This window comes from Escherichia sp. KTE52 (genome assembly GCF_000408325.1).
In the GTDB taxonomy this organism is placed as follows: domain Bacteria; phylum Pseudomonadota; class Gammaproteobacteria; order Enterobacterales; family Enterobacteriaceae; genus Escherichia; species Escherichia marmotae.
In genome coordinates this window covers 731,849-847,191 of record NZ_KE138676.1, presented here as the reverse complement: position 1 = coordinate 847,191, position 115,343 = coordinate 731,849, and the positions used below count along the sequence as shown (strand labels likewise).

At 48.5% G+C, this 115,343-nt stretch carries 97 protein-coding genes and 5 pseudogenes; 47 read left to right on the top strand and 55 right to left on the bottom strand.

Going from position 1 to position 115,343, the window contains the following annotated elements:
* Positions 1 to 24 precede the first annotated feature (24 nt).
* Positions 25 to 1,413 (bottom strand): nitrate/nitrite transporter NarU, encoded by a 1,389-nt coding sequence (gene narU / locus A1SC_RS17080; RefSeq protein WP_001207879.1) that lies wholly within the window; start codon positions 1,411 to 1,413, stop codon positions 25 to 27.
* A 280-nt stretch (positions 1,414 to 1,693) separates the two neighbouring features.
* Positions 1,694 to 2,575, bottom strand: a complete 882-nt coding sequence (gene yddG, locus A1SC_RS17085; RefSeq protein WP_000166096.1) for an aromatic amino acid efflux DMT transporter YddG — start codon at positions 2,573 to 2,575, stop codon at positions 1,694 to 1,696.
* 231 nt (positions 2,576 to 2,806) lie between these two features.
* Between yddG and fdnG the strand changes: the two genes are divergently transcribed.
* From fdnG to fdnI, 3 genes are read left to right on the top strand one after another with little or no spacing between them, the layout of a single operon-like run.
* Positions 2,807 to 5,854 carry a formate dehydrogenase-N subunit alpha gene (fdnG, locus tag A1SC_RS17095; RefSeq protein WP_077633351.1) on the top strand — a complete coding sequence of 1,016 codons (3,048 nt, stop codon included), beginning with the start codon at positions 2,807 to 2,809 and terminating at the stop codon, positions 5,852 to 5,854.
* A 12-nt stretch (positions 5,855 to 5,866) separates the two neighbouring features.
* Complete coding sequence (fdnH, locus tag A1SC_RS17100; RefSeq protein ID WP_001240589.1) at positions 5,867 to 6,751, top strand: formate dehydrogenase N subunit beta; 885 nt, start codon at positions 5,867 to 5,869, stop codon at positions 6,749 to 6,751.
* Positions 6,744 to 7,397: a formate dehydrogenase-N subunit gamma gene (gene fdnI / locus A1SC_RS17105; protein ID WP_000045637.1), complete on the top strand. Its 654-nt coding sequence runs from the start codon at positions 6,744 to 6,746 to the stop codon at positions 7,395 to 7,397. The genes fdnH and fdnI overlap by 8 nt, the downstream gene beginning before the upstream one ends.
* A gap of 227 nt (positions 7,398 to 7,624) precedes the next feature.
* Here fdnI and A1SC_RS17110 read toward each other — a convergent pair whose 3' ends face one another.
* The 6 genes and pseudogenes from A1SC_RS17110 to bdm form a co-directional block, all read right to left on the bottom strand.
* Positions 7,625 to 7,909: a HigA family addiction module antitoxin gene (locus tag A1SC_RS17110; protein ID WP_000781370.1), complete on the bottom strand. Its 285-nt coding sequence runs from the start codon at positions 7,907 to 7,909 to the stop codon at positions 7,625 to 7,627.
* Positions 7,909 to 8,186, bottom strand: a pseudogene (locus A1SC_RS0121325) (type II toxin-antitoxin system RelE/ParE family toxin). The gene A1SC_RS17110 and the pseudogene A1SC_RS0121325 overlap by 1 nt, the downstream one beginning before the upstream one ends.
* Before the next feature lie 185 nt (positions 8,187 to 8,371).
* On the bottom strand, positions 8,372 to 9,382 hold the full coding sequence (gene adhP, locus A1SC_RS17115; protein WP_000642389.1) for an alcohol dehydrogenase AdhP: 1,011 nt from the start codon (positions 9,380 to 9,382) through the stop codon (positions 8,372 to 8,374).
* 133 nt (positions 9,383 to 9,515) lie between these two features.
* A complete protein-coding gene (gene maeA, locus A1SC_RS17120) occupies positions 9,516 to 11,213 on the bottom strand; it encodes a malate dehydrogenase (protein WP_001516384.1) in 1,698 nt (565 codons plus the stop codon).
* 155 nt (positions 11,214 to 11,368) lie between these two features.
* A complete protein-coding gene (gene sra, locus A1SC_RS17125) occupies positions 11,369 to 11,506 on the bottom strand; it encodes a stationary-phase-induced ribosome-associated protein (RefSeq protein WP_000841554.1) in 138 nt (45 codons plus the stop codon).
* A 90-nt stretch (positions 11,507 to 11,596) separates the two neighbouring features.
* Positions 11,597 to 11,812 carry a biofilm-dependent modulation protein gene (gene bdm, locus A1SC_RS17130; protein WP_000495761.1) on the bottom strand — a complete coding sequence of 72 codons (216 nt, stop codon included), beginning with the start codon at positions 11,810 to 11,812 and terminating at the stop codon, positions 11,597 to 11,599.
* 322 nt (positions 11,813 to 12,134) lie between these two features.
* Here bdm and osmC point away from each other — a divergent pair, with 322 nt between their 5' ends.
* Positions 12,135 to 12,566, top strand: coding sequence for a peroxiredoxin OsmC (osmC, locus tag A1SC_RS17135; RefSeq protein WP_000152293.1), 432 nt, complete (start codon positions 12,135 to 12,137; stop codon positions 12,564 to 12,566).
* A gap of 320 nt (positions 12,567 to 12,886) precedes the next feature.
* On the top strand, positions 12,887 to 13,810 hold the full coding sequence (locus A1SC_RS17140; RefSeq protein ID WP_001516383.1) for an omptin family outer membrane protease: 924 nt from the start codon (positions 12,887 to 12,889) through the stop codon (positions 13,808 to 13,810).
* A 67-nt stretch (positions 13,811 to 13,877) separates the two neighbouring features.
* Here the strand turns inward: A1SC_RS17140 and dosP are convergent, their stop codons facing one another.
* The 10 genes from dosP to A1SC_RS17190 all read right to left on the bottom strand — a co-directional run bounded on the left by dosP (position 13,878) and on the right by A1SC_RS17190 (position 33,057).
* On the bottom strand, positions 13,878 to 16,283 hold the full coding sequence (dosP, locus tag A1SC_RS17145; protein ID WP_016262013.1) for an oxygen-sensing cyclic-di-GMP phosphodiesterase DosP: 2,406 nt from the start codon (positions 16,281 to 16,283) through the stop codon (positions 13,878 to 13,880).
* Positions 16,284 to 16,307: 24 nt separating this feature from the next.
* Complete coding sequence (dosC, locus tag A1SC_RS17150) at positions 16,308 to 17,690, bottom strand: diguanylate cyclase DosC (protein WP_016262012.1); 1,383 nt, start codon at positions 17,688 to 17,690, stop codon at positions 16,308 to 16,310.
* Positions 17,691 to 18,042: 352 nt separating this feature from the next.
* Positions 18,043 to 19,362, bottom strand: coding sequence for a family 10 glycosylhydrolase (locus A1SC_RS17155; RefSeq protein WP_016248698.1), 1,320 nt, complete (start codon positions 19,360 to 19,362; stop codon positions 18,043 to 18,045).
* A 131-nt stretch (positions 19,363 to 19,493) separates the two neighbouring features.
* Positions 19,494 to 21,029 carry an acid resistance gamma-aminobutyrate antiporter GadC gene (gadC, locus tag A1SC_RS17160; RefSeq protein ID WP_001516379.1) on the bottom strand — a complete coding sequence of 512 codons (1,536 nt, stop codon included), beginning with the start codon at positions 21,027 to 21,029 and terminating at the stop codon, positions 19,494 to 19,496.
* Positions 21,030 to 21,185: 156 nt separating this feature from the next.
* A complete protein-coding gene (locus tag A1SC_RS17165; RefSeq protein WP_016248697.1) occupies positions 21,186 to 22,586 on the bottom strand; it encodes a glutamate decarboxylase in 1,401 nt (466 codons plus the stop codon).
* A 360-nt stretch (positions 22,587 to 22,946) separates the two neighbouring features.
* Positions 22,947 to 25,733 (bottom strand): M16 family metallopeptidase, encoded by a 2,787-nt coding sequence (locus A1SC_RS17170; RefSeq protein ID WP_016262011.1) that lies wholly within the window; start codon positions 25,731 to 25,733, stop codon positions 22,947 to 22,949.
* A 56-nt stretch (positions 25,734 to 25,789) separates the two neighbouring features.
* On the bottom strand, positions 25,790 to 28,162 hold the full coding sequence (locus A1SC_RS17175) for a TonB-dependent receptor plug domain-containing protein (RefSeq protein WP_016262010.1): 2,373 nt from the start codon (positions 28,160 to 28,162) through the stop codon (positions 25,790 to 25,792).
* Between the two features lie 37 nt (positions 28,163 to 28,199).
* Entirely contained in the window at positions 28,200 to 29,885 is a 1,686-nt protein-coding gene (locus tag A1SC_RS17180) for an ABC transporter ATP-binding protein/permease (protein ID WP_024214566.1), read from the bottom strand.
* 276 nt (positions 29,886 to 30,161) lie between these two features.
* Positions 30,162 to 31,322, bottom strand: coding sequence for an anaerobic sulfatase maturase (locus A1SC_RS17185; RefSeq protein ID WP_000558514.1), 1,161 nt, complete (start codon positions 31,320 to 31,322; stop codon positions 30,162 to 30,164).
* 52 nt (positions 31,323 to 31,374) lie between these two features.
* Positions 31,375 to 33,057, bottom strand: a complete 1,683-nt coding sequence (locus A1SC_RS17190) for a sulfatase-like hydrolase/transferase (protein ID WP_001516373.1) — start codon at positions 33,055 to 33,057, stop codon at positions 31,375 to 31,377.
* A 783-nt stretch (positions 33,058 to 33,840) separates the two neighbouring features.
* On the opposite strand from A1SC_RS17190, the gene A1SC_RS17195 reads away from it, so the two are divergent.
* Positions 33,841 to 38,733 (top strand): invasin domain 3-containing protein, encoded by a 4,893-nt coding sequence (locus A1SC_RS17195; RefSeq protein ID WP_016262008.1) that lies wholly within the window; start codon positions 33,841 to 33,843, stop codon positions 38,731 to 38,733.
* Between the two features lie 140 nt (positions 38,734 to 38,873).
* Here the strand turns inward: A1SC_RS17195 and A1SC_RS17200 are convergent, their stop codons facing one another.
* The 4 genes from A1SC_RS17200 to A1SC_RS17215 all read right to left on the bottom strand — a co-directional run bounded on the left by A1SC_RS17200 (position 38,874) and on the right by A1SC_RS17215 (position 42,946).
* The gene (locus A1SC_RS17200) at positions 38,874 to 39,731 is read right to left on the bottom strand and encodes a helix-turn-helix domain-containing protein (RefSeq protein WP_001516370.1); all 858 of its coding nucleotides are present in this window, start codon (positions 39,729 to 39,731) and stop codon (positions 38,874 to 38,876) included.
* Between the two features lie 406 nt (positions 39,732 to 40,137).
* Positions 40,138 to 41,460, bottom strand: a complete 1,323-nt coding sequence (hipA, locus tag A1SC_RS17205) for a type II toxin-antitoxin system serine/threonine protein kinase toxin HipA (RefSeq protein ID WP_016262007.1) — start codon at positions 41,458 to 41,460, stop codon at positions 40,138 to 40,140.
* Complete coding sequence (gene hipB, locus A1SC_RS17210; RefSeq protein WP_016262006.1) at positions 41,460 to 41,726, bottom strand: type II toxin-antitoxin system antitoxin HipB; 267 nt, start codon at positions 41,724 to 41,726, stop codon at positions 41,460 to 41,462. The genes hipA and hipB overlap by 1 nt, the downstream gene beginning before the upstream one ends.
* Positions 41,727 to 41,989: 263 nt before the next feature.
* Positions 41,990 to 42,946, bottom strand: a complete 957-nt coding sequence (locus A1SC_RS17215; protein ID WP_000197006.1) for a hypothetical protein — start codon at positions 42,944 to 42,946, stop codon at positions 41,990 to 41,992.
* Between the two features lie 435 nt (positions 42,947 to 43,381).
* On the opposite strand from A1SC_RS17215, the gene tam reads away from it, so the two are divergent.
* Positions 43,382 to 44,140 (top strand): trans-aconitate 2-methyltransferase, encoded by a 759-nt coding sequence (gene tam, locus A1SC_RS17220; RefSeq protein WP_016262005.1) that lies wholly within the window; start codon positions 43,382 to 43,384, stop codon positions 44,138 to 44,140.
* Between the two features lie 3 nt (positions 44,141 to 44,143).
* On the opposite strand, the gene A1SC_RS17225 is transcribed toward tam, so the two are convergent.
* From A1SC_RS17225 to sad, 6 genes are all read right to left on the bottom strand, one after another.
* Positions 44,144 to 45,058: a bestrophin family protein gene (locus tag A1SC_RS17225; protein WP_016262004.1), complete on the bottom strand. Its 915-nt coding sequence runs from the start codon at positions 45,056 to 45,058 to the stop codon at positions 44,144 to 44,146.
* A gap of 325 nt (positions 45,059 to 45,383) precedes the next feature.
* Positions 45,384 to 46,835: a tagaturonate reductase gene (gene uxaB / locus A1SC_RS17230; RefSeq protein ID WP_016262003.1), complete on the bottom strand. Its 1,452-nt coding sequence runs from the start codon at positions 46,833 to 46,835 to the stop codon at positions 45,384 to 45,386.
* A 217-nt stretch (positions 46,836 to 47,052) separates the two neighbouring features.
* Positions 47,053 to 48,471 (bottom strand): sensor domain-containing diguanylate cyclase, encoded by a 1,419-nt coding sequence (locus A1SC_RS17235; protein WP_016262002.1) that lies wholly within the window; start codon positions 48,469 to 48,471, stop codon positions 47,053 to 47,055.
* A 138-nt stretch (positions 48,472 to 48,609) separates the two neighbouring features.
* On the bottom strand, positions 48,610 to 48,969 hold the full coding sequence (locus tag A1SC_RS17240; protein WP_016248688.1) for a DUF4186 domain-containing protein: 360 nt from the start codon (positions 48,967 to 48,969) through the stop codon (positions 48,610 to 48,612).
* On the bottom strand, positions 48,969 to 49,895 hold the full coding sequence (glsB, locus tag A1SC_RS17245; RefSeq protein ID WP_000257432.1) for a glutaminase B: 927 nt from the start codon (positions 49,893 to 49,895) through the stop codon (positions 48,969 to 48,971). The genes A1SC_RS17240 and glsB overlap by 1 nt, the downstream gene beginning before the upstream one ends.
* A 63-nt stretch (positions 49,896 to 49,958) precedes the next feature.
* Positions 49,959 to 51,347 carry a succinate-semialdehyde dehydrogenase gene (gene sad / locus A1SC_RS17250; RefSeq protein ID WP_016262001.1) on the bottom strand — a complete coding sequence of 463 codons (1,389 nt, stop codon included), beginning with the start codon at positions 51,345 to 51,347 and terminating at the stop codon, positions 49,959 to 49,961.
* 100 nt (positions 51,348 to 51,447) lie between these two features.
* Here sad and A1SC_RS17255 point away from each other — a divergent pair.
* Positions 51,448 to 52,217: pseudogene (locus A1SC_RS17255) on the top strand (LysR family transcriptional regulator).
* A 169-nt stretch (positions 52,218 to 52,386) separates the two neighbouring features.
* Positions 52,387 to 53,577: an L-arabinose MFS transporter gene (ydeA, locus tag A1SC_RS17260; RefSeq protein WP_000210461.1), complete on the top strand. Its 1,191-nt coding sequence runs from the start codon at positions 52,387 to 52,389 to the stop codon at positions 53,575 to 53,577.
* A 159-nt stretch (positions 53,578 to 53,736) separates the two neighbouring features.
* On the opposite strand, the gene marC is transcribed toward ydeA, so the two are convergent.
* The gene (gene marC / locus A1SC_RS17265; protein ID WP_000885037.1) at positions 53,737 to 54,402 is read right to left on the bottom strand and encodes an NAAT family transporter MarC; all 666 of its coding nucleotides are present in this window, start codon (positions 54,400 to 54,402) and stop codon (positions 53,737 to 53,739) included.
* A gap of 211 nt (positions 54,403 to 54,613) precedes the next feature.
* On the opposite strand from marC, the gene marR reads away from it, so the two are divergent.
* Genes marR through marB form a run of 3 tightly spaced genes read left to right on the top strand, consistent with a single transcriptional unit; the run spans position 54,614 to position 55,702 of the window.
* Positions 54,614 to 55,048 (top strand): multiple antibiotic resistance transcriptional regulator MarR, encoded by a 435-nt coding sequence (marR, locus tag A1SC_RS17270; protein ID WP_000843428.1) that lies wholly within the window; start codon positions 54,614 to 54,616, stop codon positions 55,046 to 55,048.
* A gap of 20 nt (positions 55,049 to 55,068) precedes the next feature.
* Complete coding sequence (gene marA / locus A1SC_RS17275; RefSeq protein WP_000091195.1) at positions 55,069 to 55,452, top strand: MDR efflux pump AcrAB transcriptional activator MarA; 384 nt, start codon at positions 55,069 to 55,071, stop codon at positions 55,450 to 55,452.
* Between the two features lie 31 nt (positions 55,453 to 55,483).
* Positions 55,484 to 55,702 (top strand): multiple antibiotic resistance protein MarB, encoded by a 219-nt coding sequence (marB, locus tag A1SC_RS17280; protein ID WP_000803534.1) that lies wholly within the window; start codon positions 55,484 to 55,486, stop codon positions 55,700 to 55,702.
* A gap of 30 nt (positions 55,703 to 55,732) precedes the next feature.
* Here the strand turns inward: marB and eamA are convergent, their stop codons facing one another.
* Positions 55,733 to 56,632: an O-acetylserine/cysteine exporter gene (eamA, locus tag A1SC_RS17285; protein ID WP_000087186.1), complete on the bottom strand. Its 900-nt coding sequence runs from the start codon at positions 56,630 to 56,632 to the stop codon at positions 55,733 to 55,735.
* A gap of 194 nt (positions 56,633 to 56,826) precedes the next feature.
* Here eamA and ydeE point away from each other — a divergent pair, with 194 nt between their 5' ends.
* From ydeE to mgtT, 4 genes and pseudogenes are all read left to right on the top strand, one after another.
* A complete protein-coding gene (ydeE, locus tag A1SC_RS17290; protein WP_001054142.1) occupies positions 56,827 to 58,014 on the top strand; it encodes an efflux MFS transporter YdeE in 1,188 nt (395 codons plus the stop codon).
* A gap of 41 nt (positions 58,015 to 58,055) precedes the next feature.
* Positions 58,056 to 58,238 (top strand): annotated as a pseudogene (locus A1SC_RS26175) (helix-turn-helix domain-containing protein); the annotation flags it as partial.
* Positions 58,239 to 58,345: 107 nt separating this feature from the next.
* The gene (mgtS, locus tag A1SC_RS17295) at positions 58,346 to 58,441 is read left to right on the top strand and encodes a protein MgtS (protein WP_000901364.1); all 96 of its coding nucleotides are present in this window, start codon (positions 58,346 to 58,348) and stop codon (positions 58,439 to 58,441) included.
* A pseudogene (gene mgtT, locus A1SC_RS25610) lies at positions 58,441 to 58,546 on the top strand (protein MgtT). The gene mgtS and the pseudogene mgtT overlap by 1 nt, the downstream one beginning before the upstream one ends.
* Positions 58,547 to 58,660: 114 nt before the next feature.
* Here the strand turns inward: mgtT and dgcZ are convergent.
* The gene (dgcZ, locus tag A1SC_RS17300; protein ID WP_000592792.1) at positions 58,661 to 59,551 is read right to left on the bottom strand and encodes a diguanylate cyclase DgcZ; all 891 of its coding nucleotides are present in this window, start codon (positions 59,549 to 59,551) and stop codon (positions 58,661 to 58,663) included.
* Positions 59,552 to 59,929: 378 nt separating this feature from the next.
* Positions 59,930 to 61,975 (bottom strand): peptidyl-dipeptidase Dcp, encoded by a 2,046-nt coding sequence (dcp, locus tag A1SC_RS17305; protein ID WP_016261999.1) that lies wholly within the window; start codon positions 61,973 to 61,975, stop codon positions 59,930 to 59,932.
* Positions 61,976 to 62,104: 129 nt separating this feature from the next.
* On the opposite strand from dcp, the gene ydfG reads away from it, so the two are divergent.
* From ydfG to ydfZ, 3 genes are all read left to right on the top strand, one after another.
* Positions 62,105 to 62,851 (top strand): bifunctional NADP-dependent 3-hydroxy acid dehydrogenase/3-hydroxypropionate dehydrogenase YdfG, encoded by a 747-nt coding sequence (gene ydfG / locus A1SC_RS17310; protein WP_000636576.1) that lies wholly within the window; start codon positions 62,105 to 62,107, stop codon positions 62,849 to 62,851.
* Positions 62,852 to 62,939: 88 nt separating this feature from the next.
* Positions 62,940 to 63,626 carry a GntR family transcriptional regulator gene (locus A1SC_RS17315; protein WP_000215557.1) on the top strand — a complete coding sequence of 229 codons (687 nt, stop codon included), beginning with the start codon at positions 62,940 to 62,942 and terminating at the stop codon, positions 63,624 to 63,626.
* Positions 63,627 to 63,800: 174 nt separating this feature from the next.
* Positions 63,801 to 64,004, top strand: a complete 204-nt coding sequence (ydfZ, locus tag A1SC_RS17320; RefSeq protein WP_000214710.1) for a putative selenium delivery protein YdfZ — start codon at positions 63,801 to 63,803, stop codon at positions 64,002 to 64,004.
* 35 nt (positions 64,005 to 64,039) lie between these two features.
* Here ydfZ and A1SC_RS17325 read toward each other — a convergent pair whose 3' ends face one another.
* The 4 genes from A1SC_RS17325 to A1SC_RS17340 form a co-directional block, all read right to left on the bottom strand.
* Positions 64,040 to 65,500, bottom strand: a complete 1,461-nt coding sequence (locus A1SC_RS17325; protein ID WP_000527834.1) for a mannitol dehydrogenase family protein — start codon at positions 65,498 to 65,500, stop codon at positions 64,040 to 64,042.
* Between the two features lie 126 nt (positions 65,501 to 65,626).
* The gene (locus tag A1SC_RS17330) at positions 65,627 to 66,961 is read right to left on the bottom strand and encodes an MFS transporter (protein WP_000255059.1); all 1,335 of its coding nucleotides are present in this window, start codon (positions 66,959 to 66,961) and stop codon (positions 65,627 to 65,629) included.
* A gap of 59 nt (positions 66,962 to 67,020) precedes the next feature.
* Positions 67,021 to 68,235 carry a starvation-sensing protein RspA gene (rspA, locus tag A1SC_RS17335; RefSeq protein WP_000706280.1) on the bottom strand — a complete coding sequence of 405 codons (1,215 nt, stop codon included), beginning with the start codon at positions 68,233 to 68,235 and terminating at the stop codon, positions 67,021 to 67,023.
* Positions 68,236 to 68,450: 215 nt separating this feature from the next.
* Positions 68,451 to 68,777 carry a YnfA family protein gene (locus A1SC_RS17340; RefSeq protein ID WP_001516354.1) on the bottom strand — a complete coding sequence of 109 codons (327 nt, stop codon included), beginning with the start codon at positions 68,775 to 68,777 and terminating at the stop codon, positions 68,451 to 68,453.
* 134 nt (positions 68,778 to 68,911) lie between these two features.
* Here A1SC_RS17340 and A1SC_RS17345 point away from each other — a divergent pair, with 134 nt between their 5' ends.
* The gene (locus tag A1SC_RS17345; protein WP_001027860.1) at positions 68,912 to 69,253 is read left to right on the top strand and encodes a DUF1283 family protein; all 342 of its coding nucleotides are present in this window, start codon (positions 68,912 to 68,914) and stop codon (positions 69,251 to 69,253) included.
* A gap of 34 nt (positions 69,254 to 69,287) precedes the next feature.
* A complete protein-coding gene (gene speG, locus A1SC_RS17350; protein ID WP_000199502.1) occupies positions 69,288 to 69,848 on the top strand; it encodes a spermidine N1-acetyltransferase in 561 nt (186 codons plus the stop codon).
* Between the two features lie 2 nt (positions 69,849 to 69,850).
* Here speG and A1SC_RS17355 read toward each other — a convergent pair whose 3' ends face one another.
* The gene (locus tag A1SC_RS17355) at positions 69,851 to 70,561 is read right to left on the bottom strand and encodes a YnfC family lipoprotein (protein WP_085947941.1); all 711 of its coding nucleotides are present in this window, start codon (positions 70,559 to 70,561) and stop codon (positions 69,851 to 69,853) included.
* A 106-nt stretch (positions 70,562 to 70,667) separates the two neighbouring features.
* On the opposite strand from A1SC_RS17355, the gene A1SC_RS17360 reads away from it, so the two are divergent.
* The 4 genes and pseudogenes from A1SC_RS17360 to clcB all read left to right on the top strand — a co-directional run bounded on the left by A1SC_RS17360 (position 70,668) and on the right by clcB (position 73,314).
* Positions 70,668 to 70,976 carry a DUF1161 domain-containing protein gene (locus A1SC_RS17360; protein WP_000799836.1) on the top strand — a complete coding sequence of 103 codons (309 nt, stop codon included), beginning with the start codon at positions 70,668 to 70,670 and terminating at the stop codon, positions 70,974 to 70,976.
* A gap of 147 nt (positions 70,977 to 71,123) precedes the next feature.
* A pseudogene (locus A1SC_RS25750) lies at positions 71,124 to 71,207 on the top strand (hypothetical protein); the annotation flags it as partial.
* A 42-nt stretch (positions 71,208 to 71,249) separates the two neighbouring features.
* Positions 71,250 to 71,864 (top strand): Tat proofreading chaperone DmsD, encoded by a 615-nt coding sequence (gene dmsD, locus A1SC_RS17365; RefSeq protein ID WP_000148720.1) that lies wholly within the window; start codon positions 71,250 to 71,252, stop codon positions 71,862 to 71,864.
* Between the two features lie 157 nt (positions 71,865 to 72,021).
* A complete protein-coding gene (clcB, locus tag A1SC_RS17370; protein ID WP_071985624.1) occupies positions 72,022 to 73,314 on the top strand; it encodes a voltage-gated ClC-type chloride channel ClcB in 1,293 nt (430 codons plus the stop codon).
* Here the strand turns inward: clcB and bioD are convergent.
* The 3 genes from bioD to A1SC_RS17385 all read right to left on the bottom strand — a co-directional run bounded on the left by bioD (position 73,267) and on the right by A1SC_RS17385 (position 76,336).
* Positions 73,267 to 73,962, bottom strand: coding sequence for a dethiobiotin synthase (gene bioD / locus A1SC_RS17375; RefSeq protein ID WP_000919218.1), 696 nt, complete (start codon positions 73,960 to 73,962; stop codon positions 73,267 to 73,269). The two genes, clcB and bioD, sit on opposite strands and share 48 nt — an antisense overlap.
* Positions 73,963 to 74,087: 125 nt before the next feature.
* Complete coding sequence (gene mlc / locus A1SC_RS17380) at positions 74,088 to 75,308, bottom strand: sugar metabolism global transcriptional regulator Mlc (protein ID WP_000225254.1); 1,221 nt, start codon at positions 75,306 to 75,308, stop codon at positions 74,088 to 74,090.
* Between the two features lie 137 nt (positions 75,309 to 75,445).
* Positions 75,446 to 76,336: a LysR family transcriptional regulator gene (locus A1SC_RS17385; protein WP_001516353.1), complete on the bottom strand. Its 891-nt coding sequence runs from the start codon at positions 76,334 to 76,336 to the stop codon at positions 75,446 to 75,448.
* A 106-nt stretch (positions 76,337 to 76,442) separates the two neighbouring features.
* Here A1SC_RS17385 and A1SC_RS17390 point away from each other — a divergent pair, with 106 nt between their 5' ends.
* Positions 76,443 to 77,696: an MFS transporter gene (locus A1SC_RS17390; protein ID WP_000091861.1), complete on the top strand. Its 1,254-nt coding sequence runs from the start codon at positions 76,443 to 76,445 to the stop codon at positions 77,694 to 77,696.
* Positions 77,697 to 77,743: 47 nt separating this feature from the next.
* On the opposite strand, the gene A1SC_RS26170 is transcribed toward A1SC_RS17390, so the two are convergent.
* Positions 77,744 to 77,848, bottom strand: a complete 105-nt coding sequence (locus tag A1SC_RS26170) for a KPN_01571 family protein (RefSeq protein ID WP_212632918.1) — start codon at positions 77,846 to 77,848, stop codon at positions 77,744 to 77,746.
* A 269-nt stretch (positions 77,849 to 78,117) separates the two neighbouring features.
* Between A1SC_RS26170 and asr the strand changes: the two genes are divergently transcribed.
* The 3 genes from asr (at position 78,118) to A1SC_RS17400 (ending at position 79,520) form a co-directional block, all read left to right on the top strand.
* On the top strand, positions 78,118 to 78,423 hold the full coding sequence (asr, locus tag A1SC_RS17395) for an acid resistance repetitive basic protein Asr (RefSeq protein ID WP_000756318.1): 306 nt from the start codon (positions 78,118 to 78,120) through the stop codon (positions 78,421 to 78,423).
* A 92-nt stretch (positions 78,424 to 78,515) separates the two neighbouring features.
* A complete protein-coding gene (locus A1SC_RS0121315) occupies positions 78,516 to 78,599 on the top strand; it encodes a small membrane protein YdgU (protein WP_000233090.1) in 84 nt (27 codons plus the stop codon).
* 99 nt (positions 78,600 to 78,698) lie between these two features.
* Positions 78,699 to 79,520 carry a trypsin-like serine peptidase gene (locus A1SC_RS17400; protein ID WP_001260827.1) on the top strand — a complete coding sequence of 274 codons (822 nt, stop codon included), beginning with the start codon at positions 78,699 to 78,701 and terminating at the stop codon, positions 79,518 to 79,520.
* Between the two features lie 38 nt (positions 79,521 to 79,558).
* Here the strand turns inward: A1SC_RS17400 and mdtI are convergent, their stop codons facing one another.
* On the bottom strand, positions 79,559 to 79,888 hold the full coding sequence (mdtI, locus tag A1SC_RS17405) for a multidrug/spermidine efflux SMR transporter subunit MdtI (protein WP_001516352.1): 330 nt from the start codon (positions 79,886 to 79,888) through the stop codon (positions 79,559 to 79,561).
* The gene (gene mdtJ / locus A1SC_RS17410; protein WP_000276139.1) at positions 79,875 to 80,240 is read right to left on the bottom strand and encodes a multidrug/spermidine efflux SMR transporter subunit MdtJ; all 366 of its coding nucleotides are present in this window, start codon (positions 80,238 to 80,240) and stop codon (positions 79,875 to 79,877) included. The genes mdtI and mdtJ overlap by 14 nt, the downstream gene beginning before the upstream one ends.
* A 401-nt stretch (positions 80,241 to 80,641) precedes the next feature.
* Between mdtJ and tqsA the strand changes: the two genes are divergently transcribed.
* Complete coding sequence (gene tqsA, locus A1SC_RS17415; protein WP_001516351.1) at positions 80,642 to 81,676, top strand: AI-2 transporter TqsA; 1,035 nt, start codon at positions 80,642 to 80,644, stop codon at positions 81,674 to 81,676.
* Between the two features lie 24 nt (positions 81,677 to 81,700).
* Here the strand turns inward: tqsA and pntB are convergent, their stop codons facing one another.
* Entirely contained in the window at positions 81,701 to 83,089 is a 1,389-nt protein-coding gene (gene pntB / locus A1SC_RS17420; RefSeq protein WP_000014047.1) for a Re/Si-specific NAD(P)(+) transhydrogenase subunit beta, read from the bottom strand.
* Positions 83,090 to 83,099: 10 nt separating this feature from the next.
* Entirely contained in the window at positions 83,100 to 84,632 is a 1,533-nt protein-coding gene (pntA, locus tag A1SC_RS17425) for a Re/Si-specific NAD(P)(+) transhydrogenase subunit alpha (protein WP_016261998.1), read from the bottom strand.
* A 522-nt stretch (positions 84,633 to 85,154) separates the two neighbouring features.
* On the opposite strand from pntA, the gene ydgH reads away from it, so the two are divergent.
* The 3 genes from ydgH to folM all read left to right on the top strand — a co-directional run bounded on the left by ydgH (position 85,155) and on the right by folM (position 88,425).
* On the top strand, positions 85,155 to 86,099 hold the full coding sequence (gene ydgH, locus A1SC_RS17430) for a DUF1471 family protein YdgH (protein WP_001516349.1): 945 nt from the start codon (positions 85,155 to 85,157) through the stop codon (positions 86,097 to 86,099).
* A 184-nt stretch (positions 86,100 to 86,283) separates the two neighbouring features.
* The gene (locus A1SC_RS17435) at positions 86,284 to 87,666 is read left to right on the top strand and encodes an amino acid permease (protein ID WP_000412361.1); all 1,383 of its coding nucleotides are present in this window, start codon (positions 86,284 to 86,286) and stop codon (positions 87,664 to 87,666) included.
* Between the two features lie 36 nt (positions 87,667 to 87,702).
* Complete coding sequence (folM, locus tag A1SC_RS17440; RefSeq protein WP_000528572.1) at positions 87,703 to 88,425, top strand: dihydromonapterin reductase; 723 nt, start codon at positions 87,703 to 87,705, stop codon at positions 88,423 to 88,425.
* On the opposite strand, the gene A1SC_RS17445 is transcribed toward folM, so the two are convergent.
* Positions 88,422 to 88,757: a GlpM family protein gene (locus A1SC_RS17445; RefSeq protein ID WP_000524883.1), complete on the bottom strand. Its 336-nt coding sequence runs from the start codon at positions 88,755 to 88,757 to the stop codon at positions 88,422 to 88,424. The two genes, folM and A1SC_RS17445, sit on opposite strands and share 4 nt — an antisense overlap.
* Positions 88,758 to 88,885: 128 nt before the next feature.
* On the opposite strand from A1SC_RS17445, the gene rstA reads away from it, so the two are divergent.
* The 3 genes from rstA to tus all read left to right on the top strand — a co-directional run bounded on the left by rstA (position 88,886) and on the right by tus (position 91,914).
* Complete coding sequence (rstA, locus tag A1SC_RS17450; protein WP_001092496.1) at positions 88,886 to 89,605, top strand: two-component system response regulator RstA; 720 nt, start codon at positions 88,886 to 88,888, stop codon at positions 89,603 to 89,605.
* Positions 89,606 to 89,608: 3 nt separating this feature from the next.
* Entirely contained in the window at positions 89,609 to 90,910 is a 1,302-nt protein-coding gene (rstB, locus tag A1SC_RS17455) for a two-component system sensor histidine kinase RstB (RefSeq protein ID WP_000732531.1), read from the top strand.
* Between the two features lie 74 nt (positions 90,911 to 90,984).
* Entirely contained in the window at positions 90,985 to 91,914 is a 930-nt protein-coding gene (gene tus, locus A1SC_RS17460) for a DNA replication terminus site-binding protein (RefSeq protein WP_000135173.1), read from the top strand.
* On the opposite strand, the gene fumC is transcribed toward tus, so the two are convergent.
* Both fumC and fumB read right to left on the bottom strand, forming a co-directional pair.
* On the bottom strand, positions 91,911 to 93,314 hold the full coding sequence (gene fumC, locus A1SC_RS17465) for a class II fumarate hydratase (RefSeq protein WP_001516348.1): 1,404 nt from the start codon (positions 93,312 to 93,314) through the stop codon (positions 91,911 to 91,913). The genes tus and fumC overlap by 4 nt on opposite strands.
* A 207-nt stretch (positions 93,315 to 93,521) precedes the next feature.
* On the bottom strand, positions 93,522 to 95,168 hold the full coding sequence (gene fumB, locus A1SC_RS17470; RefSeq protein ID WP_000066639.1) for a class I fumarate hydratase: 1,647 nt from the start codon (positions 95,166 to 95,168) through the stop codon (positions 93,522 to 93,524).
* 198 nt (positions 95,169 to 95,366) lie between these two features.
* On the opposite strand from fumB, the gene manA reads away from it, so the two are divergent.
* Together manA and A1SC_RS17480 are read left to right on the top strand one after the other, a co-directional pair.
* Positions 95,367 to 96,542 carry a mannose-6-phosphate isomerase gene (gene manA, locus A1SC_RS17475; RefSeq protein ID WP_016261997.1) on the top strand — a complete coding sequence of 392 codons (1,176 nt, stop codon included), beginning with the start codon at positions 95,367 to 95,369 and terminating at the stop codon, positions 96,540 to 96,542.
* A gap of 98 nt (positions 96,543 to 96,640) precedes the next feature.
* On the top strand, positions 96,641 to 98,149 hold the full coding sequence (locus A1SC_RS17480; RefSeq protein WP_001043387.1) for a YdgA family protein: 1,509 nt from the start codon (positions 96,641 to 96,643) through the stop codon (positions 98,147 to 98,149).
* Positions 98,150 to 98,191: 42 nt separating this feature from the next.
* On the opposite strand, the gene uidC is transcribed toward A1SC_RS17480, so the two are convergent.
* The 6 genes from uidC to malI all read right to left on the bottom strand — a co-directional run bounded on the left by uidC (position 98,192) and on the right by malI (position 105,787).
* Positions 98,192 to 99,457, bottom strand: a complete 1,266-nt coding sequence (uidC, locus tag A1SC_RS17485) for a glucuronide uptake porin UidC (RefSeq protein ID WP_016248681.1) — start codon at positions 99,455 to 99,457, stop codon at positions 98,192 to 98,194.
* 38 nt (positions 99,458 to 99,495) lie between these two features.
* Positions 99,496 to 100,869: a glucuronide transporter gene (gene uidB, locus A1SC_RS17490; protein WP_016261996.1), complete on the bottom strand. Its 1,374-nt coding sequence runs from the start codon at positions 100,867 to 100,869 to the stop codon at positions 99,496 to 99,498.
* Positions 100,866 to 102,677 (bottom strand): beta-glucuronidase, encoded by a 1,812-nt coding sequence (uidA, locus tag A1SC_RS17495; protein WP_001516343.1) that lies wholly within the window; start codon positions 102,675 to 102,677, stop codon positions 100,866 to 100,868. The genes uidB and uidA overlap by 4 nt, the downstream gene beginning before the upstream one ends.
* A 383-nt stretch (positions 102,678 to 103,060) precedes the next feature.
* Complete coding sequence (gene uidR / locus A1SC_RS17500) at positions 103,061 to 103,648, bottom strand: DNA-binding transcriptional regulator UidR (RefSeq protein ID WP_000369704.1); 588 nt, start codon at positions 103,646 to 103,648, stop codon at positions 103,061 to 103,063.
* A gap of 229 nt (positions 103,649 to 103,877) precedes the next feature.
* Positions 103,878 to 104,645, bottom strand: coding sequence for a 7-alpha-hydroxysteroid dehydrogenase (hdhA, locus tag A1SC_RS17505; RefSeq protein ID WP_000483368.1), 768 nt, complete (start codon positions 104,643 to 104,645; stop codon positions 103,878 to 103,880).
* Between the two features lie 113 nt (positions 104,646 to 104,758).
* The gene (gene malI / locus A1SC_RS17510; RefSeq protein WP_001516341.1) at positions 104,759 to 105,787 is read right to left on the bottom strand and encodes a mal regulon transcriptional regulator MalI; all 1,029 of its coding nucleotides are present in this window, start codon (positions 105,785 to 105,787) and stop codon (positions 104,759 to 104,761) included.
* 174 nt (positions 105,788 to 105,961) lie between these two features.
* Here malI and malX point away from each other — a divergent pair, with 174 nt between their 5' ends.
* The 3 genes from malX (at position 105,962) to add (ending at position 109,841) form a co-directional block, all read left to right on the top strand.
* Positions 105,962 to 107,554 (top strand): PTS maltose transporter subunit IICB, encoded by a 1,593-nt coding sequence (gene malX, locus A1SC_RS17515; RefSeq protein ID WP_001516340.1) that lies wholly within the window; start codon positions 105,962 to 105,964, stop codon positions 107,552 to 107,554.
* Positions 107,555 to 107,563: 9 nt separating this feature from the next.
* A complete protein-coding gene (locus tag A1SC_RS17520) occupies positions 107,564 to 108,736 on the top strand; it encodes a MalY/PatB family protein (protein WP_001516339.1) in 1,173 nt (390 codons plus the stop codon).
* 103 nt (positions 108,737 to 108,839) lie between these two features.
* Entirely contained in the window at positions 108,840 to 109,841 is a 1,002-nt protein-coding gene (gene add, locus A1SC_RS17525) for an adenosine deaminase (protein ID WP_016261995.1), read from the top strand.
* Between the two features lie 96 nt (positions 109,842 to 109,937).
* Here add and A1SC_RS17530 read toward each other — a convergent pair whose 3' ends face one another.
* A complete protein-coding gene (locus tag A1SC_RS17530) occupies positions 109,938 to 110,978 on the bottom strand; it encodes an oxidoreductase (protein WP_001282501.1) in 1,041 nt (346 codons plus the stop codon).
* Positions 110,979 to 111,218: 240 nt separating this feature from the next.
* Between A1SC_RS17530 and blr the strand changes: the two genes are divergently transcribed.
* From blr to rsxC, 6 genes are all read left to right on the top strand, one after another.
* Positions 111,219 to 111,344 carry a division septum protein Blr gene (gene blr / locus A1SC_RS0121310; RefSeq protein ID WP_032141301.1) on the top strand — a complete coding sequence of 42 codons (126 nt, stop codon included), beginning with the start codon at positions 111,219 to 111,221 and terminating at the stop codon, positions 111,342 to 111,344.
* Positions 111,345 to 111,612: 268 nt separating this feature from the next.
* Positions 111,613 to 111,828, top strand: coding sequence for a transcription modulator YdgT (ydgT, locus tag A1SC_RS17535; protein WP_000126621.1), 216 nt, complete (start codon positions 111,613 to 111,615; stop codon positions 111,826 to 111,828).
* 86 nt (positions 111,829 to 111,914) lie between these two features.
* Positions 111,915 to 112,355: a DUF2569 domain-containing protein gene (locus tag A1SC_RS17540; RefSeq protein ID WP_001516338.1), complete on the top strand. Its 441-nt coding sequence runs from the start codon at positions 111,915 to 111,917 to the stop codon at positions 112,353 to 112,355.
* A 76-nt stretch (positions 112,356 to 112,431) separates the two neighbouring features.
* The gene (gene rsxA, locus A1SC_RS17545; RefSeq protein ID WP_000133193.1) at positions 112,432 to 113,013 is read left to right on the top strand and encodes an electron transport complex subunit RsxA; all 582 of its coding nucleotides are present in this window, start codon (positions 112,432 to 112,434) and stop codon (positions 113,011 to 113,013) included.
* Positions 113,013 to 113,591, top strand: coding sequence for an electron transport complex subunit RsxB (gene rsxB / locus A1SC_RS17550; RefSeq protein ID WP_000991825.1), 579 nt, complete (start codon positions 113,013 to 113,015; stop codon positions 113,589 to 113,591). The genes rsxA and rsxB overlap by 1 nt, the downstream gene beginning before the upstream one ends.
* The coding region (gene rsxC, locus A1SC_RS17555; protein ID WP_016261994.1) for an electron transport complex subunit RsxC at positions 113,584 to 115,343 on the top strand (1,760 nt) is incomplete at its 3' end. The genes rsxB and rsxC, both read left to right, overlap by 8 nt.

The window sequence follows — 115,343 nt, the reverse complement described above, 5'->3', positions numbered from 1 at the left end:
AGTGTTGCATCAGGCATCGATCTCTTATTTTTGGCTAAACTGCCGCCGACCATAGACCAGCCAGGTCAGCAGCACACAGATGATGTAAAAGATTAAAAACACTTTCATCGCGCCAACCGGCGAGCCGGTCATATTCAGCGACATGCCAAACGCCTGTGGAATAAAAAAGCCGCCAACTGCACCAATTGCCGAGATAAAGCCAAGTGCGGCGGCGGTTTCGGTGATTGCTTCTCGCTGTGCTTCTTCATCGCTACCGCCTTTCATCTTCACCCGATAAATGGTTATCTGGCGGAAGATGACGGCAATCATCTGGAAAGTAGAGCCACTTCCCAGACCCGCCGTCAGGAACAACCCCATAAATACGGCGTAAAACGCAATGAAATTACCTGAACCCGTGCCGGGTAACGTCAGAAACAGCAACGCACTGAACAGAGCCATAAAAATAAAGTTGATAAGCGTAACGCGAACGCCGCCGAACTTATCGGAGATAGCGCCGCCAACCGATCGCGCAATGGCACCGATAAACGGGCCAAAAAACGCCAGTTGCAGAATATTCACATCCGGGAACTGCGTTTTTGCCAGCATGGCAAAACCCGCGGAAAAGCCGATGAACGAGCCAAAAGTGGCGAGGTAGAGCAGACTCAACAGCCAGAGATGCAGGCGTTGTAACACAGGTAACTGGTCGGCAATTGATGCACGTGAACTGGCAATATCATTCATCCCTGACCAGGCAGCAATGGTGGCAATGACCAACAATGGCACCCAAATCCAGGCAGCATTAGCCAGTGACATCACAGAGCCATCGGCCTGCGGTACGCCATTAACACCAAGAAAGGCAAATACCGGAACAAAAATCACCAGCGGCGCAACCAGTTGCATCACGCTGACGCCTAAATTACCCAGTCCGCCATTAATGCCAAGTGCGCTACCTTGTTTGGCTTTCGGGAAGAAAAAACTGATATTTCCCATACTTGAAGCAAAGTTTGCGCCCGCAAAACCGCACAGCAGAGCAATTACAATAAATACACCGAAGGGAGTAGCTGTATTTTGCACGGCAAAACCGAGCCAGATGCAGGGAATAATCAGGATAGCGGTACTAAAAACGGTCCAGCGACGCCCACCAAATATTGGCACCATAAAGGAGTAGGGAACACGTAATAATGCGCCCGAAACGGAGGGTAATGCGGTTAATAAAAAAAGTTGATCGGTAGTAAAATTAAAGCCGATTTTGTTGAGATTAACGGCGACAGCGCTAAATAACATCCAGACACAGAACGCAAGAAGTAAACAACTGACTGATATCCAGAGATTTCTTCGTGCTATATGCTTTCCTTTATTTTCCCAGAATGCCGGATTTTCTGGCTTCCAGTCGCGCAAAAGATAACGATTGTTTTTCTCATTTTGCAGTGCCATATTCTTCCTCGCATGCACACATTGTTAATGAAAAAAAGAAAAGACAGGACGTTGGGCGCAACCGCCCGTTTTTAGAATTAAGGATGAATAGAGTGAAGTGCTGAATGAAAGAATAGATAAGAAAGCACAGCCGCGCGGTGAGAAAGCGGATTATCTGAAGGCTTATGTGTTACTGAATGTAACAAAAATATATCATTGCCTTCACTAATTTTTAAATCCGCATATCCCTGAACGTGTTTTGTTGCTGTATGAAGCGTTGGCCTCATCTTGTCATCTTTATTTATCGGTGACGTGTCGCCAGCCAGCAGAGCAGAGAACCGCCACAGACCATCAGTGCGCCTTGCCAGAATGAGAGCGACAGCGGTGCGCTGAGCAGCACGGCAGCAAGCGCTGACGAAAGTACGGGGGTAAAATAAGACCCTACTGCCATAATAGTGACATTGCCATGTAAAATACCGACATTCCAGGCGGCATAAGCAAATCCTAAAGTAAAAGCCGCAGAAATGAGTTTGACGATGACAGGGGTGCTAAAAACCATCTCTGGTTGTGGCGACAGAAAATAGTAAACCCATAGGCTTGCACCCGTCAGAAGAACGAAAACGGTAATGCCGTTAAATCCACGGGCATATTTATTGGTTACCGTGCAATAAGCCGCCCAGATAAAGGCACCAATAAACGCCAGAAAATAACTTAATGGGCTGGTAGTGATATTATTGATTATTTCATTATATTTCAGGCCATTCTCACCGCCCAGCACCCAACAAACACCCATCAACGCGAAAAGCAATCCTGGAATAATCAGCCAATTTGTTTTTTGTCCGTTAAAAAGAATGGCAAAAAGAATCGTCAGGCTGGGCCATAGATAGTTCACCATACCGACTTCAATGGCCTGATGGCGGGTGGCCGCGTATCCCAAAGAAAGCGCGAGGCAAATTTCATAGCTGACAAACAATACGCTGCCAGCAAGTAAATAGCCTTTCGGGATCTGCCGAAGACGTGGGAATCCAACAGTGAATATTAATAGTAGTCCGCTTAATGAATAGATCGCCGCCGCTCCTCCTACCGGACCGAGCCCCTCACTGACCCCACGAATCAACCCAACCATCGTGCTCCACAAGATGATCGCAATCAGGCCAATGAGTGTTGCTTTTTGTTTTGTCATATTTGCTCTTTTTTCTCTCTTGCCATTAAAAATTGCGCTGAAATTTATAGCATTTTTTTAACCTGCCTGTCAGGACGTGGTGACTTTTTCTACCGCTATTGAGGTAGGTCAATTTGTAAAGGCGAACTATTTTGTGGCAAACAGGCGTTCTTTTTGATTTGGCGCAAAAAGATTCGGAATTTTACTGTTAGTTTCCTCGCGCAGTTACACCCGTGTAAAAAGAGGAAAGCAATGGACGTCAGTCGCAGACAATTTTTTAAAATCTGCGCGGGCGGTATGGCTGGAACAACAGTAGCAGCATTGGGCTTTGCCCCGAAGCAAGCACTGGCTCAGGCGCGAAACTATAAATTATTACGCGCAAAAGAGATCCGTAACACCTGCACATACTGTTCCGTAGGTTGCGGGCTATTGATGTATAGCCTGGGTGATGGAGCTAAAAACGCCAGAGAAGCGATTTATCACATTGAGGGTGATCCGGATCATCCGGTAAGCCGCGGTGCGCTGTGCCCGAAAGGGGCCGGTTTGCTGGACTACGTGAACAGTGAAAACCGTCTGCGTTACCCGGAATATCGCGCTCCAGGTTCAGATAAATGGCAGCGTATTAGCTGGGATGAAGCATTTTCCCGTATTGCGAAGCTGATGAAAGCTGACCGTGATGCCAACTTTATTGAGAAGAACGAGCAGGGCGTAACGGTTAACCGTTGGCTTTCTACCGGTATGCTGTGTGCTTCCGGTGCCAGCAACGAAACCGGGATGCTGACCCAAAAATTTGCTCGCTCCCTCGGGATGCTGGCGGTAGACAACCAGGCACGCGTCTGACACGGACCAACGGTAGCAAGTCTTGCTCCAACATTTGGTCGCGGTGCGATGACCAACCACTGGGTGGATATCAAAAACGCTAACGTCGTGATGGTGATGGGCGGTAACGCTGCTGAAGCGCATCCCGTCGGTTTCCGCTGGGCGATGGAAGCGAAAAACAACAACGATGCAACCTTGATCGTTGTCGATCCCCGTTTTACGCGTACCGCTTCTGTCGCGGATATCTACGCGCCTATTCGTTCCGGTACGGACATTACGTTCCTGTCTGGCGTTTTGCGCTACCTGATCGAAAACAACAAAATCAACGCTGAATACGTTAAGCATTACACCAACGCCAGCCTGCTGGTGCGTGATGATTTTGCTTTCGAAGACGGCCTGTTCAGCGGCTATGACGCTGAAAAACGCCAGTACGATAAGTCGTCCTGGAACTATCAGTTCGATGAAAATGGCTATGCGAAACGCGATGATACGCTGACTCATCCGCGCTGCGTGTGGAACCTGCTGAAAGAGCACGTTTCCCGCTACACGCCGGATGTTGTAGAAAACATCTGTGGTACGCCAAAAGCCGACTTCCTGAAAGTGTGTGAAGTGCTGGCCTCCACCAGCGCGCCGGATCGCACAACCACCTTCCTGTACGCCCTGGGCTGGACGCAGCACACTGTCGGTGCGCAGAACATTCGTACTATGGCGATGATCCAGTTGCTGCTCGGCAACATGGGTATGGCTGGTGGTGGCGTGAACGCGCTGCGCGGCCACTCCAACATTCAGGGTCTGACCGACTTAGGTCTGCTCTCTACCAGCTTACCGGGTTATCTGACGCTGCCGTCAGAAAAACAGGTTGATCTGCAGTCGTATCTGGAAGCGAATACGCCGAAAGCGACGCTGGCTGATCAGGTGAACTACTGGAGCAATTATCCGAAGTTCTTCGTTAGCCTGATGAAATCTTTCTACGGCGATGCCGCACAGAAAGAAAACAACTGGGGTTACGACTGGCTGCCGAAGTGGGATCAGACCTACGACGTCATCAAGTATTTCAACATGATGGACGAAGGCAAGGTCAGCGGTTATTTCTGCCAGGGCTTTAACCCGGTTGCGTCCTTCCCGGACAAAAACAAAGTGGTTAGCTGCCTGAGTAAGCTGAAATACATGGTGGTTATCGATCCGCTGGTGACTGAAACCTCCACCTTCTGGCAGAACCACGGCGAGTCGAACGATGTCGATCCGGCGTCTATCCAGACCGAGGTATTCCGTCTGCCTTCGACCTGCTTTGCTGAAGAAGATGGCTCTATCGCCAACTCCGGTCGCTGGTTGCAGTGGCACTGGAAAGGTCAGGACGCTCCGGGCGAAGCGCGTAACGACGGTGAAATTCTGGCGGGTATCTACCACCATCTGCGCGAGCTGTATAAAGCCGAAGGTGGTAAAGGCGTAGAACCGCTGATGAAGATGAGCTGGAACTACAAGCAGCCGCACGAGCCGCAATCTGACGAAGTGGCAAAAGAGAACAACGGCTATGCGCTGGAAGATCTCTATGATGCCAATGGCGTGCTGATTGCGAAGAAAGGTCAGTTGCTGAGTAGCTTTGCGCATCTGCGTGATGACGGTACGACTGCATCTTCTTGCTGGATCTACACCGGTAGCTGGACCGAGCAGGGCAACCAGATGGCCAACCGCGATAACTCCGATCCGTCAGGTCTGGGGAATACGCTGGGATGGGCATGGGCGTGGCCGCTCAACCGTCGCGTGCTGTACAACCGTGCTTCAGCGGATATCAACGGTAAACCGTGGGATCCGAAACGGATGCTGATCCAGTGGAACGGCAGCAAGTGGACGGGCAATGATATTCCGGACTTCGGCAATGCCGCACCGGGTACGCCAACCGGGCCGTTTATCATGCAGCCGGAAGGGATGGGACGCTTGTTTGCCATCAACAAAATGGCAGAAGGTCCATTCCCGGAACACTACGAGCCGATTGAAACGCCGCTGGGTACGAACCCGCTGCATCCAAACGTGGTGTCTAACCCGGTCGTGCGTCTGTATGAACAAGATGCGCTGCGGATGGGGAAAAAAGAGCAGTTCCCTTACGTGGGTACGACCTACCGTCTGACCGAGCACTTCCACACCTGGACCAAGCACGCATTGCTCAACGCAATCGCCCAGCCGGAACAGTTTGTGGAAATCAGCGAAACGCTGGCGGCGGCGAAAGGCATTGCCAATGGCGATCGTGTCACTGTCTCCAGTAAGCGTGGCTTTATCCGCGCGGTGGCCGTGGTAACGCGCCGTCTGAAGCCGCTGAACGTTAACGGTCAACAGGTAGAAACGGTGGGTATTCCAATCCACTGGGGCTTTGAGGGTGTCGCGCGTAAAGGCTATATCGCTAACACTCTGACGCCGAATGTCGGTGATGCAAACTCGCAAACGCCGGAATATAAAGCGTTCTTAGTCAACATCGAGAAGGCGTAAGGGGGCGAACAGATGGCTATGGAAACGCAGGACATTATCAAAAGGTCCGCAACTAACTCCATCACGCCGCCTTCGCAGGTGCGTGATTACAAAGCAGAAGTCGCGAAACTTATCGACGTTTCCACCTGTATCGGCTGTAAAGCCTGCCAGGTGGCATGTTCGGAGTGGAACGACATCCGTGATGAAGTGGGGCACTGCGTCGGGGTCTACGATAACCCCGCCGATCTGAGCGCCAAATCCTGGACGGTGATGCGCTTTAGCGAAACCGAACAGAACGGTAAGCTGGAGTGGCTGATCCGTAAAGACGGCTGTATGCACTGTGAAGATCCGGGCTGCCTGAAGGCGTGTCCGTCTGCCGGTGCAATCATTCAGTACGCTAACGGCATTGTCGATTTTCAGTCGGAAAACTGCATCGGCTGTGGTTACTGCATTGCCGGGTGTCCGTTTAATATTCCGCGCCTCAACAAAGAGGATAACCGGGTATATAAATGCACCCTCTGCGTCGATCGCGTCAGCGTCGGCCAGGAACCGGCTTGTGTGAAAACCTGTCCGACCGGGGCGATCCACTTCGGCACCAAGAAGGAGATGCTGGAGCTGGCGGAACAGCGGGTGGCGAAACTGAAAGCGCGTGGCTACGAACATGCTGGCGTCTACAACCCGGAAGGGGTTGGTGGCACGCACGTCATGTATGTGTTGCATCACGCCGATCAGCCGGAGCTGTATCACGGTCTGCCGAAGGAGCCGAAGATTGATACTTCGGTGAACTTGTGGAAAGGCGCGTTGAAACCGCTGGCAGCGGCTGGCTTTATCGCCACCTTTGCCGGGTTGATTTTCCACTACATCGGTATTGGCCCGAATAAGGAAGTGGACGATGACGAGGAGGGAAATCATGAGTAAGTCGAAAATGATTGTGCGCACCAAGTTTATTGATCGCGCCTGTCACTGGACCGTGGTGATTTGCTTCTTCCTGGTGGCACTTTCCGGGATTTCGTTCTTCTTCCCGACGCTGCAATGGCTGACGCAAACCTTCGGTACGCCGCAGATGGGACGCATTTTGCACCCATTCTTCGGCATTGCGATTTTTGTCGCGCTGATGTTTATGTTCTTCCGCTTTGTGCATCACAACATCCCGGATAAGAAAGATATTCCGTGGCTGTTGAACATTGTCGAAGTATTGAAAGGCAATGAGCACAAAGTGGCGGATGTCGGTAAGTACAACGCCGGGCAGAAGATGATGTTCTGGTCGATCATGAGCATGATTTTCGTGCTGCTGGTGACCGGGGTGATTATCTGGCGTCCGTACTTTGCGCAGTACTTCCCGATTCAGGTTGTCCGCTACAGTCTGCTGATCCACGCAGCCGCGGGTATCATCCTGATCCACGCCATCCTGATCCATATGTATATGGCATTCTGGGTGAAAGGGTCGATTAAAGGGATGGTCGAAGGAAAGGTGAGCCGTCGTTGGGCGAAGAAACACCATCCGCGCTGGTATCGTGAAATCGAGAAGGCCGAAGCGAAAAAAGAGAGTGAAGAAGGGATATAATCTCTTTTGAGCTTTAAGCTGAAAATGGCGCTGTAAAAGGCGCCATTTTTTATTGTAGATAACGTGCACTTTGTTCATGCCGGATGCGGCGTGAACGCCTTATCCGGCCTACAAACCGTTCAAATCCAATAGATTGCAGTGAACGTGTAGGCCTGATAAGCGTAGCGCATCGGGCAATGTTGCGTTTGTCATCAGTTTCAAATGGCGCTTTATAAGGTGCCATTTTTTTATTGCGTAACCAGACGGCGCAGTCGTGACACATCCACCGTTTTTTCAGCCTCTGCCAGGCTCCAGGCGTTTTGCAGATTCAGCCACATTTGCGGCGAACTGCCGATCACCACGGAAAGTTTAATCGCCATTTCTGGTGTCAAAGCTGCTTTTCCGGTCAGCAATCGGCTTGCCGTTGAGGGCGCAATTTCCATTGCTCTGGCAAACTCGCGCAGGCTGACATTAAGTTCGTCCAGTGATTCCTGAATAATGTCCCCCGGGCGGGGATGATTGGCCATTTTCATCAGTGATAGTCCTCGTAATCCAGTATGTATGCATCGCCATTGACGAATTCAAATGTGATTCGCCAGTTGCCCGAGACAGATATCGTCCAAATTTCATCGCGATCGCCGCTTAACGGGTGTAGTCGGTAACCGGCATATCGATATCAGCAAGACAGCTTGCTGCATCAATCACAGCGAGTCGGTGGCGTAATCGTTTGACTTGCGTCGGTATAACGCTGGAGGTTTTGCCGAGAAGAAACAAGTCACGCAATCCCTTGTGTCTGAAATTCATTATCATCTCTTCATCCTTGTTCCTTCAAAAGGAACACTATCACTATTGTTTCGTGCAGCGCAACAAATTTCGCTACGTTTTCGCGAATTGTGAGGGGAAAGATCGGGGAGGAAAAGAAGAAGAGTGAAATTGCGGAAAGCGTCTCGCAAAACAGGCTGCGACCCGAACATGGCAGTCGCAGCAAAGGACTCTTAGCGACGGAAATCAATCACCATACGGCCACGGATTTTACCTTCTTCCATCTCGGTAAAGATGGTGTTGATGTCCGCTAACGGACGCAGGGCGACTTTTGGCACCACTTTACCTTCGGCGGCAAACTGGAAGGCTTCGGTTAAATCCTGGCGCGTGCCAACCAGCGAACCTACGACTTCAATGCCATCCAGCACCAGCCGTGGAATATCAAGACTCATAGATTCCGGCGGTAGACCTACAGCCACGACACGCCCACCTGCGCGAACGGCGTCGACCGCCGAGTTAAATGCGGCTTTTGCTACCGCCGTCACCACCGCGGCATGAGCGCCACCGGTTTTCTCTTGCACAATTTTGGCAGCATCTTCAGAGCGTGAGTTAATTGCTAAATCAGCGCCCATCTCGGTCGCCAGTTTCAGTTGCTCATCATTGACATCAATGGCGATCACTTTGGCGTTAAAGACATTCTTCGCATATTGCAGGGCGAGGTTGCCCAGACCGCCAAGACCGTAGATAGCAATCCACTGCCCGGGGCGAATTTTTGACAGTTTCACCGCTTTATAGGTGGTGACGCCCGCGCAGGTAATGCTGCTGGCGGCAGCCGAGTCCAGGCCATCCGGCACTTTGACCGCGTAATCAGCGACCACGATGCACTCTTCAGCCATCCCGCCATCAACGCTGTATCCGGCATTTTTAACTGAACGGCAGAGGGTTTCGTTGCCGCTGTTACAGTATTCGCAATGACCGCATCCTTCAAAGAACCATGCTACGCTTGCGCGATCGCCTGGTTTCAATGAAGTTACTCCAGGGCCAACTTCCGCCACCACACCAATGCCTTCGTGCCCCAGAATTACGCCGGTCTTATCACCAAAATCGCCATTCTTAACATGAAGATCGGTATGACATACACCACAACACTCCATTTTTAACAGAGCTTCACCGTGTTTCAGTGAGCGCAGCGTTTTATCCGTAACGTCAACATGATGATCCTTCGTAACAACCGCAGCCTTCATAGTTCCTCCTTTTCGGATGATGTTCTGCATAGCAGGTGAGGCAAATGAGATTTATTCGCCACTACCCAGTATGGATGAGATCTGAAAAAGGGAGAGAAAAATTGCCCGGCAGTGTTCACTACCGGGCAGAGACTTAGATGGAAGTACGACGGTAGTCGCGGTATTCGGCTTGCCAGAAATTATCGTCAATGGCTTGTTGTAAAGCTTCGGCGGAGGTTTTCACCGCCACGCCTTGTTGCTGAGCCATTTTGCCGACCGCAAAAGCTATAGCCCGGGAGACTTTCTGAATATCTTTTAGTTCCGGCAATACCAGACCTTCGCCGTTCAGCACCAGAGGAGAATACTGCGCCAGGGTTTCACTTGCCGACATCAACATCTCATCGGTGATGCGTGACGCGCCGGAAGCAATAACGCCCAGCCCGATCCCCGGGAAGATAAAGGCGTTGTTACACTGGGCGATAGGGTAGATTTTATCTTTCCATACCACGGGATTAAACGGGCTGCCAGTGGCGACCAGCGCATTACCTTCGGTCCAGGCAATAATGTCCTGCGGCGTGGCTTCGACGCGTGATGTCGGGTTAGAGAGAGGCATCACGATTGGGCGTGGGCAATGCTTGTGCATTTCGCGGATGATCTCTTCCGTAAACAGCCCGGCCTGTCCGGAGACGCCAATCAGAATATCCGGTTTGACATTGCGCACCACATCGAGCAGTGACAGCACATCGCTGTCGGTATCCCAGCCGCTGAGATTGTCCCGCTTCTGCACCAGTTTGGTCTGGAAAGGCAGCAGATTTGGCATCTTGTCGGTCAGCAGGCCAAAGCGATCGACCATAAACACTTTCTGCCGCGCCGCTTCCTCGCTTAATCCTTCGCGCTGGGTCTGGGCGATGATCATCTCCGCAATGCCGCATCCCGCAGAGCCAGCGCCGAGGAAGACGATTTTTTTCTCGCTTAACTGACCACCCGCCGCGCGACTGGCTGCTATCAGCGTTCCGACCGTTACCGCGGCGGTCCCCTGAATGTCATCATTAAAGGAACATATTTCATTGCGATAACGGTTCAGCAGCGGCATCGCGTTTTTCTGTGCGAAATCTTCAAACTGCAGCAACACGTCAGGCCAGCGTTGCTTCACGGCCTGGATAAATTCATCAACAAATTCATAGTATTCGTCGTCGGTGATACGCGGGTTCCGCCAGCCCATATACAGCGGGTCGTTAAGCAGTTGCTGATTGTTGGTGCCAACGTCCAATACTACCGGCAGCGTATACGCCGGGCTGATGCCGCCACAGGCGGTATAGAGCGACAGTTTACCGATTGGAATGCCCATCCCGCCGATACCCTGATCACCCAGGCCCAGGATACGTTCGCCATCCGTCACCACAATCACTTTAATGTTGTGATTCGGCACGTTTTGCAGGATGTCGTCCATATTGTGGCGGTTCTGGTAAGAGATAAACACGCCGCGCGAACGACGGTAGATCTCGGAGAAACGTTCACAGGCCGCGCCGACGGTTGGGGTATAAATGACGGGCATCATCTCATCAAGATGATTGTTCACCAGGCGGTAGAAGAGGGTTTCGTTGGTGTCCTGGATGTTACGCAGGTAGATGTGTTTGTCGATTTCGGTTTTGAATCCCTGATACTGGATCCACGCACGTTCCGCTTGTTCTTCGATGGTTTCGACCACTTCCGGCAGTAACCCCAGCAGGTTGAAGTTACGGCGTTCTTCCATGCTGAAGGCACTGCCTTTATTCAACAACGGAAATTCCAGCAGTACAGGGCCAGCGTAAGGAATATAAAGCGAACGCTGTTTTTTTGTTTTTGGTTCCATGTCACTCACTCTTTTTTGAATATCCATCCCTGGGGTGCTTTTATCGTCTTTGCTTTACCGCCAGGGCGTCGGCCCAAGTATAAAGCAGATAAAAACAAAAACACCATTGCGCTGGCAATGGTGTTTAATCGTCATTGAGGACGGATTGTTAAAACTTACTTTTCAGCGGGGCGTTTTCTGCCTGTTGGGTTATTTACCACGCTGGATTTGTCACCTTCGGTAACTATTTTGCGCTGGTTAGATATTTTATGATCCAGTCCAAGAATATGACGGGCCTGACGGTTCGATTTCATTTTAACTCCTCAATCCTGTTACTAGTTTTAAGGACAATTCGCCAAAGCGAAGAAACGTAACCCCTAAGGTTGCGGATCAAGCATAGCAGCTTAAAGTGTAGGGTGCTGGCCACTGACCACATAATTAATAGTTTGCTGGTAGATATCACTGAGGATGTCGTTATCAGAAGCTTCCAGCCATTTGGTCAGCTCCATGAGAATATCATCTTCAGTGACAACACCGTGCTCTGCCCGAAGGCCTTGCTCAATGGCGTTAACCAGAGCGGGTTCTGCTGTGGAATTTGCTGCCTGATAATAAGTAAACATAGTGATCCTCCTTGTCTGTGTATTTATGGTGTCTGCTACGCCTCGCAGATTTATAAAGCACATTCAGCATGGCAAATATTTATTGTCTCGTTACCAGGAATAATCCTGGTTGGTGATTTTTATATTTTAAATGCATGATGTTATTGGCTTTTATTTGTTGGGCTATCGTTTTAATCCTATATTTCCAGACATCCGGTGCGGTCATTCCATTTAAATGCGCAGGTGATTTTTTTAGCCGGTTTAATTCGGAATATCCTGCTTATCCTCTTGCTGTTTCTCCCGTAGTCTATAATTTCCTTTTTAAGCCCACAGGAGAGCAACAATGACAATCCATAAGAAAGGTCAGGCACACTGGGAAGGCGATATCAAACGCGGGAAGGGAACAGTATCTACCGAGAGCGGTGTGCTGAACCAACAACCGTATGGGTTTAACACGCGTTTTGAAGGCGCAAAAGGAACCAACCCGGAAGAGCTGATTGGTGCAGCACATGCCGCTTGTTTCTCGATGGCGCTTTCATTAATGCTGGGGGAAGCGGGATTCACACCAACATCGATTGATACCACTGCCGATGTATCACTGGATAAAGTGGATGCTGGTTTTGCGATTACTAAAATTGCACTGAAAAGCGAAGTCGCCGTTCCGGGCATTGATGCTTCCACCTTTGACGGTATTATCCAGAAAGCAAAAGCAGGATGTCCGGTTTCTCAGGTACTGAAAGCGGAAATTACGCTGGATTACCAGTTGAAAGCATAAATTCTCGCCGGATGATGCGTCATCCGGCAAGTTATCTACACAGATACTTTGTCCTTATCCCAATGAGATCTCGTATTTAAACCGCATCTTTATTCTGCTCATTATCCCCTCTGCGCATAAAAAATCATTATTGCATCAGGTTGTGAATTTATACTTCGTTCAGAATATCAGTAAATATTGGGTTATTTATGTTTTCTGTTTGATGGTGCGAATCATATGTGCCATTGTAAGACTTAGTTAATTTTAACCAATTCAAATCTATTTAAATTAATTCATTTCAATTAATTTGCTAATTGATATTGTTCAATAAGGATGAAGCCATGTCGGTGAAAAAGGTCTCTTTTTTTATTGTGTTAATTTATCTAAGCCAGTATGCAAGTGCATCTTCAGAATTTAATTTCTCACCTGACAGTGTTTTTGTTGATGCTTCTCTTTCATTTCTGAATGGTGAGTCAGGTGAGTTTGTCTATAGTAATGGTGGCACACTTAGCCAACTGGACTGGAAAATTCAAAATACGCCCATTGTTAAAATGGGCGTAACCTGGGATGCAGTCTCATGGCTGACTCTTAATGCCAACGGCTGGACGACGCTTGCCTCTGCCGGTGCGCTAATGGATGATTATGACTGGCTGGAACCGGGGCAACAACACTGGAGCGATTGGTCACATCATCCTGCAACACGGTTAAATTTTGCAAATCAGTTTGATCTCAATATGACTGGTTGGTTTTTAAAGGAACAAAACTACCAATTAGGCGCTGTGTTAGGCTATCAGGAGACGCGTTTCAGTTGGTTGGCGAAAGGCGGTTACTATAGTTATGACAACGGTGCCGACATTGGTGATATTCCTCATGGCCAAAAAGTTATTGGTTACCAACAAAAATTCAGCGCTCCCTATTTAGGTCTTTCTGGTAAATATATCTACCATGATTTTGATATTATAACGCAATTTAAATATAGCGCCTGGGGAGAAGGGAAAGGCACAGATCAGCATTACTTGAGCAACATTACATTTAAAGATAAAGTATCTAACCAAAAATATTACTCAGGTCTTATTAACGTGGGGTATAACATTAATCCACAGGCGCGTATTTTTACAGAAATATCATGGAGTAGATTCTCTAATGATGTTGGTAACACAACAATTTATCATAAAGAAAATGGTGAACGTGTAAAAGATAAAGATTCACCTGGGATGCAGAATTATAATTACATTATTGGTGCGGGTATTATGTACAGATTTTAATATAGCGGCGCGCAAATAGCTTAATACGAATACATGAAATCTTGCCCGCCAGTGCGGGCAAGATTTACTAAACGTCGATTTGAAGCGGTAGCGCAGTAGACATCCAGACAGAGATCTCTTCGGCGGGTAAAGGGCGTGAGAAGAAATAGCCCTGAATAACGGGGCAGTGGATCTTGCGTAACATCTCAAACTGTTCTTTTGTTTCTACACCTTCAGCCACTACGGTTAAGTTCAGGCTTTGTCCAATGCCGGTAATAGCTTCTAACAAGGCGCGAATGCGTTTTTCAGTCAGACAACGATCGACAAAACTTTTATCAATTTTGATTTCTGTTACCGGCAGGCTGACTAAGCGTGATAAACCAGAAAAGCCGGTGCCGAAATCATCGACGGATAAACCTACACCCATATCCCGCAGGATCTGGATGCGTTTAAAGATCTCCGTATCGTGTTCCATCATCATGCTTTCGGTGATTTCCACTGTTAGCTGGCGGCCGTCAATCGCCCAGGCTTCCATCGCGTCGGAAACCTGATTGGGTAGTTGATTACTGCGAAAATGCAGCGCAGACAAGTTAACGGATAACGCCGGGATGTGAATATTCTGGCTATGCCATTCTGCTAACTGGCGACAGGCTTCAGCGATGACCCAGCGACCAATGTTTTCAATTTCACCAATCTCTTCCGCGAGGGGAATAAACCGGGAAGGGGGAACATGACCATGCTGTGGATCGTACCAGCGAGCAAGAGCTTCAAGACCGTACAGTTCACCCGTTTCCGCGAAGATCTGCGGCTGGTAAACCAGTTTCAACTGGTTGTTGCTGATCGCTTCTTTCAGCGCCGCACCTAATACCAGCCGCTCTTTAACCATTTCGTTCATTGTCGGACTAAAGAACTGCCAGCCGTTACCGCCATTTTTGCGAATGAAATCCATCGCATTGTGGGCGGTAGAAAGCAGGTAGTCACGGTTTTTGCCAACGTCGTAACTGATACCAATGCTTAAGGTTAAAGGAAAAGGTTGATCGTCAATGATGACCGGCTTTCTAATGATGTTGCGTAGCTCATCAGCGATTTGGGTAATGTTGCTTACTTCATCCTCCAGGCTAATGAGGACAAACTGTGCACCTTCAACGCGGCAGAGATACTGATCGGGTTTGAGTTTTTCGCGAAAACGATTAACGACCTCTAACAATGCCTGATCGGCCCACGCGTAGCCGAGGCTGTCGATCACATCCTGAATATGGTCGACGCCAATAAGATACACCACCGGAGAGACGGCTCTATCGACCAGGTCATCAAGGTAATTGTGCAGATTATTGCGATTTGGCAGACCGGTCATCGGATCAAACTGAATTAGCTGTTCGATGTGCTGGCGGCTTTTCTCCTGTTCCAGCGCCAGTGCGGCCATATGCTGGCTGATATCTGCCACACGTTCGACAAATGCACTGGTTTCTGTTCCTGCCGCGGTCTTGATTTGCAGTATCCCCGCAGGCGCACCATCACGCTGGCGAATGGTGACAGCCCAGCTTTGTGCATTCTTTACATCTGCCTCATGAGAGGACGATGCCCAATGCACTGGCATCCCATTACGCAATGCATACAGCGATACGTGTGATTCATGAAGAATGGATTCAATATTACGGCAAATGATTTCACCCATTTCATGAAACGGTGGGCTACTGCACATGGCGGCGAGGATGTTGCCTTCCAGTTGGCGGATTTGCCGTTCTTCGGTGATATCTGAGAAGGTCATCACCAGGTTTTGTAGATGAGCAAGCACGTCATAGACCGGACTGATAGACGCTTTAATCCAGATATTTTCACCCGTACGCGTCAATAACAGAAATTCATCCTGATCGCGGGAGGTTTTCCACAATAGTTGCTGTAAGCGAATGCGGTTATCTGTCGGGTAATCAGGAATGTTAAGTAGCGTATCGGGTTGCATACCGCTGGCTTCGCTGATGCAGTAGCCAAACATTTCGGTAAATGCGCGATTGCACTGCACGATATGACGCTCAGGATCGAGCACAATCACAGGTCGGTCGAGGTGGTCTACGGCAATGAGCAACTGCCGGGTCTGTTCTTTCTGCGCCATTTCAACGCTGGCATCCCGAACCAGCGCCAGATAATAAATTTTCCCTTCGGCAGTCACTTTTGACAGGGCAAATCGTGTCCATATTTTACTGCCGTCTTTTTTCTCCAGTTGCAATTCCCGGCTCATTCCTTCGACACGCGCTTTACCACCTTCACGGTTATGCCGGATATATTCAGGATGTGCAGGGCGCAAATTATGGGGGATGAGCATATCGATGTTATTGCCAATGACCTCTTCGCGCTTATATCCCCAGAGCTTCTCTGCGGCTGGGTTGAAAAACATCACTTCATCATTTTCGTTAATTAACACCGCCCCCATCATATTTTGTTCAAGGGCGGGAAAAAAAATGCCGTCAGCGGCATTTTCTGCATCGGTTAGCTTCATGATTACCTCTGCATCCGGGCGCATTTAAAGACTGGCTTTCCAGAGTTCAACACGGTTTCTACCTCGTCTTTTAGCGATATACAGAGCTTCGTCGGCTATTTGAATTAAACGTTCATAATCAGGATGCCCATTAAACATGGCGGCACCAATGGACAGAGAGAGGACAATATCTTCGCCGTTTGCAGCTTTTAGTTTGGTTTTTTCTACCCGACTGCGTATACGTTCTGCGGTACGTAAAGTGTCAGTTTCTGAGGCTTCAGTCAGTACAATGATAAATTCATCGCCACCGTAGCGGAAAACATAATCACTGCTGCGAACATTGTCGTAAAACGCCTGCGAGACTTTACGTAAGATCTCGTCACCGGTGTTATGTCCCCATGTGTCGTTGATCTCTTTGAATTTATCAACATCGATGATTAGCACAGACAACGGCGTGCCGGTTCTATTGGCATGGGCAATTTCACGTTTGAAGATAGTCGGCAGGAAACGGCGGTTGAGTAGCTTGGTTAACACATCCATTCCCACTTCATGGCGAGAAACTTCTTCAAACAGTTCTCGTAGTAAAGTGATAATTTGCGATACGGTATTTCGTATCTGTAATAAAAATTTCACTCGCAGGCTTTTGTTACTCAGATTTTTGGCATGGAGTATTGTCTGATTGAAAATTCCGTCGAAATCCTGAACCAGGCGGGAGATATGGCCTACTTCAGCAATACCACTAAAATAATGGCGGCCTTTATGGTTAAACCACAGGCCAAAATCAGCCTGGCTTAACGGTAGGCTACTGCCTAAATCAGAATCCAACAGAACTTTATAAATAATATCTATTTCCCATGAAAGTAATGAGGCTATTTGCCGTTCTTTTTCTTCTTCAGCATTTTCCAGTAATGAGAATATACGATAGTTCTCATCTTCTTTAGCGGCGCTACTGTCGCTAAAGGTAAACGCCCCGGTCATAACTTCCATGGCTATATCGATACTGTTAATCGAAAAATGATAAACCTGAAGTTTTTCCGCAGGCGAATAATCAGAGGAAAATATCACTGGATAGAGGATTTTTTTCAGCACGCGAAAACCCATCTCGACAATTTCCACGGGAATGCCAATACGAGCATGGACTTCAGCCACGGTATGTTGGATTTGTATCAGTCTTTCAACATCGTCCGTTTGCGCAGAGAGTACGTTGATAATCCACTTTTCCATAGCACTTTTGAGCTGTCTTTCAACCTGTTCGTTACTCAAAAACTCTTCGGCGTGCGGGTCAGTGCGTACAATACGATAAAACTCATTGCTCAGGTAATGGGCATGGGTAACGGCAATTTCTGCGGCTTTTGTGCGAATGATGGGAGCGGCCTGGGCAACTAATCCGGTCCACTCATCTTTCATTCTTTTAAAGTACATCTCCATAATTCAGCCCCTTATACGACTGGAAAGGCAAATGAGATCGAAAAAACGAAACGCAACACACTGGACAGGCTTATTGCACCATATTCTCCTGAAATATGAAGATGTAATGAAGAGAAATAAACGAGTTAGACAGTTTTAATCTACGCTACTGTTCTTCTGAAGAGTATAGCCCATCGTGATTATTTTTCGGTGGCGACGAACATCACTTTGTTTTTCATATTAATACTAATTAATCAGGAGATTATGGCCATTTGCTTATACGCAAATAATTTAACATTAAGAGAATGTGACTTTTTTGAAAGGTAACAGGCCGGTGCTTTAATCACCGGCGATGGCACAGTAAAAAAGGGGATTAGCTTCCCCAGCGACTTTGCAGATAACTAACGGCTTGCTGGGTCTGTGGTTTATTCAGGTAATCTTCGCGGAACAAAATAGTACCGCTAATTTCTGGAACAGCGTCGTTAAGATCGAGCTGCTTTTTCAGTTCTGGCACGCCGCCGTTAACTGTCCAGTCAGGTTCTATCTTCGAGGGTTCTCCAACTTTATAGAAGGCGACACCGATATAGAGACGAGTTTTGGTCGGTTTGACGACATCTGCCCACCATTTAGCCAATACGTCATAGCGTGCGGCGCTACGAGAGAAAGGCCAGTAAATTTGTGGGGCAATATAATCCAGTAAACCTTGTTCGACCCAACGGCGGGTATCCGCATAGGATTCATCATAGGCAGCAGCTCCACGGGTATCTGAACCGAGTGGATCATGTGAGCGATTACGCCAGACGCCTGCCGGGCTAACACCAAATTCGACCTCAGGCTTCAGGCTTTTTATGGTATGCGATACTTTCGCGATTAACTGCTGGGTATTGTTGCGTCGCCAGTCTGCTTTCGAGGCAAAAGCGCCCCCATATTTGCGGTACGTCTCGTTATCGTTAAGCAGTGAACCTGGTGATTCGGTGTAGAAATAGTCGTCGAACTGCACACCATCAACCGGATAACGGGAAACGACTTCTGCAACTATCGATGTGATCCAGTCCTGAACTTCAGGGATGCCCGGGTCGAGAACAAAACGGTCGCCCGATGTCCTGATCCAGTCGCGATGCTGCACATAGACGCTGGCAGGTTGCTGCGACAGGGTGTTATTCAATTCCCTGATTGTTCCGGGTTTAGTATTAACCGACACGCGATAGGGGTTAAACCAGGCGTGTACTTTCATCCCACGCTTGTGGGCTTCATCGAGTATAAATTGCAGCGGATCGTAACCGGGGTCTTCACCCATCTTGCCGGTCATAAGATCTGACCACGGCAAAATTTTTGATGGCCAAAGGGCAGTGCCATCGGGCTTTACCTGGAAAAAGACCGTATTTATGCCGAGACGTTGCAGATGATCCAGCTTGTCGATCATCGCCTGTTGTTGCACGCTGGCTCGGGTGGTGGGGTTACTAATGTTAACCGAGGAAACCGGGGGCCAGTCGAGGCGAGACACAGTGGCCAGCCAGATACCACGCATGGGTTGTGACGATTGTTGCGCTGTTGCTGGTGGTTTTAAGCCTGCTGGTGGTGTAACTATTGTGGTTGGCGGTGTTGTCTTACAACTACACAGTAAAAGAGCCAGTGCAACGAGCGCCGCTGGTCTTTTGAGCGCGAATTTCACGTTTCGGGAGCAGATATCCATATATGCTGGTTTCCGGTAAACAGATGTGTTGCTCATTCTCGTACTTATCTGGGGCAAGTCAATACGATAACTGGTACGAAAAAGGGAGCGATTAACTATCGCTCCCTTATACTGTCACCACTCAGATAGGGTTAGTGTTTCTTGTCGTTTATCACAATATAGTGCGGTGAACGTGCACGTGGATGCAGGAAGAAGTGGCCTTTCGGCGCGTTCTGGCTGTTAATTGGCTCCAGTGTTACACCGGTATTCGCTTTGCCTCTACGATCATGGATGGCATAGAGAATAAAGGGCAGGGCGAGTACTACCAGGAAACTCACCACCAGTAATTCAACATACATATCGGTAGAGTCACCCTGGATATTATCCGGCGGCAGGAAGGAGACGATAAACGCCATAATTGAGGTCAGCAGACCGACAATAGCTACCACCAGTTTTACGCCTTTACCGCCAGGGATATTAAATGTGCGTTTTAAATCAGGATGTTTAAGGACTAATACAATGTAGCCAATAAACAGCATGAAATAAGCACACAGATAAATCACCACTGTCAGTGCCAGTGCAATCAGGAAGGACATGTTGTTACCACCACCGGTATTGGTGAGGATAATCAACGCAATTGAAGTGATCACCAATTGGGAAATAACCAGTGTTACCGGCACGCCATTTTTGTTCATTTTGGCGAAGCTGGCGGGCAGCAGGTTTTTCTGTGCAGTGACATACATACCGCGAGAAGGGCCGACAATCCAGGATGCTATTTCTGCCAGTACCCCCAACAGCAGTAGGGCGGAGATCACGCGTACCGTCCACTCAATTTCCGGTGCCACATGGGACATCAGAACGGTAAAGGTTTGCATCACCCCTGCGGAGAGGTTGATTTCATTACCCGGAATGACCATCGCAATGGACAAACCACCAACCGAGCTTAAGCAGATTGCCGCCACCATCAATAGCAGCATGGCTAATGGATAATCGCGCCCTGGGTTACTCATTTCATTGACGTGCGTTGCGGATGCTTCCACCCCCATATAACTCAGGATGAAGGCAACAAACACAACCAGCGTGCCAATTTTTGAGAAATCAGGAAAGAAGGTTTTTGCATCCATTTCGATAGCAACCGGCGCACCGGAGTGCAGGTAAATAGCCGCTAATGCGATCAAAATAAATGCAGGCAGCAGGATCCCGGCGAAGAAGCCGACTTTAGCAATTCGCGCCGTATATTTCGTGCCGCCGAACTGCGTTAATGCCAGTGCCCAAAGAATGATGAGTGCTGCAATGGTTTTCGTTACCGGGTCTTCATTCAGTGCAGGCCATTTAAGGATGTAGGAGAGCGCTCCTAACACGAAATAGAGCATTGGAATAAAGCCGATAGCGATTTGCAGATAGCCAAATGAGATAGCTGCAAATCCCCATTTCAACCCCAGGGTATTCGATACCCAGGCGAAAACACCACCTTCCTCCCAGCCGTCCACGGTAGCCATTTCCGCAGCACAGAGGCCCACGGGAATAAACCATAAAATCCCGCCTAATAGCAGGAAGAAGACTAATGAAAAACCAGATGTTGCGAATGTCGGGTATTCATAAACAGCCATTACCATCGACGCCGTAATGGCGAAGAATCCAAGTAATGTTAGCTGCTTAGCTTTACCTGTCTGTACCGATGTAGCCATATTATCCCCCTAAAACGGTATTCCTGTCGGAACCGCACCTGTCTTGTTCTGAAGCGTGTTCAGAGCAATATTTTCCGTTGCTAATGCCAGTGAACAGACTTTGGAATTTGTCCCGAAACAGGAGCGTTCCGGGACAGCATTACCACTTAAACGTTATCAGGTATGTTTAAAGCTGTTCTGCTGGGCAATACCCTGCAGTTTCGGGTGATCGCTGAGGTATTTCAGGGAGGCTTTGTAGTCTTCCAGCAACAGTTCAGCGAAGTCCATTTCGAAGCCACGACGACACATAATACGCATCACCACGATGTCAGTGGCTTCACCGCCAAGGGTGAAGGCTGGAACCTGCCAGCCGCGCAGGCGCAGACGTTCAGAGAGGTCATACAGGGTGTATCCCGGATCTTCCCCGTCTTTCAGTTTGAAGCAAACCGCCGGGATACCTTCGTCCGGGCGACCGGTGCAGATGAACTCATACGGTCCCAGTTTAGCGATTTCATCCGCCAGGTAAGTGGCGACCTGATAAGAGGCGTTCTGCACTTTGGTGTAGCCTTCACGACCGAGGCGCAGGAATTCATAGTACTGGGCAATCACCTGACCCGCCGGACGCGAGAAGTTGATGGCAAAAGTCCCGATTTGCCCGCCGAGATAGTCAACGTTAAACACCAGCTCTTTCGGCAGTGCTTCTTCGTCACGCCAGATAACCCAGCCGCAGCCCAGCGGAGCCAGACCAAATTTATGACCAGAAGCACTGATCGATTTCACGCGTGGCAGGCGGAAGTCCCAGACGATATCCGGGGCGACGAACGGTGCCAGGAAGCCACCGCTGGCAGCGTCGATATGCATATCGATGTCGATACCGGTGTCGGCCTGGAATTTATCCAGCGCATCGTGCAGCGGTTGCGGAAACTCATAGTTACCGGTGTAGGTCACGCCGAAAGTCGGCACCACGCCGATGGTGTTTTCGTCGCAGGCCTCAATCATCCGTTTCGGATCCATAAACAACTGACCGGGGCGCATAGGGATCTCGCGCAACTCCACATCCCAGTAACGGGCGAATTTATGCCAGCAGATTTGCACAGGGCCGCACACCAGGTTTGGTTTATCGGTCGGTTTACCTGCGGCTTCCATACGCTTGCGCCAACGCCATTTCATCGCCATCCCGCCGAGCATACAGGCCTCGGAAGAACCAATGGTGTTGGTGCCAACGGCCTGACCGTTTTTCGGCGCAGGCGCGTGCCACAGATCAGCAACCATGTTTACGCAACGCAGATCAATTGCTGCGGACTGCGGATATTCTTCTTTATCGATCCAGTTTTTATTGATCGACAGATCCATCAGCTTATGAACATTTTCATCGTCCCAGGTCTGACAAAATGTGGCGAGGTTTTGTCGGGCATTGCCATCCAGGTATAATTCATCATTGATAATCTGGAAGGCGATATCATCGCGCATTTCATGCAGCGGAAAACGTTTCGATTCCGCGATAGTGGAAATTGCCTTTGCGCCAAAACGTGAATCGAGTAGTTCAGACCTTAAATCCGTTACTTGCTTCTTATCCATTTCAAACTCCTTAAAATGATTGGAACGCATTAAAAAAAGTAGGATTTATTGATAAAGTAAGCAAGCGTAAAGGCCTCGGTTTCAAATAACAAAATCCTAATTTTATTTTGTTGTTTGAAAATGGATTTTTTATTTTGACAAGTAAAAACAATAAGATAGGAAGATAATCAATGATAATATCACTCTTTTTATTGTTATTTTAGTCCGTTCTATTACCCTCCGAAATTATCACATAAAAATTGGCCTTTAAAATATCATTATTAGTTCGCGGTTAATTTTTTGAAAAACTTTCAAAGGTTGTCAAACAAACACGTTAATTATACAGAATACCCCGCCAACAAAGTTGGCGGGGGTAAGTTATTATTTTGGCAGCAATACTCCAGTGTAGGTATTCGCGGGTTTACTCAGATATTCTTTAACTGTAGCATTAACATTTTCCACAGTCATATTCTTTAACACTTTCTCCTGCGTCATCCACACAGCAGGATCATCATATTGAATAATACTATTCACAATAGTGTTCGCTAATTGCTGAACGCTATTTTGCTGAATATCGAGGCTGCGTTGAATATTTTGCTGATATTCGTCCAGCTCTTGCTGACTGATCCCTTTAGTCAGACGTTTAGTCATTACCTTATTCGCCAATGTTAACAGTTCGCTATGACGTTCAGGTTGACAGGTGAAAGCCAGCAAATGGCTGATATCTTTGGCCTTAGGATCAACCGAGAGACGAGAAGAAACGCTGTATGCTCCGGATGCCTGTTCACGAATATTTATCCGCAGATCTTTTGCCAATGCGACGTTGAATGCATCCAGTGCCATGCGTGTCGCCAGGTTAATAGGTGTCCGGGGATCATACCGCGTCCACTGTGAAACTTGTGCTACAGGTTCATTTTGTTCTTTTACAGTAACAGCCGCGTTACCCGTCGCGCGGGTTAATGGTTTACCTGCTGCCAATGCTGAATCAGAACGTTTGATTGATCCTAAGTAACGCGTAATTAACGGCAGGAGTTTGTCTTCTGCCACATTACCGACAATCACAAAAGTGATATCTGCTGGGGAAGAAAACAACTGACGATCGGCAGCCAATGCGTCTGCGGCAGAAAACTGTGCAATCTGTTTTTCTTGCAGTAATTTCGTGCGCTCATCGGCATAGCGTGTTTCGTACATCTGCTGAGCGAATTTCTCTGCCGGGCGTTGATCGAGCGTTCTCAACGCTTGAATTTGAGCATTTTGTAACGATGACCAAATGTTGTCGTTAATTGTGCTGCGGGTGATCCGCTGGTTAATTAACTGAAAACCGGGTTCAGGATTATTAGCCCGTGCGCTAACAGACAGTAGTGTATTCAAGCCACTGACTTTACTGCTCATGGTCACTGAGTTTTCTGCGCTCCAGCGTTTCAGGCTGGAAGAGGAGAGATCGCCAACTCCGCTACCGCTAACGGCTTTATTTGCCAGCGCAATAAGTGATTTTTGTCCCGCAGGGAAACTCAAATCGCCTTTATCAGAGACGGCAATAATTTGCAGCTTTTCTTCTTCGCCCGTAGATTTTGCCAGAATGACGTTTGCGCCATTAGAAAGGGTCAGTGACGTCAGATTTTCAGCCAGTCTTTTTTGGCTGGTTATTTTTGCTTGTGGATCAGCGTTTACCGTTAAAGATAAATTTCTGCCAGGGAAGACATAAGCCGCCAGTTTCTTGTTGGCATATTCATTTTCCAGCGCCGTAATGGCTGCAGGAGATAATGCATTTTGGGCTGCAGTATCATTGTTGACCATTTGTTCCCAAAATGTGTCCTGGTTCTTTCTTAATTGCTGCCATTTTTTCGCCAGGCTTTGCACGGTAATTTGTGGCCACAGGCGTTTAGAAAGCTGGTATGTCTCTTCCGGTGAAAGGAATGGCGTATTATTTAACGAGCTGGATGCCAGGCGGCTGGTCAGCATCCGCAGATCGCGTTCAGCCTGTTGCTCAGCCGCATTTTTCAGCCAGGTCAGACGGGTGGCTTTTACATCATCAAGCTCTGCAACGGAAAAACCATGTTGGTCGATAGTTGCCAGTTCTGCCATTAATGCATTCGCAGCATCCTGCATATTATCGTCCCGCGCATTTACACGGAAAAACAGCGACTGATAATCAGGCGCAATTTTAATACTGCGCGCGGTGCCACCGGAAATAGTCTTCAACTCACCGGACTGGATCCGTTCCAGTAATCGCTGATTAAACAACTGAACCAACATGCTCCATTCTGCCTGTTCGACAAAGCTTTGTTCATCGGTCACCTGAACCATTGGCATGCGATAATAGAGTGCGATACCGTTCACCCGATTTTCTTTATCATTAATGATATTAAAGCGCCGGCGGTTTTCTGCTTCCGTTGGCCATACGCGATTTTCAGCCGCTTTGTTTGCCGGAAGTTTACCTAAATTTTCCTTTATCAACGCCAGCGCTTCTTTACTGTCGATATCACCAACGACGATAAAGGTCATATTATTCGGCTGATACCAGCGTTGATAAAATTGGCGCAGTTGTTCCGGCGCGACCGTTGCGACAATATCCATCAAACCGATCGGTTCACGGTCTAAATTGCGTGTATTTGCCAACAGGAAAGGGCGACGCGCCTGAGATGTGCGCCATTTAACATCCTGATGCGCGCGCCATTCCTCGGTAATTACGCCACGTTCAGCGTCTACTTCGTGTTTTTCAAAGGTGGCGGCATTGCTCCATTCACTGAAGATTGCCATCACTTTTTGCAAATTTTGTTTCTGCGTTGTTGGCAAACTTACCTGATACACCGTTTCGTCATAGCTGGTATAGGCATTAACATCGCGGCCAAAACGCAGCCCCATCGATTCAAAAGTTTCGATGACTTTATTACCAGGCCAGCTTTTTGTACCGTTAAACATCATATGCTCAACAAAATGCGCCACGCCGCGCTCGTTGTCCTCTTCCTGCAATGAACCGGTATGAATTTGCAGCCACAAATTCACTTGATCCTTAGGGTGTGAATGTGGATAGATCATATATCGCAAGCCATTTTCCAGTTGCCCGGTAATTAACTTGTCATCCTGTGGTAATGCCGCGGCAATAAGTCGTCCAGGAAGCAACAACAGTGTTGCCACTAAGGTCAGTAAGAAACAGAGGTTTCTCATAATCATCTCCATGCGAAAACCAGGTGAATTTACCCGGTAAAGTAAAATCCGAAGTTTTAAAATTTCATGCTGACATCAAGCCAGAAAGTACGACCGCTGGCGTAAGTCGCCACACCTGCGGTTGTTGTATCAACAGCGGTTTTGCTATCCAGCACATTCAGAATGTCGGCGCTAATCGTCAGGTTTTGCTGCTTAAGAAATTGGGGTGTCCAGGATAAACGGGTATCCCAGGTCAGGCTGTTATCCAGTTTCTCGTCAACGTACTGCTTGTAATCTGAATATTCGCTGATGTATTGCGCGTTCGTCTTACTCAGAATGATGCGAGCTTTGCGTGCTTCTTGCCAGGCCAGTGTATTCGCCCACACCAGTCCGCTTGGTTGATGAGTGAAATCCATATTTAAGGAAATCTTTAACGGGTTATTAAAATCCGCCACCGGGACGCTGTCATAAGAGACAAGTTTACCGTTGTAAACTACCTTGTTATCATCGGTATTGCTCTCTTCATAACCATTATTCAATGACAAATTGCCTTTGCTCTTGATATAGCTGAAGACAATTTGCGGATTAATAGCCACCTGGCTGACATGCAGAGGTTCTGTCAGTTCAAAACTCACGTTGAACGAATGGGTTTTAGTTTTACCGTCATTGTTATACTCAGTAATCGTTGTTTTCGTTGCGCTGTCGGTACGACTACTTTTACTGATTTGATCATGCGCCTCACGGTAAACATAGTTTGCCCGCGCAATAACGTTATTACCGATCTTTTGCTGCAAACCTATTGCCAGTTCGTCATTATAGGGTGTTTTCAAATCCTGATAACGGGTGAGCGTTTTATTGCCTGAAATTGATTCTGTCCAACTATTACGGATGTCTCGTAACCCCATATCGAGAATATTTCCGCCATAATAGCGGTTATATCCGGCGGTAATTATTGAGGTTTGATCAGCGAAAATATCCCATTCCGTCATAAAGCGGGGAGAGATATTGTGGTTTGACAGGTAGTTGTCATAGTCATAACGCACGCCAGGCATCAGCGACACATTGCGCCAGCTAATACGATCCGCGATGTACAGCGTGTAGTTGTCAATTCCAAGGCTACCTTTACCTTTATGGTAAATGGTATGGTTAGTTTTCTTTCCTGCGGCATTAATTACATAAGATTCAGACTGATTATGGCGTTCCGTCCATGCATCGGAATAGATGTATTCCGCACCGAAGTAAGGCTGATGCGAGAAATTGCCCACTTCAACTTTTTGCCAGTCAAGTCGTGTTTTGAAGGTGTAATTATCAACAGCCTGCGAAATATGCCCCAGCCCGCCACGGGTGCAACGTCCTGTAATATCACCATATGTGCATGAGAGTTCGGTGTACCAAATGTCATGGTCGTGACGGGTATAGTCACTGATATGATCCCAGCCGACAGTGGTATGCAGTTTGGCCCATACGAGTTGTGTGTCCATATCCCATGCCAGGCCATAAGATTTGTTGCCCATTTCGCGGTCAGACTCGGGGAAGGTGCTGGTATTATAATCCCGGCGAGAACCGGTATATTTAAAGGTTAAATCGTGGGTAAAACGCTCACTGGCAAACCAGGTAAATTTACTTAATGCTGTATCGATAACGTTTTTATACTGCGCCCGACCTGCAACAATACCGTCATTCGAAACATAATCTGCGCGGATAATGTCAGACTGGCGGCGGGAGAAACCAGCAGTCACGCCAAAGTTATCAGTGAGTTCCTGATTAAATGACAAGGTGTAAAAGTTCTTTTTAAAGTCGGGAGAATAATAAGTACTTCCTGAAGACCCCTGGTTAAATGCATTCTTGTTATTCTCATCGATATGAGACGTTAACCAGTCCGAACGCGTTGTGCGATAACTCAGCTTTACGCTGTCATCATCAGCATTAAAGCGTTTGATCTTTGCATCTATCACCCCACCATTAAAGTGACCAAATTCAACCGGAACAAAACTGTCATAAAGCGTGACATTGTCCAGTAAGCTGACATCAAGATAATAACCCTGTGACATCCCGCTAATATTGGTTGCACTGCTGGCATCCGATTCATTCGCCGGGTTCAGGTTATTGGTGGCGCTAATACCATCAATCAAATAGGCATTCTGGTAGGGCGATGCACCGTGAATGGATATTTTCTCCGGGCGGATCTCCCCCTGATTCAACGAGGTGCTTTGCGTTGAATCCATACGCACCGCTGGGTTTGTTTTTAATAAATCGCTGATATTGCCATTACCTGTCGGTAAACGCTCGATGCTTTCACTGGTGTAATGCGTGTTACCGTTTACGGGCACAGGGACAGGGGCATAGACTGTCATCTCTTCAAAAACAGGCATATACTTGTCTTTGTCGTCGACGGCCTGCGCCATATCAGCGCCACATAAAATGACGCCAGAAATAAGAACTCGCTTCATTTATTTTTATCTCCGTATAGCAGGGCATTTATCGTTTTTATAAAACCGCGCTAATGTCACAAATATCATCCGCCAGATCCCAAACACCAGGCTGATGGGTCACCATAATCACACCGCTTTCAGGTAATTTTTCGCGCACTAAACGCAGTAAACGGATAGCCTCTTGCTCCTCCAGATGTGACGTTGTTTCGTCGAGAAATATCCATTTCGGACGTCGTAAAATTAACCGAGCCAGCGCAATACGTTGTTTTTCGCCGCTGGAAAGAATATCTCCCCAACGATCGTGGTTATTAATGCGCGTAGCCAATTTACCCAGCCCAACCTGATGCAACACCTCGCTCAACGGCTCATCGTCTATAGGGTGCGGAAGTGCTTTACAAATGTTCTCTTTCAGTAAGCCGGTTTTGATTAACGGCGTTTGTGACACATACCAACTGTCTGCAGGAGAAGAAATATCACCTTTAAACCACGGCCAGCAGTGGGATAATGTTTTAAGCAGCGTTGTTTTTCCCGCACCAGAGTATCCTTTCAGCAGTAGCCATTTACTTGGAGAAACATGAAAGTTCAGGTTTTCTAATATGACTTTATTATCGGGGGTACGGATACTGGCATCAGCAACCAGAACGGCATGATCGCAATTTTTGGGTTTATTTGTCGGGCGCTGTTCAGTAAGTTGATGAAATTCATACAACCGATCGATAACCGCTGCCAGCTCTGCAAGTTCATCGTATTTATAAATAAACCAACTCAGATTGTTGGATACCAACATAAATGCCTGACGTGATTTCATCAGCCCACCTAAATTGATCTGCCCGCTGATAAACTGCGGTAGCAATAGAAAGTAGGGGAGAACACTAAGCGAGTGTGAATAAACATTCTGCCAATAGTCAAGCCAACGCTGACGATTCATTAAACGGTGCCAGTTGTCTTTTATTGTATGAAAATTGTCGCTCAACTCCTGACGTTGCAGCGTTTCAGCATTGCTTAATGCAATTAACTCCGCTTGCTTATTATGCTGCACAAGGTTAGTTCGAAAAGTCGCTTCGCTACGTTGCTTCTCCACATTAAGCGGGCGGATACGTTTACCCACTTTATGGGTAAACAACGTGCCACCAATAACAATGAGCACGACGGTATAAACCATATAACCCTGGATATTCCACTCCGTTCCACCAACCGTGAATGAGAGTGTCCCCGCGCTTTGCCACAGAATAACGGTGAAGGTAATCAGCATACTCAGTGACTGAATGAATCCGAATGAAAGGCTAAGTGTTTTGCTGATCAATAGAAGGATATCTTCAGAGATACGTTGGTCAGGATTATCGGTATTCTTATCCTCGCCGTAGATCTGTGTGAAGTAGTAGTTTTTATCTGTAAACCAACGATTGAGGTAGTAATCTGTTAACCATTCGCGCCAGCGAATAGTCAGTAGTTTAATTAACCATGTTTTGTTAACGGATATTAATACGAAGATCCCCAGCAGAGCAGGAAACCACAGGACAAGCTGCCAAAGTTTATCGGTTTCTTTCTGGCTTAGCGCATTGAAAAAATCATTGTTCCAGTCATTCAACCAGACCTGAATTTTAACCACGCCAAGGATCATGGCGAGGATAATAATGATTAATAATACTGAAGTTTTATTATTCTTACGTAGCCAAAAAGGCTTCAGCAAGCAGAGGTACTTTGCAATTAGCATACAAATGGTAATGGGAACAATTATCATTAACGAAATTTGATTGTGCCACCCAATGATTGGCTATAGCAATGATTTACTGATGAAATTTACTTAAGTGTCTGTAACTATATGATATATATTGATAATTATTGTTGTACTGGTTACTTTCATGCCCTTGATTATCAAGAGTATTGCAAAAGCATGTCTGAAGACGCTCCTCCAGAACAACAGATAATGATGGCTGAACCCCCCGGCCTGAGTCTGTGCCGGGTGTTCTGCTGAAGTCGTAAGAAGGATGATATGACCGGAGTGAATGCAGGAGTATTATTTATTACTCTCCATTCGTTTTGCGACATCCATAATGTGATAAAGGGGGACTTTATTTTTAGCGAGTTCAACCATTGCATTCATATATGGCACCATAGTTGTAAATAGGATTTTATAACCTTCACAGAAGTACGATACTACCTCATTATTCACTTTTGTGATGCGATGTTTAGGACAACCACCATTACAAATTGGCTTGTAAACACATTGCTGGCATTTTTTTGATATCAACTTTTTTTGTGCAGTCAACTGCACGCTTTTCATCGTTTTTAGTGCAGCGTTATTGATGTTGCCAATTTTATATTGCGGGTAGACAAAATGATCGCATTCATAAATATCACCATTACTTTCCACTACCAGATTGTCTTTACATGACTCCTGGAAAATACAGCTAGTATGCCCATTTCCCAGAAAACGGCTGACAAAACTTTCAAACTGGCGAATGAATATTTCACCAACATCATTTTTAACCCACTGCATAAAAATAGCTGACATAAACTTGCCATAGGCGGTGGGTGGAACAGAAAAATCGATGATACTGAACGTATTCTCACCATTGCCCGTAAAATCTACATTCGGTGTCCCCGTCTCCAGTAGTTCTATAAACTGCATATGCTTACTACCGATAGATTTTAAAAAGTTATAAACCTCAAGAGGATGTTGGACGTTAATATTGTTAATGACAGTTAGCGTATTAAACTCAACCTTATACTTCTTCAGACGATCAATTGCCGTCATGACTTTTTCAAATGTCCCATTACCCGAATTACTGCGTCTGTAACGATCATGTAATTCTTGCGGGCCATCAATTGAAATACCGACCAGAAACTTATGCTCTTTGAGAAAGGCGCACCATTCATTATTCAATAAAATACCATTGGTTTGTAACGCATTATGAATACCTTTTCCCCCAGCATAGCGTTGTTGGTAGTGAATAACCTTACGAAAAAAATCAAGACCCGCGAGAGTAGGTTCGCCGCCTTGCCAGGTAAAATAGACCTGATCACCTGAGGCAGCAATGTATTGTTTAATGAACTCTTTCAGAGTGCTGTCATCCATCCATTTTTCATGACTAAATTGCGACTCTTTTTCAAGATAAAAACAGTAATCACATTTGAGATTACATTGAAAACTGGAGGGCTTGGCTGTAACGTGCATTGCTATCTCACTCAATAAGGCGGCGGAAAATCTCCGCCGCATAAGGGGTTAGTTATTTGGCATCGCTAAGTGCTTTCTTGATATTGTTAAACTTCTCCTGATTCACCTGACTAAGCGGCGGTTGGCTGCTGTTGATAAACTCGCTTACCACACCTTGCATCTCTTTAACAACTTGTGGTTTAGCAGCAGCGAGATTCTCTTTTTGTTGTAGATCGGTGAGTTTGTACAAACCTAACTGGTTATTTTCCACGGTATAGACAAGAGAGTAATCATTATTTCTCACCGTATAAGAGAACTGGCTTAAGTCCTCGGTATTCGGATTGTGAGGATAATCATCTGACTCATGGCGGACAAATTTATGGTAATTATCCCAGAATGGAATATTTTCCTCATCAAACCAGTGAGAGTAGGACGTTACCCAGGTCAGGTTTTTATGGGGTTCGCCTTGCTTCTTATCTTGCAACCACGGGAGTAATGAAACGCCGTCCAGTTTAAGATCTTTTGGAATGTTGATATCGGCAGCATCCAGAGCAGTAGGGTAGAAATCCATAGCAGAAATTAACTTGTCATAATTTCCTGGCTGAAGTTTTCCTTTCCACCACATGAACATCGGCGTATGCGTTCCGCCAGGATAAGTCTGACTCTTATAGCCTTTTTGCGCACCATTTAGCGGTAGTGGGCCATCGATGACCGCACCATTATCAGACGTAAAGAGAATAATGGTGTTGTCGTACTGACCATTTTTCTTCAACTGTTCGAGAATCCGTTTTACACCTTGATCGACGGAGTAAACCGATGCGTAGTAATTATCTGCAGTTTGGCTACCGGTATTGAATTGCTTCTGATATTGCTCCGGTGCTGGATTGTCATTCGGCAGATGCGGCGCGTTATAAGCCAGATAAAGCATAAATGGTTGGTCGAGTGCTTTAGCCCGGTCAACAACACCAATTGCTTCGTCCGTTAACTGATCGCTGATATAACCCTTTGCAGGTACGCGTTCACGATTTTTGAACAGCGAAGGTGAGTTGTAATAGGCTGTTCCCGCTGCATGGAACCCCATAAAGTAATCGAAGCCGCGGTTTTGTGGTTGCCATTCTTCCGCGGAGAATGTGGTGAAGTTGTCATGATAGTCACGGGTTTGTTTATCTTCCGGAACCGGGACATTACTGATTTTAGACAGATGCCATTTACCCACAGCCGCGGTGTAATAGCCATGATTCTGGAATAATTCGGGCAGGAAAGTTTCTGTCAGGGGAATACCATCCTGAGCATCGGTATTGGAGTAAACACCAAAACGGGCAGGCGCTCGGCCCGTCATAATTGCAGCACGGGATGGACCAGAAACACCGTGAGCGACATAACCATTAGTAAAACGTACACCTTCATCCATTAAAGAAAGAAGAGTTGGCGTTGATTTTTGAGCCGCTTCGATGGCTTTATCAATACCTATTTTGTAGGTATTGACAACTTCCCTGTTTTCCATTGTTTTTGGATCAAAAGACCCTTTATCAAACGGTAGTTGTCCATACCCAAGATCATCCATGGTCAGTACGATAATATTCGGCTTTCCTTCGGTACTGTATTCAGTCGGCGTAAAATCCGAAAAAGCCACGTTAGTTTTTGTTGCTTTCAGTTTTACATCTTCTGCTGCATGAGCCGCGAATCCGGCCATACCTGATGCCAGTATTAAGGATATGGATGTGCTCACAACACTTTTTTTTAGTGCAGACGTCATAAAATTTCCTCTTTTTATTGTACTTAATTCCAAAGTAATTTTACGAAGAAAAATAAGTGAATGTAAGTGAAGTAAGTCACATTAAGGGACAGTAGATTTGACTAAAAATAAGCAAACTAAAGGCCATAATTGGTTGACAAATGAAAGATGTTAACTAAGTAAATTCTGATCACCAAATAACTATCATCTTGAAAAGATTAGATATTTTTTGGTGTTGAGCGCAATACAAACATTATTGCTTCATATTTTTTATTGCAACTTTCCACTCCGGTGCATAAAGTTGTGATGTTCATCACAATATAAACTGATGCGTCGGGAAGATAAAAAGAGGGGCGCTTATAGATACTTTATTAATTAAGCGTTCTAATGCATGCTTTTATTTTATAATTTAAATGTTCTTGCTATTTTATCTCCTTATCACTGTGAAATATATTTCTATCAATAAAAGCCAAATTAGCTCTACCACAAAAAATATTTCATCTCACGCTGTTTAAATAATAAAGTTGCTTTGATTTTTTAGCAAAAAATAGAACGTAAGAATCTATTTTACGGCTTGCACAAAAAGCTAAATTTGCACTCACAAACAAAAATATAATCCCGGCCCTGTCATCCGGCGAGTAGTCGCAACCACTGAATATTCAGGGTGACGATGCGCTTTCTTTCATAAAGGTATTTCCTTTTCTGCGGAAAAGGAAATCGGGAAATACCCGGTTTTTCTGACAAGCAAACGTTTTATTTGCGTTTGCTTATGTTCGTTAATTCGTTCATCAGGAAATTATCTCAATGTCACGTTTAAAAAAGGTTTATAAACAACCACGTTTTCGTTATTCAGCCCTGGCCCACTGCGTGGCGTGGGCAAACATCTCTATTCAGGTTCTTTTCCCACTGGCTGTTACCTTTACACCGACAATGACGGCGCGAGCGCATAATGCGGCTCTGCCACGTCTAAGTACGGAAAATACTGCGGTTGCTACTGACAATAATGCAGACAAAAACATCGCGTCGTTTGCCGCGAATGCCGGTAAATTTTTAAGCAGTCAGCCGGATAGCGATGCGACACGCAATTTTGTTACCGGAATGGCCACAGCGAAGGCTACTCAGGAAATCCAGGAGTGGCTTGGCAAATATGGTACGGCTCGAGTCAAATTGAATGCCGATAAAGATTTCTCGCTGAAGGACTCTTCGCTGGAAATGCTTTATCCAATTTATGATACCCCGACAGATATGCTGTTCACTCAGGGGGCAATACATCGTACCGACGATCGTACTCAGTCAAATATTGGTTTCGGCTGGCGTCATTTTTCAGGCAATGACTGGATGGCGGGGCTGAACACATTTATCGATCATGATTTATCCCGTAGCCATACCCGCATTGGTGTTGGTGCGGAATACTGGCGCGATTATCTGAAACTGAGCGCCAACGGTTATATCCGGGCATCTGGCTGGAAAAAATCGCCGGATATTGAGGATTATCAGGAGCGTCCGGCTAATGGTTGGGATATCCGCGCCGAGGGCTATTTACCGGCCTGGCCGCAGCTTGGCGCAAGCCTGATGTATGAACAGTATTATGGCGATGAGGTAGGTCTGTTTGGTAAAGATAAACGCCAGAAAGATCCACATGCCATTTCTGCCGAGGTGAACTATACGCCAGTGCCTCTTCTGACACTGAGTGCAGAGCACAAACAGGGCAAGAGCGGTCAGAATGACACTCGCTTTGGCCTGGAAGTTAACTACCGGATTGGCGAACCTCTGGAGAAACAACTCGATACGGATAGCATTCGCGAGCGTCGGGTACTGGCAGGCAGCCGCTATGATCTGGTTGAACGTAATAACAATATCGTTCTTGAGTATCGCAAAGCTGAGGTGATCCGTATTGCCTTGCCAGACCGTATTGAAGGTAAGGGCGGGCAGACGGTGTCTCTTGGCCTCGTGGTCAGCAAAGCAACTCACGGCCTGAAAAATGTGCAATGGGAAGCGCCGTCTTTGCTGGCCGCAGGCGGTAAAATTACCGGTCAGGGTAACCAGTGGCAAGTGACGCTCCCGGCTTATCGTGCAGGCAAAGACAATTATTACGCGATCTCTGCGGTCGCATACGATAACAAAGGCAATGCCTCGAAACGCGTGCAGACAGCGGTGGTCATTACCGGAGCGGGTATGAGTGCCGATCGTACTACGTTAACGCTTGATGGCCAGAGCCGTATCCAAATGCTTGCTAACGGGAGTGCGCAAAAGCCGCTGGTTCTGTCTCTGCGAGACGCCGAGGGACAGCCAATCACGGGCATGAAAGATCAGATCAAAACTGAACTGACGTTTAAACCTGCCGGAAACATCGTAACGCGGGCCCTTAAGTCCGCTAAATCACAGGCACAGCCAACACTGGGTGAGATCACCGAAACAGAAGCCGGGGTGTACAAGTCTGTCTTCACCACCGGTACGCAATCAGGTGAAGCAACCATTACTGTGAGCGTTGATGGCATGAGCAAAACCGTCACGGCTGAACTGCGTGCCACTATGATGGATGTGACAAAATCGACTCTGAGTGTGAATGAGACGTCAGGTGATGTGATTGCCGATGGTCAGAAATCTTACACGTTGACGCTTACTGCGGTGGATACCGATGGCAACCCGGTGGAGGGAGAAGCCAGCCGTTTGCGCTTTGTTCCACAGGACAACAGCGGTGTTACCATTGGCACCATTTCGGAGATAAAGCCGGGGGTCTACAGCGCCACGGTTTCTTCGACCCGTGCCGGAAACATTGTTGTGCGTGCCTTTAGCGAGCAGTATCAGTTGGGCACGTTACAACAAACGCTGAAGTTTGTTGCCGGACCGCTTGATGCAGCGCGCTCAACCATCACTCTGAACCCGGATAAACCGGTGGTTGGCGGCACGCTTGCGGTAACCTGGGCGGCAAAAGATGCCTATGACAACCCAGTGACCGGCCTTACTCCAGATACACCGTCATTAACGGGTGCAGCCGCTGCGGGTTCTTCAGTCTCAGGCTGGACGGATAATGGCGACGGGACGTGGATCGCGCAAATTTCTCTGGGTACTACGGCGGGTGAATTAATTGTTATGCCGAAGATCAACGGTCAGGATGCAGCAGCTAATGCGGCTAAAGTGACTGTGGTAGCTGATGCTTTATCTTCAGGCCAGTCGAAAGTATCCGTTGCAGCGGATCGCATTAAAGCAGGGGAAAGCACGACAGTGACGCTTGTGGCAAAAGATGCGCATGGTAACGCTATCAGCGGTCTTTCCCTGTCAGCAAGTCTGACGGGTGCCGCGTCTGAAGGAGCGACCGTTTCCAGTTGGACTGAGAAAGGCGACGGTTCCTATGTTGCTACGCTGACTACCGGCGGAAAGACGGGTGATCTTCACATCATGCCGCTATTCAACGGCCAGCCAGCAGCCACCGACGCTGCGCAGTTGACCGTTGTTGCGGGGGATCAGGCGGTTTCTAACTCAACGTTGACGGTAAAAGATAGCGTTCTTGCTGTTGAAAGCGCAACGGAACTGACTTTCTCCGCCAGAGATCAGTTTGGAAATGCGCTTACCGATATCGACACTGCTAAACTTGGCGTATCGCTTTCCGGTGATGCCGCGTCTGGTAGTTCGGTTACAGGCTGGAGCCATAAAGGCAACGGCGAATACACGGCTATTCTGCGTTCGGGAACACGGGCAGGCGCGTTGAACATTATGCCGCAGATTGATGGCAAAAACGCTACAGCAAAGGCAACTCCGATTAATGTTAAAGCGGGTACTGTTTCGGTTGACCACGCGGAAATGACGGTATCGAAAACGTCGATTACCGTTGGTGAAAGCGTCACACTGACGCTGACGATGACGGATAAATACGGCAACGCAATCACCGGCATTACGCCTGAAACACCACAATTTGGTGGTGATGCATACAACATCAACCAGCAGCGTCCATCCGTCAGTCAGTGGACGGATAAGGGCAATGGAACCTATACGGCGGTGCTGACTGCTGGCGCAACGGGAGTTGGTGAGCTGACTATCATGCCGCGAGTTGATGGCTCTGACGCTCTGAAACAGGCGGTTTCTGTCACCATTGCCGCCGGGGAGATGTCATTAGTGAACTCCACGTTCGTAGCTGATAACGATGCCCCGATGATCAAAACAACGACACAACTGATCTTCACGGCGAAGGATGCGAACGGTAACCCAGTCAGAGGTCTGAAACCTGATGCTCCAGAAATTAGTGGCGCAGCCAGCACAGGGACGGAGCAACCTTCGGCAGGAGCCTGGACGGAACAAAGTGATGGCACTTATGTTACGACGTTAACTATAGGCTCTGCAGCCGGCCAACTGGTTATCTGGCCGCGGGTGAATGGCAAAGATGCTGCTTCGCAACCGCTATTGCTGAACGTTGTGGGTAACGCATCTGAGGCTAACATTCACGATATTTCAGTGAATGTTGATAACCAACTGGCTGATGGACAGTCTGCCAACAAGGTTACTCTGACCGTAACGGATTCCTATGGTAACCCGTTGCAGGATCAAACTGTAACGCTGACTCTGCCGGAGGGAGTGAGCAGTAAGACGGGGAATAAGGTAACAACGAATGCTGCAGGTAAAGCCGATATTGAGCTGATATCAACCGTTGCCGGGGAACACAAAATCACGGCTTCGGTGAAAAACTCCCAGAAGACTGCCACGGTGAAGTTCAAAGCGGATGCCAAAACTGGCCAGGCAAGCCTTCAGGTTGATACCGCCCAAAAAGCAGCAAACGGCAATGATGCCTTTACGCTGACGGCAACTGTTGAGGATAAACACGGCAACCCTGTTCCCGGAACTATGGTCGCCTTTAATCTTCCCCGGGGCGTCACACCGCTTAATGACGAGAGTACCTGGGTGAAGACTAACGATGAAGGTAAAGCCGAGCTGCGTGTTGTTTCTGTGGTTGCAGGAACGTATGCAATCACAGCCACGGCAGGAAATGACCAGACTTCGGATGCGCAGAGCATCACGTTTGTGGCCGACAAGGCTACGGCAACCATCTCGAACATTGAGGTGATTGGCAACCGCGCACTGGCAGATGGTAAAGCCAAACAGACTTATAAAGTCACGGTTACTGATGCCAATAACAATATCGTGAAAGATAGTGAAGTGACGCTGAGCGCCGAGCCAGCAACGTTAGACCTGGAGCCGAACGGGACTGCAACAACCAATGAGCAGGGGCAGGCTGTATTCACCGCCTCTACCACTAAAGCGGCGATATATACGCTAACCGCGAAAGTGAATCGGACTGACGGTCAGGTATCGACGAAAACAGCCGAATCCAGATTCGTCGCGGATGATAAAAATGCGGTACTTGCGGTCTCTCCTGAACGAGTAGAGTCTCTGGTGGCAGACGGGGTGGCGACCGCAACACTGGAGATCACTCTGATGTCGGCAGGCAACCCTGTTGGGGGGAGTATGTGGGTCGACATTCAGGCTCCGGAAGGGGTGACGGAGGATGATTACCAGTTCCTGCCATCGAAAGCCGATCATTTTGTGAGCGGAAAAATCACGCGTAAATTCAGTACTACTAAGCCAGGGGTATATACATTCACATTCAACACTCTGACGTATGGTGGGTACGAAATGCAGCCAGTGACGGTGACAATTAACGCAGTGGAGGCTGCTACTGAAGAAGGTGAGGAGGCAATAAAATAATTTCTCCAGGAATGAAAAATTCGCTGTAATAAACAATAATGGCGTTGACACACGCAACGCCATTATTTACTGAACACCTACCCTGATACTGATTAGACAGTAGCAGGGTAGGGTAATCCTCAATGAGATATAGATACAGGCTAAGCCGGGCGAACGGGGATAAAAATTTCGCAAACAACATAGTTGTTATTCTTTTCTACAAAAGTTTCATTGCAGTAAAAACGTTCGATATCACAACCGTTTACTCTGACTAACCCCCTGGCAGGCAGTTCTATCAGATAGAGGTTCCGCACCCAGTTCGCATAATACTCCCAATCTCCTTCATAGCGGAAAGAGGCATAAAGCCCTCCAGCCGTTATCCATTCCTTTGGCATCTCCGTATCCGCATGGTCGCATACTGTACCGGCGAAGGTTTCAACTGTGAGCAAGTCTACCGATTTTGTAGATGGTGTATATGTTGAGACGTAATAGATATCCGTCTTCAAATTCTGAAGACATCTGGATAAATGATTACGCCGCAGTTTTACTTCTTCATCTGGTGGTTTGTTAGAGATTTCAATGTCATATTTAAATGAATTACCCCAAATACGTGTCTCAGGTAAATTGATTAATCTGCAATCAGTCTTTTGGTACTGACGCGTTAATAAAGGAGGCAAGATGTTGGTGAGATCCCAAAAGTCACGGAGCCGATATTCTCTGGGAGAACATCCAAACAACTTTTTAAATTCGCGGCTGAATGACTGCTGTGAATCAAAATGCAAAGATAGTGCAATATCAAGCATTGATTTAGCTGTAAGTCTGACAAGAATGGCTGCCCGACAAAGTCTTCGTTTGCGGATGTATGATCCCAGGGGCATGTGCATGAAGTTTCTGAACAGAAGTTGAATATTGCGTCTACTGTAGCCAGATTTCTGTGCGATATCTTCGATTGAGATAGGGTGATCGAGATTGCACTCAATCCACTCCAGGAGCTGCTGTAAAATCTTCTGCCTGATCATAACATTCTCCATTTATCTTTAGTCACTTTGCACATTTTCCTTGCGACAATGACTTTGAGTATATCAAAAACAGAAATGCCCGAGGCTAAACAAACGATTGATAGTGCATCTTCATTTTGCCGAGTAATCGTGAATGCCATAAAAGTGGTTTTGGCCAATAACATGGGGGAGGTGTCATGAACATCACGCTATGAGGTGGCCACAGTGGCTGAGTGCATTCTGATACTATTCATTTAACATAATATACATTATGCGCACCAATGTTATAACTGCAATATTCTAATGTTGCGCGGCTAGGTTTCCTGGGCTGTTATGTTGTGATCCCAGGATGCTGCCGGTACTTCACCGGACTCATTTTTCGCGGTCGAGATTGTCTTGCTCGCTAAAACCGGCCAAACCCCATATCTCACTTAATTCCATATTCTCGGCTTAACCGACCGTGCAACCTCAACACATTGGTTTCAATTGCCGTCAACACGTTCTCCGGAAAATCTGCCGGTAATGAAGCCTTCACGTTATCCAATGCTGCGGGAATCATTCTGGCAAAGTCTCTCAGGATTTCATGCATCTGCACTTCCGGGAATTTCAGTGCCTTTGCTGTCGCCAAAAAATGTCGCGGATATATTTTATCGATTTCCGTTTTTCTGCCTTTGGATGCGTTAAGCCCCATTGCCAGTTTGAGATCGCTGATATGTATTCCCGCGCCACCCAATACCGGAAATGCTGAAATGATGTCGTAAAATGGCGTGAGTCGATAACTGCCACCGGCCTGGATAAACACTGAGAAATTTTTCGCATGGCCGTCTGTCGAGCCAATCAACCACTGGAATACCTGGAATTTCATAAAATCATAACGATCGCGAAGCGCCTCGCTGGACCCCATCAAAAAAGCCATGATCCGCGCGATGCCTGGGCCTCCGTCAGATTCATATTTCACCGATGAAGGTAAACCGAATGTCTGACACATATCCTCCTGCGGCAAGCGAAGTAAAACCGTTCGTTCAGTATTCCAGCGCCTGTCAAAGCGTTCGACCGCTAACGCGCGCACCCTTCCCGCTTTAATGATTTCTGCGTCGGGAACATTCAACCCGAATTCTTTTGCCAGCAGCAGACAGTAATACTCATTATCAACACTCTGACTGAGATCGAGCGTCGCATTGGGCTGTCTGATTTCACCAATCGGCAATTTAATGATATGCGTCGTCGGCGTTATTCCTTTCGGAATGCACCAGTCATTGCCCATTCTGAGCAGCGCAGTCTTCTCCTGCGCGCCAGCAACCGAGATGCGAAAGTCATTTTCCTCCCTAATCATGCCTAGCGGGATATCTGCTTTATAAGCCGTTAATACTTCTTCAAGTCTGGCTTCAGTAAGCTTTTCCCATACCATTATTGGGCGCGTCACGGTTTCGTCTTCTGGTAATAACGTCACGGCGCCAACGCTATCTCGCCCTATTTCTGACAATAAATCAAACGGTTGCCTGGATTTAGCATGATAACGTTTAACGATGCGGTCGCGTACAATCGGGCTATCGGGTAACAGGTTATCGAAGAAGTTAAATACAGCATCAGAGGTGATATTCCCCCTCTGCAATGGCAGCGAAAGCGACAATGGCCTGGCATAACGGTTGGTCAACCACTCCGGCGCATACTTAAAGGTATGGGCACCGTTGGTCAGCTTCGTCAACTCGCCTACCCGCTGGTTGTTCATCCACGTGACAAGTTTTGGCATTACCACTCCAGATCTTGCTGAACGGTTGATTCTGGCGAGTCATTTTTCGTGTCGCATAGCGTCATCGAGAGATTAAGTGACTGTAATATCTTAAAAAATGTCGTTAGTGTGGTGTTGTCAGGGTTATTTTCGAAATTGGAAATAGTCGCCTGTTTTATGCCGATTTTTTTCGCCAGCTCGCTCTGCGTCCAGCCATTTTGCTGACGAACCAGTTTCATTGCATTTGCTAATTGCGTTGGGCTATAGATCATCGGAAAGCTCATCATGCCATACATCCACAAGAATTTTATCCGCTTTAGGGGATATTTTCAGTTTTATCCTTTAGTGAGGATAAAGTCAATCTGTAAACGCATTTTATCCGCTCTACGGGATAAATACTGCGATATCCCCGATCGCGGATAAAATGGAGGATTTAAAAAACGGCGCTGACGTGCCATTTGAGGTTGCTGATTTAAGCTGCATTACAAGCCTCATCACAGCGATCTCACCATTCTTGATGTACACTCGCGGCAAGTCTGGCACTTCGGGATCAGGCGCCTTTTCCCATGATTATATTTCTTTTCAATTTAATGGCATTCCTCAGTTCGATATTGAATTTAGCCTCGTCACTGAGGTTGTCCTTAAGATCAAGCGCAATGCGTTTTAATTCCGTAAATGCAAGCGGTCTTTGCCCATGTAAAAATTGAACGCCAGAACGTTCATAATACTTATCAATATGCTTTAACCTGTATTTTGCTAATTTTCTTATTTCACCTATAGACCCCTGCTGCCCATTGTCTATTAGGCGGTTGATTGTATACTCAACAAACTCTTTTTTATCTTCTCCGAAATAACTTAAAACTAACGGAAGTAAGAATCTTTGCATACAGATATCATATGAAAAAACCATAGAAAAATCGGAACCTAAAAGATCACAAGCCCCATCGAAATCGTTATATATAAAGATATAACGGTAAAAATCCTTAAACCTACTAATTATGCTTGCGTCGGTAACTTTATTTGCGCCAATATAGCAGCCATAAGGACTTCCTTTTGCAAAGTCAATGTTTTCTGTTGATTTGAAACTATCACATCCAGCGACTATAGCGAGTAGATTATTCATTGTATGTTTGTTTATCATTAAAAACAGATCATTCATCTCACTCCAGGATATATACTTTTTAATGCCAGGGAAAAACATTCCCTCATCGGGTGAGCCATGACACTCAAAATGCACTATCGGGATTAAACCTTTTTTTATGACTCCTTTTTCCAGCTCCTTAAAGAAAGATATTAGCATGGGGATATTATGGATCTTAACAAACACAATGGGGATGGGGACTTTCAAGCTTGAGATCGATTTAAATAGTTTTGAAGCGGTATTGCTTTTAAGTGTTATATCATCTGGTCTATTGGTGTTAATTTTGATGTCACTCGAGGAGTCAAGATCTTCATCACCTAAAACATCGATGATATATATAATGTTGAATGCAAATTTTCTCGTCATATTTTATATCGCTATATCCAATAGAGTTAGCGTCCAAATGCCAGGAGTTTCACACAAAAAACTTCAAACCTGGTTCCTGTCCTAAGGATATCAAAAAAAAGTCACTTTGTGATTATTCACTATCCACAGACAGATATTAATTTTTAATATATTGCATGTTAATATATTTATATGAAATGAATAAAAACAACAAGAAGGAGGCTTTATTTGTTTTAAATTGATTTTATGCGAAATTTACTCTTCCCTACCCCGTTAGCCTCTAATATTATTATTGATTAATAAATATCTCTGATGAATCTTGAGCAGCACGTAGTCAATCACTTTTAGGTATCCTTGATTTAATGCGCGAGCTCGGTGGATTGATGACGTGAGGCGAATTCATCAATTCATCAATTTTATCTACACTTGGGTTAACGCGCTGACGGGAGTAAAAAAATGGCTGACTGGAACCCCTCTTTATATTTGCACTTCACCGCCGAACGGTCGCGACCAGCGGTAGAACTGCTTGCCAGAGTTCCTCTGGAAAACGTCCGGCAAATAGCCGATCTCGGCTGCGGCCCAGGCAACAGCACCGCCCTGCTACATCAACGTTGGCCAACGGTAAAAATTACTGGCATTGATTCGTCTCCGGCGATGATTGCTGAAGCGCGTGCAGTGTTGCCAGAATGTCAGTTTGTTGAAGCAGATATCCGCAATTGGCAACCGGATCACGCATTCGATCTGATTTTCGCCAACGCCTCGTTGCAATGGTTGCCTGATCATTACGAACTGTTTCCACATCTTGTGTCGTTACTCAATCCGCATGGCGTACTGGCGGTACAAATGCCGGACAACTGGCTGGAGCCGACACATGTATTAATGCGCGAAGTCGCCTGGGAGCAGCATTATCCGGATCGTGGACGCGAACCACTGGCAGGCGTTCATGCTTACTACGATATTCTGAGTGAAACCGCATGTGAGGTTGATATCTGGCGAACCACCTACTATCACCAGATGCCATCTCACCAGGCGATTATTGACTGGGTGACCGCCACCGGATTACGCCCGTGGTTGCAGGATCTGACTGAGAGTGAACAGCAGCATTTTCTTACGCGCTACCATCAGATGCTGGAAGAGCAGTATCCACTGCAGGAGGATGGTCAAATACTGCTGGCATTTCCGCGCTTGTTCATTGTTGCCCGGCGAACAGAGTAATTGTTACGTCAACTGGTAATGGCGGTCGGGAAGAATCTTCGGCGGGATCTCCGTTTCATCGTTCATCTGCAACAGGTCAATTTCAATAGCGTTGCAGATGGCATCAAGCGGTAAATCATTGTTTTCTGTACCGAACGGGTCTTCTAACTCTTCCGCCAGACAATCAAGCGAAATGAAGGTGTAGGAAATCAGTACTGAGATAAAAGGCGTCATGTAATGCAGATCCACGACCAGCGCGAACGGTAGCATGATGCAAAACAGGTAAACGGTACGATGCAAAATGAGTGTGTAAGCAAAAGGAATTGGTGTATATGCGATGCGCTCACATCCTGCCAGCACCGCAGAAATATCATTGAGCCGATCGTTCAGACTAATAAATAGAATGTCAGAAAGTTGCCCATTCCGGCGCTGAACAGCTAACCACTTCCCCATCATCAGCAAAATATGATTAGCTGGGGAGTTTGTAGCCTGCACCCGCTGAAGATCTTCTTCATTGAGGTAATGTGCCAGCACTTTTGCCTGTGGCAGTTTGCGTAATGTCATGCGTAAACAGTGAGCAAAGGCAATTTGTAGCCGGACAAACTCCTTTACGCTTGCTGAATCGGGCAACGTCGTTTTTACTTCACGCAATAATGACCGTAAGGCAATCATCAACTGTCCCCACAGTTTGCGCGCTTCAACATAACGAGCGTACCCCGCGTTATTACGAAACCCCAGAAAAATGGCGATAGCAACACCGAGAATGCTGAACGGCGCGAGGGTAAATTTGATGCCCAGATGCGTATACCAGGGCAGCATGAAAATAACCGCGATAGAAAAAAGAAAGTTGAGTAGCAAGCGCGAGGATATTTTGGATAATACTGAACCGTGCCAGACAAAAATACGGCGCAACCAGTGTTGTTGTGGGCGAACAATCATGATTATCTTCAAACATGGAAAAGTCGCCCTATTAAACGTGATTGCGATCACGTTCTCAAGTATCAATTTACAAATTACCTACAAGACTACAACAATCACAGATGCGACATGTGGCATCTGGTTATGATAAGGGTATATAGGATGTTGTAACTAATAATGCATAATAACAAACCCGGCCGAAACCGGGTTCAGAGATTGCGCCGTTAATTGCCTGATGCGCTGCGCTTATCAGCGCCTCCAACTAGCTATGTGATTTCAGTTAGTTGGAAAAGTGCGGCTGGATGCAGCATAAATGCCTTATCCGGCTTACAAAATAATGCAATTATTAGCACAACGGACGTACAGCTTCGCGCATCCCTTTTTCCAGAATCGCATCCAGGTCATTGGCCACCTGCTCTACCAGACCAGGCACTTGCGTCAGATCCTGCTCCCAGTGGTCTTTTTCTGCCAACACAATAGCAACCAGCGCCTGGGTGTCGATGACACGATCACGATGCTGACTCCACAATTGCTGATAACACTCCAGCCAGTGAGCATCATCCTGCACCGGATAGGTTTCACCGTTACGCTCACCGCGATAGAATGCAATCAGTGCCGCTAACGCGAAAGTGAGACGAGCCGGGAGTTTACCATTCGCCTTCTGCCCTGCCAGCAACTGCGGCAGGATGCGGGTACGGAACTTGGTCATACCGTTGAGCGCAATGGACAGCAACTGATGCTTAATGTACGGGTTACGGAAACGCCCGGTGACTGCACTGGCGAAAGATTCCAGCTCATCTCGCGGCAGATCCAGTACCGGAATAATCTCTTCATAAATGGCTTTTTCAACGAATGCACAGATTTCTGCATCGTTCATCGCTTCGCCTACAGTATCCAACCCAGCCTGGAACGCCACCGGCACCAGCGCGGTGTGAGCACCATTAAGGATTGCTACTTTGCGCTCTTTATACGGTTTAATATCGTCAACAATCAGTACGTTGAGCGGATATTTATCCAGACGCAATTCAGACGCTAAGGATTTCGGTCCCTGAATCACAAACAGGTAAAAGTGTTCAGCGGTATCGAGGAAACCATCGTGATAACCGAGTTCTTCTTCCAGTTTCGCTACTTCATCACGCGGATAACCGGTAACGATACGGTCCACCAGCGTAGAACAGAAGCTGTTAGCTTTATCCAGCCATTGAACAAACGCTTCCGGTAGCTGCCACTCTTGCGCATAACGCAGCACCAGTTCACGCAGCGCATCACCATTATAATCAATCAGTTCACACGGAATGATGATCCAACCTTTATCCAGCGCACCGTTGAAATGGCTAAAACGTTCGAACAGCAAACGCGTCAGTTTTGCCGGATAGCTTACCGCTGGCGCATCATCAAATTTGTCGCCCGCATGATAGTTGATGCCCGCTTCGGTGGTGTTAGAGAAGACGAAACGCATTTCCGGATTGTGCGCCAGCTTCAGGAATTCATCGTAGTCACCGTAGACGCTAATTTCACGGTTTACAGAACGAATCAAACGCGCATCGCTGACTGCTTCGCCCTTCTCATTCAGGCCACGAATAATGGTGGTGTACAAACCATCCTGAGTGCTAAGTGACGGCGGGAATGAAGTTTCAATCGGACGAACAACGACCACACCAGAATTCAGATCGGTGTGCTCATTCAGGAGATCAATTTGCCAGTCAACAAAGGCGCGCAGAAAGTTACCTTCACCAAACTGAATGATACGTTCTGGATACTGTGCACCGGGAAAATCGCGACGATTTAGTGTTTTCACAATGGGTTCCCTTTTGATTAGTCATACAACCTGCTTGAATTGGTATAACAGATTAGCAAACTTTAATACGCTGAACCCCTGTTTTGATCAACTCGTGGTGATTAATTAGCAGGTTTAAGAGAAAAATGTGGCGCAGATCATGGTTCTGACGGTATTTATTCAACCGCCAGAGTGGTAGAACACATTATTCTGAAACAGCGGAAAAATAATAAAGCTGTCAGACAACTTCCTCACCATAACGCATGGTGCTGGTGCGGTTACGCCCATCTTTTTTCGAGCGATAGAGACACGTATCAGCTTCAACCATCAATTTATTGAAGTCATCAGTTAGTGTACTGTATGAAGCACATCCACTACCGACACCGATGCTGACCGTAAGATAGAGCGTCTTTTGTTGCCAGGTAAAAGGTTGAAGTTCGACAGCTTTGCGGATTTTCTCCGCTATCAATAGACCATCGACGGGATTCACTGAAGGTACAGCAACGGCAAACTCTTCTCCCCCCATCCGCGCCACCAGCCCTTTATCGCCCACAATTTTCTGAATATGCTGAGCAAATACGCTTAAGACTTTATCGCCACATTCATGACCATAGTTGTCGTTAATGCTTTTGAAATAGTCGATATCAAGCAGCATGACGGTCAGATGTTGTGTCTGTTGCAGCGATGGACTTTTCAGCGCCTCATAAAGACCGGATCGTGAGTACACCTGTGTCAGAAAATCAAAATCGGCACGCAGAGAAACTTGCTTCATCAGTGAATTAATCGCCGCCACGCTAAAGGAAACCATAATTGGGCAAATGGCCATCGTGGCAATGCCCAGACGAGCGGAAAACATTTGCGGAATCGAGAACGGCGAACCGACAGCGATATCAATCACCGAATTAGCCACCAGCACGATTTCTACCGCTCCGGTGATAAAGGTCAACAGACACGTAGCCTGTGGCGTATAGCGCACCGCACACCAGATTAATGCCGGCAGCGGAAATGCCAGACTCCCTGCACCGCCAATCGCCACTGAGGCAATGACCGACACGATCAGCGCAATGACAGGCATCATCTGCTCTGCTTTAAAACGCGGTAATACTCCCGGAATTGCCAGCGTCAGCATACAAGGAACAATCAACACGCCTGTTGAGAATTGTTCACTAAACCAGTCAGCAAGCAAAGGCCAGAAATCAAGACTATCAATACTGACCGAACCAATCGCGCCGACGATGGCACATAATAAAGCGGCAATCAGACAGTAATTAAATAACCGTAAGGCACTTACTGGTTCATATTTATTTTTCCCCAGACGCTTATCCCGTACCACCAACAGAGCAACGGTCACAATAAACATCATATTGGATAAATTAATAACCAGCGAGACCAGCCCCCATTCGGTGGTCATGGCATCATAAGCCAGCATTGCCACGTAACAGATAGCATAGTAATGCAGACGATTAAGCCAGACATAGCGGGCAAATACCCCTGCCATTACACCATTGAGCGGCCAGAAAAGAGAGAGTTCATGAACCAGGCGTAGCTCTGCACCAATAAAATAGAACAGCGTCGTTAGCGCAAAAATTGCAATGCTATTACGTAGCAGATGACCTTCCTGGAACAAACGGAAAGTGGATATGGGGTGTACATACATTAATTATCTGTCCATACAATTGCGGATGGCAATTATCTCAACGCAATAAGTAAATTCTCATAAAGGATAGCATGTTCGCTGACAGCGGCGACAAGGAAAGATATCAGTCAGATGATCTTTTGGCTTTTACCACCATTCTTATGGCTGATTCATCTGTATAACCAGCCAGTGGTAGATAACCGTCACGATATAACGTTGTTGTTCCTCACTTAACGAAACACCCTGCGGAATGTCATGCCACTTAGCCAGACAACCACGGCAACAGGTCGCGGTGGCGTGCTGAGCGATAAACACCGGATGCCCACGCATGGGGGTTTGCTTACCATCGTTCGCCGGTAATGCCGGAGCAAGACGCTTAGCGACAAAATCCGCCGCATGTTGTTCTATAACCGGCGCGCCCTTCTCCAGACAATACTGACGCTCTTTCACACCCAAACGAAAGCGGGAGCGAAATTTTGAACGGGATAAACGCGCGAAGAGTGGATCAAGTGACTGCATTAATAAACCGAGCGTCCTAATTGTTTCGTCAATTGTTCAAGTACTGCGATACCGGCAAGAGAGTTGCCCGCATCATCCAGTTCCGGGCTCCATACCGCGATAGCCATTTCATGCGGGACGATCGCAACAATACCGCCGCCAACGCCAGATTTCGCCGGAAGCCCCACTCGCCAGGCGAATTCACCCGCGTTCTGGTACATTCCGCTCGTTGCCATCAGCGCATTAATTTGCCGTGCCTGCATCGGCGTTACTACTGGCTCATCGATATGAAAAGCCTTCCCCTGATTCGCCAGAAAGACAAACGTCCGCGCCAGCTCAACACAACTCATTTTCAGTGCGCAGTAATGAAAGTAGTTTTGCAGAACGGTAGTTACATCATGATGGAAATTACCAAACGACTTCATCAGCCAGGCGATCGCCGCATTTCTCGCAGAATGTTCAAACTCGGAACGCGCCACCACCGTATCGTAGGCAATATCAGACACGCCGCTTAAGCCGCGCACCACTTCCAGCATACGCTGCCGCGGGGCGCTTAACCGCCCTTGCAGCATATCGCAGACGACCAACGCACCGGCATTAATAAACGGATTGCGTGGAATGCCCTGCTCCATTTCCAGTTGCACCAGGGAATTGAACGGCGATCCAGACGGATCTTTGCCGACGCGTTGCCAGATCTCCTCTTCGGAGTAATGACGCATAGCGACAACGAGACTGAGCACTTTGGAAATAGATTGAATGGAAAAACGTTCTTGCGCGTCTCCGGCCTGAAAAAGCTGCCCATCAACGGTACAAATGGCAATCCCCAGGCGGGAGCCATCGACGGTTGCCAGTGCCGGAATATAATCTGCGACTTTACCCTGACCAATTAGCGGCCGCACTTGCCGCAAGATGTTTTCTAAAATTACATTATCCATGGCGACAGCCACACTCTGCTCCTTGCTCGCAGGTCTGAAAAGACCTGCGAGTATAACAGAGCTAAATATGTGACGTCAGATCCGGTCTTTCCACACCGTCTGGATATTACAGAACTCATGTAAACCGAAATGGGAAAGCTCACGACCAAAACCACTCTTCTTCACACCACCAAAGGCGACTCGCGCATCGCTGGCGCAAAAACCATTGATAAACACGCCACCGCATTCCAGACGTGCTGCCATCTGTCTGGCTCGTGTTTCGTCAGCGGTAAAGATCGTCGCAGAAAGACCGAACTCGCTGTCATTAGCCAGTTTCAGCGCATGTTCCGCATTTTTTGCTATGGTGATTGCGGCAACGGGGCCAAAAAGCTCTTCACGAAACGCCGTCATTTCGGGGGTGACATTAGCCAGAACCGTTGGCGGATAGTAGTTACCTTCCCCTGCCATCTTTTCTCCGCCCAGTAACAAACGCGCCCCCTGCGCCAGTGTTTTTTCCACCTGATGATGTAGCTCATCACGCAAATCAAAACGTGCCATCGGGCCGAGATCGTTCTCTTCGTCACGTGGATCGCCCATTTTTAACGCCGCTGCAGCCGCTACGAAACGTTCGGTAAATGCCGAAGCAATTCCCTCTTCGATGATAAAGCGTTTTGCCGCCGCACATACCTGCCCGGTATTCTGATAACGTCCGATAACCGCAGCTTTCACGGCCAGCTCCAGATCGGCATCGTTAAGCACAATAAACGGATCCGAACCCCCCAGTTCCAGTACGCATTTTTTTAGCGCTGCGCCGGCCTGTGCGCCAATAGCCGCTCCCGCACGGACACTGCCGGTCACCGTGACCGCTGCAATACGCGGGTTTTTAATCATCCGGCTGACACCATCGTTGTCAGCATTCAGCCAACCATATACGCCTTGTGGGATACCGGCATCTTGAAATACCTGGGCAATTAACTGTGCACAACCTGACACATTCGGCGCATGTTTAAGTAAGTAACTGTTACCCGCAAGAATGATAGGAACAGCACCGCGCATGACCTGCCATAACGGGAAGTTCCACGGCATAACTGCAAGGATTGTCCCCATTGGGCGATATTCAATGACCGCTTGCTGGTTCTCAACCAGTGTAGGTTCAGCTTTCAGCATTGCCGGGCCATGCTCTGCATACCAGTCGCACAAATTCGCTGATTTCACTACTTCGGCACGCGCCTGTTTGATGGGCTTACCCATTTCACGGGTGATCATTTGCGCCATCTCTTCGCTACGCGTACGCAGAGCCTTAGCGATATCACGCAGTTTCTTCGCCCGGTAATCTATGCTCGTCTCGCGCCAGTCGCGATAGCCTGTCGCCGCAAGCTGAAGAGCGTTTTCAATATCGTCAGCACCAGCCCACGGCAGTGAAGAAAGTTGTTCACCATTGGCTGGATTTATCGAAATGGCATGGGTCGCCGGAGTGATGGTCATTGGGGTATCTCCTTCATGAGTCAGGGTAAAAAGATACGCAGATTTACTCTTACTTTAAAATGAATAATATTAAGCCACTTATTCACGAATTGAGAATACTATGGATCTAACCCAACTGGAGATGTTTAACGCCGTTGCTGAGGCAGGCAGCATTACCCAGGCTGCGGCAAAAGTGCATCGTGTACCTTCTAATCTCACGACCCGTATACGCCAACTGGAAACAGAACTCGGCGTTGAACTGTTTATTCGCGAGAATCAGCGGTTACGGCTTTCTCCCGCCGGGCATAATTTTTTACGCTATAGCCAACAAATTCTCGCGCTGGTGGATGAGGCGCGGAACGTTGTAGCTGGCGATGAGCCGCAAGGTCTGTTTTCTCTCGGGTCGCTGGAAAGCACCGCCGCTGTGCGTATTCCGGCAACGCTGGCTGAATTTAACCGTCGCTACCCTAAAATTCAGTTTTCACTCTCTACCGGCCCATCCGGCACCATGCTGGACGGTGTACTGGAGGGGAAACTGAATGCGGCATTTATCGATGGGCCAGTCAGGTTAATGGCTGTAACATTTATGCCTTCCGTGCCAATTGCTCGTATCGCCGCCATTTTGAGCGCTGGTTTCATGCTGACGGCGCAGCGCCGGGGACTATTCATGAGATGGAGTCATATCACGGCATGCTGGCTTGTGTTATCGCGGGTGCAGGCATTGCGCTTATCCCTCGCTCTATGCTGGAAAGTATGCCAGGGCATCATCAGGTTGAAGCCTGGCCGTTAGGTGAGCAATGGCGTTGGTTAACAACCTGGCTGGTCTGGCGTCGCGGTGCGAAAACACGTCCGCTTGAGGCATTTATTGAGCTGCTGGATGTGCCAGACTAAGCATGATGAAAAAATTTTCTGCTCTGTATGTTGTACCTGCCACTCACGCAGTAGTTGGCACAACATGAAGCGGCAAAACGCGACACAGGTCACAAAGTCATTGTATTCAGATCATTAACCGTTTTAAGATCATTTCATTACCTTTTCGCAACTCACCCGATAATCTGTTATGACAACGAATATTGTTTCCCGCAAAGTGGCGTGGCTACGGGTAGTTACGCTGGCAGTCGCCGCCTTTATCTTCAATACCACTGAATTTGTTCCTGTTGGTCTGCTTTCTGACATTGCGCAAAGCTTCCATATGCAAACCGCACAAGTCGGTATCATGTTGACCATTTATGCGTGGGTAGTGGCGCTAATGTCACTGCCTTTTATGCTAATGACCAGCCAGGTCGAACGCCGCAAGCTGCTGATCTGCCTGTTTGTGGTGTTTATCGCCAGCCACATCCTGTCATTTTTATCGTGGAGTTTTACTGTTCTGGTGATCAGCCGTATTGGCGTAGCTTTCGCTCATGCTATTTTCTGGTCGATTACGGCGTCACTGGCGATCCGTATGGCACCCGCCGGAAAGCGAGCGCAGGCATTGAGTTTAATTGCCACCGGCACAGCACTGGCAATGGTATTAGGTTTACCTATCGGGCGCATTGTGGGGCAATATTTCGGCTGGCGAACGACATTCCTCGCGATCGGTATCGGGGCGCTTCTTACCCTTCTGTGCCTCATCAAGCTACTGCCATTACTGCCCAGCGAACATTCCGGCTCATTAAAAAGCCTTCCGCAACTGTTCCGCCGCCCGGCATTGATAAGCATTTATTTGCTGACTGTGGTGGTCGTTACCGCCCATTACACGGCATACAGCTATATCGAACCTTTTGTGCAAAACGTTGCGGGATTCAGCGCCAACTTTGCCACGGCATTGCTGTTGATGCTCGGTGGCGCGGGCATTATTGGTAGCCTGATTTTCGGTAAGCTTGGTAACCAGTATGCATCTATTCTGGTCAGTGCTGCGATTGCGCTGTTGCTGGTGTGCCTGGCGTTACTGTTACCTTCGGCAAGTAGCGAGATACACCTCGGCGTACTGAGCATTTTCTGGGGGATCGCGATGATGATCATCGGGCTTGGGATGCAGGTTAAAGTGCTGGCGCTGGCACCGGATGCCACCGACGTTGCGATGGCGCTATTCTCCGGGATATTTAATATTGGCATTGGTGCCGGGGCGCTGGTGGGTAATCAGGTCAGTCTGCACTGGTCGATGTCGATGATTGGTTATGTGGGCGCAGTTCCGGCACTTGCCGCATTGATATGGTCGATCATAATATTCCGCCGCTGGCCTGTGGCACTCGAAGAACAGACACGATAATTGGAAGGCCCGAACGCGGTGCCGGATTCGGCGGGAACGCCTTATCCGGCCTACAAAACCACGCAAATTCAATACATTGCAGAGATCAGGCCTGATAAGCGTAGCGCATCAGGCAATTTTGCTTTTGTTATCAGTCTCAAAGGCCCATTCGGGCCTTTTTTAATGGTAAGTTTTAATAATTTCCAGGATGCCGTTAATAATAAACTGCACACCCATACAAACCAGTAAGAACCCCATCAGGCGGGAGATCGCTTCAATTCCTCCCTTGCCCACCAGCCGCATAATGGCACCAGAGCTACGCAGACTTCCCCATAAAATGACCGCCACCAGGAAAAAGATCAGCGGCGGCGCAACCATCAGTACCCAGTCCGCGAAAGTTGAGCTCTGACGCACAGTGGACGCCGAGCTAATGATCATCGCAATGGTTCCCGGCCCGGCGGTACTTGGCATTGCCAGCGGCACAAAAGCAATATTGGTGCTGGGTTCATCTTCCAGTTCTTCCGATTTACTTTTTGCCTCCGGAGAGTCCGTTGCCTTTTGCTGTGGAAAGAGCATACGAAAACCGATAAACGCAACGATTAGTCCGCCTGCAATCCGCAGACCGGGAATCGAAATGCCGAAGGTATCCATCACCAGTTGCCCGGCGTAATACGCCACCATCATGATGGCAAATACATACACTGAGGCCATCAACGACTGGCGATTACGTTCGGCACTGTTCATGTTGCCCGCCAGACCGAGAAACAACGCTACGGTAGTAAGCGGGTTAGCTAACGGCAGTAACACCACCAGCCCCAGACCAATCGCTTTAAACAAATCTAACATTGGTGATTGTTATCCTGTGTCTCTTAGTTATCAGCGAAAAGTATAAAGGGTAAACAAGGAGAAAGTTTCACTCTTTAACTTTCCTTGCATTGCGCTGACCAAAACTTGAACCGATTTAGCAAAACGTGGCATCTGCCAACCCATTCATTTGACTTATACTTGCCTGGGCAATATTATCCCCCGCAACTAATTACTTGCCAGGGCAACTAATGTGAAAAGTACCAGCGACCTGTTCAATGAAATCATCCCATTGGGTCGCTTAATCTATATGGTTAATCAGAAGAAAGACCGTCTGCTTAACGATTATCTGTCACCGCTGGATATCACTGCGGCACAGTTTAAGGTGCTCTGCTCTATCCGCTGCGCAGCGTGCATTACACCGGTCGAGCTGAAAAAAGTGTTGTCGGTCGACCTGGGAGCACTGACCCGTATGCTGGATCGCCTGGTCTGTAAAGGTTGGGTGGAACGGTTGCCTAACCCGAATGACAAGCGCGGCGTGCTGGTAAAGCTCACCGCCAGCGGCGCGGCAATATGTGAACAATGCCATCAATTAGTTGGCCAGGACCTGCATCAAGAATTAACAAAAAACCTGACGGCGGACGAAGTGGCAACGCTTGAGCATTTGCTTAAGAAAGTCCTGCCGTAAACAAAAAAAGAGGTATGACGATGTCCAGACGCAATACTGACGCTATTACTATTCATAGCATTTTGGACTGGATCGAGGACAACCTGGAATCACCACTGTCACTGGAAAAAGTGTCAGAGCGTTCAGGTTACTCCAAATGGCACCTGCAACGGATGTTTAAAAAAGAAACTGGCCATTCATTAGGTCAATACATCCGCAGCCGTAAAATGACGGAAATCGCGCAAAAGCTGAAAGAAAGTAACGAGCCAATACTCTATCTGGCAGAACGTTATGGTTTCGAGTCCCAGCAAACCCTGACCCGCACCTTCAAAAACTATTTTGATGTTCCGCCGCATAAATATCGGATGGCGAATATACAGGGCGAATCGCGCTTTTTACATCCGTTGAATCATTACAATAGTTAGTTAAAACGTGACAACGTCACTTGAGGCAATCATGAAACCACTTTTATCCGCAATAGCAACCGCGCTTATTCTCTTTTCCGCGCAGGGATTTGCGGAACAAACTACGCAGCCGGTCGTTACTCCCTGCGGCGATGAAGTGATTGTTCCTCCATCGCAGGAACAACCCCCTTTCGATTTAAATCACATGGGGACAGGCAGTGATAAGTCGGATGCGCTGGGCGTGCCTTATTATAATCAACACACCATGTAATTAATTCTGGCCCCGGGATATCGGGGCTTATTAGCCTCTCACCTTCACCGCTTTACGCCAGCGCAAACCAAACACATTGATATACAGCCCACCCATTATCAGCACCGCACCGAAAAATTGCAGACCCGTTAATCGTTCATCCAGCAATAATGCCGCACTTGCCAGACCAACTACCGGCACCAGTAACGATAACGGTGCAACACGCCAGGTTTCATAGCGACCCAGCAGCGTCCCCCAGATCCCATAACCGACAATTGTCGCCACAAACGCCAGATACATCAGAGACAAAATGGTGATCATGTCGATAGTGACCAGGCTGTGAATCATGGTTGCAGAACCATCGAGAATGAGTGAAGCGACAAAGAACGGAATAATGGGAATTAATGCACTCCATATCACCAGCGACATCACCGCCGGACGCGATGAATGCGACATGATCTTTTTATTGAAGATGTTGCCACACGCCCAGCTAAATGCTGCCGCCAGGGTCAACATAAAGCCGAGCATCGCTACATGCTGACCGTTCAGGCTATCTTCGATTAACACCAGTACACCAAAAATCGCTAAGGCGATCCCCGCCAGTTGTTTGCCATGCAGTCGCTCACCGAAAGTAAACGCGCCAAGCACGATAGTAAAAAACGCCTGAGCCTGTAATACCAGCGAGGCCAGTCCAGCCGGCATACCGAAGTTAATGGCGCAGAAGAGAAAGGCAAACTGCGCAAAACTGATGGTTAAACCATACCCCAGCAGTAAATTCAGCGGTACTTTCGGCCGTGCGACAAAAAAGATAGCCGGGAAAGCGACCAGCATAAAGCGCATACCGGCCAGCATCAGCGGTGGCATGTTGTGAAGTCCCACTTTGATGACCACAAAATTAAGCCCCCACACCACCACAACCAGTAGCGCCAATAACCCATCTTTTCGCGACATTCTACCGCCTCTGAATTTTCATCTTTTGTAAGCAATCAACTTAGCTGAATTTACTTTTCTTTAACAGTTGATTCGTTAGCCATCGTTTCCGACGGCATTAATGGCAAATAAGTCGCTATACTTCGGATTTTTGCCATGCTATTTCTTTACATCTCGAAAACAAAACATAACAAAACGCACCGCCGGACAGCCAAATGAACTTATCCCTGAGACGCTCTACCTGCGCCCTTCTCGCCTCATCGTTGTTATTAACCATCGGACGGGGCGCCACGCTACCGTTTATGACCATTTATTTGAGTCGCCAGTACGGTCTGGGAGTCGATCTGATCGGTTATGCGATGACAATTGCACTAACCATCGGCGTGGTTTTTAGCCTTGGATTTGGCATTCTGGCGGATAAGTTCGACAAGAAACGTTATATGTTACTGGCAATTACCGCCTTCGCCAGCGGTTTTATCGCCATTCCCCTGGTGGACAGCGTAACGCTGGTGGTGCTGTTCTTTGCTCTCATCAACTGCGCCTATTCCGTTTTTGCTACCGTGTTGAAAGCCTGGTTTGCCGATAATCTTTCATCCACCAGCAAAACGAAGATCTTCTCGATCAACTACACCATGCTCAACATTGGCTGGACCATCGGCCCACCGCTCGGCACGCTATTGGTGATGCAAAGCATCAATCTGCCCTTTTGGCTGGCCGCCATCTGTTCCGCGTTCCCCATGCTTTTCATTCAAATTTGGGTAAAGCGCAGCGAGAAAATTATCGCCACAGAGGCGGGTAGCGTCTGGTCGCCAAAAGTTTTGTTACAGGATAAAGCTCTGCTGTGGTTCACCTGCTCTGCTTTTCTTGCTTCTTTCGTGAGCGGTGCTTTTGCCTCGTGCATTTCACAATATGTGATGGTGATTGCTGATGGCGATTTTGCCGAAAAGGTGGTCGCGGTTGTTCTTCCGGTTAATGCTGCGATGGTGGTTACGTTGCAATATTCCGTGGGTCGTCGCATTAATCCGACCAACATTCGCGCATTAATGACGGTGGGCACCCTCTGTTTTGTCGTCGGTCTGATCGGGTTTATCTTTTCCGGCAACAGCCTGCTACTTTGGGGAATTTCAGCCGCGGTATTTACCCTCGGTGAGATCATTTATGCCCCTGGTGAGTACATGTTGATTGACCATATTGCGCCGCCGGGGATGAAAGCCAGTTATTTTTCCGCCCAGTCATTAGGCTGGCTTGGCGCAGCGATAAATCCACTGGTGAGTGGTATCGTGCTCACTACCATGCCGCCTTCCTCGCTGTTTGTCATCTTAGCGTTGGTGATCATTGCGGCGTGGATGCTGATGTTAAAAGGTATTCGCACCAGAACGTGGGGGCAGCCGGTGCTTTGTTGACGGACGAGCCGTGCCAGTGTGGTACGGCGCTGCGGATTATTTTCCTGCGACAACGGCGATTAATACGCGTACAGGATTATCTGCAAAATTCGGCTTTTAACATCGATAAAATTGCCGAGCTGACGGGGTTTAGTCATTCAGCGTTACTGCGTCATCATTTTCACCAGCTTTTTTTATTATCCCCTTCACAATATCGGAAAAACAACCGACCACCATCACATTAACCACCTAATTCAGCCTTCGTTTAGGTTACCTCTGCTAATATCTTCCTCATTGAGATGAAAATTAAGGTAAGCGAGGAAATACACCACACCATAAACGGAGGCAAATAATGCTGGGTAATATGAATGTTTTTATCGCCGTACTGGGAATAATTTTATTTTCTGGTTTTCTGGCCGCGTATTTCAGCCACAAATGGGATGACTAATGAACGGAGATAATCCCTCACCTAACCGGCCCCTTGTTACAGTTGTGTACAAGGGGCCTGATTTTTCTGACGGCGAAAAAAAAACCGCCAGTAAACCGGCGGTGAATGCTTGCATGGATTGATTTGTGTTTTGCTTTTACGCTAACAGGCATTTTCCTGCACTGGTAGCGGATCGCTGACACAGTAGCATCACGTTTCTCAATGAATGTTAAACGGTGTTTAAACTCGAGTAATCACGCTCTGTTCATCAATAAACATGCAGCGGTTTCTTCCGGTCTGCTTACCTTCATACATTGCTCTGTCTGCTCTTCCGATTACCGCATCCAGCGACTCTTCAGGAAATGCCCGGCTGACTCCAGCGGTCACGGTTATGTTGATATGCCCGTCAGAATGTGCAATTGCGTGGTTATCGACTAACTGGCAAATACGAACTCCGGCACGGCATGCCTCTTCATCATTAGCAGCTTTGACGATGATGATAAATTCTTCGCCGCCATAGCGATAAACCGTTTCGTAATCACGCGTCCAGGTAGCTAAGTAAGTTGCCAGCGTGCGTAATACCACATCGCCTATTAAATGCCCGTAGGTATCATTAACCAATTTAAATCGGTCTATATCCAGCAATATTAAATAGAGATTCAACGGCTCAGCATTGCGTAATTGATGATCAAAGGACTCATCAAGAACCCGACGACCGGGTAAGCCAGTCAGAACATCCATATTGCTACGAATAGTTAAAAGGTAAATTTTGTAATCGGTTAATGCCGCGGTAAAAGAAAGTAACCCGTCCTGAAATGCGTCAAAATGCGCTTCCTGCCAGCGATTTTCAACAATAGCCAGCATTAACTCCCGTCCGCAGATATGCATATGCTGATGCGCAGAATCCATTAGCCGAACGTAAGGTAATTCATCGTTATCGAGTGGCCCCAGATGATCAATCCACTGACCAAACTGGCACAGCCCATAAGAATGGTTATCTGTAATTTCTGGCTTACTGGCATCTTTCGCTACCACGCTGTGAAACATACTCACCAGCCACTGGTAATGGGCATCAATAGCCTTATTGAGATCTAACAAGATGGCATCGATTTCCGTTGTCTTCTTGATCATTGCCACTCCTTTTTCACAGTTCCTTGTGCGTTCTATTGTAACGGGAGAAAAGAAAACTTATGTCAACAATTCCATAGAAAAATATTTACTAATGGATAAAAACATAACCGCGTGATTTAAAACAAAATACGCAGAAAAAAAATAATTAAATCTGGCAAAACAGGTTCAATTTAAGCCAGAAGATATAATACTGATTATGCCGAAGGGGGGAAAACAATGGCCAGATGGATTAGAGCATCTGGCAGTATTATAATTCTACAAATGTACGGAGATACCGAATAACAATTCCAGACATAGCAGTGGGAAACTAAAAACAGAAATGAATAACATAGTATATATTGCCCCGGGCAGGAATCAGTCCGGGGCAATATGGGAGAGTTAAACATCCAGCCCGCGATGTTGCAACATTGGTGCAATCTGTGGTGCCTTACCGCGCCATTGACGATACAGACGTTCTAAATCTTCGCTGTTGCCTTTGGAGAGGATTGCCTCGCGAAAATATTGCCCATTTTCACGCGTTAATCCGCCCTGCTCAACAAACCACTGATAACCATCGTCTGCCAGCATTTGCGTCCACAGATACGCGTAGTAACCCGCCGCATATCCGCCGCCAAAAATGTGGGCGAAATAACTGCTGCGATAACGTGGCGGTACAGCAGGAAGATCCATATTTTCCGCCACCAGCGCCCGCTGTTCGAAATCGTCCACATCCTGCATCGCCTCATTCTCTTGCAAACAGTGCCAACGCATATCGAGAAGCGCAGCACTAAGCAGTTCGCTCATCTCATAGCCTTTATTGAACAGGCTGGCATCGCGCATTTTCTGTTGCAGAGTTTCCGGCATGGCTTCTCTGGTTTGATAATGTCGGGCATAGCGGGCGAACACCTGCGGATGCGTTGCCCAGTGTTCGTTGATTTGCGACGGAAATTCAACAAAATCACGCGGCGTATTGGTGCCGGAAAGCGTGGCATAACGCTGGCAGGCAAACAGACCATGCAATGTATGTCCAAACTCATGGAATAAGGTAATAACGTCATCCCACAGCAACAAGGCAGGCTCACCAGCAGCGGGTTTTTGATAATTGCAAACGTTATAAATTACCGGGCGCGTTTCATTGAGCGTAGATTGCTCGACAAAATTACCCATCCACGCGCCGCCACTTTTTGAATCACGGGCGAAGAAGTCACCGTAAAATAGCGCCAGTCCAACACCGTTATGATCAAAGATTTCCCAGACCCGCACATCCGGGTGATATACCGGTATATCAAACCGTTCGACAAACTTAATGCCGAAAAGCTGATTGGCGGTCCAGAATACCCCTTCATTCAGTACCGTGTTTAATTCAAAATAAGGTTTGAGTTGCGCCTCATCAAGATCGAATTTCTCACGACGTACCTGTTCGGCGTAAAACGCCCAGTCCCACGGCTGTGCGCTAAAACCGTCTTGCTGTTTTCCGATAACCGCCTGAATAGACGCTAATTCATCGCTCGCACGCTGACGCGCCGCCGGAACAATTTCCCGCATAAAGTTGAGTGCCGCTTCTGGCGTTTTTGCCATCTGGTCGGCTATTTTCCATGCGGCATAATGAGGGAAGCCAAGTAATGTTGCCTGTTGCGCGCGGATCTCCACCAGCCGTTGAATGATAGCGCGGGTATCGTTGGCATCATTTTTTTCCGCACGCGTCCAGGCTGCAGTGAACAGTTTTTCACGTGTGGAACGATCGCGGAGTTCCGCAAGCGCCGGTTGTTGCGTAGTATTCAGCAGCGGGATAAGCCATTTGTTATCCAGACCTTTCTCGCGAGCCGCCCCGGCCGCCAGGGCAATCTCTTGCTCACTCATGCCTGCCAGTTGCTGAATATCGTCAACCACCACTCCACCGGATTTGTTCGCAGCTAATAACCGCTGGTTAAACTGACTGGTCAGCGTCGCGGCTTCGGTGTTCAGCACTTTTAATTTTGCTTTATCCGCATCTTCAAGTTGGGCTCCGGCAAGGACAAAACGCTGATGAATAACGTCAACCAGTCTAATGGATTCACTATCAAGCCCTAGGGATCCGCGGCGCTGCCAGACTGCATCCACCCGCGCGAATAATTCGCCGTTCAGATAGATATCATTAGCCAGTTCCGCCAGTTCGGCGGAAAACTGTTCATCAAGACGCTGTAACTCATCGTTGGTATGCGCCGCTGTCATGGCAAAAAAGACGCTGGTGACGCGGGTAAGCAATTCACCGCTCTGTTCCAGCGCCAAAATCGTGTTAGTGAAATCAGGTGTCTGCGGGTTGATCGCGATAGCGGTAATCTCAGCCCGCTTTTGCCGCATCCCCTCGTCGAAAGCCGGACGATAGTGATGATCTGCAATTTGATCAAAACGGGGAGCCAGATACGGCAGTGTGCTTTGCACAAGGAAAGGGTTCATTGTTGTCATTTTCTTCTCCTGAACGCGAGGTGTCCCATAGCGTAGGCTGACTGGTAACGGAGTGCAAACCAGTATTACCTGCTCTTAAGCATCACGTGCTATGTTAAGGGACACACAAAAGCGTTGAGGAACAGTGAGATGATCGTTTTAGTAACTGGAGCAACGGCAGGTTTTGGTGAATGCATTACTCGTCGTTTTATTCAACAAGGCCATAAAGTTATCGCTACGGGTCGACGCCAGGAGCGGTTGCAGGAGTTAAAAGACGAGCTGGGCGATAACCTTTATATCGCCCAGCTCGATGTTCGTAATCGCGCCGCTATTGAAGAGATGATGGAATCGCTTCCTGCCGATTGGCGTGACATTGATATTCTGGTGAATAACGCCGGGCTGGCGCTGGGTATGGAACCTGCACATAAAGCCAGTGTCGAAGACTGGGAAACAATGATTGATACCAACAATAAAGGCCTGGTGTATATGACGCGTGCCGTGCTGCCTGGCATGGTTGAGCGTAATCGAGGTCATATTATTAACATTGGTTCAACGGCAGGTAGCTGGCCATATGCTGGTGGCAACGTTTATGGCGCAACAAAAGCATTCGTTCGTCAATTCAGCCTGAATCTGCGTACTGACCTGCATGGCACTGCGGTTCGTGTCACTGACATCGAGCCAGGTCTGGTCGGCGGTACTGAATTTTCCAATGTCCGCTTTAAAGGCGATGACGGTAAAGCGGAAAAAACCTATCAAAACACCGTTGCGCTGACGCCAGAAGATGTCTGTGAAGCCGTCTGGTGGGTGGCGACTCTCCCGGCTCACGTTAACATCAATACTCTGGAAATGATGCCAGTTACCCAGAGCTATGCCGGACTGAATATCCATCGCCATTAATTTTTATACCCGGCCTAACCGCCGGGTTATTGTTTGTCACAAAAAAGTGGTAGACTTGCTCAGTTAACCCACTCAAAAGCAAGAACGAATGACCGTCGAAACACAACTCAATCCCACGCAACCAGTCAATCAACAGATTTATCGTATTCTCCGTCGCGACATTGTGCATTGTCTGATTGCACCGGGTACGCCGTTATCGGAAAAAGAAGTTTCTGTTCGTTTCAATGTGTCGCGCCAGCCAGTTCGTGAAGCCTTCATTAAGCTGGCGGAAAATGGCCTGATTCAAATTCGCCCGCAACGTGGCAGCTACGTCAATAAAATCTCCATGACTCAGGTACGCAACGGTAGTTTTATCCGCCAGGCCATTGAGTGCGCCGTAGTCCGCAGAGCGGCGACCATGATTACCGATAGCCAGTGCTACCTGCTTGAGCAAAATCTCCACCAGCAACGTATAGCCATTGAACGCAAACAACTGGATGATTTTTTTGAACTTGATGATAACTTCCACCAAATCCTGACGCAGATTGCCGACTGTCAGCTCGCGTGGGACACCATTGAAAACCTGAAAGCGACCATTGACCGGGTACGCTATATGAGTTTTGACCACGTCTCGCCACCAGATATGTTGCTGCGCCAACACATGGATATTTTTACTGCGCTACAAAAGCATGATGTCACTGCGGTAGAAAAAGCAATGACACTGCATTTGCAGGAAATAAGTGAATCCGTGCAGCAAATCCGCCAGGAAAACAGCGACTGGTTTAGCGAAGAGTAATTCATGTCCTCTCATCCCACCCGGGATGAGACTCCATTCCCTTCTTCTGGTTCATGCAAGCATCAAAAAAGATGTGAACTTGATCATAAACAAAAAAATATTCACTCGACAGGAGTATTTATATTGCGCCCGTTACGTGGGCTTCGACTGTAAATCAGAAAGGAGAAAACACCTATGACGACCTACGATCGTAACCGTAACGCAATCACCACTGGCAGCCGTGTTATGGTTAGCGGCACCGGTCACACTGGCAAGATCCTGTCGATTGATACTGAAGGTCTGACCGCAGAGCAAATCCGCCGCGGAAAAACCGTGGTTGTTGAAGGTTGTGATGAAAAACTCGCGCCTCTGGACCTGATTCGTCTCGGCATGAACTAAGCGTGTGAATGCCGCCGATGGCGGCATTGCTGTTTTTACGCCACGGTATATTTTGCCACGGTTGCTTTCGCGCCTTCAGTCAATAAAGACAAATACGCCTCTGTTACTTTATCTGTGAATAAAGCATTGTTCGGCAAATCGTTACCAAAGATCGCCTCAATCGCTATCAATGCCCGCACGCGTTCTTTCCCTTCCTCACTATTTTGTACGGTCTGCTGGATCACAGACAATAACGGGTCGCTGATCTCAATTGGATTACCCAGCTCATCTACACCGCCGACATAACGCATCCAACCCGCGACACCAAGCGCCAGGAGATTAAATGAACTGCCATGCGCTAAATGCCAGCGCACAGAATCCAGCATACGTTGCGGCAGTTTCTGACTACCATCCATCGCAATCTGCCAGGTCCGATGGCGTAAAGCAGGGTTACTGTAGCGCTCAATCAATCGGTTAGCATAATCTTGCAGATCCACTCCCTGCACTTTCAGCGTCGGTGCCTGTTCCTGCAACATTAATGTAAGCGCTGCACGGCGATAATTATCATCTTCCATACAATCATTAATATGCTGATAACCCGCCAGATATCCCAGATAAGCCAGGAAGGAATGGCTGCCGTTGAGCATACGCAGTTTCATCTCTTCATATGGCAGTACATCACTAACCAGTTCGGCTCCCGCTTTTTCCCATTCCGGGCGTCCGGCAACAAAGTTATCTTCAATCACCCACTGGCGGAAAGGTTCACAGGCAACACCTGCCGGATCACGCACACCGGCGAGTTGTTCGATTTTATCCAGTGTTTCTGCCGTGACCGCGGGTACAATGCGATCCACCATTGTCGATGGGAAAGTCACGTTTTCTACAATCCATTGCGCCAGTTTTTCGTCGACAGCACGCGCATAAGAAGTGACAACGTCACGCATGACATGACCATTTTCAGGCATGTTATCGCACGACATCACCGTAAATGCCTGTAACCCTGCCGCTTTACGTCGTGCCAACGCCTCGACGATAACCCCTGGTGCCGTTTTGGGCTGGTGAGGATTGTTCAGATCAGCGACGATCATTGGGTGATCCAACATTAACTGGCCGCTCGCCGGTGAGTGGAAATAACCTTTCTCCGTAATTGTCAGGGAGACAATAGCAATTTGCGGTTCACACATGGCAGCCAGTACCGCTTCCAAACCGTCGATTTGCACATGCAGCGCTTTTTTCACTACGCCAATGACACGAGCAGTCCAGGCATCTGCGGACATCTCCGCAACGGTATAGAGATTATCTTGCTGCTTTAGATCGACGATTTGCTGTTCCCCGCCGATTAAGTTGACCTCATAATATCCCCAGTCACTGAAATGTTCAGCGGCAAGAATATCGGCATACACGCCTTGATGCGCGCGATGAAATGCGCCAAAACCTAAATGAACAATTCGAGGTATCAAATTATTACGCTCATAGACAGGAAGCGTAGCCTTCGCTGATAACAAATTATTTCCCATGATCCCATATCCTAATTGTCAATAATATTCTTGACTATATGTAATTCTGCTTTACACATTTAACAATAAAACGCTTACATGCCTCATAAAAATCAAGGTGACACTTGTCACCTTGAATAATTTATATTAATGCTTTGCCCACTCCTGATATTCTGATTTTAATTTTCGTGGCGCAGTTTCTGGCATCAGAATCAAACCACCAATAGAAATAACACCAAGAACAATCACATAAATAGCCATGCCATAATAATGACCACCGGTAACCTGAAGGATTTTTACTGCAACCAACCCCAATACTCCGCTACCTATTAATGAACCTAATTGCCAAATTAGAGCAATACCACTGCACCGAATATGGGTTGGGAATAACTCAGGGAAAAAAGATGCCTGCGGTGCATAACACATGCTATGACCAAAACTAATGACAATTATCATTACCAACTGTGTTAGCCAGAAGTTATCTTGATTGATAGCCAGGAAAAAAGGAATAATCATGATAACTTGTAATAAAGCGCCCATAATATAAACAGGTTTACGACCAATCTTGTCACAAAGCGCCCCCATTAAAGGAATTGCGAACACTTCTATAATGACGGCGACAATCATCGTCTCCATTAAAATATTAGCATCCAGATTGTTAGCTTTCCCGTAAGCCAATACAATTACAGTAAACATCGCGAATGTACAGGCTTCAATCAGTTTTGCGCAAACGCCTTTTGCTACAATGCCAGGATAATCACGTATAACTTCAATTAGAGGGCGAGACTCCTCTGCTTTTGTTTCCCTAATTTGAGCAAATACAGGAGACTCATCAATTTTTAAACGAATAAATAATCCTACGATTACAAGTAACAGGCTCAATAAAAATGGAATACGCCAACCATAGTCCATCATCGCTTCTGGAGTTAACGTCGCATTGAGTATTGCGAATAATGCCATCGGAAGTAAAAAGCCTACTGGAGCACCAATCTGAACCCAACTGGCAAAAAAACCACGTCGTTTGGGCTCAGCATATTCAGCAGTCATCAATACAGCACCAGCCTGTTCGCCTCCAACCCCAAAACCTTGTAAGACTCGTATAAATATTAATAATGCCGGAGCCCATATACCGATCTCTTCATAGGTTGGTAGTAACCCAATGCAAAAAGTGCCCAATCCAACAATTAAGATCGTAATAACCAATGCTTTTTTTCTTCCGACTTTATCACCTATATGCCCAAATACAATCCCTCCCAGAGGTCGAGCAAGAAAGCCAACAGCATATGTGGCAAACGCGGCCAGTGTACTAATTAAAGGATCATCACTGGGGAAAAATAAATGACCGAAAAATAATACTGCCGCTGTGCCATAAGCAAAGAAATCGTAGTATTCAGCAGCAGTACCAATCGCTGAAGCCGACGCAACACGTCGAACGACAGGTGTATTTTTGATTTCATTTTTTATATCGACGGAACTAACCATAAAAATATACCTTTGTAGGATTGAGGAATAATCAACATCCATGTCGCAAGTTTTTTACCTTACCAGTTCCATAACGTGCCATCTTCCAGACGTGCGACTGGCAGATAAGCAGGTTCGTAGGGATATTTCGCCGCCAGCTTTTCATCGAACTCGATGCCAATACCTGGCTTGTCACCCGGATGCATATAGCCGTTATCGAAGCTCCAGTTGTGCGGGAACACTTCGAGCATTTGTTCTGAGTAGCCCATGTATTCTTGTACGCCAAAATTCGGCACCCACAGGTCAAAGTGCAAAGCCGCAGCCATGCAGACTGGTGACAAATCGGAAGGGCCGTGTGAGCCTGTGCGCACCTGATAAAGCGAAGCAAAATCCGCAATCCGACGCATACCGGTAATGCCGCCTGCATGGGTCAGCGTGGTACGGATATAGTCGATAAGTTGCTCTTCAATGAGCTGTTTGCAGTCCCAAATGCTATTGAATACTTCACCCACCGCAATTGGCGTGACGGTATGTTGGCGAATCAGACGGAAACACTCCTGGTTTTCTGCGGGGGTCGGATCTTCCATCCAGAACATGCGAAAATCTTCAATGCTTTTACCAAAGCGCGCCGCTTCAATAGGCGTTAAGCGATGATGCATGTCATGCAGCAAATGTTCATCAAAACCAAACTTGTTACGTACCGCGTCGAACAGTTTTGGCATGAAGTCGAGATATTTTTCCGTTGACCACAACTGCTCTTCTGGCCACTGCCCTTTGGTTGCAGGTTCATAGGCCTGCCCTTTTCCTTTGGACATACCGTAAGTCGTTTTCATGCCAGGAATACCGCACTGCACGCGGATGGCCTTGAATCCCAGTTCCTGATGACGGGCATAATCATCCAGTGCCTCATCAATACTGTGACCGGTGGTATGGCAATAGACCATCACCCCTTCGCGAGAGGCGCCGCCGAGTAACTGGTAAAGCGGCATGTTGGCAGCTTTGGCTTTAATGTCCCATAGCGCCATATCAACGGCTGAAATGGCCGACATAGTCACCGGACCGCGACGCCAGTAAGCGCCTTTATAGAAAAACTGCCAGATATCTTCGATACGGTGGGCATCGCGGCCTATAAGTTGCGGACACAGGTGATCCTGCAAATAGGACGCAACGGAAAGCTCGCGTCCGTTGAGAGTGGCATCACCAAGACCGGTAATACCGTCCTCGGTGGTGATTTTTAAGGTGACGAAATTACGCCCCGGACAGGTAACAAAAACTTCAGCCCCTACAATCTTCATGTTCTATTCCTTGCATCGCTTATCGTGATGCATGAAATCTACGCAACTGAGCTACTACCATACAAGTATGAAGATCAAAAAAAGCCAGAACGATCACAAAAAAAAGCGCATATTTGCGCCATGAATAGTTCTAAAAATAGTCAAAGCTTATTGTTTTTCAGTGCCCTGACAAGACGTATGTCATTGATAATAAAATATCTTATAGACCAGAAAAATCAGGCACGTCCCCAGCCAGCAACAATAATCAACATACCGCAAAGCGCAATTATCGCGCCTGTCCAGTCGTAGAGACTGAGCTTCACCCCATCCACCACACGCAGCCAAATCAACGCCGTACAGACATAAACTCCACCATAAGCCGCATAAACTCGCCCACTTGCTGCGGGATGTAACGTTAACAGCCAGACAAACAGCGCCAGGGAAATCCCCGCCGGAACCAACAGCCAGACGCTGGCATTTCGTTTCAGCCATAACCAGGGTAAAAAGCAACCCATGATTTCACACAGGGCAGTAACAAAAAACAGTAACGTTGTTTTAATCATCTTTGTCACTTATTGACATCATGTATATTTATAGGGCGACATAATATCATCAACATATACATCCTTCTGTTACGTTTCGTGTTCACAGTGGATCGTGTAAAATCGCCTTTAATCATTCATACAAGGAATGAATCATGAATATCACTCTCTGCAAAAAACTCAGCCTGCTCGCTTTTCTGCTGCCTTGCGCACTGGCATTTAGCGCAACTACTCATGCAGAAACTAACAAACTGGTGATTGAATCTGGCGACAGCGCACAGAGTCGCCAGCAGGCGGCGATGGAAAAAGAGCAATGGAATGACACGCGTAATCTGCGTCAGAAAGTCAACAAACGCACCGAGAAAGAATGGGATAAAGCTGACGCCGCATTCGATAACCGCGATAAATGTGAGCAGAGTGCCAACATTAATGCCTACTGGGAGCCGAATACTTTACGCTGTCTGGACCGTCGTACTGGCCGCGTAATCATCCCCTAACCTGTTATTGATATAAGGAATGTAAGGACACGTTATGACAAGCGCCCACAGTGTTAAGCTACGTCCGCTGGAGCGTGAAGATTTACGCTATGTGCATCAACTCGACAATAACGCCAGCGTAATGCGTTACTGGTTTGAGGAACCCTACGAAGCCTTCGTTGAACTCTCTGATCTGTACGATAAACATATTCACGATCAGAGTGAACGCCGTTTCGTCGTGGAATGTGATGGCGAAAAAGCCGGTCTGGTAGAGCTGGTGGAAATTAACCACGTCCATCGCCGCGCTGAATTTCAGATAATCATCTCCCCGGAATACCAGGGTAAAGGTCTGGCAACCCGCGCCGCGACATTAGCGATGGATTATGGCTTCACTGTTCTTAATCTCTATAAACTTTATCTGATCGTCGATAAAGAGAATGAAAAAGCGATTCATATTTACCGTAAGCTCGGTTTTACGGTCGAAGGTGAACTGATGCATGAATTCTTTATTAACGGTCAATATCGCAATGCCATTCGCATGTGCATATTCCAGCATCAGTATCTGGCGGAACATAAAACGCAGGGGCAGACTCTACTGAAACCGACCGCGCAATAGCATTAATAATAATCAATGGTATTTTTGATGGTGTAAACCCGTTCGACAGCGGGTTTTTCCCCCTCATCCACAATGATTAATTGGCAGTCCACCGGATTGGCGTGGCTGTCATATTCACAGGTCTGTCTGATATTGCCAACCTGTTGATTATTCAGCAAAGTAATGGCCGTATAATCGAGTTTTTTGATCGGATCCTTTGACGGTGTCGCGGTGACAGATAACGTTTTGTCGTTGCTTATTGTCGTTTTACCCAGCGGATACCCCTGGCCATCATACCGATACTCCATCTTCATCTGTTTACTGCTGGCTTTAACCACGAAGCCATTATCATCGGTTTCCCAACTCACCCCTGCGGAAGGTAATTCCGCTAACTGACATTTCCCCTGTAAACGTACTCGCTTCTCCAGCGTCTGTGCATCACGGTAATAATTTGCGTCTAACACCAGGGCAACTACAGTATTATTCTCCAGATCCAGCAATTCGAGAGAATCAAAACAGCCTTCTTCCGATAAAGTACCTGAAACGCGCTTCGTTACTTCCCCTTGCTCATTTATTAATGTCTGAGTGAAATCCTTAACCGGACCACGCAGCGGATCAAAATCGAATTCATTAGAGAAACTGGCCATCTCTGGCGTAAAAGAGAGCGTTACTTCTGTGCGGTCACATCCTGTAAGCGTTATCGCGAGCAAACATGGCAGTAATTTGGCATTCACATCAGTCACCTGACAGTAAAGATGATTCTCAATCATAGTAGCAAATACAGTAATTTACACGTGAAATGCTATGCTTAGGTAGTAATATTCATGTAAGGAGCCAATGATGAAAAACGTCGCCTGTAGTGCCGCACTTCTGCTCGCCCTGGCCTCATCCACAGTGCTCGCCGCGTCGGATTCTTGTGAGCGTATAAAAAGCGATATTTCACAGCGCATTATCAATAACGGCGTCCCGGAAAGCAGCTTCACTTTAAGTATTGTGCCGAATGATCAGGTTGATCAGCCTGATTCACAGGTCGTCGGGCATTGTGCCAACGACACGCATAAAATTCTCTATACCCGCACCACCAGCGGTAATGTTTCTGCCCACTCTCAACCAACCCATGATAGTGGCCCTGCCGAACCGCAGCAATAAACCTGTGGCTGCCTGATACGACGCTTACGCGTCTTATCAGGTCTACGTCCAGGTCTGGCGCGTGTGGTATTGTTATGCACTGGTCTAAGATGCAGGCTGTGTTCACTAATCCACGCCATAACCCTTGCCGGGTTTGTGCGGGAATGAATCCTCATACCTGATGGCGAGATGATCGGGCGTGCGCTCTTTTATGGCCTGCATATGACCGTCGGAATGGCCGTCGCAGGTTAACAAATTAGTGCGGGTTACCCCGCACGTTTCAGGATGATAAGAATGACGCATTTTTCACAACAAGATAATTTTTCTGTCGCGGCGCGCGTGCTGGGCGCGCTGTTTTATTACGCTCCAGAGAGTGCAGAAGCCTCTCCGCTGGTTTCTGCGTTAACCGGCGACGGCTGGGATACCCAGTGGCCCTTGTCACAAACGTCATTAGCACCGCTGGTAACGACTTTTAAGGAAGAGTGTGAAGAGTCGCGTAATCAGGCCTGGCAACGGCTGTTTGTCGGCCCGTATGCGCTACCGTCACCGCCGTGGGGATCTGTCTGGCTGGATCGCGAATCGGTGCTGTTTGGCGATTCTACATTGGCGCTCCGTCAATGGATGCGCGAAAAAGGCATTCAGTTTGAAATGAAACAAAACGAACCGGAAGATCATTTTGGTTCACTGCTATTGATGGCGGCATGGCTGGCAGAGAACGGTCGCCAGACCGAGTGCGAAGAATTGCTGGCGTGGCACCTTTTACCGTGGTCGACACGTTTCCTTGAGGTGTTTATCGAAAAAGCAGAACACCCTTTTTATCGCTCACTCGGTGAGCTGGCCCGTTTAACACTGGCACAATGGCAGTCACAATTGTTAATTCCTGTCGCGGTTAAGCCTCTGTTTCGTTGAATAATCGTTAGTATGACCGAAAGGCGGTAACTGCACGCCTTTCGGATAAAATAAGTGACAACGTCACGATTAATTTCTCATAAAGCACATACAGCTTTTGCTCCAGACCCCTTTTCCCGCAAAATAGATGCCTGTGTTTAATTTGCCATTTCTGCTCATGCATCATCTACACATCTACCCGGATCTACGCACCATGTTCCGCCGTCTGTTTATTGCGACGGTGATCGGTATTCTCGCGGCTCTTGCCGTCGCAGGGTTTCATCATGCGATGCTGTTGCTGGAGTGGTTGTTCCTGAACAATGATTCCGGAAGTCTGGTTAATGCTGCCATGAACCTTTCGCCGTGGCGTCGCCTGCTAACTCCGGCACTTGGCGGACTGGCAGCAGGTCTATTGCTGATGGGATGGCAGAAATTCACGCAACAACGCCCTCACGCGCCTACCGATTATATGGAGGCATTACAAACCGATGGGCAGTTTGATTATGCCACCAGTCTGGTCAAATCTTTCGCGTCTTTGCTGGTGGTGACGAGCGGCAGTGCCATTGGACGTGAAGGTGCGATGATCCTGTTGGCAGCGCTTGCCGCCTCCTGGTTTGCACAACGTCTTACACCGCGTGAAGAGTGGAAATTGTGGATTGCCTGTGGCGCTGCTGCGGGGATGGCTGCGGCCTATCGCGCCCCGCTTGCCGGAAGTTTGTTTATTGCTGAAGTGCTGTTTGGCACCATGATGCTGGCCTCTCTCGGTCCGGTGGTAATTTCCGCCGTAGTGGCACTGCTTGTCAGCCATCTTCTTAATAATAGCGATGCTTTGCTCTACAGCGTGCAACTCTCAGTAATAGTTAAGACCCGTGACTATGCGCTGATTATTAGTACTGGTGTACTGATGGGACTGTGCGGTCCACTGTTTTTAAAGCTAATGAACGCCAGTCATCGGGGCTTTGTTAATCTCAAACTTGCGCCCCCCTGGCAACTGGCATTGGGAGGTTTGATCGTGGGACTGCTTTCCCTGCTCACACCGGCTGTGTGGGGCAACGGCTATAGTACGGTACAATCCTTTTTAACTGCCCCGCCACTGCTTACGGTCATTGCAGGGATCTTTCTTTGCAAACTTTTTGCCGTGCTGGCCAGCAGTGGTTCCGGCGCGCCAGGCGGTGTGTTTACGCCAACACTATTTATCGGACTGGCTATTGGTATGCTGTATGGTCGTAGCCTGGGGTTATGGCTTCCTGGCGGAGAAGAAATTACGCTGTTACTTGGGCTAACCGGGATGGCAACACTACTGGCTGCAACCACGCATGCGCCAATTATGTCGACATTGATGATATGCGAAATGACTGGAGAGTATCAGCTACTCCCCGGTTTATTAATTGCTTGTGTGATTGCGTCAGTAACGTCGCGGACGTTACACCGTGACTCTATCTACCGCCAACACACTGCGCAGCATGGGTAAGCGGATGTATTGCCCCAGTTCACGCTGTTCTGCGCGCGGCAAATAAGGCAGTTCGCCAATGAGCGGTGCCGGGAGTTTTTTACCCAATACATCTATGATTTCAGCGTAATGTGCTAACCCTGGGTTGATACGGTTAGCCACCCAGCCAATGAGCGGAAGACCATCGTTCGCAATCGCCTGTGCGGTCAGAAGCGCATGGTTAATACAGCCTTCCTGAATGCCCACCACCATCAACACCGGTAGCTGCTCCTGAACCACCCATTCAGAGAGCGGACGCAGGTCATTCATCAGACTACGCCAGCCGCCAGTGCCTTCGACCACCACATGGTCGACTTTATTCGTCAGGTTAGCCAGACCATTTGAAATGAGGGTGTAATTGATCGGGCAACTGTGCGCCACACTACTTTCTTCTTCGCTTAACGCAATGGGATTGACTGCTTCATAAGGCAGTTCAATAGATGAAACACTCTGCAACACCAGGGCATCTTTATTACGTAGCCCATCGGGTGTCTCTTTGCTCCCCTTCGCTACGGGTTTATACCCCGCAACCGTTTTTCCCTGGGAGGCTAACGCTTGTAGCAATGCGCGGGAAACCACCGTTTTCCCTACAGAAGTGTCTGTACCTGTTATAAAGAAACGCTTCAGCATCACTAACTCCACCGTTATGCTTCACAAATATAAGCCAGGAAAATAATTCAACTTTGGAAGTCTAAGTTATGCTTTCCTGCCCCAATTTGAGATAGCGCAAATTTTGGTAGAACAGTTAAAAAATGTTAACCCTGCAACAGACGAATCAACAAAGAACCGTTATACATAGCGTCTTTTACCAATGCGGCTCCCGCCATCGTCCCCTGATTAGAAAACTGAGTGCTTTCGACGCTAATGTGCTGGCTGTAGGCAGGAAGCGCCTGCTGACGGATGCTGTCAGAAATGACAGGGAACAGGATTTCTGCCGCTTTGCTTAACGGTGAACCAATCAGTATTTTTTGTGGGTTAAATAAATTCACCATGATGGCAAGAATGCGCCCAACATGCGCCCCCACACCGGTAATAATATCTTTTGCCAGCAGATCGCCCCGCAGTGCCGCCTGGCACAATGAGTCCACGGTTAACGGCTGTCCGTGTAACATCGAACTCATGGATTGATTCAAACGTAATTGCGCCAGTTCAAGAATGCTGTCAACACTGGCGATGGTTTCCAGGCAGCCGTGGTTACCGCAATAACAGCGTTTTCCATAGGGGTCGACCTGAGTGTGGCCTATCTCCACAAGGCTACTGCTTCCTGCGTGTAACAGATGACCATCGGTAATCACACCCGCTCCCACATTGTGATCGATAACCACCTGAATCACATCGCGCGCTCCGCGGGATGCGCCGAACAAGGCCTCGGCCATCGTCCATGCGCTGATATCATGCTGAATATAAACCGGTACACCGGTATGCTGCTCAAGCGCTTCACCGAGCGGCATCTCTTTTACGTCCTCGTAGAACGGCATACGATGTACAATACCATTTTCCGTATCAATAATTCCCGGCATGGTAATGGCAATAGAAGTCAGGCGCTCGAGTTTTTTCTGATGGCGAATAAAAAACTGATCAATATGAGTAATGATGCGATCCAACAGCGGTAATTCATCCTGCAGCGCCAACTCCAGCGAGTCTTCCACCACCAACTTGCTGCTTAAATCACGCAGTGCAAGAAAAATCTCGCCACGACTAATACGCAAAGAAAGATAGTGCCAGGCTTCCGTTTCTACTACCAACCCCACCGCCGGACGGCCACGGTTTCCAGCCTCTTTAATTTCCAGCTCTTGCACCAGGTGCGCTTCAAGCATTTCGCGGACAATTTTGGTAATACTGGCTGGCGCGAGCTGCGCCATGCGAGAAAGGTCGATACGCGAAATGGGACCAAGCTGATCAATCAGGCGATATACAGCACCTGCGTTGGTCTGCTTTATTTGATCAATGTGCCCCGGCTGGTTTTCAGCAACCACCTCATACTCCCTATATTTTCGCGCTCCGAAATAATCTGTAGGCTATGGTGAAGCACTTCAATGCGTAACGTCAAATTTTTACTTAGCCATGTGATTGACAGCACATTTTTCGGGATTTTTTGCTGAATTTTTCCTCATCAGAGAGCATTCAGTAGCTGAATACGAAAGTTACGTGCTGCCGGGCTTTGTTCATGATGTTTTGGCCAAACCAGCCACATCTCAGAAACCGCATCCTCTTCCGCAATAGATACCCAACGCATTTCATTGAGTTGTACGCGTTTGAAAGATGCGGGCAAAATCGAAACGCCAAGACCCGCGGAAACCAGGCCGATGATAGTCATCGCCTCGCCGACTTCCTGGGTGATGACTGGGGTGAGATTGTAACGTCGCATCAGGCCGAGAATGTCATCATACAGCCCCGTCCCTACGTGCGGATCAAAAAAAACAAAGGGTTCTTTTGCCAGTTCTGCCAGCGTTACATTCGATTTATTGGCCAAAGGATGATCATGCGGGATCATCGCCATAAGTGGTTCATGCACAATGACCGCGTGGTCCAGCGTCTCCGGCAACACAGTATTTCGTAGCAACCCCATATCCAGCGTCCCTTCGATAAGGGGTGCTATTTGCTCGCGGGTGTTCATCTCGCGTGTCTGCAAATGAACATCAGGAAATTCGCGACGAAACAGCGATAAGGTATCAGATACTGCGCGAATAAATGGCGCTGATGAGGTAAAGCCAATGCGTAACTCTCCCGCCTCTCCCTGATGCAGGCGTTCAGCGCGAGCGGCAGCGTCATCCACCATAGACAGGATTTGCCGACTATCAGCAAGGAACTGCTTCCCTGCTGCCGTCAGCATTACGCTGCGATTGGTTCGTGCCAGCAGTCGCGCGCCAATTTGTTGCTCCAGTATCTGAATCTGCTGGCTTAGCGGCGGTTGTGAAATATTCAGTCGGGCAGCAGCGCGACCAAAATGCAGCTCTTCCGCAACAGCAATGAAGTAACGAAGGTGGCGCAATTCAATATTCATATTTTAAACATCTTATTTGAGACTATTAATATATTAGACATAACAATTCGATTTTCCTAATCTATTCCTAATCCCACATCACGGGCATATTTAGCAAGGATTTCAAGTGAGTCGTACTACAACTGTTGATGGCACTCCGGCAAGTGACACTGACAAGAAAAACCTTTCCCGGACAAACGAATTCATTAAACGCGGTACGCCGCAATTTATGCGTGTCACTCTGGCTCTATTCTCGGCCGGGCTGGCAACCTTTGCGCTTCTTTATTGTGTGCAGCCTATTCTTCCGGTGCTTTCGCAAGAATTTGGCTTAACGCCTGCTAACAGTAGTATTTCACTGTCAATTTCAACGATCATGCTTGCCATTGGTTTACTATTTACTGGCCCACTTTCCGATGCCATAGGTCGCAAGCCGGTGATGGTGACGGCACTACTGTTGGCCTCCATCTGCACGTTACTTTCGACGATGATGACTAGCTGGCACGGTATTTTAATTATGCGCGCCTTGATTGGTCTGTCGTTAAGCGGCGTAGCTGCCGTTGGCATGACCTACCTTAGCGAAGAGATCCACCCCAGTTTTGTGGCATTTTCAATGGGGCTGTACATCAGCGGCAACTCAATTGGCGGTATGAGTGGGCGCTTAATCAGCGGGGTATTTACTGACTTCTTTAACTGGCGAATTGCTCTGGCGGTTATTGGCTGTTTCGCTCTGACCTCAGCGTTAATGTTCTGGAAAATCCTCCCGGAGTCACGCCATTTCCGCCCATCCTCGTTGCGCCCAAAAACGCTGTTTATTAACTTCCGTCTGCACTGCCGTGATCAGGGATTACCCTTATTATTCGTCGAAGGTTTTTTGCTGATGGGGTCGTTCGTCACTCTGTTTAATTACATTGGTTATCGGTTGATGCTTCCCCCCTGGCATGTCAGTCAGGCCGTGGTTGGCTTATTATCGCTAGTCTATTTGACTGGCACCTGGAGTTCGCCAAAAGCAGGCACCATGACTACCCGCTTCGGTCGTGGTCCGGTGATGTTATTTTCGACAGGTGTCATGCTTTTTGGCCTTCTCCTGACATTGTTCAACCCACTGTGGTTGATTTTTGCCGGTATGATGCTTTTCTCTACAGGATTCTTTGCCGCTCACTCTGTCGCCAGTAGCTGGATTGGCCCACGTGCTAAACGCGCCAGAGGCCAGGCTTCCTCGCTGTATCTATTTTGTTACTATCTGGGTTCAAGTATTGCAGGGACATTAGGTGGCGTCTTCTGGCATAACTATGGCTGGAACGGCGTCGGTGCATTTATTGCCGTGATGTTGGTGGTCGCTATTCTGGTCGGAACACGTTTACATCATCGCCTGCACGCCTGAAAAATAAGCCCGGACTGAGTTAAAACCTGTCCGGGCTTATTGTCTGCTCAACTCAACGTTAATAACCATCCCAAAATAGACGAAGTGCCGGCCATTTCTCGCAGTGCATCTAACGCCATCAGGATAATAAGCACCCAAATAAACGGATTCATTTTGCTGTGTGTCATTTATTGTTAATACACGGTGATTCTACCAATTTATAGGTAATGAAAAAGTTAAGTCAATCAATACTACCGATATTGGTGGGAAAATCTCCTTAAGTCACAATGCGTTATTATTTCTCACGTCATCGCTACTCGCTTTGTACATATCGTTACATGCCGAAACCAACCACTCACGGAAGCCTGCTATTTCCAGAGATATAGTCATTACATCGGCCCCGCAGTGGGGTTGCATAAAAAACCAAATTGAGGGTATGACAATGAAAAAAGTATTAGCTCTGGTTGTTGCCGCTGCTATGGGTCTCTCTTCTGCTGCCTTTGCCGCAGAGACTGCGACCACGCCTGCTCCGACTGCTGCTACCAAAGCAGCACCTGCAAAAACCATTCATCATAAAAAACAGCATAAAGCAGCGCCCGCCCAGAAAGCACAAGCGGCTAAAAAACATCATAAAAAAGCAAAAACTGAACAGAAAGCACCTGAGCAAAAAGCACAGGCCGCCAAAAAGCACAGCAAAAAACACAGCCAGCAACAACCGACAAAACCTGCAGCACAGCCAGCCGCATAAGTTTTCGACAGCAATAGTGGCGCGCCCCCTCGCGCCTGAAAATTACGGTGCTAAGCGGGTAACGTTTAGCACCGCCTTTAGCGGAGGGTACTATGGTGGGCCGTTATCGCTTTGAGTTCATTCTTATCATCCTTATTTTATGTGCGCTGATTGCCGCCCGTTTTTATCTTTCCTGAGCGTAGTTATCTGATTTTACTCCCACTTTCATCCCGTCCCGTCTATAGTATTTACGAGGGTTTGCTTTTAATAATCATAATTACTCGCCAGAGTGTGATATGCGTACAACCATTGCTGTAGTACTGGGTGCAATTAGTCTGACATCTGCATTTGTGTTTGCGGATAAACCGGACGATCCTAAATCGGCTCATGATGAGGTCAGCACCCTATTTTTTGGTCATGATGATCGTGTACCGGTAAATAACACGACCCAATCGCCGTGGGATGCGGTTGGGCAACTGGAAACGGCCAGCGGCAATTTATGTACGGCGACGCTGATTGCGCCTAATCTCGCATTAACTGCGGGCCACTGTTTATTAACGCCACCAAAAGGTAAACCAGACAAAGCAATTGCGCTGCGTTTTGTTTCGAATAAAGGGCTATGGCGCTATGAGATCCACGATATTGAAGGTCGTGTTGATCCGACGCTAGGGAAACGGTTAAAGGCTGATGGTGATGGCTGGATTGTCCCGCCCGCAGCCGCGCCGTGGGATTTCGGTTTGATTGTGCTGCGCAATCCCCCTTCTGGCATTACGCCGTTGCCATTATTTGAGGGAGATAAAGCCGCGCTTACCGCCGCATTAAAAGCGGCTGGTCGTAAAGTGACTCAGGCGGGGTATCCCGAAGATCATCTTGATACCTTATACAGCCATCAAAATTGCGAAGTGACTGGCTGGGCGCAAACCTCGGTGATGTCGCATCAGTGCGATACCCTGCCGGGTGACAGCGGTTCGCCACTGATGCTGCATACTGATGACGGCTGGCAGTTAATTGGTGTGCAAAGTTCAGCTCCTGCAGCGAAAGATCGCTGGCGCGCCGATAACCGGGCCATTTCTGTCACCGGTTTTCGCGACAAGTTAGAAGAACTGACCCGGCAATAATGTTCAAACGCTGCCCGCATTGTCGGGCAGCGTGGTCATCAGGCGAGTTTCACCATGATCATTCCGGCCAATAGCAAGATCAGGCCAACCCAGCCTTTGCGATTTAAACGCTGACCAAACAAGATCCACCCCGCAGCTAAAGTGGCGGTAATACCAAACCCACCCCACAATGCATAGGCTACAGACAAGTCGATCCCTTTAACGGCCTGCGAAAGCGCACTAAAGGCAGCAAGCACCGCCGCCAGCGAGAGCAAGCCATAAACTTTGCGGCGAAAGCCGTCAGAAAATTTCAAAAAGACGTTAGCTATGATTTCCAGCACAGTTGCCAGTGCCAACCAGGCGGCATGAACCCATTCAAACTGCGCCACGGTTCACCTCCAGCGAGGGTTTACGTACTTTGCGTGTACCAGATTTAATCAACACAATCCCGACAACCAGGGTTGTTAACCCGGCAATTTTTAGCAGCGATAAGCTTTCATCGAATAACAGAACGCTAAATAGCGTAATAAATAAAATACCGATGCCTTCCCACAGAGCATAAGCCACACCAAGCGCTATTTTTTTCACGGCGAAAGAAAGAAATATATATGACAGTGAAATCATCACCAGCATTAAAATAAATCCACCGTTACCGTTACTGACGCTCGCCCATTTCATTGACAGCGTTCCGGTAATTTCTGTGGCAATAGCCAGACCTAATAAAGCCCAATAAATATACATCGTCCTTCCCCTGCAAGAGAATTATTTTAATGTTCGCTGAATTCAGCGAAACCAAAGAAAAGTATTCAGTCCAGCGCAGAGCGCCAGCTTTGACAGAAGAAAGGACTAAAGCGCGTTGCGCCAGTGTTGCTCGCCTGCGAGCAAGATGCTGGATGAGGTACGAAGATGGGTAAATGTAGAAAATAACGTCCTGAACAAATTGTCCATAATATTACAATTATCCGCAGTGTTGCTTCTCGTCATCGCGGATGATAATTGTCCTCGGTAGTTGTACACGCCTGATTTGTATCATAGCTTAAGAATTAACTCAAAACATTTTCATATCTTTACCTGAGTAGTTTGATTTTCGTTATAATGCCGCAGAAAAAATATTATTCGCGAAGAAAAAAACGGGGATAAACATGGCAAAGCCGATCATCACGCTCAATGGCCTAAAAATCGTCATTATGTTGGGAATGCTGGTCATTATTCTCTGCGGTATCCGGTTTGCCGCCGATATCATCGTCCCCTTTATCCTCGCCCTATTTATCGCAGTCATTCTTAACCCGCTGGTACAACGCATGGTTCGCTGGCGAGTACCGCGCGTACTGGCGGTGTCGATTTTAATGACCATCATCGTAATGGCGATGGTGCTTATGCTGGCCTATCTCGGCTCAACACTCAATGAACTGACCCGCACTTTGCCACAGTATCGCAGCTCAATCATAAAGCCTCTGCAAGCTCTGGAGCCTTTATTACAGCGCGTGGGTATTGATGTCTCAGTTGACCAACTGGCGCATTACATTGACCCGAACGCGGCGATGACGTTACTGACCAACTTACTGACGCAGTTATCTAACGCCATGTCATCAATATTTTTATTGCTGTTGACGGTGCTGTTTATGCTGCTCGAAGTTCCGCAACTGCCCGGCAAACTCCAGCAAATGATGGCACGTCCGGTCGAAGGAATGGCGGCGATTCAGCGCGCGATTGACAGTGTGTCGCATTACCTGGTGCTGAAAACGGCCATCAGCATCATCACCGGACTGGTCGCCTGGGCGATGCTCGCAGCACTGGACGTTCGCTTTGCTTTTGTCTGGGGATTGCTGGCCTTTGCGCTTAATTACATTCCTAATATTGGTTCGGTCCTTGCGGCTATTCCCCCTATCGCCCAGGTACTGGTGTTTAATGGTTTCTACGAAGCGTTGTTGGTGCTGGCGGGATATCTGCTGATTAATCTGGTCTTCGGTAATATTCTGGAACCACGCATTATGGGACGCGGATTGGGGCTTTCCACACTGGTGGTCTTTTTGTCGTTAATTTTTTGGGGATGGTTGTTAGGACCGGTGGGGATGCTGCTTTCGGTGCCGTTGACGATTATTGTCAAAATTGCGCTTGAACAAACAGCGGGAGGTCAAAGCATCGCCGTGCTGTTAAGCGATCTCAAGAAAGAGTAACGGCCTCCACAGAGGCCGTTGAGGTTACAGTGCTTTCAGAATCGCATCCACGCTGGCTTTGGCGTCACCAAACAGCATGTGGGTGTTTTCCTTGAAAAACAGCGGGTTTTGCACACCAGCATAGCCGGTGTTCATCGAACGTTTAAAGACAATCACGTTCTGCGCTTTCCACACTTCCAGTACCGGCATTCCGGCAATTGGGCTTTTCGGATCGTCCTGCGCCGCCGGGTTAACCGTATCGTTCGCACCAATTACCAGCACGGTATCGGTATCAGCAAAGTCATCGTTGATCTCGTCCATTTCCAGCACGATGTCATACGGCACTTTCGCTTCTGCCAGCAATACGTTCATATGCCCAGGCAAACGCCCCGCAACCGGGTGAATACCGAAACGCACGTTGATACCGCGGGCACGCAGTTTCTCGGTGATTTCTGCCACCGGATATTGCGCCTGCGCGACTGCCATGCCGTAACCTGGGGTGATGATCACTGAATGCGAATTTTTCAGCAATTCCGCCGTCTCTTCCGCCGTAATTTCGCGATGTTCACCCACTTCCTGATCGTCGCCGGTAGAGGAACCATCGGTGCCGAAACCACCCGCAATGACGCTGATAAAGGAACGGTTCATCGCCTTACACATGATGTAAGAAAGGATTGCCCCCGAAGAACCGACCAGCGCACCGGTCACAATCAGCAAGTCGTTGCTGAGCATAAAGCCCGCGGCCGCTGCCGCCCAACCAGAGTAAGAGTTCAGCATCGACACCACCACTGGCATATCTGCGCCACCGATGGAAGCCACTAAATGCCAGCCGAAGACCAGTGCAATGGCGGTCATTATCAGCAATGCCAGAACTTGCAGGCCAACGCTTTCGGTGCGGACAAACACAATCAGCAGCAGGAAGGAAACGACCAGAGCAGCCAGATTCATTTTGTGACGGTTTGGCAGCATCAGCGGTTTAGACGAAATTTTGCCGCACAACTTACCGAATGCCACGACCGAGCCGGTGAAGGTCACCGCACCAATGAAGATACCGAGGAATACTTCCGTCAGGTGAATGTTGGCCAGAATCGGAGCCATATCCGCATCGTGATGCAGATAGCTATTAAAACCAACCAGCACCGCCGCCAGCCCCACAAAACTATGCAGGATCGCCACCAGTTCCGGCATTTCAGTCATTTCGACCTTCTTCGCCAGGCGGATACCAATTGCGCCACCGATGACCATCGCCAGCAAGATCCAACCAACATTGCCAGTATCCGGCCCCAAAATAGTAGCGATTAACGCAATCGCCATCCCGGCGATACCGAAGTTGTTACCCTGGCGAGAGGTTTCATGTTTCGAAAGCCCGGCCAGGCTGAAGATAAACAGGATCGCGGCAACAATGTATGCAGCTGTAACTAATCCTCCAGACATATGTTACCCCTTAGTTTTTGCGGAACATTTTCAGCATACGCTGAGTCACGGTGAAGCCACCGAAAATATTAATGCTGGCTATAAGCACCGCGATAAAACTAAGGAAGCTAACCCAGCCGCCCTGGCCAATCTGCAACAGTGCTCCGACAACAATAATCCCTGAAATCGCGTTGGTGACCGACATCAGCGGCGTATGTAGCGCGTGCGATACATTCCACACCACGTAATAGCCCACAACGCACGCCAGCGCGAACACGGTGAAATGCCCGAGGAACTCTTTTGGTGCAACATTTGCCAGCCAACCGAAGAGGATGATTGCCAACGCCATCAGGGCGTATTTACGCCACGGTGAACAGGTGCATTTTTCCTCAGCTTTGACTTCCGGTGCGGCTTTCTGTGTCACCTGTGGCTGGGCTGAAACCTGAATCGGCGGTGCCGGCCAGGTAATTTCGCCAGCACGAATCACGGTCACGCCGCGAATCACTACATCATCAAAATCAACAGTAATGTTGCCGTCTTTCTCCTTGCACAACAGCTTCAGCAGATTGACAAGGTTGGTGCCGTAAAGCTGTGAGGATTGTGTTGGCAGACGCCCCGGAAGATCGGTATAACCAATCACTTTGACGCCATTTTCCGTAGTGAAGATTTCACCCGGCACGGTGTATTCACAGTTACCGCCGTTTTGTGCGGCCAGATCGACAATCACACTGCCCGACTTCATGGAGTCAACCATTTCGCGGGTAATCAGTTTCGGTGCCGGTTTACCTGGAATAAGCGCGGTGGTCACAATGATATCGACCTCTTTTGCCTGCGCAGCAAAGAGTTCCATTTCTGCCTTGATGAACGCTTCCGACATCACTTTGGCATAGCCATCGCCGCTGCCTGCTTCCTCTTTGAAATCCAGTTCGAGGAATTCCGCGCCCATACTTTGAACTTGTTCTTTCACTTCCGGGCGGGTATCAAACGCACGCACAATCGCACCGAGACTGTTTGCCGCACCAATGGCCGCGAGACCCGCAACACCCGCACCAATCACCATCACTTTTGCCGGAGGCACTTTACCTGCCGCGGTGATTTGCCCGGTAAAGAAACGCCCAAACTCATGCGCCGCCTCAACAATGGCGCGATAGCCGGCGATGTTCGCCATCGAACTTAACGCGTCCAGTGATTGCGCGCGTGAGATACGCGGTACGGAGTCCATCGCCATCACGGTGACGTTACGTTCCGCAAGCTTTTGCATTAGCTCCGGATTCAGCGCAGGCCAGATAAAACTCACCAGCGTTGTTCCTGGATTCAGTAACGCAATTTCATCATCTAACGGCGCATTGACCTTCAGAATGATATCTGACTGCCAGACGTTATTCCCTTCTACTATTTCAGCGCCCGCTTGCACAAACGCTTTATCGTCAAAACTTGCCAGTTGACCCGCGCCGCTCTCTACCGCGACGGTAAAACCCAGTTTCAGCAACTGCTCCACTGTTTTGGGCGTTGCTGCAACACGGGTTTCATTGGTTAACCGTTCTCTTGGTATTCCAATTCGCATGATATTCCCTTCCATCGGTTTTATTGATGATGGTTTGCCTGTGTCAGGAACCACACAAGCCGCTCATATACGAGCTAAATGTTACTCCGTTAAAATAAATTAGTAACAAACGCCCTATAACGTACTGAAAATAATGCTTGCGATCTAGCGCCAAAAATCACTATTTCGGCGTTAACTCGAAAAATATTAACGATTCAGCCTTGATAGTGAGATAAACACCATAGAACAACGGATAAAGGGCGATAATTGTCTCCGATAGCCAGGTAAAACATGAGATCACCCCGGTGCAAACTGTCACTTAACATTAAATTAACTTATACAATTCAGCCGTTTCAGCCGTTGTATGTCGCCACGGTTACTTTTTAATCACAGATGATTATTCGAGCAGGTTTAAAATCAAATCAGGAAGTCTGATATGAAAAATCACGCAGACAGTTACACCGTTTAAATGCAATAATCAGCCACGTTTCTCGTTAATAACAATACCAGTACCTGGTTTGCGCAAGGCGAAGGATTATTTTTATGAAGCTTAAGAACACCCTCCTGGCGTCGGCACTGCTTTCTGCTACGGCATTCTCCGTTAACGCAGCAACAGAACTGACACCGGAGCAAGCGGCAGCGGTTAAACCTTTTGATCGTGTAGTGGTTACCGGACGTTTCAATGCCATTGGCGAGGCGGTGAAAGCCGTTTCCCGTCGTGCTGATAAAGAAGGTGCAGCCTCCTTTTATGTTGTCGACACGTCAGATTTCGGTAACAGCGGTAACTGGCGAGTGGTTGCCGATCTCTATAAGTCTGATGCTGAAAAAGCAGAAACCGAAAAAAATCGCGTGATTAACGGTGTGGTTGAACTGCCAAAAGACCAGGCCGTTCTGATTGAGCCGTTTGACACTGTCACCGTCCAGGGCTTCTACCGTAGCCAACCGGAAGTGAATGACGCCATCACCAAAGCGGCGAAAGCAAAAGGCGCATACTCTTTCTACATCGTTCGCCAAATCGATGCCAACCAGGGCGGTAACCAACGCATTACAGCGTTCATCTATAAAAAAGATGCTAAGAAACGTGTAGTCCAAAGCCCGGATGTGATCCCGGCAGACTCCGAAGCCGGACGTGCAGCCCTGGCTGCCGGTGGCGAAGCCGCGAAGAAAGTTGAAATCCCGGGTGTTGCCACTACCGCATCACCCAGTTCCGAAGTTGGTCGTTTCTTCGAAACTCAGTCCTCAAAAGGCGGACGTTACACTGTCACGCTTCCTGACGGCACTAAAGTCGAAGAACTGAACAAGGCAACCGCAGCGATGATGGTGCCGTTCGACAGCATTAAGTTCTCAGGTAACTACGGTAACATGACCGAAGTCTCCTACCAGGTTGCTAAACGTGCCGCGAAGAAAGGTGCGAAGTATTACCACATCACCCGCCAGTGGCAGGAACGTGGTAATAATCTGACCATCAGCGCAGACCTGTATAAATAACTATTCAGTATCCCAATGAGGCGGCTTTATGCCGCCTTTAGCATTTTTAGTCACAAATTTCCCCGTGACCATTGCATGCAGACACATCTCTTCGTAAAATCCCGCGCTTCAGTGGCAAACACCATTTTTATGCGTCCTGCCCTAATATTTATTCTTTTGAACACCTTTTAAACACTGGATATCGATGGAAAAGAAACTGGGACTGAGCGCACTCACCGCGCTGGTATTAAGCTCAATGCTGGGCGCAGGTGTTTTCAGTCTGCCACAAAATATGGCTGCGGTTGCCAGCCCGGCAGCACTGCTCATCGGTTGGGGCATTACTGGCGCTGGCATTTTATTACTCGCCTTTGCCATGCTGATCCTGACACGCATTCGTCCCGATCTTGACGGCGGCATCTTTACCTATGCTCGTGAAGGTTTTGGCGAACTCATTGGTTTCTGCTCCGCATGGGGATATTGGCTGTGCGCGGTTATCGCTAACGTCTCCTATCTGGTGATCGTCTTTTCTGCATTGAGTTTCTTCACCGATACGCCGGAACTGCGCCTGTTTGGCGATGGCAACACCTGGCAATCGATCGTCGGTGCATCCGCACTTTTGTGGATTGTTCACTTTTTGATCCTGCGCGGTGTACAGACCGCTGCCAGCATTAACCTGGTGGCAACGCTGGCAAAATTGTTGCCATTGGGACTGTTTATTGTACTGGCGCTGATGATGTTCAAACTGGACACCTTCAGACTCGACTTCTCTGGCCTTGCACTTGGTGTACCGGTGTGGGAACAGGTGAAAAACACCATGCTGATCACCCTGTGGGTATTCATTGGTGTGGAAGGTGCGGTGGTGGTTTCTGCGCGTGCGCGTAATAAACATGATGTCGGCAAAGCGACACTCCTGGCGGTACTTTCCGCGCTGGGCGTTTATTTACTGGTCACTCTGCTTTCGCTGGGCGTGGTTGCGCGTCCTGAACTGGCGGAAATTCGTAACCCGTCTATGGCGGGCCTGATGGTGAAAATGATGGGGCCGTGGGGCGAGATTATCATCGCTGCCGGATTGATCGTTTCCGTTTGTGGCGCATATTTAAGTTGGACCATTATGGCGGCAGAAGTCCCCTTCCTGGCAGCGACCCATAAAGCATTCCCGCGCATTTTTGCCCGCCAGAACGCACAGGCTGCGCCATCCGCCTCGCTGTGGCTGACCAACATCTGCGTGCAAATTTGTCTGGTGCTAATCTGGCTGACCGGTTCCGATTACAACACGTTGCTAACCATTGCCTCAGAAATGATTCTGGTGCCCTATTTCCTTGTTGGCGCGTTCTTGCTGAAAATCGCAACCCGCCCGCTGCATAAAGCGGTAGGTGTCGGTGCCTGCATTTATGGCTTATGGTTATTGTACGCCTCTGGTCCAATGCACCTGTTGTTGTCCGTCGTTCTGTATGCGCCGGGGTTGCTGGTATTCCTGTACGCGCGTAAAACGCATACACATGATAATGTTCTGAATCGTCAGGAAATGGTACTGATTGGCATGCTGTTAATTGCCGCAGTTCCGGCGACCTGGATGCTGGTGGGATAACGTTCGTCCCATCGTTGGATAGCAAAGGAGATAACGATGGGTAATACCCAGCCCTTGCCAATATTAATCACTGGCGGAGGCCGTCGCATCGGCCTCGCCCTCGCCTGGCATTTCATTAATCAAAAGCAACCGGTGATTGTCAGCTATCGGACGCACTATCCTGCCATTGATAGCCTGATTCAGGCGGGAGCACAGTGTATTCAGGCTGATTTTTCGACGAATGATGGCGTGATGGCGTTTGCCGATAAAGTATTAAAAAGCACCCACGGCCTGCGTGCCATTTTGCACAATGCCAGCGCGTGGATGGCAGAAAAACCAGGTACGCCACTGGCTGACGTGCTGGCCTGCATGATGCAAATCCACGTTAATACCCCATACCTTCTTAACCACGCTCTGGAAAGATTACTGCGTGGTCACGGGCACGCCGCCAGCGATATTATTCACTTCACCGATTATGTGGTGGAACGAGGCAGCGACAACCATATCGCCTATGCAGCAAGCAAAGCAGCCCTGGATAATATGACCCGCTCATTTGCCCGCAAGCTGGCACCGGAAGTGAAAGTAAATTCTATTGCACCGTCGCTGATCCTGTTTAATGAACATGATGATGCTGAATATCGCCAACAGGCGCTGAATAAATCGCTGATGAAAACCGCGCCTGGCGAGAAAGAGGTGATCGATCTGGTCGATTACTTGCTCACCAGTTGCTTTGTTACCGGGCGCAGTTTCCCGCTTGATGGAGGTCGACATCTGCGTTAATGCAGTTTCATCCAGCAAATAATCAGCACCCATGCGCTTAGTCCCCAGCACACCACAGAACCTACAAAAGCCGCGGGCAAGCGCATGATTCCAGTGAAATACCACAGCGACGCCAGATAAATAAAATAAGGAATGATCGACCACATACTGAAAATGATGGTTGCGCGTAAGGCTTCAATGCCGCGTTCGCTGGCAACAATATAATGCGCGATGAGCGCAAAGGTTGGGAAAAGCGGGATCAGCCCGGCTATGTAGTAATTTTTCGTTTTTGCTAATACACCAATCAACACCACCACCAGCGCACCAAGCGCGGCTTTGATTACCAGCCCCATCTTTTTACCTTAACACTTCCATAACAAGTCCTTAGTAGAATACCTGATGCAAACTTGTTTAGAAACGATTGATAGTAAGTAAAAACGGTGCAGTGTATTGTGACGTTTTTATATCTACCGTGAATAATATGAACACTATCGTATTTGTGGAAGATGACGCAGAAGTTGGTTCACTGATTGCCGCATACCTGGCGAAACATGATATGCAGGTAACCATAGAACCTCGCGGCGACCATGCAGAAGAAACGATCCTGCGGGAAAATCCGGATCTGGTGCTACTCGATATCATGCTACCAGGCAAAGACGGCATGACTATCTGTCGCGATTTAGGTTCTAAGTGGTCCGGACCAATCGTTCTGCTGACCTCCCTCGACAGTGATATGAACCACATTCTGGCGCTGGAAATGGGTGCCTGCGACTATATTCTCAAAACGACTCCTCCTGCGGTTCTGCTGGCTCGGCTACGTTTACATTTGCGTCAGAATGAGCAAGCGACGCTGACCAAAGGCATTCAGGAAACGCCTCTGACGCCCTACAAAGCATTGCATTTCGGCACGTTGACCATCGACCCTATTAACCGCGTAGTCACCCTTGCTAACACTGAGATTTCACTCTCTACCGCCGATTTCGAACTGCTCTGGGAATTAGCCACTCATGCGGGGCAAATTATGGATCGCGATGCGTTGTTGCGAAATTTACGCGGCGTCAGTTATGACGGTCTGGATCGTAGCGTGGACGTGGCTATTTCGCGGTTAAGAAAAAAACTGCTCGATAACGCTGCTGAACCGTATCGTATTAAAACTGTGCGTAACAAAGGCTATCTTTTTGCGCCCCATGCATGGGAGTAAGCGATGAAAAAACTGTTTATCCAGTTTTATCTTTTACTGTTTGTCTGCTTTCTGGTGATGTCCCTGCTGGTTGGACTGGTGTACAAATTTACCGCCGAACGCGCGGGCAAACAGTCGCTGGATGATTTGATGAACAGTTCGCTGTACCTGATGCGTAGCGAGTTGCGGGAGATCCCCCCGCACGACTGGGGAAAAACGCTGAAGGAGATGGATTTAAATCTCTCTTTCGATCTGCGCGTCGAACCCTTGAGTAAGTATCATCTCGATGAAATTTCCATGCACCGACTGCGTGGCGGTGAGATTGTTGCTCTGGATGATCAGTACACTTTTTTGCAACGCATCCCACGCAGCCACTACGTGCTGGCCGTCGGTCCCGTTCCTTATCTCTATTACCTCCATCAAATGCGTTTGTTGGATATCGCGCTGATTGCCTTTATTGCCATCTCTCTCGCCTTTCCAGTGTTTATCTGGATGCGTCCGCACTGGCAGGACATGTTAAAACTGGAAGCAGCGGCGCAACGATTTGGCGATGGCCATCTCAATGAACGCATTCACTTTGATGATGGTTCGAGCTTTGAACGACTGGGCGTAGCATTTAACCAGATGGCGGACAATATCAATGCATTAATTGCCAGCAAAAAACAGCTTATCGACGGGATTGCTCACGAACTGCGAACGCCGTTAGTGCGCCTGCGTTATCGGCTGGAGATGAGCGATAACCTGAGTGAAACAGAGTCTCAGGCTCTGAATCGTGATATCAGCCAACTGGAAGCCTTGATCGAAGAACTGCTGACCTATGCCCGATTAGACCGCCCGCAAAATGAGTTGCATCTTAGCGAGCCAGACCTACCGTTATGGCTGTCAACACATCTGGCCGATATCCAGGCTGTTAACCCCGACAAAACGGTACGGATAAAAACGCTCATGCAAGGTCATTATGCGGCGCTGGATATGCGCTTAATGGCGCGCGTGTTGGATAACTTGATCAATAACGCCCTGCGCTACTGCCATTCAACCGTAGAAACCAGCCTGCTACTGGCAGGAAACAGAGCGACATTAATTGTCGAAGATGATGGGCCAGGAATAGCCCCACAGGATCGCGAGCATGTCTTTGAACCCTTTGTGCGTCTCGATCCTAGCCGTGACCGTTCAACCGGCGGTTGTGGGTTGGGACTGGCGATTGTCCACTCTATTGCACTGGCAATGGGCGGCACGGTTAACTGTGACTCCAGCGAACTGGGTGGTGCCCGCTTCTCGTTTAGCTGGCCGTTATGGCATAACATCCCGCAATTTACCTCTGCCTGACACTACGCGCACGGTGGTCAAGTTACCGCCATTGTGTTATATAATAAGTATGTTGTAACTAAAGTGGTGATTTTATGGCTCGTTACGATCTCGTTGACCGACTCAATACTACCTTTCGTCAGATGGAGCAAGAACTGGCCGCGTTTGCCGCTGAGCTTGAGCAGCACAAGTTGCTGGTTGCCCGCGTGTTCTCTTTACCGGAAGTCAAAAAAGCGGATGAGCATAATCCGCTGAATTGCATTGAAGTTAAGCAACATCTCGGCAAAGAGGCGCAGGCGCTGGCACTACGTCATTTCCGCCATTTGTTTATTCAGCAACAGTCCGAAAACCGCAGCAGCAAGGCCGCTGTTCGTCTGCCTGGCGTGTTGTGTTATCAGGTCGATAATCTTTCACAAGCGGCGCTGGCAAGTCATATTCAGCGCATCAATCAACTCAAAACCACTTTTGAACATATCGTCACGGTTGAGTCAGAACTCCCCACGGCGGCGCGTTTTGAATGGGTACATCGTCATTTGCCGGGACTGATTACCCTTAACGCTTACCGCACGCTCACTGTTCTTCACGATCCTGCCACTTTACGTTTTGGCTGGGCGAATAAGCATATCATTAAGAATTTGCATCGTGATGAAGTACTGGCTCAACTGGAAAAAAGCCTGAAATCACCACGCAGCGTCGCGCCGTGGACGCGCGAGGAGTGGCAAGGAAAACTGGAGCGTGAGTATCAGGATATCGCCGCCCTGCCGCAGGATGCGAAATTAAAAATCAAACGTCCGGTGAAGGTGCAGCCAATTGCCCGTGTCTGGTATAAGGGAGATCAAAAACAGGTACAACATGCCTGCCCTACGCCGCTTATCGCGTTGGTTAATCGGGATAATGGTGCTGGTGTGCCGGACGTTGGCGAGCTGCTAAATTATGATGCCGACAATGTGCAGCACCGTTACAAACCCCAGGCGCAGCCGCTTCGCTTAATCATTCCACGGCTGCACCTGTATGTTGCAGATTAACGCCCGACTTTCATACTGCCGACCATCTGTTCTGGTCGTACCCAACTATCAAACTCGGCTTCGTTAAGATACCCCAACGCAAGGGCTGCGGCTTTTAAAGTCAGCCCTTCTTTGTGTGCTTTTTTAGCGATCTCAGCGGCTTTGTCATAGCCAATGTGGGTGTTGAGCGCAGTCACCAGCATTAGCGACTCATTGAGCAATTGATTGATTCGCTCACGATTCGGCTCAATTCCCACTGCACAATGTTTGTTAAAACTTTCCATGCCATCCGCCAGTAAGCGCACCGATTGCAGGAAATTGTGGATCACCATCGGGCGGAAGACGTTCAGTTCGAAATTACCGGAAGCGCCACCGATGTTGATCGCCACGTCGTTTCCCATCACCTGACAGCAAAGCATGGTTAACGCTTCACACTGCGTTGGGTTCACTTTCCCTGGCATGATTGAGCTGCCCGGCTCGTTTTCCGGAATTGAGATTTCGCCAATGCCACAGCGAGGGCCTGAAGCCAGCCAGCGGACATCGTTCGCAATTTTCATCAGTGACGCCGCCAGCCCTTTCAACGCGCCATGAGCCTGAACCAGTGCATCGCAGGTCGCCAGTGCTTCAAATTTGTTCGGAGCAGTAACAAACGGCGCACAGGTAATTACCGAAAGCTCATCCGCTACGCGACGGGCATATTCCGGATGGGTATTCAGCCCCGTCCCTACCGCTGTACCGCCCAGCGCCAGTTCCGCCACATGCGGCAGGCTGTATTCAATATGTTTGAGATTATGCTCCAGCATCGCTACCCAGCCGGAAATCTCCTGGCCCAGTGTCAGCGGCGTGGCGTCCTGCAAGTGGGTACGACCAATTTTGACGATATCGGCAAATGCGCGCGATTTCTCATTCAGCGTTTGTGTCAGTGTTTTAAGCTGCGGGATGAGTTGCTTGCGTAGCGCCAGCAGCGCCGCAACGTGCATTGCTGTCGGAAAGACATCATTTGAACTTTGGCTTTTGTTCACGTCGTCGTTAGGGTGAATTTTACGTTCCATTCCGCGCACGCCACCGAGCAGTTCGCTCGCCCGATTGGCCAGCACTTCGTTCATATTCATGTTGCTTTGCGTGCCGGAACCCGTCTGCCAGATAGCCAGCGGAAATTCATCGTCATGCTGTCCCGCCAGCACTTCATCCGCTGCCTGACGGATAGCACTCGCTTTCTCTTCAGAGAGTAAACCTAAATCTTCGTTAACTTTTGCCGCTGCACGCTTAGTCAGCGCCAGCGCATGAATCAGTGAGGTGGGCATTTTCTCCGTGGAAATACGGAAATGCTCCAGCGAGCGTTGAGTTTGTGCGCCCCACAGCTTATCTGCCGGGACATCGATCGCACCCATCGAATCTTTTTCGCTGCGTACTGTATTCATGGCCTGCTCCTCACCTGATTAATTTTTTCTTTCTGTTTTGCTTTCGTTAAGCAACTTTTAGCTCACTCATTATTTACTATTTGGTAACAAATGTTTGGTCTTTCGTGCCATGTAAAAAAGCCGCCCCCGAAGTAAAGGGCGGCTCAGATTGTTTGCAAAATACGCTTTGTTCATGCCGGATACGGCGTGAACGCCTTATCCGCCCGCTTATTTCACGCAGCGGGTACACTGCGTGAGTTGAATCTGCTGGAAGAAGTCATTCCCTTTATCATCAACAAGGATAAATGCCGGGAAATCTTCCACTTCAATTTTCCAGATAGCTTCCATACCCAGTTCCGGATATTCAACACATTCCAGGCTCTTAATACTGCCCTGCGCCAGCACTGCTGCCGGGCCGCCGATACTGCCAAGGTAAAAGCCACCATGTTTTTTACAAGCATCGGTCACCTGTTGACTGCGATTACCCTTCGCCAGCATGATCATACTGCCGCCCTGCGCTTGCAGTTGATCGACGTAAGAATCCATCCGTCCGGCGGTCGTTGGGCCAAGAGAGCCGGAGGCATAACCTTCTGGCGTTTTTGCCGGACCAGCATAGTAAATCGGGTGATCTTTGATGTATTGCGGTAACCCTTCGCCGTTGTCCATGCGCTCTTTCAGTTTGGCGTGGGCAATATCACGACCAACAATAATCGTGCCGTTCAGCGACAAGCGGGTAGAAACGGGATACTGCGACAACTGTGCGAGGATCTCTTTCATCGGACGATTAAGGTCAACGCGCACCGCTTCGCCTTCCCCTGCTTTACGCAATTCTTCCGGGATATATTTGCCTGGATTATGTTCCAGTTTTTCGATCCAGATCCCCTGACGATTGATTTTCGCTTTGATATTACGGTCAGCAGAACAGGAAACGCCCATACCAACCGGACAGGATGCGCCGTGGCGTGGCAGACGAATCACGCGGATATCATGGGCAAAATATTTACCGCCAAACTGCGCCCCCAGACCAAGATTTTGCGCTTCAATCAGCAACTCTTTTTCCAGCTCCACATCACGGAACGCCTGACCGTGCTCATTCCCTTCCGTTGGCAGCTCGTCATAGTATTTAGCGGAAGCCAGTTTTACTGTTTTAAGGTTAGTTTCCGCAGATGTACCACCGATCACAAAGGCAATGTGATACGGAGGACACGCCGCCGTGCCCAGCGTACGCATTTTCTCAACCAGATAATTTTTCAGTTTCCCTGGCGTCAGTAACGCTTTGGTTTCCTGATAGAGATACGTCTTGTTTGCTGAACCGCCACCTTTGGCGATACAGAGGAATTTATACTCGTCGCCATCAACAGCATAAAGATCGATCTGCGCTGGCAGGTTGGTGCCAGTATTCACCTCTTTATACATATCCAGCGGTGCGTTTTGCGAGTAGCGCAGGTTATCTTCGATATAGGTGTTATAGACACCGCGCGCCAGCGCCGCTTCATCACCACCACCGGTCCATACACGCTGCCCTTTTTTACCGACGATTATCGCGGTGCCGGTATCCTGGCAGGTTGGCAGAACGCCTTTTGCGGCGATGTCGGAGTTGCGCAGGAATTGCAGCGCCACATATTTGTCGTTTTCGCTGGCTTCCGGGTCGCGCAGAATATCGGCCACTTGCTGCTGGTGAGCTGGACGCAGCATAAATGACGCATCATGAAACGCCTGACGCGCCAACAAAGTTAACGCTTCTGGCGCGACTTTCAAAATCTCCTGCCCTTCAAATTCAGATACGCTAACGTGTTCGCTGGTCAGCAGGTAGTACTCGGTATCATCTTTTTTGAGTGGGAAAGGAGCCTGATAATGAAAGGGTTTGTTTGACATTGTTCTCTCACTTACTGCCTGGTTTGGTTATGCTCTGGGCGGGTGTTCCATTGCCCTGTTAAAAGCGAGTTACATTATCCTACACACTTTTTTAACAAAAACTGAGACTAGTACGACTTTTTGCGGCTCCAGGTTACTTCCCGTAGGATTCTTGCTTTAATAGCGGGATTAATTTCCACATTCAAACAGGGATTGATCATGCAAAAGCTTATTAACTCAGTGCAAAACTATGCCTGGGGAAGCAAAACGGCACTGACTGAACTTTATGGCATGGAAAATCCATCCAACCAGCCGATGGCTGAATTGTGGATGGGCGCACATCCGAAGAGCAGTTCACGTGTGCACAATGCCGCCGGAGATATCGTTTCACTGCGTGATGTGATTGAGGGTGATAAATCAACTCTGCTGGGAGATGCCGTTGCCAGGCGCTTTGGCGAACTGCCTTTCCTGTTCAAAGTGTTATGCGCAGCCCAGCCGCTCTCCATTCAGGTTCATCCGAATAAACGCAATTCTGAAATCGGTTTTGCCAAAGAAAATGCCGCCGGCATTCCAATGGATGCCGCCGAGCGTAACTATAAAGATCCTAACCACAAGCCAGAGCTGGTTTTTGCCCTGACCCCTTTCCTCGCGATGAACGCGTTTCGTGAGTTTTCCGAGATTGTTTCCCTGCTCCAGCCCGTCGCGGGCGCGCATCCGGCGATTGCTCATTTTTTACAGCAGCCCAATGCCGAACGTTTAAGCGAACTGTTCGCCAGCCTGTTGAATATGCAGGGTGAAGAGAAATCCCGCGCGCTGGCGATTTTGAAATCGGCGCTCGACAGCCAACAGGGTGAGCCGTGGCAAACGATTCGTTTAATTGCTGAATTTTACCCGGATGACAGCGGCCTGTTCTCCCCACTGTTACTGAATGTGGTAAAACTGAACCCTGGTGAAGCGATGTTCCTGTTCGCAGAAACACCACACGCCTACCTGCAAGGCGTGGCGCTGGAAGTGATGGCGAACTCCGATAACGTGCTGCGTGCGGGTCTGACGCCAAAATATATTGATATTCCGGAGCTGGTTGCCAACGTTAAGTTTGAAGCCAAACCGGCCAGCCAGTTGCTGACCCAGCCGGTGAAACAAGGTGCAGAGCTGGACTTCCCGATTCCGGTTGATGATTTTGCTTTCTCGCTGCATGACCTTAGCGATGAAGAAACTACCATCAGCCAGCAAAGTGCCGCCATTTTGTTCTGCGTTGAAGGCGAAGCAACACTGGGTAAAGGTTCTCAACAGTTAGCGCTTAAACCGGGTGAGTCCGCATTTATTGCCGCCAATGAGTCGCCGGTGACGGTGAAAGGCCACGGACGTTTAGCGCGTGTTTACAACAAGCTGTAAGAGCTTACTGAAATAATTAACATCTCTTGCTAAGCTTATTAAAGGCTTATAACACTTCAGGCGGCCAGTCCGCCTGATTTCATTTATGGATAATCATTATGAATAAATCGCTGGTAGCGGTAGGCGTCATTGTTGCGCTCGGCGTAGTCTGGACAGGCGGCGCATGGTACACAGGCAAGAAGATTGAAACCCATCTCGAAGACATGGTCGCACAGGCGAACGCGCAACTCAAACTGACAGCTCCTGAATCCAACCTGGAAGTGAGTTATCAAAACTATCATCGCGGCGTGTTCAGCAGCCAGTTGCAATTAGTGGTGAAGCCCATCGCCGGGAAAGAAAATCCGTGGATTAAAAGTGGCCAGAGCGTCATCTTCAATGAATCTGTTGACCACGGTCCCTTCCCTCTGGCCCAGCTTAAAAAACTGAATTTGATCCCGTCGATGGCGTCGATTCAAACCACGCTGGTCAATAACGCTGTGAGCAAGCCACTGTTTGATATGGCAAAAGGAGATACACCTTTTGAGATTAACTCTCGCATCGGTTACAGCGGCGATTCCAGTTCAGATATCTCGCTCAAGCCACTGAATTACGAGAAAAAAGATGAAAAAGTCGCCTTTAGCGGCGGTGAGTTCCAGTTAAATGCTGACCGAGACGGTAAAGCCATCTCCCTTTCCGGGGAGGCGCAAAGCGGTCGGGTCGATGCAGTTAACGAATACAACCAGAAAGTGCAGTTGACCTTTAATAATCTGAAAACCGATGGTTCCAGCACGCTGGCAAGTTTCGGTGAGCGCGTGGGTAACCAAAAACTGTCGCTGGAAAAAATGACCATTTCAGTGGAAGGCAAAGAACTGGCTCTGTTGGAAGGCATGGAGATCAGTGGTAAATCAGACCTGGTTAATGACGGTAAAACGATCAATAGCCAACTGGATTACTCGCTAAACAGCCTGAAGGTACAGAATCAGGATCTGGGCAGCGGCAAGCTGACTTTAAAAGTCGGTCAGATTGACGGTGAAGCCTGGCATCAGTTTAGCCAGCAATATAACGCGCAAACACAGGCGTTACTGGCACAGCCAGAGATTGCCAACAATGCCGAACTTTATCAGGAGAAAGTGACGGAAGCCTTCTTTAGCGCCCTGCCGCTGATGTTAAAAGGCGATCCGGTAATTACGATTGCGCCGTTAAGCTGGAAAAACAGTCAGGGTGAAAGCGCGCTGAATTTGTCGCTGTTCCTGAAAGATCCGGCAGCGACTAAAGAAGCGCCGCAAACACTGGCGCAGGAAGTTGATCGCTCGGTTAAATCTCTGGATGCAAAACTGACCATTCCGGTCGATATGGCAACCGAACTGATGACTCAGGTGGCGAAGCTGGAAGGCTATCAGGAAGATCAAGCTAAAAAGCTGGCGAAACAGCAAGTTGAAGGTGCATCAGCAATGGGCCAGATGTTCCGTCTGACCACCTTGCAGGACAATGCCATCACCACCAGCCTGCAATATGCTAACGGTCAGATCACGTTGAATGGTCAGAAAATGTCGCTGGAAGATTTTGTCGGTATGTTTGCGATGCCAGCACTTACCGTTCCGGCTGTACCGGCCATCCCGCAACAGTAATTCACAGCCAAAACGCCGGAGAGTTTTCTCTCCGGCGTTTTTTCACTTCAACATAAAGTCATACTGAATACTCATTTTCACATCCCAGTAATTCAGGCGATTGCCCAGCGTACTACCATCGCGCTTTTCCCGTCCTTTATCGGCTGCAAGAAAGAAATTCATCCCTTGTAGCGGCCCTTCGCTGACCCGATAGTTCATACCGCCTAAGATACCTGCGCCTTCAATCCGCACATCTCGTTTACTGGATTCATAGCCGCGAGTCACAATCGGTGCCAATGTCAGCGTAAATTGCGGGGTTAAACGATAATTGACACCCAATTGCCAGGACTGCATACCTTCCCGGTTACGATCAAGACTTAACGAGAAAGGATAACCAATATCGGTGTCCACCACGGCTCCGTTCATCGCATGACGCAGATAACCACCGCTACCAAACACGCTTCCCCACGGCGCGCTCCACGTCAGTTGGCCGCTAACCAGCGCCGTTTCATTGGGCTGGTTGGTGTTACGACTTAAGCCTTCCAGTTGCGCATAAAAGCCGAGCAACTCCCCTTTCAGCGCATAATCCCGGGCGAGCGAAATGCTTTTCTCAAAAATAGTTTGTAGCTGATTAGAAACATCTTTCTGTGCCGATGCCCCCAAAGAATAACGGCTGGTATCATCATGCCAACTGGCAGCTAAAAAAGAACGAGCGCGATGTTTATCGTATTTTCCGGTCTGGCTGTTATAAACACCTTCATCACGGATACCGGTTGTTGAATCAGTCCATAAAAATACCCGGGAGCGCCACATTCCCCACAGTTCAATATTGGGCGTTAAAGCCCAATAACCTAATGCTCCTTCAGAAACGGTCGGTAATGTACGTTGCGAACTGCCAGCAATTAACGGAATACGATAAGGTAAACTACCATAACTATAATCTGTCCCGAAACGACCTAATTTAAGTAAACTCTTTTCACTCGGTTTTATTTTTACCGCCCCCAATGCATAGCCAAAACTTTTATCGCCATCAAGATACCATCGGGTACTCATATCAGCACGAGCACCTAATTTATAAACATAATAGGCTCCACCTTCGACGCCAATAATATTAGCGTAATAACCGCTATTAAAATCGAGCAATCCTCCTTGCACCCATGCGTAAATATCTCTTCCCGCGCCAGCACTGGGCTTGTCAGCCCGGCGCAATTCATTTTTCAGTCTGATTCGTAGTCCCGCTTCATCGTCAGCCAGTTGTGCAGCGTAAGCGGAGGTAAGGCCAGAGGCAGCCGTCAGGGAAATAACGGCCATGGCCACTATTTTTCTCATAGTTGCACCTTTGATGTTCTGATTATTTTTATAAGATATTAATTAGTGATATCGCTGATTAATTGCTGCTGCATTTTTTTACGATTATCAATTTCGACCACAATTTCTTTGAATTTTTTATCAATCAGCGGATAAAACCAAATTATAACGAATGCCAGTAGCATAAATCCGCAAGGGACTAAGGCAATTGATGTGCGGATCCCCATAATAACTTCCGGCGTTTGTGCCTGATTCGCAATATATCCGCTTAATCCCAAAATAAAGGCGGGAATTGAACCCCCTATTGCCTGTCCACATTTTCGGGTAAATGAGAATAATGAATAGGTAAGCCCTTCAATGCGTACGCCGGTCAGGTATTCACCATATTCTACAGTATCGGCCTCCAGCGCCCACATCACCGTCATGGTAACGCCCTGACCCACTGAAGCGATGGCTAACGCGATCAGTGCCACCGGCAGCGACCAGACTGAAACCCAGAAGAACAGCAAATAACCACAAGTTCCCAGCAGAGCGCCAATCAGGAAGGTATTCTTTTTACCGATTCTGGCAACCATTCCCGGCACCAGCGGTGCCGATGCCACTGTGCCGACCAGGTTTTGCACCAACACCAGCACAGTAAACAACCCGGCATCATTCAGTACATAGCGCACGTAGAACAACGACGAAGCACTGACCGCGAAGGTCGAGATCAGCACGCATAGCGCGCCAATGCACAACATAAACAGCGGACGATTCCGTTTCAGCGTTTGCAGGCTGATCTTCAATGACGGCTGCGCCACGATACGCACTACATTCTCGCGCGTCGATTTAAAGCAAATGAAGTAAAGCACCATCCCGGCAATCGCCAGGGTAATCGTCCAGAAATGGTATACCGACACCATCTCCTCCGGGCTGGAGTGCTTAATGCTCGGGCCAATCAGAAAAGCCAGGCAGACAAAGGTCAGCGAAGCGGCAATCCCGCGAGCCGCGCCCAGACGGGCGCGGGATTGTGGTTGTTGGGTCATGGCAGTTGCCAGTGAACCATAAGGTATATTGACCAGGCTGTAACAAAGCCCCAGCCCCATATAAGTCAAATATGCATACACCACTTTGCTGCTATGACTCCAGTCGGTCGGCACCCAGAAAACCAGCACGCTGAAGATCATTAACGGTGCAGTGCCGAACAGCAAGAAGGGGCGGAATTTGCCCCAACGGGTATTTACGCTGTCTACCACCCGTCCGGCGAAGACGTCAGCAAAAGCATCGAATACCCGCACCAGTAATAGCATGGTGCCCGCCGCAGCGGCACCGACGCCAGCGACGTCGGTGTAGTAACTCAACAGGAAGAGCGCCCCCATGGCGAAGGCGAAGTTATTGGCAACGTCACCGAGGCTGTAGCCGACGATGGTGCGCCATGAGAGTTGTTGATTCATTTTTTGCCTCCCTGCTGCGGTTTTTCACCGAAATTCATGCCAGTCCAGCGTTTTTGCAGCGAGAAAGCCGCCGATTTTGGTTTGCGGTCACGAGTGAAAATCCCTTTCTTGTTACCGCCAACGCGCAGAATGCCCTGCGAAGTCGCAAAATCAGCGAAGTTCCATACCTGTTCACCAACGACAGCACTAACACGGTCAAAGACGCGGTGATACATATCCAGCCACGCGCACTGATACTCTTCACTCCACATATCGGTGTACATCGAGTGCAGACCGGCTAACGTATCCACCCCGTATTCGGTGATGATAATCGGCTGATGCAGTTTCTCCTGCCACGCAAGCAGTTCTTTTTCCAGTACCTTTTCTGCCGTCTCCAGATCGCCGCTTTGGACATACCAGCCGTAATAACGGTTCAGACACAGCACATCAAAGAGATCGCTGATGGTATCGGTGTGAGCGTCGCAGAACATCACATTGACGCAGGTGATCGGTCGTGTCGGGTCGAGTTTACGCGTTGCTTCTGCCAGTGGCGCGAAATATTCCCGGGCACCTTGCGGGCGGGTATCTGGTTCATTGGCAATGCTCCACATCACCACGCTTGGGTGGTTTTTGTCACGCGCAATCAGTTCTTTAATCGCCTGTAAGTGCGCCTGCTGGGTTTCCCCATTGACCGCCTCTTCGCTGTACAGTTCTTTCGGTTTGTTGCCCGCTTCGAAACCAATTCCTAAAGAAAGGTTAAAGCCGACGGCGGCAGTTTCATCAATCACCACAATGCCATGTTCGTCAGCCCAGTCGAGCATCTCTTCAGCGTAAGGGTAATGCGAGGTGCGGTAAGAGTTGGCACCAATCCAGTCCATCAATGCGTGATCGTGCACCATCAGCACGTTATCGAATCCCTTGCCACGCAAATCCGCATCTTCATGACGACCAAAGCCAGTGAAGTAGAACGGTTTGTGGTTGATCAGGAACTGTTCACCCTTTACTGCCACCGAGCGGATACCGACGCGCAGTGGATAGATGTCGCACTCTGTCTGGCTTTTTGCGGTGACGCACAGTTCATAGAGATACCCATCACCGGGTTGCCAGAGATTCGGGTTCACCACTTGCAAGGTTCCGCTGTGACCTTGTCCGGCTGCGACAACCTGCTGATCAGCATCACGCAGTTCGACGCTGATATCACCATTGGCCACCACCTGCCAGTCAATGGAAGCGTGGTTGCAGTCTTGCGCTACATGCGTCACCACGGTGATATCGTCCACCCAGGTGTTCGGCGTGGTATAGAGCATTACGCTGCGGTGGATCCCGGCGTAGTTAAAGAAATCATGGAAATAAGACTGCTTTTTCTTGCCGTTTTCGTCGGTAATCACCATTCCCGGCGGGATAGTCTGCCAGTTCAGCTCATTGTTCACACAAACGGTGATACGCACACTTTTTCCGGCAATCACATATGGAGTAACATCGGCTTCAAACGGCGTATAGCCGCCCTGATGCTCCATCACTTCCTGATTATTAACCCACACTTTGCCGTAATGAGTGACCGCATCGAAACGCAGCACGATACGCTGGCCCGCCCAACCTTTGGGTATAAAGACTTCGCGCTGATACCAGACATTGCCCACATAATTACGAATATCCGCATCAGCAAACTGATCGTTAAAACTGCCTGGTACGGCAATCGCCCGACTCTCTTGCAACGTGCTTTCCCACCAACGCTGATCATTTCCACAGTTTTCGCGATCCAGGCTGAATGCCCACAGACCGTCGAGTTTTTTGATTTCACGGGTTGGGGTTTCTACAGGACGTAACATAAGGGACTCCTCATTAAGATAAAAATACTGGTCAACCTTTAATTTGATTAGTTAACCAATTAAGCAATGCAAACAGTTATCTGTGAGAAACCCACGGAAGAGAAATGGAAATAAAAAGAACTGACACCGCGATCAAAAAACCAAAAACTGCAATACCCACAGCGTGACATGGATCGCATTAATCTCTAAAACAACGTTGACAGAAGCTGCAAAATAAGCAACCGAACGCTCGTTCGAGTGATTTAAAACGCTAAATTTCCGTGACATATGGTTGTGGTGTATGTGTTAACGGGATTTTGCGATCAGGCGAGAACGTTTTGGTATGGTGCTGTTAAGGACATTAAATGCGGGCGCAGTGGTCACCGGCCCGCGGCAAGAAGATATCAGGATGCGGTTAAAATACCGCCAATCATCGCACGTAATCCCTGGGCAAATGACGCGTCACCCGCCAGGTCTTCGGCTTCGATGTCGGCCAGTACGCCATAGGTCAGATCCAGCAATAAACGAGAGGTCATCGCCGTGTTAATGTCAGGACTTATCTCACCTTTTTGCTGGGCATCGCGCATACGCTGGGCGATGTATTCGGTGATTGTCAGATGCTTATTCCTGAGCATAGCGGCAACCTGCGGATTGCGCATTCCTTCCGCCATAATCTCTACCACCAGCGCCCGCTGGGCAAAGGCTTCATGCGTCAGGGAGACTATCGACTCGACCATATATTCTACAAAATGAATCCCTTCGATAGGGTCCCGGAAGCGGGCCAGCGCCCTCTCCTGATCCTGGAGGATAATTGCCTGAATCAAGGCTTCTTTAGAAATGAAATGGTGGTAAAGCGTCCCGGGACTTATACCGCAGGATTTACAGATGGCTTTCATCGAGGCACTGTGAAATCCATTTTCTGAAAAAATCTCTCTGGCAGCATTGAGGATCCGGGTCCGTGTCGGTTGTGCTTCAGTCTGCATGTTATCCATCGTTAAACCAATATAGTTAGCATGAATAACTAGTTTACCGCGTTGTCAGGTGAGCGCCTATCATTGCTGTTGAATAGTGCGAAGGCACACCCGATTCGTTTACTATTCACACGATAATTGGTCAACCAATGAACATAACCTGGTTACCAGTTTTCTGGCGTTTTTTCACTGCTGAACTCGCTGTACCGGTAAACAACACTCACTCAGTTGTTTACCGGCCTGCTAGCGATTAATTAAGCTCCTGTACCCCACCGCCGGATACGGTGAGTATTTGCCCGCTTATCCAACTGGCAGCAGGTGAACACAGAAACAGCGCCGCGTTAGCAATATCTTGCGGTTGACCCAGACGTCTGATTGGCGTGTGCTGCAACATTTTTTGTTCAATTTCTGGCGTAATAACGGATTTTAGAGCATCAGTTAATATTGCCCCCGGCGCAATGCCATTCACCCGAATATTTTTTTCACCCAGATCAAATGCCATATTTCTCACCAGATGACTGGCCGCAGCTTTAGATGACGCATAGGAAGTCATGTTTTTATTTTTATTTTCTGCAGCCATAGAAGTGATAGTCAGAATAACGCCTCCGCCATTTTTTTCCATTTCTGGCGCAATGAGTTGTGACAGATGGAAAAAAGAAAACACATTCAGTTCATAAGCGCGGCGGAAATCCGCCATTGGCATATCAAACGGTTTAGGACCACCGCCACCCGCGTTGTTAACCAGAATATCCACTTTGCCCAACTTACTGATGGCAAAGTCTGCCAGAGCAGATAATTCCTGTTCGGAAGTAATATCACAACGCCAGGCAAATGCCTGTCCACCAAGCTGTTGAATCTCATCAACAACATGATTTGCTGCATCGGCATTAATATCACTGACCACCACAGATGCACCTGCTGTCGCGAATGTAATGGCAATTTCTTTACCAATACCAGCACCCGCACCGGTGATGATGGCGCATTTTCCGTCGAGTCTCAGGTTGTCAGAATTAAACACATAAACCTCCTGTGAACTTCAGTAAATAAATTAAAAGGCACCGCCTGTGTGCCACATTTTTTATCATTAACCTCGGGGAAAAGACACTACCAGGTATAGCAGATAAAGAGAGATTATTTCGCCGTAATGAGCCGCGCGGGGATAATCAGATTTCGAGAGTGATTCTCTTCGTGACTGATTTTTTGCATCATGCGATCGGCAAGCGTAAAGCCCAGTTCCCGCGCAGGTGTGCAGGCCCAGACAATCGGAAAATCATCAAGAGCAGTTTGCGTTACATCAGTAAATGCCGCTAATGAAACCTGTTGCTCAAAATAACGATCGACCCCGCTTTCGCCGCTTTGCCGCCCTGCTTTCAGTAAACCAAACCACGCGCCCATCGCAATGGTTTCGTTGTAGCACACCACCGCGCTGATGGTCGGGTTATGGCGCAAAAGCGCCGTTATAGCTTCCGCAGCCAGCTTCTGGCTGGAAGAACATTCCAGTACCCAATCGCTGTGAAACGGCAGACCAAATTTTAATAGTGTTGCGCAATATCCACCCACTCGTTCCGCGCGGGTTAAAGAGGAACTTTGCCCTCCCAGCCAGGCGATACGCTGATGCCCATTGCGAATAAGGTGTTCCGTCAATAACTGCGCTGCCTGCATGTTATCCGGGCGAACAGTATCCACATCTTCAAGATAGCTGGCACGGGATGCAAAAATCACTGGGATGTCTTTTTCTTCTGCCATGCGCCGCAGGTCATCACTGCTTCCTGCCGCACCGGCAATCACCACACCATCGACACCCTGATTCAGTAGCAGTGAAAATCGCTGGGCCAGTTGCTCGCCATCTTTACCGCCGTGGAGCAAAAAAACCATCCGCCCCTGTGCTTCCAGTGCCTCTGTCAGCCCGGCCGTTAATTCAGCGTAAAACGGCGAAGATAAGTCGCGCACAATTAAGCCAATTACGCCACTCTGCCCGCCGCGCAGCGCAGATGCCTGGCGATTTCGCACAAAGCCTAACTCTTCAATGGCCGCGTTAACCCGTTCTCCCGTGGCGGCAGATATTCGCCCTTTGCCACTAAGCACCAGCGAAACGGTACTGACTGACACGCCCGCAGCCAGCGCAACATCATGAATGGTGATTTTTTTGGCGGTAGCCATGCAGATGACCTACTCCCTGATTATGTGACAGATAAAACGTTTTACCTTTAATTTATCTTATACCCGCTATTATCGTTGCGTAATGTGATTTATGCCTCACTAAAATTTGATAAAACGTTTTATCTTCTCGCGCAATTTATTGAATCCAGACTGTTCTCAACAAGGAGTCGTTTTATGACGGCGAAAGCAGCACCGAAAGTCACGCTGTGGGAATTCTTCCAGCAGTTAGGCAAAACCTTTATGTTACCCGTGGCGTTATTGTCGTTCTGCGGCATTATGCTCGGAATTGGCAGTTCCCTTAGCAGCCACGATGTCATCACCCTAATCCCGGCATTGGGTAACCCCGTGTTGCAGGCCATCTTTACCTGGATGAGTAAGGTTGGCTCGTTTGCTTTTAGCTTTCTGCCAGTGATGTTCTGTATTGCAATCCCACTCGGGCTGGCGCGTGAAAACAAAGGTGTTGCAGCATTCGCGGGTTTTGTCGGTTACGCGGTCATGAACCTTGCGGTTAACTTCTGGTTGACCAATAAAGGCATTCTACCAACCACCGATGCAGCCGTTCTGAAAGCCAATAATATCCAGAGTATTCTTGGGATCCAGTCGATCGACACCGGGATCCTCGGTGCAGTGATCGCCGGTATCATTGTCTGGATGCTGCATGAGCGTTTCCATAATATCCGCCTGCCAGATGCGCTGGCGTTCTTCGGCGGCACCCGCTTCGTGCCCATTATCTCCTCACTGGTGATGGGACTTGTCGGTCTGGTAATTCCGTTAGTCTGGCCGATATTTGCTATGGGCATTAGTGGATTAGGTCATATGATCAATAGCGCAGGCGATTTCGGACCGATGCTGTTTGGTACTGGCGAACGTCTGCTGTTGCCGTTTGGTCTGCATCACATTCTGGTGGCATTAATTCGCTTTACTGATGCGGGCGGCACGCAGGAAGTCTGCGGTCAAACCGTAAGCGGCGCGCTGACTATCTTCCAGGCGCAATTAAGCTGCCCGACCACACACGGTTTCTCTGAAAGCGCTACGCGTTTCCTCTCCCAGGGAAAAATGCCTGCCTTCCTCGGCGGCCTGCCTGGTGCGGCATTAGCCATGTATCACTGCGCACGCCCGGAAAATCGCCATAAAATTAAAGGCCTGCTGATTTCTGGCCTGATCGCCTGTGTCGTTGGCGGCACCACAGAACCGCTGGAGTTCCTGTTCCTGTTCGTTGCGCCAGTCCTGTATGTCATCCACGCACTGTTAACCGGCCTCGGCTTCACTGTCATGTCCGTTCTCGGTGTCACCATCGGTAATACCGACGGTAATATCATCGACTTTGTGGTATTCGGTATTTTGCATGGTCTGTCGACTAAGTGGTACATGGTGCCAGTGGTGGCGGCAATTTGGTTTGTTGTTTACTACGTCATCTTCCGTTTCGCTATCACCCGCTTCAATCTGAAAACACCGGGACGCGACAGTGAAATCGCCAGCTCAATCGAAAAAGCCGTTGTCGGTACGCCGGGTAAATCAGGTTACAACGTTCCGGCAATCCTCGAAGCCCTGGGTGGTGCCGACAATATTGTCAGCCTTGATAACTGTATTACTCGCCTGCGTTTGTCTGTGAAAGATATGTCGCTTGTGAATGTGCAGGCGCTGAAGGACAATCGGGCAATTGGCGTAGTTCAATTGAATCAACATAACCTGCAGGTTGTTATTGGGCCGCAAGTTCAATCGGTAAAAGATGAAATGGCCGGTTTGATGCGCACTGTTCAGGCATAAGGATAAAATATGTTCGATTTTTCAAAGGTCGTGGATCGTCATGGAACATGGTGTACACAATGGGACTATGTCGCTGACCGTTTCGGCTCTGCGGATCTGCTGCCGTTCACGATTTCAGACATGGATTTTGCCACCGCACCCTGCATTATCGAGGCGCTGAATCAGCGCCTGATGCACGGTGTGTTTGGCTACAGCCGCTGGAAAAACGATGAGTTTCTCGCGGCAATTGCCCACTGGTTTTCCACCCAACATAACACCGCCATTGATACGCAGTCGGTGGTTTATGGCCCTTCTGTTATCTATATGGTGTCGGAATTGATTCGCCAGTGGTCTGCCGTCGGTGAAGGCGTGATGATCCATACCCCCGCTTACGACGCATTTTACAAAGCCATTGAAGGTAATCAGCGCACCGTGATGCCCGTTGCTTTAGAGAAGCGGGAGGACGGTTGGTTTTGCAATATGGCAAAACTGGAAGCTGTACTGGCGAAACCAGAATGTAAAATTATGCTCCTGTGTAGCCCGCAGAACCCCACGGGTAAAGTCTGGACTTGCGATGAACTGGAGATAATGGCAGACCTTTGCGAACGCTATGGTGTACGCGTTATCTCCGATGAAATCCATATGGATATGGTATGGGATGAGCAACCACATATTCCCTGGAGCAACGTGGCGCGCGGAGACTGGGCGCTGCTGACTTCTGGTTCGAAAAGTTTCAATATTCCTGCCCTGACCGGAGCTTACGGTATCATTGAAAACAGCGAGAGCCGCGAGACGTATTTATCAGCACTGAAAGGTCGTGATGGGCTTTCCTCCCCTTCTGTACTGGCATTAACAGCACATATCGCCGCCTATCAGCAAGGCGCAGCGTGGCTGGATGCCTTACGTGTCTATCTGAAAGACAATCTGAGGTATATCGCCAATACAATGAACGCCGCGTTCCCGGAACTCAACTGGCAGCCCCCACAATCCACTTATCTCGCCTGGCTTGATTTACGGCCTCTGAACATTGATGACAATGCACTGCAAAAAGTCCTGATTGAGCAAGAAAAAGTGGCGATCATGCCGGGATATACCTACGGCGAAGAAGGCCGTGGCTTTGTTCGTCTCAATGCCGGATGCCCTCGTTCGAAACTGGAAAAAGGTGTCGCCGGATTAATTAACGCCATCCGCACTGTACGTTGATTGCGATTGCGCAACGCAAATAATCGTTGCGCAATCGTAGATTTTTACCCTGCTTTGTTTTTATAATGGTGCGCACTTTTATATCCAGAAAAAGAGTGCGACCATGATTGATACCACCCTGCCATTAACTGATATCCATCGCCACCTTGATGGCAACATTCGTCCCCAGACCATCCTTGAACTTGGCCGCCAGTATAATATTTCACTTCCTGCACAATCGCTGGAAACGCTGATCCCCCACGTTCAGGTCATCGCCAACGAACCCGATCTGGTCAGCTTCCTGAGCAAACTTGACTGGGGCGTTAAAGTTCTCGCTTCTCTTGATGCCTGCCGTCGCGTGGCATTTGAAAATATTGAAGATGCCGCTCGAAACGGCCTGCACTATGTCGAACTACGTTTTTCGCCAGGCTACATGGCGATGACGCATCAGTTGCCTGTTGCGGGCGTGGTTGAAGCCGTCATTGATGGCGTGCGTGAAGGTTGCCGCACTTTTGGTGTGCAGGCGAATCTTATCGGCATTATGAGTCGAACCTTTGGCGAAGCCGCCTGCCAGCAAGAACTGGAGGCATTTTTAGCCCACCGTGACCAGATTACCGCGCTGGATTTAGCCGGTGATGAACTTGGTTTCCCGGGGAGTCTGTTCCTTTCTCACTTCAATCGCGCACGTGATGCGGGTTGGCATATTACTGTTCATGCAGGTGAAGCTGCTGGCTCGGAAAGCATCTGGCAGGCTATTCGTGAACTGGGGGCGGAACGTATTGGACATGGCGTAAAAGCCATTGAAGATCGGGCGCTGATGGATTTTCTTGCCGAACAGCAAATTGGTATTGAATCCTGTCTGACCTCAAATATTCAGACCAGTACCGTAGCCTCTCTGGTGGCACATCCACTGAAAACGTTCCTTGAGCATGGTATTTGCGCCAGCATTAACACTGATGATCCGGGGGTTCAGGGCGTAGATATCATTCACGAATATACCGTCGCCGCACCCGCTGCGGGTTTATCTCGCGAGAAAATTCGCCAGGCGCAGATTAACGGTCTGGAAATGGCGTTTTTGAGCGCCGATGAGAAACGTGCTCTGAGAGAAAAAGTGACTACGAAGTAAGAACATGCCTGATAAGGCGCGTAAGCGTCGTATCAGGCATTTGAATTCATCGCCGGATGCAGTGTAGTCGCTTTATCCGGCTCCAAAAATCGATTATCACGCCAGGCACAGCGTCGCGCGATGTTTGGCGGATTCGATACCAAGTTCAATGAGTTCCATCACCTGAATCGCCTGACTTGCCGGCACCGGATTTTCTCCGTCACCATTCAACGCATCACGAATAGCAGCGTAGTAAGCCGGATAATTTCCCGGCACCGTCAGCAGTGTTTCTTCGACGCGTTCCTCACCTTCAACACGGGTAAGTACGCCGTCACGCATATCATAGCCCCAATCTTCCTGCGGCAAACGTTCGCCATTTTTCAGCCGCTCTTCCTGTGGATCGAGTCCATACTTAACGTAGCTGCCGCGAGAACCATGAACGATATAGCGTGCCGACTCTGCTGCCGCCAACATAGTGCCGTGTAAAATGACCCGCCGCTGTGGGTAGGACAAAATGGCGTGGAAATAATCTGTCGACTGCGCTCCCGGGCGTAACTGTGCTAAATCTACGGTCATGCTGACGGGTAAGCCAAACAGCGTAATAGCCTGATCGAGCAAATGCGGCGCTAAATCGTACCAGATACCGCTACCGGGGCCGCCCTGTTCACGCCAGCGATCGCGCACCTGTGGACGGAAGCGGTCGAAATGAGACTCAAAGTAAGCCACTTCCCCCAGCAAGCCTTCCGCGAGCAAACCTTTTAGCGTCAGGAAATCGCTATCCCAGCGACGGTTATGAAACACTGACAACACGCGCCCAAGACTCTTTGCCAGAGCATCCAGCTCCCGAGCTTGTGACAGTGTCACGGTGAAAGGCTTATCAACAACAACATGTTTACCCGCTTCCAGTGCCGCTTTTGCTAACGGAAAATGGGTATCGTTGGGCGTAGGAATGACAATCAGGTCAATATTAGGATCATTAAAGAGATGCTTCGGTTCAGAGACAACCGTAACTGTTGGCCAATCAGCCTTCACTTTTGTTTCGTCACTGCTGGAGATCACCGCCAGCTCCAGCCCGGGCGTGCCCGCAATCAGGGGAGCATGGAAGGTTTTGCTCGCATAACCGTACCCAATCAACCCAACACGGATGTTGTCGCTCATGTCATTGCCTCTCATTGAAGTATGATGCTATTTGACACTATCCTTTACCCTCTCTCAACAGTTTAATAACCTGCCTGCAATACGGGGGGTTATTTAACTTAAGTCAAAAAAAGAGCGAATTTTCTGAAGGCAAAAGATAAATATCGCAAAAACATCAGTAAAAATCTTGCTGGAGCAATTATTGCTAAGTAACATTTACGGCCTTAGTTAATGGATCAATCAACATAGATGTGGGCAGTAATGAATCGTCTTATTGAATTAACAGGTTGGATCGTTCTTATCGTTTCAGTCATTCTTCTTGGCGTGGCGAGTCACATTGACAACTACCAGCCGCCTGAACAGAGTACTCCGGTACAACACAAGTAATCTCTGCGTTTGCAGGGCAACATGCAGCCCGTCCGGGTGCATGTTTTGACTTGTCGGGTATTTAAACCAGGAATTTATTATTTTGCACGGTGTTGTTGACGATTGTCAGGGATAGTAAAGCGCGTTACTCTTTTATTAGCAGTATTTCATCCCAGAATTATTTGCCATCAGCACATTCTTATTATTGCTTTAACGTTCACCTATGGTGAGATTTTATCATTACATATAATGCCTACCACTTTGGTATTAGTTATTTAATGGATCTTTTATGACAGCTCAGGAATACTTATTAAAATTTCGTAAAATCAATTCACTCGAAAGCCTGGAAAAACTCTACGATCATCTTAATTACACCCTGACGGACGATCAGGATATTATAAATATGTATCGTGCAGCCGATCACCGCCGAGCAGAGCTGGTTTCTGGCGGGCGTTTGTTTGACCTCGGGCAGGTTCCGAAATCGGTCTGGCACTACGTTCAATAAAGAAAGTAGCGATCGGTTATAAAAGCTTTATAATGACGCCCCTAAAATTAGATTTGCCCGTTTGCTGTCGCTATTCTGGAGAACTTATGACCACCACAACGCCACAACGTATTGGAGGCTGGTTGCTTGGCCCGTTAGCCTGGCTGTTAGTTGCCTTACTGAGTACGACGCTGGCGCTGTTGCTGTACTCCGCAGCGTTATCTTCTCCTCAAACATTTAAAACGCTCAGCGAACAATCCCTGACAACGCAAATCTCATGGGGCGTTTCGTTTATTACCGCCATCGCTATGTGGTATTACACACTGTGGTTAACCATCGCTTTCTTTAAACGTCGGCGTTGTGTTCCTAAACATTATATTATCTGGCTACTGATTTCCGTATTACTGGCAGTTAAAGCCTTCGCGTTTTCTCCGGTTGAAGATGGTGTAGCCGTTCGCCAGTTGCTGTTTACTTTGTTGGCAACTGCATTGATCGTCCCCTATTTCAAACGCTCGTCGCGGGTGAAAGCGACGTTTGTGAATCCGTAATAACCTTACAGTTAACCTGTTGTCGCCTGCTCTGGATTAACGGATAATAGGCGGCTTTTTTATTTCAGGCCGAAAAATGACTGACTACCTGTTACTGTTTGTCGGAACTGTACTGGTCAATAACTTTGTACTGGTCAAGTTTCTGGGTCTCTGTCCGTTTATGGGGGTTTCCAAAAAGCTGGAAACCGCGATGGGCATGGGGCTGGCAACAACATTTGTGATGACGCTGGCGTCTATTTGCGCCTGGCTTATCGACACGTGGATTTTAATCCCACTCAATCTGATTTACCTGCGCACCCTGGCGTTTATTCTGGTGATTGCCGTAGTCGTGCAGTTCACCGAGATGGTGGTGCGTAAAACCAGCCCGGTACTTTATCGGCTACTCGGGATTTTTCTGCCGCTTATCACCACCAACTGTGCGGTGCTCGGCGTAGCGTTGCTGAATATCAACCTCGGGCACAATTTCTTGCAGTCGGCGCTGTACGGTTTTTCTGCTGCTGTCGGCTTCTCGCTGGTGATGGTGCTTTTTGCCGCCATTCGCGAACGTCTTGCTGTGGCCGATGTTCCGGCCCCTTTTCGTGGTAATGCCATTGCGCTGATTACTGCGGGTCTTATGTCTCTGGCCTTTATGGGCTTTAGTGGTTTGGTGAAGTTGTAATGAATGCTATCTGGATTGCCGTTGCCGCCGTGAGCCTGCTGGGCCTGGTGTTTGGCGCCATTCTGGGTTATGCCTCCCGCCGTTTTGCGGTGGAAGACGATCCGGTCGTTGAGAAAATTGACGAAATTTTACCGCAAAGCCAGTGTGGTCAGTGCGGTTATCCAGGCTGTCGTCCGTATGCGGAAGCCATCAGTTGTAATGGCGAAAAAATCAACCGCTGCGCACCTGGTGGCGAAGCTGTGATGTTGAAAATTGCCGAGTTGCTTAATGTCGAGCCACAGCCGCTGGATGGCGAAGCGCAAGAGTTGACGCCTGCGCGCATGGTGGCAGTTATTGATGAAAATAACTGTATTGGCTGCACTAAGTGCATTCAGGCGTGTCCGGTAGACGCCATTGTTGGCGCTACCCGCGCAATGCATACAGTGATGAGCGATCTGTGCACGGGCTGCAATCTTTGCGTTGACCCATGCCCTACGCACTGCATCTCCTTACAACCGGTCGCAGAAACGCCTGACTCCTGGAAATGGGATCTGAACACCATTCCCGTGCGCATCATTCCCGTGGAACACCATGTTTAAGTTATTTTCTGCTTTCAAAAAAAATAAAATCTGGGACTTCAACGGCGGTATTCATCCACCAGAAATGAAAACCCAGTCCAACGGTACGCCTCTACGCCAGGTGCCACTGGCGCAGCGATTTGTCATTCCGCTGAAGCAACATATTGGCGCTGAAGGTGAGCTGTGTGTTAGCGTCGGGGATAAAGTGCTGCGCGGTCAGCCACTCACTCGCGGTCGCGGCAAAATGCTGCCAGTTCACGCACCAACCTCCGGCACCGTTACAGCTATTGCCCCCCACTCTACGGCTCATCCTTCAGCATTAGCTGAGTTAAGCGTGATTATTGATGCTGATGGTGAAGACTGCTGGATCCCACGTGACGGCTGGAGCGATTACCGCTCACGTAGCCGGGAAGAGTTAATTGAACGTATTCATCAGTTTGGCGTCGCCGGGCTGGGGGGGGCGGGCTTCCCTACGGGTGTTAAATTGCAGGGTGGCGGCGATAAAATCGAAACCTTGATTATCAATGCTGCCGAGTGCGAACCGTATATTACCGCCGATGACCGTCTGATGCAGGATTGCGCCGCTCAGGTGGTGGAAGGCATTCGCATTCTTGCGCATATCCTACAACCGCGCGAAATTCTTATCGGTATTGAAGATAACAAACCACAGGCGATTTCCATGCTGCGCGCAGTGCTGGCAGACTCCCGCGATATCGCTCTACGGGTTATTCCAACTAAATATCCTTCCGGCGGTGCCAAACAGTTAACGTACATCCTGACCGGGAAGCAGGTGCCACACGGCGGCCGTTCATCAGATATCGGTGTGTTAATGCAAAACGTCGGCACCGCTTACGCGGTGAAACGCGCTGTTATCGATGGCGAGCCCATTACCGAGCGCGTGGTGACGCTGACTGGTGAAGCCATTGCACGTCCGGGCAACGTCTGGGCGCGACTGGGTACACCTGTGCGTCATTTATTGGATGATGCCGGATTCCGTCCTTCTGCTGATCAAATGGTGATTATGGGCGGCCCGCTAATGGGCTTTACATTGCCATGGCTGGATGTGCCGGTCGTCAAAATCACTAACTGCCTGCTGGCGCCGTCGGCCAGTGAACTCGGTGAACCGCAGGAAGAACAAAGCTGCATCCGCTGTAGCGCCTGTGCTGACGCCTGCCCTGCCGATCTTCTGCCGCAACAGTTGTACTGGTTCAGCAAAGGTCAGCAGCACGATAAAGCCACCGCGCACAACATTGCCGACTGTATTGAATGTGGGGCCTGCGCCTGGGTTTGCCCGAGCAACATTCCACTGGTGCAATATTTCCGTCAGGAAAAAGCAGAAATTGCCGCCATTCGTCAGGAAGAGAAACGCGCCGCAGAAGCAAAAGCGCGTTTTGAAGCCCGTCAGGCACGTCTGGAGCGCGAAAAAGCCGCGCGTCTTGAACGACATAAGAGCGCGGCGGTACAACCTGCAGCCAAAGACAAAGACGCGATTGCTGCCGCACTGGCACGTGTGAAAGAGAAGCAGGCCCAGGCCACGCAGCCTATTGTGATCAAAGCTGGCGAACGTCCGGATAACAGCGCAATTATTGCAGCACGGGAAGCGCGTAAAGCGCAAGCCAGAGCGAAGCAGGCAGAATTACAACAGATCAACGACGCAACGACCGTTGCTGATCCGCGCAAGGCTGCCGTCGAGGCCGCTATTGCCCGCGCCAAAGCGCGTAAACTGGAACAGCAGCAGGCTAACGCCGAGCCGGAAGAACAGGTTGATCCGCG

Bases quoted from the DNA above. Each gene is read 5' to 3' on its own strand.
- narU (WP_001207879.1), bottom strand. From the start codon at position 1,413: ATGGCACTGCAAAATGAGAAAAACAATCGTTATCTTTTGCGCGACTGG.
- yddG (WP_000166096.1), bottom strand. From the start codon at position 2,575: ATGACAAAACAAAAAGCAACACTCATTGGCCTGATTGCGATCATCTTG.
- fdnH (WP_001240589.1), top strand. From the start codon at position 5,867: ATGGCTATGGAAACGCAGGACATTATCAAAAGGTCCGCAACTAACTCC.
- fdnI (WP_000045637.1), top strand. From the start codon at position 6,744: ATGAGTAAGTCGAAAATGATTGTGCGCACCAAGTTTATTGATCGCGCC.
- A1SC_RS17110 (WP_000781370.1), bottom strand. From the start codon at position 7,909: ATGAAAATGGCCAATCATCCCCGCCCGGGGGACATTATTCAGGAATCA.
- adhP (WP_000642389.1), bottom strand. From the start codon at position 9,382: ATGAAGGCTGCGGTTGTTACGAAGGATCATCATGTTGACGTTACGGAT.
- maeA (WP_001516384.1), bottom strand. From the start codon at position 11,213: ATGGAACCAAAAACAAAAAAACAGCGTTCGCTTTATATTCCTTACGCT.
- sra (WP_000841554.1), bottom strand. From the start codon at position 11,506: ATGAAATCGAACCGTCAGGCCCGTCATATTCTTGGACTGGATCATAAA.
- bdm (WP_000495761.1), bottom strand. From the start codon at position 11,812: ATGTTTACTTATTATCAGGCAGCAAATTCCACAGCAGAACCCGCTCTG.
- osmC (WP_000152293.1), top strand. From the start codon at position 12,135: ATGACAATCCATAAGAAAGGTCAGGCACACTGGGAAGGCGATATCAAA.
- A1SC_RS17140 (WP_001516383.1), top strand. From the start codon at position 12,887: ATGTCGGTGAAAAAGGTCTCTTTTTTTATTGTGTTAATTTATCTAAGC.
- dosP (WP_016262013.1), bottom strand. From the start codon at position 16,283: ATGAAGCTAACCGATGCAGAAAATGCCGCTGACGGCATTTTTTTTCCC.
- dosC (WP_016262012.1), bottom strand. From the start codon at position 17,690: ATGGAGATGTACTTTAAAAGAATGAAAGATGAGTGGACCGGATTAGTT.
- A1SC_RS17155 (WP_016248698.1), bottom strand. From the start codon at position 19,362: ATGGATATCTGCTCCCGAAACGTGAAATTCGCGCTCAAAAGACCAGCG.
- gadC (WP_001516379.1), bottom strand. From the start codon at position 21,029: ATGGCTACATCGGTACAGACAGGTAAAGCTAAGCAGCTAACATTACTT.
- A1SC_RS17165 (WP_016248697.1), bottom strand. From the start codon at position 22,586: ATGGATAAGAAGCAAGTAACGGATTTAAGGTCTGAACTACTCGATTCA.
- A1SC_RS17170 (WP_016262011.1), bottom strand. From the start codon at position 25,733: ATGAGAAACCTCTGTTTCTTACTGACCTTAGTGGCAACACTGTTGTTG.
- A1SC_RS17175 (WP_016262010.1), bottom strand. From the start codon at position 28,162: ATGAAGCGAGTTCTTATTTCTGGCGTCATTTTATGTGGCGCTGATATG.
- A1SC_RS17180 (WP_024214566.1), bottom strand. From the start codon at position 29,885: ATGATAATTGTTCCCATTACCATTTGTATGCTAATTGCAAAGTACCTC.
- A1SC_RS17185 (WP_000558514.1), bottom strand. From the start codon at position 31,322: ATGCACGTTACAGCCAAGCCCTCCAGTTTTCAATGTAATCTCAAATGT.
- A1SC_RS17190 (WP_001516373.1), bottom strand. From the start codon at position 33,057: ATGACGTCTGCACTAAAAAAAAGTGTTGTGAGCACATCCATATCCTTA.
- A1SC_RS17195 (WP_016262008.1), top strand. From the start codon at position 33,841: ATGTCACGTTTAAAAAAGGTTTATAAACAACCACGTTTTCGTTATTCA.
- A1SC_RS17200 (WP_001516370.1), bottom strand. From the start codon at position 39,731: ATGATCAGGCAGAAGATTTTACAGCAGCTCCTGGAGTGGATTGAGTGC.
- hipA (WP_016262007.1), bottom strand. From the start codon at position 41,460: ATGCCAAAACTTGTCACGTGGATGAACAACCAGCGGGTAGGCGAGTTG.
- hipB (WP_016262006.1), bottom strand. From the start codon at position 41,726: ATGATGAGCTTTCCGATGATCTATAGCCCAACGCAATTAGCAAATGCA.
- A1SC_RS17215 (WP_000197006.1), bottom strand. From the start codon at position 42,946: ATGACGAGAAAATTTGCATTCAACATTATATATATCATCGATGTTTTA.
- tam (WP_016262005.1), top strand. From the start codon at position 43,382: ATGGCTGACTGGAACCCCTCTTTATATTTGCACTTCACCGCCGAACGG.
- A1SC_RS17225 (WP_016262004.1), bottom strand. From the start codon at position 45,058: ATGATTGTTCGCCCACAACAACACTGGTTGCGCCGTATTTTTGTCTGG.
- A1SC_RS17235 (WP_016262002.1), bottom strand. From the start codon at position 48,471: ATGTATGTACACCCCATATCCACTTTCCGTTTGTTCCAGGAAGGTCAT.
- A1SC_RS17240 (WP_016248688.1), bottom strand. From the start codon at position 48,969: ATGCAGTCACTTGATCCACTCTTCGCGCGTTTATCCCGTTCAAAATTT.
- sad (WP_016262001.1), bottom strand. From the start codon at position 51,347: ATGACCATCACTCCGGCGACCCATGCCATTTCGATAAATCCAGCCAAT.
- ydeA (WP_000210461.1), top strand. From the start codon at position 52,387: ATGACAACGAATATTGTTTCCCGCAAAGTGGCGTGGCTACGGGTAGTT.
- marC (WP_000885037.1), bottom strand. From the start codon at position 54,402: ATGTTAGATTTGTTTAAAGCGATTGGTCTGGGGCTGGTGGTGTTACTG.
- marA (WP_000091195.1), top strand. From the start codon at position 55,069: ATGTCCAGACGCAATACTGACGCTATTACTATTCATAGCATTTTGGAC.
- marB (WP_000803534.1), top strand. From the start codon at position 55,484: ATGAAACCACTTTTATCCGCAATAGCAACCGCGCTTATTCTCTTTTCC.
- eamA (WP_000087186.1), bottom strand. From the start codon at position 56,632: ATGTCGCGAAAAGATGGGTTATTGGCGCTACTGGTTGTGGTGGTGTGG.
- ydeE (WP_001054142.1), top strand. From the start codon at position 56,827: ATGAACTTATCCCTGAGACGCTCTACCTGCGCCCTTCTCGCCTCATCG.
- mgtS (WP_000901364.1), top strand. From the start codon at position 58,346: ATGCTGGGTAATATGAATGTTTTTATCGCCGTACTGGGAATAATTTTA.
- dgcZ (WP_000592792.1), bottom strand. From the start codon at position 59,551: ATGATCAAGAAGACAACGGAAATCGATGCCATCTTGTTAGATCTCAAT.
- dcp (WP_016261999.1), bottom strand. From the start codon at position 61,975: ATGACAACAATGAACCCTTTCCTTGTGCAAAGCACACTGCCGTATCTG.
- ydfG (WP_000636576.1), top strand. From the start codon at position 62,105: ATGATCGTTTTAGTAACTGGAGCAACGGCAGGTTTTGGTGAATGCATT.
- A1SC_RS17315 (WP_000215557.1), top strand. From the start codon at position 62,940: ATGACCGTCGAAACACAACTCAATCCCACGCAACCAGTCAATCAACAG.
- ydfZ (WP_000214710.1), top strand. From the start codon at position 63,801: ATGACGACCTACGATCGTAACCGTAACGCAATCACCACTGGCAGCCGT.
- A1SC_RS17325 (WP_000527834.1), bottom strand. From the start codon at position 65,500: ATGGGAAATAATTTGTTATCAGCGAAGGCTACGCTTCCTGTCTATGAG.
- A1SC_RS17330 (WP_000255059.1), bottom strand. From the start codon at position 66,961: ATGGTTAGTTCCGTCGATATAAAAAATGAAATCAAAAATACACCTGTC.
- rspA (WP_000706280.1), bottom strand. From the start codon at position 68,235: ATGAAGATTGTAGGGGCTGAAGTTTTTGTTACCTGTCCGGGGCGTAAT.
- A1SC_RS17340 (WP_001516354.1), bottom strand. From the start codon at position 68,777: ATGATTAAAACAACGTTACTGTTTTTTGTTACTGCCCTGTGTGAAATC.
- A1SC_RS17345 (WP_001027860.1), top strand. From the start codon at position 68,912: ATGAATATCACTCTCTGCAAAAAACTCAGCCTGCTCGCTTTTCTGCTG.
- speG (WP_000199502.1), top strand. From the start codon at position 69,288: ATGACAAGCGCCCACAGTGTTAAGCTACGTCCGCTGGAGCGTGAAGAT.
- A1SC_RS17360 (WP_000799836.1), top strand. From the start codon at position 70,668: ATGAAAAACGTCGCCTGTAGTGCCGCACTTCTGCTCGCCCTGGCCTCA.
- dmsD (WP_000148720.1), top strand. From the start codon at position 71,250: ATGACGCATTTTTCACAACAAGATAATTTTTCTGTCGCGGCGCGCGTG.
- clcB (WP_071985624.1), top strand. From the start codon at position 72,022: ATGCATCATCTACACATCTACCCGGATCTACGCACCATGTTCCGCCGT.
- bioD (WP_000919218.1), bottom strand. From the start codon at position 73,962: ATGCTGAAGCGTTTCTTTATAACAGGTACAGACACTTCTGTAGGGAAA.
- A1SC_RS17385 (WP_001516353.1), bottom strand. From the start codon at position 76,336: ATGAATATTGAATTGCGCCACCTTCGTTACTTCATTGCTGTTGCGGAA.
- A1SC_RS26170 (WP_212632918.1), bottom strand. From the start codon at position 77,848: ATGAATCCGTTTATTTGGGTGCTTATTATCCTGATGGCGTTAGATGCA.
- asr (WP_000756318.1), top strand. From the start codon at position 78,118: ATGAAAAAAGTATTAGCTCTGGTTGTTGCCGCTGCTATGGGTCTCTCT.
- A1SC_RS0121315 (WP_000233090.1), top strand. From the start codon at position 78,516: ATGGTGGGCCGTTATCGCTTTGAGTTCATTCTTATCATCCTTATTTTA.
- A1SC_RS17400 (WP_001260827.1), top strand. From the start codon at position 78,699: ATGCGTACAACCATTGCTGTAGTACTGGGTGCAATTAGTCTGACATCT.
- mdtJ (WP_000276139.1), bottom strand. From the start codon at position 80,240: ATGTATATTTATTGGGCTTTATTAGGTCTGGCTATTGCCACAGAAATT.
- tqsA (WP_001516351.1), top strand. From the start codon at position 80,642: ATGGCAAAGCCGATCATCACGCTCAATGGCCTAAAAATCGTCATTATG.
- pntB (WP_000014047.1), bottom strand. From the start codon at position 83,089: ATGTCTGGAGGATTAGTTACAGCTGCATACATTGTTGCCGCGATCCTG.
- pntA (WP_016261998.1), bottom strand. From the start codon at position 84,632: ATGCGAATTGGAATACCAAGAGAACGGTTAACCAATGAAACCCGTGTT.
- ydgH (WP_001516349.1), top strand. From the start codon at position 85,155: ATGAAGCTTAAGAACACCCTCCTGGCGTCGGCACTGCTTTCTGCTACG.
- A1SC_RS17435 (WP_000412361.1), top strand. From the start codon at position 86,284: ATGGAAAAGAAACTGGGACTGAGCGCACTCACCGCGCTGGTATTAAGC.
- folM (WP_000528572.1), top strand. From the start codon at position 87,703: ATGGGTAATACCCAGCCCTTGCCAATATTAATCACTGGCGGAGGCCGT.
- A1SC_RS17445 (WP_000524883.1), bottom strand. From the start codon at position 88,757: ATGGGGCTGGTAATCAAAGCCGCGCTTGGTGCGCTGGTGGTGGTGTTG.
- rstA (WP_001092496.1), top strand. From the start codon at position 88,886: ATGAACACTATCGTATTTGTGGAAGATGACGCAGAAGTTGGTTCACTG.
- rstB (WP_000732531.1), top strand. From the start codon at position 89,609: ATGAAAAAACTGTTTATCCAGTTTTATCTTTTACTGTTTGTCTGCTTT.
- tus (WP_000135173.1), top strand. From the start codon at position 90,985: ATGGCTCGTTACGATCTCGTTGACCGACTCAATACTACCTTTCGTCAG.
- fumC (WP_001516348.1), bottom strand. From the start codon at position 93,314: ATGAATACAGTACGCAGCGAAAAAGATTCGATGGGTGCGATCGATGTC.
- fumB (WP_000066639.1), bottom strand. From the start codon at position 95,168: ATGTCAAACAAACCCTTTCATTATCAGGCTCCTTTCCCACTCAAAAAA.
- manA (WP_016261997.1), top strand. From the start codon at position 95,367: ATGCAAAAGCTTATTAACTCAGTGCAAAACTATGCCTGGGGAAGCAAA.
- A1SC_RS17480 (WP_001043387.1), top strand. From the start codon at position 96,641: ATGAATAAATCGCTGGTAGCGGTAGGCGTCATTGTTGCGCTCGGCGTA.
- uidC (WP_016248681.1), bottom strand. From the start codon at position 99,457: ATGAGAAAAATAGTGGCCATGGCCGTTATTTCCCTGACGGCTGCCTCT.
- uidB (WP_016261996.1), bottom strand. From the start codon at position 100,869: ATGAATCAACAACTCTCATGGCGCACCATCGTCGGCTACAGCCTCGGT.
- uidA (WP_001516343.1), bottom strand. From the start codon at position 102,677: ATGTTACGTCCTGTAGAAACCCCAACCCGTGAAATCAAAAAACTCGAC.
- uidR (WP_000369704.1), bottom strand. From the start codon at position 103,648: ATGGATAACATGCAGACTGAAGCACAACCGACACGGACCCGGATCCTC.
- malI (WP_001516341.1), bottom strand. From the start codon at position 105,787: ATGGCTACCGCCAAAAAAATCACCATTCATGATGTTGCGCTGGCTGCG.
- malX (WP_001516340.1), top strand. From the start codon at position 105,962: ATGACGGCGAAAGCAGCACCGAAAGTCACGCTGTGGGAATTCTTCCAG.
- A1SC_RS17520 (WP_001516339.1), top strand. From the start codon at position 107,564: ATGTTCGATTTTTCAAAGGTCGTGGATCGTCATGGAACATGGTGTACA.
- add (WP_016261995.1), top strand. From the start codon at position 108,840: ATGATTGATACCACCCTGCCATTAACTGATATCCATCGCCACCTTGAT.
- A1SC_RS17530 (WP_001282501.1), bottom strand. From the start codon at position 110,978: ATGAGCGACAACATCCGTGTTGGGTTGATTGGGTACGGTTATGCGAGC.
- blr (WP_032141301.1), top strand. From the start codon at position 111,219: ATGAATCGTCTTATTGAATTAACAGGTTGGATCGTTCTTATCGTTTCA.
- ydgT (WP_000126621.1), top strand. From the start codon at position 111,613: ATGACAGCTCAGGAATACTTATTAAAATTTCGTAAAATCAATTCACTC.
- A1SC_RS17540 (WP_001516338.1), top strand. From the start codon at position 111,915: ATGACCACCACAACGCCACAACGTATTGGAGGCTGGTTGCTTGGCCCG.
- rsxA (WP_000133193.1), top strand. From the start codon at position 112,432: ATGACTGACTACCTGTTACTGTTTGTCGGAACTGTACTGGTCAATAAC.
- rsxB (WP_000991825.1), top strand. From the start codon at position 113,013: ATGAATGCTATCTGGATTGCCGTTGCCGCCGTGAGCCTGCTGGGCCTG.